The sequence below is a fragment of the Paenibacillus cellulosilyticus genome, assembly GCF_003182255.1.
Taxonomy (GTDB): domain Bacteria; phylum Bacillota; class Bacilli; order Paenibacillales; family Paenibacillaceae; genus Paenibacillus_T; species Paenibacillus_T cellulosilyticus.
Map to the genome: position 1 here is coordinate 171,486 of NZ_QGTQ01000005.1, position 115,343 is coordinate 286,828.

A 115,343-nucleotide genomic window follows, 5' to 3' on the forward strand; every position below is an offset into this window, starting at 1 on the left:
TCTGCGATAGCTGTCAGATGCTTCTGTACGTCTGCCCAGCCAGTGGCTCGGAACAGCAGATCGTGCGAAGGTACTGATAGATTATAGGGCTGTTCCATCAGAATGACCGGCCTGCCCACTTGTACGAACTGCTCTGCATAATGCGGCCCGTCGTCGATGAGCACATCGACCTTCGAATCAGCACATTGCTGCAGCTTGTCCTCAACGAAAGCAATGTCGTGATAGGCAATACCATGCTGCGCGAGCCATTCGAGCGTTACATCGCGGAATAGAAGTGGACGCGCCGTAATAATCGACAGCCGATGCTGGCGATACAGCTGCTGCAGTACTTCGACAGCGTGCGGCAGCGGATTCGAATGCCAGTGAATATCGCGGCCATACAGATGATAGATGGCTTCGCGTTCCTCTTTGTTCCACCCGTACATTTTGTACAAATAGAAATTGTCGACATCGTCAGCTGTTAAGGTTAAGCCAGAGGCTATATTGTAGTAGTGAAGATGTGGGGTCGTTGCGTCAAGTACGGTGTTGTCCAAGTCGATTCCAATGTGCAAGATGGGGCCTCCTTCTAACTCACAGTATCTTTGCGAAAATAAAAATAACCTCGTGCGCCGCATGCTTCGTGCGGAGCTCCTCCTGCAACTGCTTGCCCGCCCCATAGCCATCATCATGGATGGACACGCGCTCAAGCTCGCGATAGTTAGCGTCTTTCGCAACGAGTTCAATGGGCTCATAGCCATTCCTGAGATAAAACAGCTCGACCTTCAGGTCGTCGGCCGAGCCTACGCCAATAGAATGCGCGCCAACCTGCCGTGCGGCGGCTTCGAACGTCTGCATCAGTTGCGATCCTATACCCTGCCGCGCCAAGCCAAGTGTGGTGTCGAGGTTAACTGCCACGCCTTGCAGCACATATTCGTGCTCATTGTTACGAGAAGGGTCTCCATAGATAATGCCAGCTAGCTGATGCCCCTGATAGGCAGCGAAGTACAAAGCGGAAGGGGGCTCAATCCGCTGAATGAACGCCTCGTACGGCTCAGAGTCTAGATATTCCTGTTGAAAGGCATAGACGTCTGTATGGTCGGCAGCTTGAACGGGTCTGATCGTAATGGAAAGCGGCATGAGGGGGGAAAGCCTCCGATCAATCTGAAGTGGAAAATGATTACATAAAAAGTATATCGAAGTTTCATAGCGTGTGCACGACAATTCCAGCGTTCATTTACTAACTCTTAACATGCAGTTGATGTGATGTGAATACTAATCTCCTAATCTTGTGTACAAGCACATATCTATTAGGGGGCACAAACATTCATGTACAAGAAACTTTCATCCGCGATTCTAGCTGCATCCATCCTGCTCGGCGCTGTAGCGCCAATGACGAGCTTCGCTGCTTCAGCCAATTCGGCTGTGCAAGTGAAGAAGCAGGGCCAATTCACGACAGCAAGTGTGGAGCGTAAGAGTGACGGGACACTGGTTGTTCGTTGGAAAGCGAATGCGGACCTGGGCGCGGCAAAAATATATTGGAGCACATCCCCAGACAACATCGAGAAGAACGGCAAGCTGCTGGCGAAGACTTACACGGCTTTCAACGGCTATGTAACGGCTGATCCGAAGCCAAACTCCCGTATCTATTTCTTGATCAAAGGCGGCAACGGCGACACGATCGTGACGGCTGAGCGCAAAGTCAACCTGCAAGGCGCGTTCAACTTCCGTGATCTCGGCGGCTACCAAACGACGGACGGCAAGACGGTGAAGTGGGGCAAGTTGTTCCGTGGCGAAGAGCTTGGACACCTGACAGCGTCTGACCTGACGTATGTTCAAAACATGGGTCTGAAATCGATCGTTGACTACCGTACGGACGCGGAGGTTAACGCACTCGCTGACCCGGTGATCCCAGGTGCGAACTATATTCGTACAGATGCAGGTAATGCAGGCAGCACAGCTGACCTGAACTCGATGATCGCATCGGGTCTGATGAAGGACGAAGCATCGGCTGTAGCGATGATGGTTGGCTTCAACAAGCAAATGGTTGACGCACCGAAGTTCTACATTCAACTGATGGAACTGTTGAACGATCCGAACAACATCGGTCTCGTGCAGCACTGCACAGCAGGTAAAGACCGCACGGGCCTTGGCTCGGCAATCATTCTGCTGACGCTTGGCGTTGACGAGAAGACGGTAATGGAAGACTACCTGGCTTCGAACGTATATCGTGCAGAAGCGAACAAGAAAGCAGTCGAAGCTGTGAAGCAGCAAATCGGCGACGAGAACGTAGTAGCTGCTATCACGGCACTGATGGGCGTGCAGAAGGAATTCCTGCAAGCGGCAATCGACGAGATGAAAGCGAAGTACGGCTCGATCGACAACTTCATCGAACAAGGCCTTGGCGTGACGAAAGAAGAGCGTGCGAAGCTGAAAGCGATGTACACGGAATAATTAATCATTCATTCATAAGGCCTTGCCGTCGCGAGACGGCAGGGTCTTTGTCGTCGTGTTCGGTGGTTGCGAATAGATACGAGTGGGGAGGTGCACACTACTGGGGTCTTTTGCCACGATACGAATACGATATGGACGAATTGGAGTGAAGCCCGAATGGGAGATCGAGCGGTATTCGCTTATTTCAATACACCAGAGCAAGCCGAACAGGCGTTGAAGGGGCTTGAGAAGCTCAAGCTTATTGAATACAAGGTTGAACGTTTCGACGGCTATGCGGGAACCGGCTATCAGAGCCTCGATCAGACAGGCAACACGATTACGGGCGAGTTCCCTGGACTGGGCTATTTGACGTTAGGCGGCGATTTCGATCAGCCAGACGCAGGAATATTGGCTGCCGCTAGTGTGAGCGCGAGCGGATACAGTACAGGCGGACCGGATAACCGTGTCACTGGCCGAGACATTATGCTCGTAGCCATCGTCGGCGAGGAAGATTACGAGCAGGCGACGCAGATCGTGAAGGAAGCAGGCGCATTATAGGCTGTCAGCGGAATAACGAAGTAAGCATGGCGCGATCGCGCCATGCTTTTTTTTGCAGCATCGTTCGTCGTTTCGATTGTTGTGAAGGTGTCGGAGGTTCGCTAACAACGATTACTTCCTTCTAGTTAACAATACATACATAATTTCACAATACTATTCTAACATTCCGATAATCGCCCGTTAATAGAGTCGGCGTACGATAGTTTCGAGATTCGAATGACGAAAAAAGTGGAGGGTTATCGAAAGTGAAAAACAAGCTTGTACTCTTTGTCGTATTTACACTCCTTATCGGACTACTTGCCGGCTGCGGTTCGGACAAGAAAGATGAAAAGACTGACACCGCTGCGAACAGCACGACGACGACGGACAATTCGTCGACTGACACGAAGGCTGCCACAACAGATGCGAACGCATCGACAGATACGGCTTCGACGACGGATGCTTCCAAACAAATCAGTGAGCTGAAAGTGAGCTTCGTACCTTCGAAAGATCCTAGCGAAATCATCACGGCAACAGATCCGCTTAAGGATCTGCTCAAAAACCAACTGGCAACGGAAGGCTACACCGTTGATAAAGTTACCATCGACGTTGGTACGACGTACGAAGCGGTAGGCGAAGCAATGACGTCGGGTTCGACGGATATCGGTTTCATTCCTGGCGGCACTTACGCGCTGTACAGCGATGGCGCTGACGTTATTCTGACGGCTACGCGCGCAGGCCTGTCGAACGATTCGGACAATCCGAAGGATTGGAACGACAACAAACCAACAAAGGCGACGGAAAATCAAGCGACGTACTACCGCGCCCTGTTCATTGCAGGCCCAACGAAGAAAGGCCAAGAGCTGGCTGCGAAAGTAAACGGCGGTGAACAACTGACGTGGGACGATCTGAACAGCGCGAACTGGATGGTAATGTCGACTTCTTCGTCGGCAGGCTACATCTACCCTACGCTCTGGCTGCAAGCAAACTATAACAAAAGCATTACCGACCTCGCGCATGTCGTAACGTCGGATTCGTATGCAAGCTCCTTCGCTCGTCTGGCTGGCGGACAGGCCGACATCATCGTGACGTATGCGGACGCTAGACGTGATTACGAGGAGAAATGGACGACGGATCTCGGCCGTAAAGCTTCGATCTGGGACGAGACGAACGTTATCGGCGTAACGCAAGGCATCTACAACGATACGGTCAGCGTGAGCAAAGAAGACAAAGATGCGAAGATGACGCCTGAATTCAAAACGGCGCTGCAAAACGCGTTCATCGCCATCGCGCAAACGGACGCAGGCAAAAATGTGATCAAAATCTACAGCCATGAAGGCTACCAAGCTGCTCAAGCGTCTGACTATGACAATGAAAGAAAAGCACAAGACCTGATCAAGAGCTTGAAGAAGTAATCAATAGCGCTAGCAGTCTATTCTCAAATGATCAATATCCATACTGTTGAAGAAAGATGAGTGCATCAGCCTTGATGTGCTCATCTTTTCCTAGTTCAAGACTAAAAGATCGGAGAACTCAGATGATCGCGTTTACTAATGTGAACAAAACGTATGCCAACGGTACGACCGCGTTGAACAACATCAACTTGAGCATCGAGCAAGGCGAATTCGTCGCGGTAATCGGCTTGTCGGGTGCCGGCAAGTCAACCTTGATTCGGTGCATTAACCGGATGCATGACATTTCGGACGGACAGCTGCTTGTGGACGGCGTCGACACAGCGAAGCTCAAGGGCAAGCAAATCCGGCGGTTCCGCCGGCGGATCGGCATGATATTTCAATCGTTCAACCTCGTTACTCGCGCGACCGTCATCAACAACGTGCTCGTGTCCTTAGTGCCCGATATGCCGCTGTGGCAGAGGGTAACGGGAATTTTTACACGCAATCAGAAGCTGAAAGCGCTGGAGGCGCTGGAGAAGGTCGGCATTCTGGACAAAGCGTTCGTCCGCGTCGACCAGCTGTCGGGCGGCCAGCAGCAGCGGGTTGCACTGGCGCGCACGCTCGCTCAAAGCCCGGACATCATTCTCGCTGATGAGCCGATCGCTTCGCTCGATCCGGTCACGGCGAAGCTTGTCATGGACGATTTCAAGCGGATCAATCAAGACATGAATATTTCCGTCATTATGAACATCCACCATGTGGAGATCGCGCTCGAATACGCCGACCGGATCATCGGCATCCGTCAGGGCGAGGTCGTCTTCGACGGGCGCGCCGCCGAAGTGACGAAGGATGTGCTGTCCTATATTTACGGCGGCAAGATGGAAGAGGCAGCAGCCTCGGCCGAGGAGCGTGCACGCCATGTACGATAAACTGTTTCCGCCGAAGCCGATCGTGCTGCCAAGCGGCAAAAACGTGTACCAGAAGCGGACGCGGCTGCCGCTTATTGTCCTTATCCTAATTGTGGCTATCTATTACTCGGTTCAGCTCACTGAATTTAATCTGCATAAGCTCGTAAATCGGATCGGTGAATTTTTTGTCCTCTTCGATGAAATGATTCCGCCGAACTGGAGCTCCTGGCATGAGCTGACGGGAGCGCTGTTGGATACGCTGCAGATGTCGCTGCTCGGCTCTTTACTCGGGTCACTGCTGGCCGTACCGTTCGCCGTCGCGGCTTCCTCTAACGTCGTCCGCAGCCGAGTCATCGTTGCGTTGTTCAAGACGATTCTTAGCCTGCTTCGAACGCTGCCGACGCTCGTCACGGCGCTCATTGCGACCTTTGTGTTCGGACTCGGGCCGATGGCGGGCGTAGTGGCTATCACGTTATTCACGGTTTCATATGTCGGAAAGCTGCTCTATGAACAGATTGAGAACGCCGATATGGGTCCGTTCGAAGCGATGGAATCGCTTGGCATGACGCGTGTCCAGGCGTTTCGGAATGCGGTCTTTCCGCAAGTGCTGCCCGGTTATTTGTCGACTTCATTATTTTGCTTCGAGGGCAATGTCAGACATGCAGCCATTCTTGGTTACGTAGGCGCAGGCGGAATCGGCTTGCTCATTAAAGAGGATATAGGTTGGCGGGATTATCCGAGCGTAGGGATGATTATATTGGCGCTGGTTGTTACCGTCTATCTGATCGAAACGGTAAGCGAACATTTTCGGAAGAAGTTAATTTAAATGCGTGTTTGAAAAGTTTGGTTTTCGGGGACTTTTTGAACGACCGCTTTAAGGAGAACTCGCTATGATGACAGTTGAGAGACAGCTTCAGGCTTCGCCGCGCAGGATATGGTACAGACTAGCCATTACGCTCATCGCCATCATTCTGATCGGCTGGTCGGTGGGCGCCGTAAGCTTCAAAGACGTGAACCAGAGCGGTTTTCAAATCGCGCTTAACATATGGAAAGGGATCGTGCATCCTGATCTTGACCTGTTGTTCAACGTATCCAAACAAAGCATACTCTATTTGCTCGTTCAGACGTTTGCGATCGCGTTTCTCGGGACAATCGTCGGCGGCATCCTCTCCGTTCCGCTCGCTTTCTTAGCGGCTTCGAATGTCGTCCCGAGGCCAGTCGCATGGCTGACAAGGCTGCTGCTGATCGTCATTCGAACGATTCCGGAGCTCGTCTATGGCCTAATGCTGATCAAAGTGACAAGCCCGGGTCCGTTCGCAGGCGTGCTCACCATCGGCATTACGTCGATCGGCATGCTGGCCAAGCTTTATGTGGACGCGATCGAAGAGCTGGACGTGAAGGTGCTCGAATCGATGACATCCATCGGCTGTACGACGTTCGAGAAAATCCGCTACGGCATTATGCCGCAGCTGCTGTCGGTGTTCCTGTCCGTGACGATTTACCGGTTCGACATGAACATGCGCGAAGCTTCCATACTCGGGCTTGTCGGCGCCGGCGGCATCGGCGCGCCGCTTATTTTCGCAATGAACAGCTACAAATGGAGTCAAGCCGGATCGATTCTAATCGGCCTGGTCATCCTTATTCTGCTGATCGAATTGCTGTCCAATAAGATGCGCGCCAAATTGGTCAAAGGGTAGCCAGTCACGCCTCGCGCCACTCAATAAACGATCCAGTTATGATCGCATTCGCTGCGGATCGTGCCACGCTTCATTATGCAATCGGCTAAGATTTCGGTCATGTCCGTCGGTATTTCCCGTACGACCGGTCGGCCCTTGATCATATCGAAGTTGCCGCCGCCGCCCGCGCGGTAGCTGTTCATGGCAACCTCGAAGGACGCTTCCGGATCGATAGGCGCGTCGTTCCAGCGCAGCTTGACGACCCGCTCTCCGACAGGCTGCGATATATCGAGCGCATACTCGATGCCTTCCCACATGTCATAGTCAAAATGGCGCGGCTTCGGCAAGAGGTAAGCAGCAGATACCCGCAGCTCGCCCGTACGCGCGTCCCGGTCGAAATAGCTGGCGCTCTGCTCAAGCGCTTCTCGGATTTCGCGGCCTGTTAGCAGAACGACCTTAAGCGTGTTCGGGTAAATATAGTTCGCGGTAACGTCGCGCATCGTAATCCGCTTGCCGAAGCCTCTCGCTTCATCGGTAAAAATAGCGGCGCACGAAATCGCAGCACCTGTTGTCTCCATCTGCACCCGGTTGATGAATTCGGTGAACGGGTGATCAGCCTGCCGCGCTGCGAACGGCTCGGTAATCGATAGATCGCCTTCCGTGCTGCCGATCGGCTGGTCGAGCCACTGCTGCGTCTGCCGCTCGTTCGCGGCGAACCGTGCAAGCAGTTCTTCGTCAGCCTGCTCCTCGGCATCCGCTGTGAGGAGCAGGCTGGCTTTTTTGCCGCGCAGCGACCATGTACCTTCCGCCGTCTGCTCGAAGGTCAGTTGGACTTTGGCGATCGCTTGTCCGGCGAAGCCGGGCTGCGCGAAGGCGACGCCGCTTATTTCACCGGCAAGCAGGCGATGCTGGTGACCGGTGAACAGGACGTCCATGCCGCCGATTCGCTTACACATTTCGTAGCCTTGATTCTCGCCGGTAAGCGGCTCGGTCGGTTCGCCAGTGACGGGATCATGTTCAAGGCCGCCGTGATAGCAGACAACAAGCGCATCGGGACGCTCATGCTCGTGAATATGCCGGACCCAGCGCGTTGCGGATTCGAGTGCGTCCTCGAAGGTGAGGCCGCGAATATGGTTCGGATTTTCCCAATTTGGAATGTAGTGCGTCGTTACGCCGAGCACGGCAATGCGGATGCCCGCAGGCAAGGTGAAGATGCGGTAAGGCTGCCCGAACGCGGGTTGTCCGTCTGCTTCGTTCACGATGTTGGCGGACAGCCACGGGCAATCAGACTGCAAGACGGTCTGCTTCAGCAGATCAGGTCCATAGTTAAACTCATGATTGCCGATCACAGCGGCATCGTAACGCAGCGCATTCAACGCATCGGCCGCGGGGTGGGTGCCGACCGCGCCATATTTGGCATAGTGATACATGAGCGGCGTCCCTTGCAGCAGATCCCCGTTGTCGATGAGCAGCAGCGACGGATCGATGCTCCGCTCTTTGCGGATAATGGCGGACAGCTTGGCAAGCCCGATCGGCTTGTCTTCGGGTCCTCGGTAATCGGTCGGATAAATATGTCCGTGCAGATCGGACGTTTCCAATAACGTAACGATGGCTGTTCGCGGCGAATTCATAAGGATACTGCTCCTGTCTGTCAAAGAGTAGAGGATAGCTCCTTTCATTGAACCATATTTATGCAAAAAGTGATGTTAAGCTTTTGCTAAGCAGCCGCGAAGGGATCGTTTAGGCATTATTGTACTCGGCATAATCGTGATGGAGACGCTGATTGACACAATATCTGGATTTTTGAGGAAGCGAATGGTTTAATCGACACAATTAGCGGTTAATATAAGGTGACTCGAAATTACACAGCCTTTGTAACGGTGGTGAGAAGCATTTTATATTTAGCCGCTTTTGTGCTTTCATTTCTCATTGTTATCGCGCTCATTCCGCCATTTAGCAAGCTGGCATTCCGGCTTGATTTTGTGGACAAGCCTCGGGCAGGGGTGGAGCGTAAGCTGCACCGAAAGCCGATTCCGCTTACGGCGAGCTATGCGATTTTTATAGGCTTCTTCGTCACATACCTCGTTATTACCAGAGACTTCTCTTGGGAGACCGCGGCGCTTGTGGCAGGCGGCATTCTGCTGCTCGTCATCGGGACGATTGACGATTGGTACAAGACGAAGGGCAAGGACTTTCCGGCGCTGCCGAAGCTAATCGTACAAGTCTCTGCCGCTGTGCTTGTCTATATGGCGGGCGTCCAGTTCTCGGGCTTCTACAACCCGCTGTCGGGTGAGTACGTCGTATTGCCGGTTATTTTGCAATTCGTGCTGACGATTCTGTGGATCTTCGGGGTGACGACCGTCATCAACTTCACGGATGGACTGGATGGACTGGCGGGTGGACTGTCGGCGATCTCCGGCTTAACGCTGTTCATCGTGGCGCTTGTTATGGGGCAGTCGAACTCGGCGCTGCTCGCAATCGTACTCGTTGGTGTAACGGCAGCCTATCTGCTGTTCAACCGACCGCCAGCGCGTATCTTTATGGGTGACGCCGGGGCGACGTTCATCGGCTTCATGCTTGCCGTCATCGCGTTGGATGGCGCATTCAAGCAAGCGACGGTGCTGTCGATATTCATCCCGATCTTGGCGCTGGGCGTCCCGATCTTCGATAACCTGTTCGTCGTCGCGAGGCGGTTCGTGCAGGGCAAGTCGATTTACCAGGCAGATGCGAGCCAAGCTCACTACCGGCTGCTGCGCGCGGGACTTAACACTAAGCAGGTGCTTATGTTCCTCTGCTTGATCAGCATGTGCTTCAGTTTGACATCGATCATTTTGCTGCTCGTACAGATTTAACGACAGCGCATAGGTGGCGCAACAATGCCGCAGTGGATGGCCTTCGGGTCATTCGCTGCGTTTTTTTGTTTAAGTTAAGTTCGACTGGCGGCTGGCTAGCGGTTGCGATAGCGGCTATTGAGGTTAAGAAGCGACGTTTGAGCGTGCAACGGTTGTGAGAGAGGCTATCGCAGCACAATCGGACCCTTTTCGTACCATACAGAGCCATTAAGCCCCCCTGCAACCCATAAATTCTGAAAGAGCGTGTCTGAGTCCTAACAAGCGCCGTCATAACCATTAGATGAAGGAAGAACGTGAACGCGAGGCGGTGTGCATGAATATAGGTTTCAACTCTCCTATTTTATGGTAGAAATAGAGTGGGGATTGGAATTTGGGAAGGGGAGAGGTTGAAGGATGAGAGCAACGGTCTGGATGCGAAGATTGGGGATTTGCAGTACGCTGATTGTCCTGCTGACAGCAGCGGCAGGTACGGAGGTGAAGGCAGAGGCAGCGACGGCAGCTGCGGTTGAAAAGACGACGGCAAACGATGCGGCTGCGGCGCTTGAGTCACTCCCGCTGAAGAAGCTGACGAAGCCGCCTTTTCGCTATTATCTTAGCGCAGTGGTGAGCAAGCCCACAGAATCAACCGCAACGAAGAAGCTGACGCTAAGCCAGAAGTCGGTGAAGAGTCAGCCGGTCACTTTCGATTTGGCTACGGTGCCCGAGTATACGGCAGGACAGTATACGGTACCGATTCCGGACCGCAATATTAAGGGTAACTTACCGGCTGGCGTCCCGACGACCTATAAGGGCCAGATGATTGTGCAGGCGATTAAGAGCGGCAATTATGCGATTCTAATCTATGGCGCGAACTTTGGTGAGAACCGCTACATGATCATCATGGATACAGCTAAGGGCAAGTTTATAAAAGCTTATGATTTCATCAACTACGCGATTGCGCCGAGCTATGTAAAGGCAGACTATGACTACATCTACGAGCGGGTACGCTGGGCAACGATCGAGAATGGCATCCTGTATGTGGCGCATAGCCATCTGACGTATGCGAAAAGCTCGAACGGAATGAACGGGTATATTACGGCAATTCGGCTGTCCGACAGCAAAATGCTGTGGCGCTCCGCTCCGCTTGTGAGCAATGCGGGCAATTTCGTCATCTCAGGTGACGTCATCTTGTCTGGCTATGGCTTCACGGCGGAGAAGGATTACCTGTATCAACTCGACAAGCGCACGGGCAAGACGCTGGATAAGGTGCTGCTGAAGGACGGCCCTAATTTCATTGCGCAACGGGACAACGATATATTCGTGTACAGTTACGCGCATTTGACCCAATTTACGATTAAAAAGTAGCCGACAGCAGCCCCATATAGTGATCCGCAATAAGCGACAGCGAAGCGCTGCTTCGGGTTGCGACGCCAATGAAGCGCTCGGGAATCGGCGCGGTCGTCGTCAATTCGAACAGCGCTTCGTCGCGCAGCTCCTGCTGGACGAAGGAGCGCGTTACATACGCGGCACCGTAGCCATGCCGGGCAAGCTCCACGAGCATCTCGGAGCTGTTGAGCTCCATGTCGACTTCGACCGCAATGCCCTGCTCGGCGAACCACCGCTCGATGAACTGGCGCGTATGGCTTCCCCGGGAAAGGAACAGCAGCGGCAGCTTGTTCAGGTCCGCAGGCGTAATCGGCTGGCGGGCCAGCTCTTTGTATGCAGGTCCGACAACGAAGCAGCCTTGAATGGCTGTAAGCGGCTTAATCTGCAGCTCGGGATCGACATACGGCAGATGGACGAAGCCAAGATCGATCTGGCCTTCGACCAGCCGTGTACGAATGTCGGCGGTGTTGCCTTGGAAGAGGCGGATGCGGACATTCGGATGCTGCGACCGCAGCTCGTCCAGCGGCGTCAGCAGCAGATGCTTAATGATCGGGCCGCTCGCGCCGATGCGCAGCTCGCCCGAAGCGTAATTGCGCAGCGAAGCGATTTGCTTCTCGCCGTTATCGAGCAGGGTGAACGACTTCTCGACGTAGTCGAGCAGCGTACGTCCCTCTGAGGTTAGCGCTACTCCCTTGGAGAGGCGGTCGAATAGCTTCACGCCGAGTGCTTCCTCTAACTGCTTGATCGCGTAGCTGACTGAGGGCTGGGTAATGTGGAGCTCTTGTGCTGCACGCGTCAGGTTGCCGACCCGCGCGGTATGCAGAAATATGCGATACCATTCCATGTTCATCATTGACATGATATAGATCACCTCTATGGCTATTGTGAGAAATGACAATTTCATTAATTTCACTAAATTGATTATACTGAACATAGAGGAAAGATCACAACGTTCAGCATGATGGAGGGTATTCATATGTCAGGAAGCACGTTTGGTGAAGCGTTCAAAATTACGACGTTCGGCGAGTCGCACGGTGAAGCAGTAGGCGTTATTATCGATGGTATTACACCAGGTCTTGAAATTAGCGAAGCGGAAATTCAAGTTCAGATGGACCGTCGTAAGCCGGGTCAATCGTCGGTTACGACGCCGCGTAAGGAATCCGACAAGGTGCACATCGTATCCGGCATCTTCGAAGGCAAAGCAACGGGAACGCCGATGATGGTCGTCCTGTACAACCATGACATGAAATCCGAAGCGTACAGCGACATCCAGAATCTGTTCCGCCCAGGTCACGCAGACTATACGTACCTGAAGAAGTATGGCATCCGCGATCACCGCGGCAGCGGCCGTGCATCGGGCCGGGAGACAGCTGGCCGTGTAGCGGCAGGCGCGATAGCGCGTAAGTCGTTGGAGCAGCGCGGCGTCAGCATCGTGGCTTATACGAAGGAGATCGGCGGCATTCAATGCGAGACGTACTCGGAAGAGGTCATCGAGAAGAACGCGGTTCGTGCCTGCGATCCAGTTGCTGCCGAGAAGATGGTTAAGCTCATCGAAGGACTCGCGAAGGAAGGCAACAGCTGCGGCGGCGTCGTCGAATGCCGTATTCGCGGCGTACAGCCAGGCCTTGGCGAGCCGGTATTCGATAAGATCGACGCAGACCTCGCGAAGGCGATGCTGTCGATCGGTGCGGTGAAGGGCATCGAGTTCGGCGCAGGCTTTGCAGCAGCACGCATGCTCGGCAGCGAGCATAATGATCATATGAACAAGGATGGCTTCGTCACGAACAATGCTGGCGGTATCTTAGGCGGCATTAGCACGGGCGAGGAGATCGTATTCCGTGTTGCAGTGAAGCCAACATCCTCGATCTCGGTTCCGCAGAAGACGATTGACGTCAACGGCGATGAGAAACCAATCGTGACGGAAGGCCGTCATGATCCGTCCATCTGCCCGCGCATCGTGCCGGTTATCGAAGCAATGGCATGCCTCGTGCTTGAGGATCACTACAAACGCCAAGCGGCTTTGCACGCATAATAAAGTTTATATCAAAGAAGCAGCAGCTGTCGTGATGAGCGATGGCTGCTGCTTCTTCTGCATACTAAGAGGGAGATCCATTGGATCTCCCTCTTAGTGTTGGCCTTAGCCGTATTGAAGGAAGTTGATTGTGAGTGTAACCGTGCTGCTGTTGCCTGCTGCATCCGTTAATGTGCCTGTAAGCGTCAGCGAGTCGGAGGCTCCGCTGAGCAGCTTTAGGTAGCTGTAGGACAAGCCGTTATTTTGTCGATCTGAGCTGCCGAGGAAGCTTACAAGATCCAAAGATGCTGCAGTGTCTTCCTTTACTTCTTGTGAGAAGTTGAACGAATACTGGGAAAGTACGATGCCTTCGATTTCAGTAACCGTAAACGTAGCATCTTCGTTCGATGTAATCGTTCCTGTACGCAGGTAGTCATTTGGCAGAAGTCCAAAGCTGCCATAGTTGTCACTGAGCGTTACGCTGCTGCCGTTGATCGTTGCTGCTGTCAGACTTGGTGCGATATCGTCGGCTTTAATCTTCAATTGAATCGCGCTGGTGTTGCCCGCAGCATCGCGAAGCGTACCTTCAATGAGAAGACCGTCTTGATTGGAATCCAGCTGGTTCAGGAGCGACATCGATACGCCATCCTCTTGTGGATCCAACGCGCCGAGCGTCTTAATCAGATTGAGCGAGTTCGACCCAGCGGATAGCGACTGCGTAAACGACAGGGAAGTATAGTCAGACAGCGAGATGCCTTCGATCGAAGTGATGCTAAGCGTAGACGCTTCGCTTACACTCAGCGTTCCGCTTGTTAGATACTCGCTGCTCTTGAAGCTGATAATACCTGTCGTACCGTCTGTCACCTTCACACTTCGATTGTTGATCGTAGCTGCTGTGATGGTTGGCGCCGTTTTGTCACTTGGATAACTTGGCCGGATCGTACCACCCGTGGAAGGCGTATCGGTGTCACCTGGTTCTTCGGAGCCGTTGTTATTTTCATTATTGTTATTTTCATTGTTGTTATTGTTGTTGTTCTGCTCTTGCAGTTTTTTCTTAAGCTCATCGATGTTTTCCACTACGTTATATGCACCGACTACTAGATCACCGCGAGTAGCCAGCTGTTTAGGATCGCTGCCGTCGGGGAGGAGCTTGACGCTAATCGCTTGTCTGATGGCATCTGCATACCAAGGTGTACTCGTTTGATCTAGTTGTGCGCCAAGTCCTCTCAATAACACCGTGGCGAATTCTGCCATGTTGACATTGGAACTTGGATCGAAGGTGCCATCCGTTCTACCGTTGATAAGGCCGGCTTTCTTAGCCGCTTCAATATAAGGAATTGCCCATGCGTTCGTGCCACTATCACCGCCAACATCGCTGAAGCTCGAGGTTGTAATGTTTTTGTTGATTTCGAGGCCGTAGATTAGTGCAGCGACTTTGGCGAATTGCGCCCGATTCATTTCTTCATCAACACCGAATTGACTGGTGCCGTTGCCTTCGAAAACGCCTGCGTTCAGCAGTGCATCAAACTTGGCTTTCGTAGCGGCATCCAGACCAGCCAAATCAGTAAAATCGGCTGACGTTTTCGTTGCAGCATTCGTGATTGCACCTGGCAAGAGCAGGCTTGCTCCTAACGATAGAAGAAGCAATTTGGAATATTTCTTTTTCATTCTAGAAACTCCTTTTCTTGTGATTTAGTAAATGTTCTGAAACATTTATCGGCAGGTTTGTCACCAAAAATTAGCATTTATGCAAAGCTTGTCGTTAGGCGATACAACAAAACAGCCATCTCATGCAGTCATGCACGGGATGGCTGTATATTTTTTACGTTAAGGCGTTGTCTGCCCGCGTTTCTCCAAATCTTTAACAGTGGCGCTCGTCTGTACGGATTTCTCATCCTTTAGCGTGCCGAACAGCACATCGACGAATGGGGTAGAGACACCGTACCAGTAGTTCTCGTTCTTGTAATGATGGAGAAGATGCATTCGCTTATTCCAGCGCCCCAGCTTGGTTGTCGGCTGAATCGGACGGTGGGCCATGTAATGCTTCCACTCGTAGAAGAGCAGCATGCACACAAGTCCCGCCCCGAAAGCTAATGCCGCACTTACCCAGCCCGTCACGAGGTAGAAAAGAACAGCGAAGAAGGCTAAGTTCGGAAGGCTGTACCAGACCGGAAGAAACAGCAGCTTTAGATCGTTCGGGTCGGTATGGTGGTCATAATGTAAGCGCTTAAGAAACTTCAAAGCAAGAGCGTTCTTTGGGGTTTTCAGATGGAACAGAAATCGATGCGTCATATACTCACTGACCATAAATGAAGCCATTCCGAATAGGAATACAGCAGCGTTCAGCCATGAGGGGTCACGGTTCACAACAACAGCCGCTAGCACGATCCATACACCGGCCATAATGACGATATCGGAATGCAGAAAGAAGTTGCGATAAAGCCCTCTTTTGCTCATAGCGGTCATCATCTCCTTCGCCTATGCCTACACTCCCGAGTGTATAGGAGGGAAGCGCGGTCCACAATAGGCTCGGTCCGGCTGTGGAGACGATTGAAGGCCATTCTTTTTCGAGAGGAAGCCTCTTCTATAGGGGAATTTACAAATCATTCTCAAAAAATAAGTTGACAAACCGGTGTGCTTGGTTTACGATTGCAACTGATAATCATTATCATCACATGGTTATCCCATAATTTGACCGAAGTAAGCTCTTAATCAGTCATCTATTCATTATTCAAAATAAAGGGGAAATATTCGTATGTTTAAACGTAGCAAACTGCTTTTGCCGCTTATCCTCGTATTTGTACTCGTGCTCAGCGCTTGTGGAAAATCCAATGACGAGGCAGGCAGCGCCGAAACCATCACGTATCAATCTGAATCAGGCCCAGTCGAAGTACCAGCTAACCCGCAGCGTGTCGTTGTATTGACCTCTTATGTTGGTTCTGTCATTCAGCTCGGCGTTAATATGGTTGGGGTGGACTCATGGTCCAAGTCGAATCCGCGTTTCGAAGAGCAGCTGAAGGATGTTGCTGAAGTTTCCGATGATAATCTAGAGAAAATTATCGAGCTGAAGCCGGACCTCATCATCGGTTCGGACAGCACGAAGAACCTCGATAAGTTGAAAGAGATCGCACCAACGGTTGCATATACGTACAACAAAGTTGACTATTTGACGCAGTTCGTTGAGATCGGCAAACTGCTGAATAAAGAGAAGGAAGCACAAGCTTGGGTGGACGACTTCAAGGAGCGCGCATCGAAGGCTGGTGAAGAGATTAAAGCGAAGATCGGTGCGGACTCGACGGTCTCGGTTATCGAGAACTATGACAAGAGCCTGTATGTATTCGGTGACGCATGGGGCCGTGGTACGGAAATTCTGTATCAGGCTATGGGGCTCGCAATGCCGCAGAAAGTAAAAGAAATGACGGAGAAGGATGGCTGGTACGAGCTGTCTGCGGAAGTGGTTCCGGATTATATGGGCGACTACGTGATCTTCAGCAAAGACGCAAACGGCGATTCCTCGTTCCAACAAACGGATACGTACAAGAATACGCCGGCAGCAAGTAACAATCATGTACTTGAAGTGGATGCGCAAGGATTCTACTTCAACGATGCATCGACGCTTGATTATCAGCTGGAGCTATTCACGAAATTCTTTCTTGGCCAATAGTTAAGGACTGTTACGAAGAGGACTCGTCTATTGACGTGTTCCTCTTTCTATTCTACTAGGGAATGAAGAGAGCCAATGACTATGAATCGTACACGTACTAAATATATGAGTGTCAAAATCATTGCAGGACTCCTCGTGCTAATCGTTATGTTCGCGATTTCGCTGCTCCTTGGGGCGGCAGATATTAGCGCCAGGGACGTCTGGCTATCGCTGACCTCGCATGTAACCAATGCCGATATTACGAAGCTCCGCGAGCTTCGCATTCCACGCGAGGTTGCTGCGATGCTCGTCGGTTCAGCTCTGGGAGTATCCGGTGCCATCATGCAAGGCCTGACACGCAACCCGCTCGCTGACCCAGGTTTGCTTGGCCTGACGGCTGGTGCGAACGCTGCGCTTGCTTTTTCAGTCGCGCTGCTGCCAAGTGTCAATTTCTACGGCATTATGATTGCATGCTTCATCGGCGCCGGTCTAGGTACGCTCATGGTACTCGGCGTTAGCGCTTTGAAGAAGGGGGCGTTGTCGCCACTGCGACTGCTGCTTGCGGGCTCGGCTGTGTCAGCGTTTCTGTATGCTTTTGCCGATGGGATCGGTCTGCTGTTCAAAGTATCTAAAAATGTTACGATGTGGACTGCCGGCGGTTTGAGCGGTACATCATGGGGCCAGATTCAGATCATCGCTCCGTGTATTATTATCGGGATTATCGTTGCGCTCTTCTTTTCACGTCAGCTGACGATTTTGAGCTTGAACGAAGAAGCGGCAATCGGTCTTGGTCTGCGGATGAAGTATGTGAAGATTACGCTTCACATTGTCATCACGCTGCTCGCGGGTGCTGCTGTTGCGCTGGTAGGCAACATGGCGTTCATCGGCCTTATGATTCCGCACATCGTACGCGCGATGTTCGGCATTGATTATCGGGTTATTATTCCGATGTCGGCGATTTGGGGAGCGATCTTCATGCTGCTGGCGGATACGCTCGGGCGTACCATTAATGCGCCATACGAGACGCCAGTCGTCGCCATTATTGCGGTGTTAGGATTGCCGTTCTTCCTGTTCATCGTTCGCAAAGGAGCCAAGTCCCTATCATGATGGTACCAGCTGTTCGCAAACAACGAATTGTCGTCGCCTCGCTGCTGGCGCTTATTATAGCTACGATCGTCATTAGCATGGGCCTAGGCGCAGCCTCGCTGTCGTTCGATCGGCTCATTCCAACATTGTTCGGACAAGGCACATTCAAGGAGGAATTCGTTCTCTTCTCGCTCCGGCTGCCTCGTATATTCGTTACACTGTTGTCCGGTATGGCGCTGGCGCTGTCCGGTACGATTCTGCAAAGCATTACACGCAACGATCTGGCCGATCCGGGCATTATCGGGATTAACTCTGGCGCAGGCATTGCGATTTCGGTCTTTTTCTTGTACTTCCCGATTGAACCCGGTTCGTTCGTCTATATGCTGCCGCTCGTGGCCTTCCTTGGTGCGCTTCTAACGGCGGGGCTAATCTACGCATTCTCGTATAACAAAAACGAGGGTCTAAATCCAATCAGGCTTGTTCTTGTTGGTGTCGGCTTCTCTCTTGCATTGTCCGGCGCAATGATCGTCATTATTCAGTCGGCAGAACCGGTAAAGGTCGATTTTATTGCAAAATGGCTCGCCGGCAACATCTGGGGAACGGATTGGCCGTTCATCTGGGCGATCATTCCGTGGCTGGTGGTGCTTATACCGTACACGCTCTATCGGGCGAGCGCTTTGAACCTGCTGGCGCTTAACGAGGGCAGCGCGATTGGTTCCGGCGTTGCGGTTGGCCGCGAACGCGGCATTATGCTCGTCGTGGCTGTCGCACTAGCTGCAGCTGCTGTTTCCATCACGGGAGGCATCGCGTTCATCGGCCTGATGGCTCCGCATATCGCCAAAGCGGTCGTCGGTGCGCGTCACCAGCTGCACATTCCGGTTGCCATCCTGATGGGCGGCTGGCTGCTGCTGTTCGCCGATACGATCGGACGCAACATCCTCGACCCAAGCGGCCTTCCGGCCGGCATTATGGTCTCCTTTATCGGCGCACCGTACTTCTTGTACCTGCTGTTGAAGAAGTAACACGGAGTGAAGTGAAAGCATCACGATCCCTAATACCGCCGAGGGCGGTGGGTGGGGGCGTGATGTTTTTTTGTGTGAGACAGGTGAGATAGGAGCGAGAGAACGCCTCTAAAGCGAGACGAGACGTGGTGCTGGACGGCTGGGATAGAGGCGAAGAAACGCCTCTAGAGTGAGACGTGGTGCTGGACAGGTGGGAGAGAGGCGAAGAAACGCCTCTAAAGTGAGGTGTGGCGTCGGACAGATGGGAGAGAGGCGAAGAAACGCCTCTAAGTGCCTGGCCTTGGAGTAACTGATGGGATAGGGGCGAAAAAAACGCCTCAAAAGTGAGGTGCGGTGCTGGACGGCTGAGATAGGAGTGAAGAAACGCCTCAAAAGTGAGGTGTGGCGTCGGACAGATGGGAGAGAGGCGAAGAAACGCCTCTAAGTGCCTAGCCTTGGAGTAGCTGATGGGATAGGGGTGGAAAACCACCTCAAAAGTGAGGTGCGGTGCTGGACGGATGGGATAGGAGTGAAGAAACGCCTCAAAAGTGAGGTGTGGCGTCGGACAGATGGGAGAGAGGCGAAGAAACGCCTCTAAGTGCCTAGCCTTGGAGTAACTGATGGGATAGGGGTGGAAAACCACCTCAAAAGTGAGGTGCGGTGCTGGACGGCTGAGATAGGAGTGAAGAAACGCCTCAAAAGTGAGGTGTGGCGTCGGACAGATGGGAGAGAGGCGAAGAAACGCCTCTAAGTGCCTGGCCTTGGAGTAACTGATGGGATAGGGGTGGAAAACCACCTCTAAGGCGAGGCGCAGGGCGAGCGAGATCGAACAGAAAAAAGTATCCTAATCGCTTCAGTCGTGCGAAACCACCATCATAGTGTACAAAAAAGTATGCTATGCCCCACGTTTAAGCAGAGCCACGCCGTTGTGCACATAAAAGTATCTTAACCGTCCCCGCTGTAGTGAAGCACCCACATAGTGTACAAAAAAGTATGCTATGCCCCACGTTTAAGCAGAACCACGCCGTTAGTGCACATAAAAGTATCTTAACCGTCCCCGCTGTAGTGAAGCACCCACATAGCGTACAAAAATGTACGCTAACTACCCCAGCAGCGCTAAAGCGTCCGGATACCGATACATCCCCTTTAACCTCTAGCACGCCCCCTTTTTCTCAACCCAACTCGGCCCAGCCCCTTCCTCCGAAATCACTACTAGTACTCCCCGTCCCATTTAACACGTTGCTTCCCTTCCTCAGTTTGTCCTTGTCGCCCTCCCGCCCGATGCTGTACAGTAAATATGTGAAAACGCATTTCGAGGAATCTTCGAAAATAAGCGACCCTGCTTAGAGCTAGTTCCTTCTAAACATAAGAATTTGTTCTTTCTCACTACAATTGCTTCCCCTTATCCCCAATGAAAGCCTACTCCACTTTACAAATGAATCTAATGCTTATCAACGACTAACCAGCGCATCTCAGCTCAGTACTTCATTAAAGCGTTTCACCCCTATGACGAACACGTTCTGTCATCAAAAATTAATATTCGCATCCCAGCGGCGGACGTTCTATTCGGCTAGGTTTGAAATAGATAGAAGTTATCAAGTCGGATTCATTCCAGTGCAAAGGGGCATGGCCGCTATGAGGAACTATCAATGGATTAAGTGGCGCAGGTTTCTGATCAGTCTCGCAGTAATAGTTGTCCTACTCATCTTCATGTGGGCGGGCGCTCCAACGACTTGGATGGTCGGTTTAAGCCTGCTCGGCATCGTCGTAAATCTGCTCTATGCGATGGCGTTCATGATCATTCAATTCGTTGCGCTCTTCTGGTTCCTCGCACGGGGTCGAACGTATTGGGTATTGCCCGGGGAGACGGGCGCTACATGGGATGATTATCGAGGCAACCCCGAGATTGTAGAAAATGCGAAGCGCATCGTTACCCTTCTTCGGGGCGTGAAGAGCTTCAAAGCGATGGGCGGCGAAGCGATCCGCGGTCTGCTGCTGTGCGGACCGCCGGGCACAGGTAAGTCTTATCTCGCTCAAGTTATTGCGAACGAAGCACAAGTGCCTTTCGCGTACGCTTCGGCACCAAGCTTTCAGAACATGTTCTTCGGCGTCGGCAACTTGAAGGTCATGCGCATTTACAAGAAGGCCCGCAAGCTAGCCCGCATCTATGGCGCCTGCATTATCTTCATCGATGAGGTCGATGCGATCGGCATGAAACGCCAAGGCAGCGGCGGCGGCGGTGGTGCAATGGGGATGTTCGGGATGGGCGGAGGCTCCGGCCTGCTCAACGAGCTGTTGCTCCAGATGGACCCGCCGAATCTCGACAGCTCCAAGATCGCGAAGCTGCTGCGCCAGCTCGGCCTGCGCCGTAAGAAAGCGGAACGCCCTCCGGTGCTGACGATTGCAGCAACGAACCTGCCAGATGTACTCGACGAAGCGCTGCTGCGTCCAGGTCGGTTCGACCGCAAGCTGTGGGTGGACTCACCTGACTATGACGGCCGGGTGGATGTGTTCAACTATTACTTGAAGAAGGTGAAGACGGACCCGTCCTTCACGCCTGAGAAGGCCGCGCTCGACACGGTTCACTACAGCCCGGCGCAGATCAAACATATTGTCAACGAGACGGTCGTCATTGCGCATCAGCGTGGTGCGCAGCTCGCGAGTTATGAAGACTTCCGCGCCGCGATGGAGACGTACGAATGGGGTCTGAAGCAGCCGCTTCGCTCCATGAGTGCAGACGAGAAGCGGAACGTGGCGTACCACGAGGCTGGCCACGCGGTAGCGCAATATTTGCTGAAGCCGCATGATCGGGTATGGAAGGTAACGATCGTCCGTCGCGGCGGCGCACTCGGCCTGGCGGCTACGAAGCCGATGACGGAACGGTACAACCGGAGCGACAGCGAGATTCTCGCAGAGATTCAAGTGTGTCTGGCGGCACGTGCGGTCGAGGAAGAGTTTCTTGGCAAGAAGCTGAACGGCGTCACCTCCGACCTGCAGCAGGCAACACAGCTGGCCGGCGCCTACCTCGGTACCGTCGGCATGGGGGATGAGTTGTTCAGTTGGCTGGCGGTTGGCGGCCGGGTGGAGGGCTTCCGGGCACTTCGTCCGAAGATCAACGAGCTGCTGAAGGATCAGATGAATCAGGTGAAGGAGCTCGTGAATAAGCACGCCGATTTCGTGCATGTCATCGCCTCTGAGCTGCTTCGGCAGGAGGATCTGACAGGTGAAGAGATCGAGGAAATTTACGTTCGGCTTTATGGCCAGCTGCGTCCAGAGCCGCCAACGGTTCGGCACCTTGTGAAGTTCGATAAGCTGCCGGACCGGGAGTCGGCAGCGGAGCTGGAGGAAGCAAGTGAGCGGAAGCCGGAAGCAGAGGAAGGGCAGTCAGACGGTGGGTCTGAAGAGCCTGGCGATGGTGGACCGGAGTCCTTTGAATCTTATTATTTGAAATAACGAAGAAGGGCTGAGACAGACTGTCGAATGACAGCGGCTGCTCAGCCCTACTATTTTCAAACAAACACGTTGGTTATTACACCTGCACCTGCGCCTGCGCCGGTACCATTCTGGTCGAGATCGCAATCCGGTTCCAGCTGTTGATCGTGTTGATCGCCATAATGATCGTCAGGAACTCATTCTCAGAGAAGTACTCGCGTGCGTTGCTATAGACGTCATCCGGAACACCGGCTTTGGAAATTAATGTTACGGCTTCCGTGAGCTCAAGTGCAGCCCTCTCTCTGGCGCTGTAGAATGGTACTTCGCGCCATACGCTGATCAGGTCGATGCGCTGGTTCGTCTCACCCATGCTGCGCAGCTTCGTCGTATGCATGTCGAGGCAGAAGGCACAGCCGTTGATTTGCGATGCACGGATCTTAATGAACTCATACAGGGTGTGATCGAGACCGGAGGAGGCGATGAAGCCCTCCAGCTTCAGCATCGTGTTATATATTTCCGGGCTTACCTCTTGGTGATTGATTCGAGTATTCATATTTGTTTCCCTCCACGATTTTGTTTTGTATTCGTCTGCGGCCGGCTGACATTAGTTAAGACAAAATAGCCGTCGGATTTGTGACATGTCGGAAAGAATTTTTTCTTCAATTACTTTCATACAGACGAACAGCGCGAAGTCGGCAGCCTGCGGGCTTCCGTTTCGCGCCGATGTTTTGATTCGGAGAAGCTTTAATGAATTGGAGAACCGTGAATGTGCTGCAGCTTATCTGGATTCGCAATGGAGTAAATGTATTGAATCGTTTGATCGGATGAATAACCGAAGCAGAAAACCTTCATATAGCCATCAGGACGTACGAATAAAACACCGGGCTGATCACTTATCGACACGGAGTGGAGGGTGCCTCGATAAGAGCCTTTATTGTACAAGCCGCTGAAGAAAGCAAGAATGCGATCACGCCCGTAGATTGGGTTGATCGCGGTGCGCACCTTACCGCCGCCGTCACTAAGGAGTACCGCGTTATCGGTCAACAAGTGGATGAATGACTCGAAGCGCCCGGTTTTGACCGCCTCGGTGAAGGCCTGCACATAAGGCTCCGCCGCGACAGCGCTGTTCGTTGTTAATTCGTCCTCGTTCTGGGCATGCGATCCGACTTTTGCATTGGCACGGCTGAACAGCTTGCGGCATGCAGCCTCTGTCTTCTGCAGCATCAGAGCAATCTCATCGTACGGGTAGCCTAGCGATTCCTTCAGAATATAGACGGCACGTTCCAGTGGCGACAGCTGCTGCAGCAGCACGAGCAGGGCGTAGCCGAAGCGCTCGCGCAGCACGAGCTGCTCGGCAGGTTCATCTGCAGCGATTGCAGTGGTGAAGCGGATGTCCGGTTCCGGCAGCCAAGTGCCTGGGTATACCTCCCGCTGGCGGCGGGCAGATCGAATCATATTGATCGAACGGTTCGTGACCATTTTCATCAAGTATGCTTTCGGATGCTCGATCGACTGCCAATCCAGGTCGCGGACCGACACGAACACATCCTGCACGATATCCTCGGCATCTGTGATGGAACCAAGCATCCGATAGGCATAAGCGAGCAGTACCGGCTTGTAGGTCCGGTATAGTGTATCCAAATCCATCATTTGTGCTCCTTTCGTAGTAATCCTATTCCTTCGGCAAGTAGGCACAGGCAGGCGGGCGGGCCGGTTGCGGCGCTAATGGTTGCAGCAGGGCTTACTTGTTTCCTACAGCTGCTTTCTGTACGGTAAGGGTTGCTATAGAGCCTATTCGACCAATACGAAGTCCGAACAGACGATAATTGATCTGATAACCGTTGTGGGAACCGTTACATGTGATAAGTCCCTCCGTACACTCGAATAGGCCCCACGGCATCCGTTACGACGAATCGCATCGTACTATTGGCAGGTGCCACCAACACAGCCGTTATTCCAATTCGAATCATCATAAGGGAGTATGAATAATGAACGTCAAATATAGCGATCAACTTGCAGCCACAGTCATTCTCGCAGCAGAAGCATTCGCGAGAGCGGAGCTTGAGCATGATAAGACCGGTCATGATTGGTGGCATGTGCATCGTGTTGTACGGATGGCCGAGCGGCTCGCCGATGAGGAAGGCGCGGATCGCTTCATCTGTACGGTGTCCGCACTGCTTCATGACGTAGCGGATGAGAAGCTCAATGATACGAAGGAAAGTGGTCTACAGAAGGTGCAGCACTGGCTCGCGGCTCAGCCGATTGCTAAGGACGATCAGCATCACATTCTAGCGATCATCTCTACAATGTCCTATAACGCCGGCACGAACCCGCCGATGCGTACATTGGAGGGACAAGTTGTGCAGGATGCAGACCGGCTCGACGCCATAGGCGCCATCGCTATCGCGCGTACCTTCCTATATGCAGGACGGATGGGCAGCCCGATCCATAACCCTGCCATTAAACCACGCGATACGATGACGGCGAAGGAGTACCGAGATCACAGCAACAATACGGCACTCAATCATTTCTACGAGAAGCTGTTCAAGCTGAAGGAACTAATCAATACGTCCGCTGCCCGCCGGATCGCAGAGCAGCGTCATCAGTATATGGAGCAGTATGTTCAACAATTCTTGTTGGAATGGGACGGGCTGGCATAAAGCAGCCTCAGCTATTCTATTAGGGGGTGAAAATCTCCATCCATTTCTCCGCATGCTGCAGCTGCTCGAAGCCGTATTGTGCGTACAGCCCGTGCGCGTCGCCCGTAATTAACATGAAGCGGCGCAGACCTTGCAGGTCTGGATGGTCCTTGATCGTCTGCATCATCTGCTTGGACAGGCCCTGTCCGCGGTAGGCCTCATCGACGAATACGTCAGTCAAATAGCCGAACGTCGCACAGTCGGAAACGACGCGTGCGAACCCGACCAGCCTGCCGTCAGCGGCCTGATCGTAAGCGCCGATGACAACCGCCGTATTGTCAATAGCTCGCTGCAGCCGTTCGCACGTATAGGACTCGGCCCAAGGCATCGGTCGAAGCTGCTCGTATAGCTCATGTACGTTAAGCAGGTTTCGGTCGGTGGAGATGAGAATCGCAGTGGATGGGTTCGTTTGGGACATTTAACAGTCACGCTCCTTCAACATGAGATAAGGGTACAGCAGAATAAGACCGGCAATATAGACGACGAGTACGAAGTAAGCAGGAAGCAAATGAACAAAATCCGTATAACCTATCGCAAAATGAACGCTAAGTCCGGCGATAAACCCTGGCGAACCGCTCCACAGCAGCGTCCACCACTGCCATCGCGCACCTTGCTGCAGCCCCCATAAAGCAACAATGAGGATACCGATGGCATCCGACAGCAGCGCACCGCCGAAGCCGGCGCGGTCGTGGGCAATGAGCGGAACAAGTCGCGAATTGGCGAGATCGAGCGCATCGCGCGTCGTGCACAGGTAACCGATATCCTGCGGTACGAATACGTCGGTAATGCCGACATAAGCAATGACGATGCCGCCGATACATAGGGAAGCACCAACGACGATGAAGCAGAGCTGTCCCCATAGCCCTCGCCGCCATACCTTGCTGTTATGCAGGTTTACCGGCTTGTGGTTAGGGCGGTCTGGATTGCGGCGCATGGCGAGCAGGAACATCGGGAGCAATAAGATGGCTGCCGCGGCATGGAGCGGGTCCAAGAATCCGTATCCTAAGTAGAGGAAAAAGCTCGGAAACCCAACGCCGCACGAGACCCATATCGTGGTCTTGGCCCAATGCAGCCCGTACCTGAGGCCGTGTCTTGCAAGCTGATAATACAGAATGCCGATCGACAGCATCGTGCCGGCGAGCGTGATTCGGTCATGCGACATGAAGTGCAGCAGATTGCCGTTAATCGCTGCCACTTGGCTGCGCGCCATATCGAGGAACGATTCATCGTAAGGAAGCAGCACCGAGCTTGCCGCGATCAACCACGCAATGACACCCCCGAGCATCATACTGACCCCAAGCAGACACATCCAACCCCAATGGGTCCAAAAAGACGGCGTAGGCGGCGGTTCGCCCCTCGCCAGTCTATCGTATAGAATGGCCTCATTGACCCGCTTGGGCAAGCCGGGTCCGGCATAGACCAAGCCGCTGTGCAGCAGCAAATAGTCGGCGCCTGCCGCTATCAGCGTCAGCGCATCGGCCGGTTCATGCACCCCGGCCGACGCGAACAGAACGGGACTCCCGCTCGCATAGGCTCGGATCGTCTGCAGCTTAGTCATGCAAGCCTGTCGGCCATCATGACCCGTCAGCACAGCGCCGTCCGCTGTTCGAATCGAATCCCCGATGACGAATCCGCTCCATACGGCGGGATCGGCTGCTTGTGCAATCTCCTTTAGCACGGAGTCAGGCATATCTAAAGGAATGTAGAGCAGCAGCGGCTTCTTCTCGGTGATGCTGGCGTTTTCAACCAAGTGTGAAGACATCTGCTCAAGGAGGAGCTTCGCACTCTTCGAATCGTCCCGATACGTATTCATCGCCTCGATAATGAGTGCCGATACGTTGGGTTCGGCCATGAAACGTTCAGCTAAGGACTGCAGTTCAACCGCGGCCTCATTCGGGCCTGCTTCCGGTGACGCCGCAGCGACACGGACAAACTGCGGCAGCCGATGCTTCGGATGACGAATACGGTGCAGTGCGGCTTCGGCGCCGAGATTCTCATATTCGCAAGGGTAAAGGATGCTCTCACTTGCAGGATCGATGCGAATCGGGGAATCGCTCTTGATGGGACTAGATGTAATGGGACCGATCTCGACGAAGCCGAAGCCGAATTGGGATATCGCCTTGACGGCTATGCCTTCCTTGTCGATCGCACCGGAGAGACCAACCGGTGTTGGTAGTAGGATGCCGGCGAAGTTGCGCTGTAGAAGCGGGGATGGCTCAACATGTCCCAGCGTCTTAATGATGAAGGTGCCGCCGGGAATTCGGCTTAGGCGCCCCATTGCTTGCAGCGTGAAACCGCGTGCTGCACGCGCGGGAATGCGGAACAGCAGCGGACGAAATATCGTTTGGTAGGACCAGTCAGGCATCGGGCTTCACCGCCTTTTTGCAGCAGCAGGGTGTAGGCTTTTTCATTACCACGATCATACTATTAAACGCCGTGGGGTACTAGTATGGTTCATTTGATTTGAGCATCGCCGGCTGGGTTAGTTTAACGGACTGGGATGCCGCTAATCGGTAGAGTCACATCAAACGATAACGTAACGGACAGGAGAAACGTTATTTCAAGAAATCGATAGGTGTAGGACTCGAAATAGGCGCAATAGTGTCATTGCAGTCCGTTAAGCCGTCAGGGGAAGTAAAAAGGCGTGAATAGTGTCTCTATGGTCCGTTAGCATATCCGGGTAATCCAACGTTATGAATATCATCTAGGCAACAGTCGAACTTCCATTGACAAATGACTGCAACCGAATCCATAATTGATCCGATCGTACCATATATTAGAATCTATTGCGGGGTTGTCAAATGGGTAAAAGTGGATCGTTTGTCTTGTATGCCGTAACGATTATCGTGGCACTGATTGTAGCAATCGTTATGCCGCTGCTTGTGTTTTTCGGAGGTTTTCCGCTCGTGTTCCATACTTACTACGATGCTAGTTCAGATCATGGATTTGGACATGCGGTTATTGCCTTCATCATGGTTGTCATCAATGTGCTGGCGTTTCCGATCACAAGCTTCTTCTTTGTACGTAGTTTAATAAAACGTCAGAACAAAGCCCGGTTTTTCATTTCTGTTGCCATCATGCTTGTCGTTAGTTTTGTTATCCAAGTGGTGTTCAGCATGATCTTCGAGCTTCCTATTCTCGTTGAGACAACAAGCTAGTTGAAGTTGAGCATTATACCTTCGACGATAATCAAACAAGGAAGCCCCGCCGAGGACCTTATGGTCCGCAGCGGGGCTTCCTTGTGTCTAAACACGTTACTTGATGCCGAACCGGACGAACGAGTCGACGATCTGGCGGCGCAGAATGAGGTAGATGAGCAGAATCGGCACACATGAGACTGTGGTTGCTGCCATCAGCGAACCCCACATGTTCGTGTCCGAATTGACGAACAACCGGAGGCCGATCTGCAGCGGCGCATGGTTCATCGACTTGGCGATGAGCATCGGCCACAGGTATTCGTTCCATGCATTGATGAATTGCAGGATGCCGAGCGATGCGATCGTGGAGCGGGTATTCGGAATAATGAGCCGCGTCAAAATGCTCCAGTCGCTCATGCCATCGATCTGTGCCGCTTCAATCAGTACGCCAGGGAACGATTGAAACGACTGGTACAGCGACAGAATGGCGAACGTCGAGACGCTGAACGGCAGTACGATGCCAAGCAGCGTATCATTCAGTCCCAGATCGTTCACGAGCACGTAGTTCGGAATCATGATCGACTGGAACGGAATGAGCCAGGTCAGACTTAAGATAGCGAAAATGACTCCTTTGCCACGGAACCGCCAACGTACGAGCGCATAAGCCGCCAGCAGACTGGTTGCCAGCTGGAGCATCGTCATCATAATCGACACGGCGAACGAGTTGAATGCCATCCGAACGATCGGCATTTGCGTGAACGCGTACGTGTAATTGCTGAATACCGGCTTATGCGGGAAGATGGACGAGGTGAATATTTCCGACTCGTTCTTCAGCGACGAGTTCAGCATCCAATACAGCGGGAATACGGCAAGGACGCACAGCAAGACCAACATCCCGTGCCGAGCAAACGATTGAATCGGGGAACGATGGAACATTGCGCTTCTTCTCCTTCGCAGCCTTAATTGTCGTAAAATGCAAACTTGCGCGATACCATGTTGAGTCCAAGCGCGATCAGGCCGAACACAACGAAGAACAGCAGTGCTGCCGCAGAGCTTAGGCCTGCGTTCAAGCTTGAGAATGCGAAACGGTACATTTCGTAGTAGATGTTCGTTGATGAGCCGTACGGTCCGCCCGTTGTGAGCATGTCGATATAGGCAAACGTCCATTGGCTGGAGAACAGGATGCTCATCGTGAGCATGAAAATAATCATCGGCGACAGAAGCGGGATCGTAATGTGTACGAACTGCCGGAAGCTTCCGGCGCCATCCTGCGAAGCAGCCTCGTAGTATTCGCGGTTAATGCTCGTCAGTGCGGCGGAGAACATAATGGTGCTGAAGCCAATCATTTTCCAGCCTGTAATGAGCAGAATAATCCACTTGGCAAAGCCGGGGTCGGAGAAATACGCAATCGGCTCTTTGATCAAATGCAGCTTAACCAGCAGGTAGTTGACGAGCCCGTTGGACGGATGGAACAGCCATCGCCAGATTGCACTGACCGAGACCGGAGCCAGTATCATCGGAATGAAGAACATGGCGCGATAGAAGTTTTTGGACTTGCTTTCCATCCGGTCCGTGACGACCGCCAGGATCATCGGAATAAGAATCGAGAACGGCAGCAGGCCGACGGTATAGAAGATCGTATTGCCGATCGAATCGATGAAGCTTTTGTTATGGAACAGATGCTCGAAGTTGTCGAACCCGACGAATACCGGTGACGTGCCAGGAACCATGCTCCACTTTTGAAAAGCGAGATAGAACGTATACAGCAGCGGCCGGTACATCCAAATGCTAAGCAGTGCGACAGCCGGCAGCAAGTACAAGTACGGCTTGAAGCGCCGCAGCTTCTTCTTGCTCAGGCGTCTACGCACGATTATGGTCCCCCCCGATAAAGAGGGGGCGATTGTGTTGTCCAAGGATTGGCTCATAATCGTTCCTTTCTTGTTCTACCGCTTCCGGTAGCTACGGCATCATGCCGTTGATTTCGTTTTGCGCGGTTGTCAGCGTCGTCTTCACGTCGTCATCGGACATAACGGATTTCACGATTGCGTCCGTGAATACTTTCGCCATTTCCGTTGCATTGTCGCCGGGCCAGATAGCTACCGGTTGAATGCGCGTCAGCTGGTCGAGATTGATCTTATACAGCGGGTTTTGCTCAACAAAATCTTTCAGGCCGTTCGGATCATCAGCAAGACCTGTGCGGAGCGGGAGGTAACCGATCTGCGACGTAATGATCGTGTAGCCGCGGTCGCCTGTTACGAACTTAATGAACTCCCATACCGCAGCCGTCTTCACTGCACTGTCTGGACGAACCGCAAGCACGCTTCCCGAGTTAACCGGAACCGATGGGGTATCGCCGAATTGTGGCAGTGCTGCGCCGTACAGCTTCCAGCCGCCTGCATCTGCTGCCTTCTTCGCGCCGCTGTGCAGAGCCGTCGAGGAAACGTACATGCCTAGATTGCCTGCCATGAATTGCTCAGCCAGCTCGTTCTCCGTACCTGGTGCGGATGCCCCGTTGTGGTAGAGGTCCTTCCACATCTGAATGGCAGCGATGCTCGCGTCGGAGCCGAAATCGGCCGATTTGCGGTCCTTCGCCAGCACTTGACCGCCGTTGCTCAGAATGAGCCCTTCCGTTATCCAGCCGTTGCTTGGCGTAAGGCCAAAGCCGTCTTTGCCGGTTTTTGCTTTGATTTGAAGCGAAGCTGCCTTGATCTCGTCCCACGTCTTCGGCGGCTTCGCAGGATCCAGACCGGCTTCCTCGAACAGCTTGCCGTTGATGAAGACGATCGGCGTACTGAATGTGAAGGCGAGACCGTACATTTTGCCATCGATCTTGCCCAGCTCAAGCGCATTCGGCGAGATGCCCTTCAGATGCTCGTCCAGCTGGTCTTTCGGGAAAATATCCTCGTATGCTTTGAATCCAAGGCTCAATCGGGAGCTGTCGAGCGTGCTGAACGTATGCTGCACAACGTCGACTTCCTTGCCGGCCGAGATGTCGGCTTTGTACTGCTGCATGGTCGAATCGGCAACACCTTCGACGACGACACCCTTCTCCTTGCCAACCGTATCGTTGAACTCCTTGATCAGCTGCTCCATCCCTGCCTTCATGGTCGGGTAAGCGAGCGAGTAGGAATAGAATGTAATTTTTGTTGGATTCGCAGGATCGAGCGCTCCGAGCTCAGCAGCACCCGCTGATTTGGATGCTGACCCACATGCACTGAGCCATACCATCGAGCTCATTGCCATCAGTGCGAGCGCGCCTTTTGCCATACGTTTCATGATTAATAGAACCCCCACAGTATGAAAGTATTTATTCGAGGCAGTAGTCTTGGATCCGCGCACGGACGGCCTCATCGATACCGAACTCCAGCTCCAGGTAACGTTCGAAGCTGCCATATTCACGCAGAATGCTGTCCATCGATGCATCCAGGTACTTCTCCTGCAGGCGCATCGCGTCTTCGAAGGAGCGGAGCTCCTCGATGCTGATGTATTGGGCTGCCATATCGAACAGTTCCTGATGGTAGCTCATGAGCGTAATGTTCGAAAGCAGGTAGTCCTCCATGACCGTCTCATACGGTACGCCCAGCGTCAGCAGGATGAGCATGCTGCCTACACCTGTGCGATCGCGGCCGCCAGCGCAATGTTGAACGAGCGGCAGGTTGGTCTCAGGCGAAGAGAGCAGCTTCATCAACTCACGGTAGGAGCTGCTGCCGATTGGCAGATTTGCATACATCTTTGTCAACATGTCCGATGAGAAGTGGCGATGGAGACCTTTTTGGAACATTTCCACAAGGTCGATATGCGGTGCCTGCTCCGCCGCTTCGTTCGCTGGAACACGCGTGTTGATTGCTTGTCCGATAACCGGGTCGGGCTTCTGCTCCGCTTCACCACGGTTGCGGTAGTCGAACACATGCTTGAGGCCAATCGCCTCAAGTTGACGGTGATCGTCTGGCGTCAAGCCAGTCAGTTCAGCTGCACGGAACAGCAGGCCGCGCTTCACGCTGCGTCCGTCGCTAGCGCGGTAGCCGCCCATATCGCGGAAGTTAAACGCCCCCTCGAGGGGGATCAAGCAGCTTGGCATTAATTGATTTGGCATAAACGCTCTACACTCCCGGATGCTTATTAGTGGTTGGTTTCAACTGCGAGCAAGGCGATTGGGAAGCGGAAGTACTCTTCCTGCGAGCTAGGCAGTACAACGGATTGAACCGAGATGCCTTCGCCGTTCACCGTTACGAGGTTGTAGCCGAGGAAATCGATCATCCGGTAGTTCTCTTCATCCGCCAGTTCGCCAGCGAAAGCCGTACCTGTTGCCGCTACGCTGCAAATGCCGTGGTAGGAGCCAACATTATTGGAGTGCACATGACCTGCCAGTACACCTACAACGTCCGTGCCAACGATTACGTCGCCGAGCTGCTTGCGGTTTTCAAGCACATGGTCGTCAGGCATGCCGTTCACGGAGAGCAGTGGATGGTGGAGTGCCACGATCGTGCCGTTCTCAGCGGGGATGCTCAGCGTCTCTTCGAGCCAAGCGAGCTGCTGCTCGTCGATACGGCCATGGTGTTGGCCTGGCACTTGCGAGTTCAGACCGATTAAGCGCAGACCATTGATCGTAATGCTATAGAAATAAGCGTCTTCGGAAGCGTCTTGTTGGAGGAAGCCCTCGCGGAAAGGGGAACGGTGGTCGTGGTTGCCCAGTACGACGTACACAGGAGCGCCAATCATCGTGGAGCCTTGATCCAGCACTTGGCGGATGTAAGCATAGTCCTCTACGCCGCCTTCGTGCGACAGGTCGCCCGTCACGATAACGAAAGCAGGTGCCACGTTCGTGTCGCGCAGGTGTTCGAACAGACGCGTTACTTTGCCTGCGAGGTTGAACTTCGAGAACATGTTGTCCGTTTGTGGTGCGTTCATGTGCGTATCCGTCAGGTGAACAAATTTGATCGTTTCCATCGTTTTCTTACCTCCATAAGTTGGGTTGGTTATTGTTGCAGATGACGTCCAGTTCAGGACAAGTTCATCTTGCATACAAGAAATGTACATCTTGTATGTAAATGCTGTATCAACGCCATCTATCGTTTTTATTAATGATGAGAGGGTGATTTACGTGAGCTTAATAGGGAGCGCGGCGCAGCACGAAAAACCTCCGACCGCGGCATGTCATGGCATAAGGAGGTTTGAAGTACCGGTAGTTCGAGTGTTTGACTGGTGTGGTAGGTGCGCTAACGGACTGTGGTGACGCTATTAGATCGATGAGGGGCGTTCATGAAAGGTAAGGGACCTTAGCGACGCTATTGGGCATCTGAGGCGGTCCGAAACGATAGGTTGCGGCCAGATAGGGTCGTTGGGGTCCGTTAGAGCTGCAGAGGGTGTAGATTTGGCACAATAGCGGCGCCTCAGTCCGTTAAGTTTATGTTGGGAGGGGGAGAAGCGGCTATCAGGGAGTGGCAGTGGATCGGCGGCTGCAGCTTATGAGCGATGCTTCCAGAGGGGCGATCTAGTGAACTGTACCAACGTTAGGCAGACACAGCGTTGGTCTCGACGTGTAACGAATCGAGCGGACGCTATTTGGCGTCCGCTCGGCAGGTAATGCTGATTGAAATTGTAATAACACGGCTGGCGTTCGTTAGAGCTGATGAAGGTTCGATTTTGGCCAAATAGCGTCTTCAGGGTTGATTAGCTGCCAAAGGTGCCGCGAAGAGGAGCATTAGCGAGAGGTAGGTGACTTGGCGGTCCAATCGTAAGATTGGCAGCTGTCGATTAGTTGGCCACAGCCGTCCGTCCCGAGACCTCCACAGCCTGTGCCTTTAAGGCAGCATGCTGTTGCGGAGCAAATCCTCGCGCATGTTGCGCTTGTGATCGATAATCGCCTTCTTCGCCTCTTGGTACTTGCCTTCAGCGAGTCGATTATAGATCTCCTCGTACAGCTTCCGTCCTGTATACGGGCGGTTGGCGCCCTGTGTCAGACGATACGCCACGACATAGAACAGCAGTTTGTCGCGGTGCAGGTAGAACGTTTCGGTAATGTAGCGGTTCCTGATCGAGTCCAGCAGCGTGTGCATGAACATCAGACCGTTCTCGTAGTAGGCACGGTACTGCTGATTGTCGCTTGCCTCGACGAGCAGATCGTAATGCTTGCGCAGCTGGACCAGATCAAGCTCATAGTACATACCCTGGTCGATGCAATCGAGCGCATAGGAGTACAATGCATTGAGTAGGTCGAATATATGATAAAGGTCTTTGGTTTCAATTCCGCGGACAACAATGCCTCGCTTGTACAACGTCTGAACGAAGCCTTCCTTCTCGAGCAGCGAGACAGCGGAACGGATCGGCGTACGGCTCATGCCAAGCTCAGCAGCGAGCTCGGATTCGGTGAACAGATGACCAGGCAGGTAAGCGCCATTCAGCAGTTGGGTGCGAATATGTTGATAGGCGGTTTCAACGAGAGGTACGTCAGACATGGTGATTCTCCTCAATCATAGAAAGTGGGATTAGAGCTGCGTTTCTTTGCGGTATGCATCCGGTGATTTGCCGATAAGTGATTTGAACGTTTTAATAAAATGGGCCTGGTCGAAAAATCCGAGCTGCTGCGACAATGTGATCCAATCGATTACGTCGCCGGTCTCCATTAGCTCCGCTGCTTCCTGCAGGCGAAAACGTTGAATGACCCACTTCGGGCTTACGCCGACGTAGCGGTTGAATAAGCGCTGCAGCGCGCGTATGCTCATATCGAATTGTTCAGCCATACGCTCAACCTGCGTCATTTCGCGATTGTCGATCGCTGCCTGGACAATTTCGTTGATAAGCATTGTATTCGGATCAGTCTGAGAAGGAAGCTTCGTAAGCAGCCACTGCTCCGCCAGCTTCGCCATGGACTCGTCACTGTTCTGCTCCCACATCTGAGCCTCAAGCTGCTCCATAGATGCACCAAAGGACTGGTGAGCGGGAATGATCTGACCGGTAATCTGTGAGACGGGTTGTCCCCAGAGTGGATAAAAGCCGCCGGGGCGGAATTTGATGCCGAGCACCATGCCTGTATCCTGCAGATGACGTGTATAGACCGTGCTCGGAACGCCATAGACGCCAGTGAATCGGCGGCCGCTTTCATTCTCGAACGAGAGATTGACGTTGGGGTAGGACAGCACCTGCTGGCTGAACGGCGCTTGACCGCGCAAATCCCACCGAATGGTCCAATAGTGCTCAATGTAGGGCGAGAGCGCTGGTGTTGGACGATATCGCATCAGTGTAAAATTGCGCATGCCTATCTCAGCCTTCAGAATGCCCCGATCCGATGTTGGCTCTTTCGGTAACATTACCCACCCCCAGATACGTTTGTCGCGTTTTTACAATACTAGTCAATATTGCTTCTCTATAATGAGACTATCAGTTCATCGCTATTCGTGCAACGAATGGTTAACGAAATGGAGGAAAATAGAATGATAGAGCTTCGATACGAGTTGTATGTGGGTGCGCCGATGGAGCGTGTGTGGGATTTGTTTATTCAGCCGGAGGGAACCAAAGCCATTCTGTTCGGCAGCGTGCTGGAGTCAACCTTCGAGATTGGATCGCCGTATCGGTATGTCGGCCCAGGCAATGATGGCGATGAGACGATTCATGTGTATGGTACGGTGCTGGCTTTCGAGCCGAACCGATTCATGAGCTATACCGAGCATCCAGGCCCAACCTATCGAGAGAACCATGCCGAGCTGGAGACGCGCGTGTCCCTGACGCTGGAGTCGGTTGGCGCTACTACGAAGCTGACGCTTGTGAACGATCAATGGCCGGACAACCATCCATCCTACGAGAACACGAAGCAGAGCTGGCCGATGATTCTGAGCAACTTGAAGACGCTGGCGGAGACGGGCAAGACGCTGGATTTCGGCTGGTAATGTGGGATAGGGATTGTAGAAGAAAAGGTGTACGCGATATGCGTACACCTTTTCTTGACGTTGTATGAATCGGCACGATAAAGGGTGATAGTCAAAATGCGCCGTTGTACCTCGCGCTTGCAACTAAGTGGGGACGGCGGGAGCCGATAAAGGTTGTGACAGCGGCTCATGTGCCAGTATTACGCCCTTCTATGGTGTAACGGTTGCCATTGCGGATATTGATATCTATCTGTCTCGTTGTTAGTGCGAATCGGGCGAATAAGCGCCATTATATCCTTTAGACTAATTGAAAGTGTACATGGAGCCCGATAGGCGCTGCTGCGTTCGTTAGCCAGTTAGTGATGTAGGCGCAACGGCTTACGTTTGTACATTATGTTCAGTGCAATCATTCAATGGAGGGGGCATGTCGTCGGAGCATGCCGAGGCGGTGTCCGCCTCTTGATTTTTCGTCGCCAGATTCGCCAGGCGGCGGCTTTCATTTAGAAGCATGAGCATACCCATACTCCATACGGCGACTGTAAGCTCGAGCTGTTGACGGTGCGGTTTTCTCATCGCGGGGTACACATCCTTACAGCTGAACGGGCCGGCGGCGCGCGGGTCTGCGGCCGCTGTTGATCATCTCGGCGAACAGCAGATTCGGGATCCAGCACAGCCAAGCGATGACGATAAACGAGTCGTTCGTATCCGACACGCCGAATAGACCAGCCGCAACCGGCAAGTAGATGCGGAGCATAATGGCCGCACAGGTGAGCGCGTAGTTGCGAGTGAGCCACCGGGCATGCTCGCCATAGTTCCGTTCGTAGATGCTTTTGAGCCCACGGTACAAAGTGTAGAGCCAAGCGAGCGCGAGCGCGGCAAACCCGATTTTGCCGCTCATGCCACCATCCGCATACCATGCGACATACAAGCCGGTGACACCTCCGACTGTAATGCCGGCACTGTATAGATAGCCCGCCAAGCGATGCACATTCGGGCTGCTGCGACGGATGCGCTTCACGAATTGCAGCCAACCGATCCCAAGTGCGGTTCCGGCCGAGATCGCATGCAGCCAGAGAACGGTGTACCACAGATCCGGCAAGCTTGCATCTGCCTTGCTTTCAACGAATGGGGTGTTATGGGTGCTGTCAATGGTGCCGTAGAAGGCGAAAGCGTACAAGCCGATTCCTACCGCAAGTAAAGCAAGCAGTCCGAACATCCATTTGCGCGCTGCCGCGCTGCGAGTGAACATCATGTAACCCTCCGTATCCGATCCTTGATTAATTTCCCTGCTTCCAATGTAGCACTGGAACCGATAGGCATCACAGCGGCCCTAGGCGGGTTGAGCGATCGTACGAAGGGCCAGCAGGCGATCCGCCTCCAGAGCCGACGTGTACTGGACCTTAGTCCGGCGAGGGTTTAATGGTTTAAGTTTCTATAAAATAACAGGAAATCAGAAACCTTGTCCGTCCTTATTCGTCTATTGGAGTAGATGATTAAGGAATTGCGAGGGTGATGTACAATGTCCAAACAACAGTCTCGCCGCTCGAAGCGGCTTGCGCTAAAGGCGGCAGCTGGCGCAGGCGCACTGCTGCTCATGATCGCCATTGCCAGCTGCAGTGCAGCGGCAGAAGAGGGCAAGCATACCGATCATGAGCAGGCCGATACGGTCAATGATGCAGCAGGGGATACGGATGAGAACAAGCCAGCTGTTTAGGGCGAGACAGGGCGAAGTGATGAAGCGCAGGCAGATGACGTTGTGCTTGGACTTCCGCCAAGTGACGGGGGATGAATCGGAGGAAGCGCAGCCGATAACACCTGCTGACTCGGCGTTGGAAGCGGAGCTTGAGGGTGATTTCGACCAAGTCTATGCGCTTAAGAACACGGCGCCGGGGATGAATGAAGTTGTAATGGTAAGCAGCAGAGCAGGATGGACAGCTGTACGCTGCAACGAAGAAATTCAGTAAACGATAGACGGCACGTACCGTCGGCTAATCCGGTATCCGATACAGCTGGCCGTGACTAGATGAATGCCTGCTTTTATACAACATAAGGGCTGCCGCATGGCAACCCTTCAGTCATAAGCTTTCAGCTAGTTCCTATTAAGCATGTAGTAGTGATAGCTTCGCTCTTCAATTACAACATCATGCAAATAGTCAAAGCCGCATTTGCGAATCACGCTGTTTGACGGGACGTTGCTGGTCTCCGCGATCGCGATGAGTTCCCGGACCGTGGTATGCTCGAACAAATACTTGATCAACCCTTGTGCGGCTTGCGTTGTGTATCCTTTATTGCGATGCTTGCTTGCGATTCCATATAGAATCTCCCGATTTGGGGGAGGTAGTTCGTCCTTAATGCCAGTCCCGCATACACCGATAAACTCGCCCGTAGCTCTCAGGAAGATACCGAGCCGCAAACGCGCTTTCCCGAGATCACCACCTTGCGATACGGCAGCCAGAAACCGATCGTTATCGGGTATTTCGTAATGGATGAACCACTCTTCCCGCTGTTCCTTCGGTACATTCCAATCGATCAAATATTCATGGAAGTGCGGCTCCCACGTCAGCGCGTGAAAATCATCCAGATCCTCCGGACGAAACGCCCGCAAAATAAGATCTTCGCATTCTATCGTAAATACGTTGCTGCTGTGCTCTTGCGAATGGCTCATTGAAATTCTCCTAATCGCTCCTAGCAGATTGTGTCACCGCACTCCATTATGCAGGGTATCCGCTAGCTCAAGCCTCACTGGGCAGTGGTCGCTGCCAAAAATGTGACAGTCGATCTCAGCTTCTACGATGCTAGGGGCAAGTCTAGCCGATACGAGAAAATAGTCGATGCGCCAGCCGATATTCCGCTCGCGCACCTTCGGCATGAAGGACCACCAGCTAAACGTATCGCCACGCTCGGGATGCTGATGACGGAACGAATCGATGAAGCCAGCTTCGAGCAGTGTCGAGAACTTTCCGCGCTCCTCGTCCGTAAAGCCGGAGTTGCCGATGTTCGACTTCGCGTTCTTAATGTCGATTTCTTGATGGGCGACGTTCAAATCTCCGCATACGATAACAGGCTTCCGTGCGTCGAGCTCTGTCAGGTAGGTACGGAATCGCTCCTCCCATTCCATCCGGTAGTCAAGCCGCGACAGGTCACGCTTCGCATTTGGCGTATAGACGTTCACGAGATAGAAGCTATCGAATTCGAGAGTCAGTATTCGTCCCTCGTTCTCGCTGTCCTCTTCCATACCGTAACGTACGGTGATTGGCTTGATCCGCGTGAATACAGCGGTGCCGGAGTAGCCTTTTTTCACGGCATAGTTCCAGAACTGTCCGTATTCTTCGCCGAGATCCAGCTCGATCTGTCCTTCTTGCAGCTTTGTTTCCTGCACGCAGAAAATATCGGCGTCAGCCTCGCGGAAATAATCGCCGAAGCCTTTGGTCACGCAGGCGCGCAGACCGTTCACATTCCAAGATACGAGTTTCATTGCTAGGTGTTCTCCAATCTATCAAGGTTCAATTGTCGAATGAATGATGTGCTCGTACAAGTGTAGCATATGTCGGTTATTCAAGCGATGCGGGAGAGAATGGTTGGATTCTGTGGTGGACGGTGCATGGTGGCAGGCCATCGGTGTATGTAGGGAGCTCTGGTACGTTTGAGTTCCATGTTCTGGCACCGTATACTGGCTTGTAACAGCTGCTGCAAGCGGCTAATTGACGGTAGAGGACGGGTTGAGGAATGGACAAGCTGAGCGTTATTGTGACGGGCGTTACGGGTATGGTTGGCGAGGGCGTGCTGCATGAATGCTTACAATCGCACGAGGTGGAGCGGGTGCTTGTCATTAACCGCAGACCGTGCGGAGTGAAACATCCGAAGCTGACGGAGATTGTGCATGCCAGCTTTCATGATTTAGAACGAATCGAAGATCAGCTTACGGGGTACAATGCATGCTTCTTCTGCCTCGGCGTATCCTCGGTTGGAATGTCGGAGGCAGCCTATCGGCAGGTGACCTACGATCTGACGATGCACGTGGCATCAACGCTTGTTCGTCTTAACCCGGAGATGGTGTTTACGTACGTAACAGGCATGCATACAGACAGTACGGAGAAGGGCAAATCCATGTGGGCGAGGGTAAAGGGGAAGACGGAGAACGATCTGATGAAGCTGCCGTTTAAGGCGGCATATATGTTCCGTCCCGGCTACATTCATCCGACACCGGGGTTTAAGAACGTACATAAATACTACAAATATATGACGTGGCTGTACCCGGCACTGCGCCGGTTGTTCCCGAAGTATGCGCTGACGCTGCGTGAGCTGGGACAGGCAATGATCCATGTTGCGAAGGAGTTGCCCGGGCAGCGCATACTTGAGGTGCCGGATATCGTTCGGTTAGCGGGACTTCAGCGTTAGCTGATTGTGGTCTTTGGCGTTCGGAAGCGGCGGATTATATACAATAAATAGCTTAATACAGTACCAAGAATAATGATAATGGCGGTAATAGTGAGGATGCCGACCCCTTCTGAACGGCCAGTCTCGGCGCTTCGAATCGTCATGATGCCAATCGCGCTGAACAGCAGCACAAGCTCCAGCTTGAGCCAGGTGAGCATTTGAACGGTAAGGCGATACAGCTGTGAAGCGTTTTGCTCCGTAACGGCAACGGGATAGTTGAAGGTGTGGGGAAATCGGTTGAGCGTTGTGATTAAAGCATAAGGCGCAATCGTGATGAGCGGGAAAAGCAGCAGCGTGGCTCGATTTCCCCAGCCATCGGCTTCACCGGACCCATCGAAATGAATGGGAATGGTCGACGGAAGGTCACTCCATCGGACGAGCAAGTAGATAAGCGTACCGACGATAACGACAATGTTCACTACCTCAAGCCACAGCTCAAGCGCCGAGCGGGGAACCCGTATGACAGGTCTTTTTTCCATAGTGATGCCTCCTTGTGTAATTAAGTAAGCAAGACACGAAGAGTATACCATTATAAGGAATTAATTGAATATATCATCTTTACAATAGCAACCAAATCGGAATGGTGACCGTCTAGAACACAAACATGTGCCTGTTATCGAGGAGGTTAATCTTTTGTCCGTTAAGCAAAAACAGATCATTCTCCTATCTACCTTAGTTGCGCTAATGATTGTTGTTGTAGTGGTTGCTGTTGTGATTCCTCTTAGATCCCACAAGGATTCGATCGAAGATTCGACTGTTGCGGCCGCGACGACAGATTTCTCATCAAGTGAGCTTGAACCAGGCTATGATATGCCTCTGCTGCCGAACCGACTTTTGGAAAGCCGGCTATACGATGCCCCTTCTTGGCCGGAGAGCTCGAGTATGATTGTCGTCAATGACAGTGCACAGCTCCGCGCCGCTGGCATCAGCCGATATGGAAGGTTAGAGATTATATCGCAGCCGGGCGAATTAACGAAGCGGGATGGCGGACCGACCAAATACAATGGCACGTATACGGTACAGTATGTGGATGCGTCGGGAAAGACGCATAAGCTGCCGGATCAGGTGAAGCAGGTGCTTCGCCAGCTGCCGGAGCCTGCGGCGGTGATGAAGGTTGTTCCGCTAGGCGATACCGATGTGCTGCTATTTCTGCCGCGCTACTATCGCTTTGCGCAAGGGTATGATGCTATCTATACAACATATGCTTATGCAATTACGGCTAATGAAGAAGCGTTTCCGCTTGAATTCGTGTACAACGAGAAGGGAAGCGGGCTGAAGGTGATGGATTCGTTCTTGTTCGACATGAACGGGCCGATTGAATCGGCGGGGACGGCGTTGTCTGCTCAGACGGTCATTATGGGCGAGCGGTATGAGATCGGATGGACATTGGATGTGGATAAGCATCAGCTGCTTGCCAAGGAACTAAAGGATCGAACAGAGGAATATGCCAAGCTGGACGATATTACGAGTCGTGCGTCGAAGCATATAGAGCAGGCGTTTGGACTGACGGAAGTGGATTATCCGGACGGTAAACTGCCCGAAGATAAGCTGCGCGAGCTGTTCACGGATCAGGCATGGAGTAATCCAGGATTTCAATTTCTGCGTGAGGATTTCGTTAAGCAGGAGCAGAGAACAGGCAATACGAACCGCGCCTTCGCATGGAATCCCATCGATGCGGCATACACCTCACCGGACACGATCCGCTTCACGTTTACGATCAACCTCTGGTACGCAATCGGATTGGCAGGCCACCTCGAGGTCGAGTTAAAGCAGCAAAACGGCCAATGGATTATAGCCGACTTCGGCACGCTGGAGACGGAGAAGCTCGATGATCCCAATGCACCATACAGCGGCCTGTTAATGGAGGATCCGCTGGATTAGGTGGGGGTGAGGGAGCTGGCTAGCGTACATAAATGTATGCTAACTGCCCGCAGGATGCCGACTGGGTGGGATAGGATACAAAAAAGTAGGCTAACTGCCGACAGCGAGTGTACCGGGCCAGATAGAGCACAAAAAAGTAGGCTAACTGCCGACCACGAGTGTACCGGTCCAGATAGAATACAAAAAAGTACACTAACTGCCCGCCGCGCGCCGACTGGGTGACAGAGAGTACATAAAAGTAGGCTAACTGCCGACCACGAGCGGAACGGGCTAGATAGAATACAAAAAAGTACGCTAACTGTCCGCCGTGCGCCGGCTGGGTGAGATAGGATACAAAAAAGTAGGCTAACTGCCGACAGCGAGTGTACCGGTCCAGATAGAGCACAAAAAAGTACACTAACTGCCCGCCGCGCGCCGACTGGGTGGGATAGGATACAAAAAAGTAGGCTATCTGCCAAACGGAAACTCTCACTGGCTGGTGGTTAGAGGCGTATAATCGCCGCTAAAAATCCAAGGGTGCCTGATTGGCGAGATAGAGGCGTAATTCCGCCTCTATGACGCACGGAGTCATTCGGCTCGCGGGATAGAGGCGAAAATTCGCTCTTATAGGCAAGTGGTGCCCCCGGCGACCAATATAGAGGCGGAAAATCGCCTCTATAGGCACACGCAGTCCCCGTCCAGCCGGATAGGGGCGAATAACTGCCCCTAAACTCACGCATCATCTCACCACCACACCACTCACGCACCGCACCATACGCGCCTCAACACACACAAACCCCGCTCAGCTTACGCCGAGCGGGGTTCTTTTTTTAAGAAATCGATTCTTCGCGCTGTGCCAGGTTGCTCTCGTAGTAGGAGAGCGCCGTTTGCATTTTGTCGATATAAGCCGGCTCGTTGCCTGTGCACATGAAACGGACTTTGCCGCTGCCGTGCCCAACGATACCGAATCGGTTGAGCAGCGCGGACAGCCTGCGAACCGTTCCAGCATTGCCGTCGACGATCTCAATATGACTAGGCAGCATGCCGCGCAAAATGTTCCGGTAGAACGGGTAGTGTGTGCACCCAAGCACAATGATGCCGTAATCGTCGAGATTATATTCCGCGAATTTGGAGCGGAAGTAAGCCTCCATCACCTGCGGATCGAACTGCAAGCTCTCGCAATAGTGCACGAGCTCCGGCAGTGGCAGCGAATCTACGATACCGCCCTCGTCTACACGGGAGACAAGCGCGTAATAGCGCGGCAGCTTAAGGGTCAGCGGCGTTGCGAGCACGAGCACACGCTTGCCTGTCACGCGATTCATCTCAACGGCTGGCTTCACAGCCGGCTCCATGCCGACGATCGGCAGGTCATAGACGGAGCGCAACTCCTCCACCGCAATGCTCGTTGCCGTATTGCACGCCACAACCAGTGCGTCGATGCCCTGCTCCATCATCGTGCCGACTGCCTCGAATATATAATCTCTTACTTCATCCTTTGTCTTGGACCCGTAAGGAACATGCAATGTATCGGCCATATACAAATAATCCTGATCGGGCAGTCGCCGTAGTGATTCCGCAAGCACTGACAGCCCGCCAATGCCCGAGTCGAAGAACCCAATAGTCATGTGCAATCGATTCCTATCCTATGTAGTCTAAGTCTTTAATCAGCATACTCCTTCAGCCCCCGGACGGCAAGGGACAAAAGCGATAAAATCGCTACCTTACGCCCTTTGTCAGCCCCAACGAAGGAGTCTTTCACCCGTCTTAAGGCGGATGAAACCTAGCTTTAGTTGCTTTATTTTGAATATAGCAGAATGTGAATTCAACGGATCAGAAAAATAATGGAATCGAGGTAATAACGATGGCGATTCAAGGCAACAACAAAACGCTCGTGCTTATCGGTCTGATGCTCGGCTTGATTTTCTCCGGGCTCGACGAGACCGTTGTCTCGACGGCTATGCCAACCATCATTCGAGAGCTGCACGGTCTCTCGCTGTATGGCTGGGTAGCGGGCGTCTATATGCTCGCTATTACAATGTTTATGCCGATTATCGGCAAACTTGCTGACTTGTACGGACGCAAGAAGGTTTATATGATCTGCATGGGGCTGTTTATCGCGGGCTCCATCGTAAGCGGCTTAGCCGATTCGATGGTTATGCTGCTCGTTGGACGCGGCATTCAAGGGATCGGCGCAGGTGGACTTATGCCGCTGTCGCTTGTCATCATTGGGGAGACATATCCACTTGAGCAGCGGGCCAAAATCCAAAGCCTGATCGGTCCTCTCATGATCATCCCGCAGCTGCTCGGACCAACGCTTGGCGGTTACATTGTTGGACACGTGAGCTGGCACTGGATTTTCCTCATCAACATTCCGGTAGGCCTCGTAGCTGCGCTCGTCCTAGCTCGCGGCATGAAGGAATCGATCGGTACAGAGAAACGCAGCGTCGATTGGGCAGGTGCTGCGACGCTCGTTATGTCCCTCATGTCGCTGCTGCTGGCACCTGTTCTTATCGATACGAAAGGGTACTCATGGGGTTCGCCGGTTATTATCGGCATGCTCGTGCTGGCGGCGATCTTCATGGCTGCCTTCATCCGAATTGAGCGCCGAGCGGCGGAGCCGATTATCCCGCTGTCCCTGTTCCGCAACCGGACGGTCATTGTACTCTCTCTGCTCGTATTCACCATTATGTTTGGCGCGATGGGCGGCATGGCGACATTCCCGCTTTTCCTGCAAAATGTCATCGGCCTGACGCCGACCGCATCGGGCTACATGCTGCTGTCGTTCATGGCGGGCGCGGTACCGGCAAGCATTGTGAATGGCTTTGTTATTACGAAGGTTCCGTATAAGAGACTGTTCATCGGCTCGTTCATCCTCCCCGTCGTCGGTTTCTTCATGCTGACTTATCTGACGGCTGACACGTCCGTGCTGTACATTATCGCTAGCTGCTTCATTCTGGGCGTTGGGATGGGTGTCCTGTTCGGCTCCGACAATCTGATCGTGCAGGAATCCGTCGATTCGTCCATCAGCGGCGTGGCATTGTCCACGGTGCAGCTGGTTCAGTCGCTGGGCGCGACGATGGGCTTCAGCATATTTGGCAGCCTGCTGGCAGGTCACATCAAGAACGGCCTCACGGGAATGGGGGATCAGCTCCCAGCCAATACGGCCGAGACGATCGCGACCGACGGTATTCCGAAAGGGCTGCCCGACGATGTGCTGCTGCAGGTGAAGACGATTTTCGCGGATTCGTTCAACTCTCTGTTCATGGTTGGAGCCGTCTTCGCCGTTGCGGCGTTCATCATCACGTGGTTCATGAAGAAAGAAGTGCTGACACCGAAGAAGGAAGATGGGCAGCAACCGCCGAGCGCGGCAACCGTAAGTGCGGAGGGCTGATCATATCCATTACGACAAGGAACCCTGGTCAATCGACCGGGGTTCTCTATGTAACGGCTAAACCGCCAGCTTCTGCAACGCGGATTGAATCTCCTGATTGAATTCTTTCATATTTCCATCTGTTGCAAAATACATAATCATGACATTACCCTGCTCATATTTCTTGAGATTGGTCAATAACGAGATCGTAAACTTGCCGCTCATATCGGTTTTCGCTTTTTGCATCTCCTGCTCGGAGTCGAAAACATAGATATAAATGCTGTGAGGGTAGACAGGTTTGATAGTCGGGTGCCCAAGCACATATACCGATGGCTTGACGTGGTTAAGCAGTGCAGCATCGTCAGTGCCGCGAGGACTTAACTCAGCGCCTTCTGCACGAATGGCATCCGCCACCTGTTCGAGTGTGAAGGTGTTTGCGGCCTTCCCTCCGTTCGTGCAGCCAGTCATTACAGTAAGAAGGACAAAGATTGCCACAAGCATTCTTAATTGCATTTCATATTCCCCTTTTTCTCGTAGATGCTTCATAGACGCTCTGCAGTGGATGGAAGTTACTTCTTTATAAATGGAATATACAGGACGAACATTCAATTATCCACCGTTAGTGAAAGCAATCAGAAACATCAATAATGCAATTCAGTCTGTCCGCCACTGCCGGTATCATCTATAATAAACAGGGGTTATTTAACAAATTTGGAGGTTTCATATGGACGCAGTTTATGAGGTTCATACGTGCAATGGCGGTCCGTCCTACTACAAGTTCAATCGGTTTCATCTCTTCCGCAAAAATAGCATCATCACCATGCTGCCATCGGTCATATTCCTAGCCGCAGGTACAGCGATCTTCTTCTCCGATCGGGCAGAGGGAATCACCTTCTGGGTGCTTGCCGTTGTGTTCCCATTCCTGCTGCTCGGGCTTACGATGCTGACGGCGAGGCGTCACCTGAAGACGAACCGAATGTTCGCCAGCATGAAGAATGTCCTCTACAAGTTCGAGCGCAATAAAATCACCTGCGAGACGACCTCGCCGAAGCTGAAGACGACGCTGGAGACCGATTGGGACAACATCTATCAGGCGTATGAGTCGGATGACAGCTTCTATATTTACATCAGCAACATGCAGGCATTCATTATTCCGAAGGAAGATTTCGTTACAGGTACACCGGAGCAGTTCAGCCAACTGCTGCAGGAGCTCGCCGGTTCGAAATATCGCAAGCGCTAATCGCAAATCCGCGCCCTATAAGCCGGTCTGTTCGCATCGCGAAAGACGGGCTTTTTTGCACCCTATTGAAACCTTCGACCAAGCAATATCGTCTATTTGTGTGTAAAATAATGGATTTATCATGGAGGTGCGCAATGCGCGTAATATCGAAACGTTGGCTGGCGAGCGTCAGCTTAGCGGTAGTCATCGGTTGCAGTCTAGTGTCAGGAGCTGCCGCGGAGTCGAGTTCCGACAGCAATAAGTATTTGTCCGATGTGAAACAAGTCGATGGCGGTGGCCACAGCGGCTATGCACTGAAGACGGATGGTACCGTATGGGCATGGGGCGGTGCCTACACCTCGCTTGGTAACGGATATTCGCAGACGGCTTACTCTCCTGTTCAAATGCATATTGATCATGTGAAACGACTATCGGGCGGCTATCGTCACTCGCTTCTGTTGAAGGATGATGGCACTGTATGGGCGGTAGGCGGTAATGAGCAGCTCGGCAACGGGGAGCAGTCTACCGAACTTACAGTAGAGCCGATTCAGGTGGAAGGGCTTAAGGACATCATCGGCATTGCAGCAGGAGATGATCACAGCCTCGCGCTTCGCAACGACGGAACGGTATGGGCGTGGGGTGGCAATCAGAACGGTCAACTCGGCATTGACGGGACAGGTAATCAGCTGCGTCCGGTACAGGTGAAGGGACTATCGCACATCGTCACGATCTCGGCGGGACTATATGAGTCGGCAGCGCTCGAGAGTGACGGACGTATCTGGGCGTGGGGGCTTGATCATAACATAGATGGCAGTAACAAAGTGACTCGGAAGCCCGAGCAGCTGGATATGGCTCCGGAGCCGATGCAGAGTAATGAATTCGGCGCAATCGCGGTGGGCTCAACATATGGCACAGCGCTCGCCTTCAACGGAACGGTCTGGATGTGGAAAAATGCCAGTTGGGCAGGTCCTGAAGCGTTCGCCACCAATGAGCTGTTCCAAGTGAAGGGGCTGAAGGACGTCGTGTCCATTGCCAACTTCGCCGCGGTGAAGTCCGACGGCACGGTTTGGACGTGGGTCGTCAACGACAAGCCGGAGGAGCTCAAGCAGGTGACGGGCATCAAGGATGCCAAAGCCATTACGGAAAGTAACAATAACTATTACGTACTGCTGGGTGACGGGCGGGTTATGGCGTGGGGGTCGAATGGTCTTGGTCAGACCGGACTTGGCGTACCGGATATGACGATTCGGGAGCCGCGCGTCATTCCAGCCTCGATCAAGGTGTATCTGGATGGCAAAGAGGTCGTCGGCGATACACCGCCGCTGCTCGTACAGGGCTCGACTTACGTGGCACTGAGAGGTGTGCTGGATCAAATGGGCATTACGCTGACCTGGGATCAGCCAACCCGCTCGGTCATTGCCAAGCTAGGAGAGACGAAGGTTGTGCTCGATTCCGTGAAGGGCACAACAACTGTAAATGGCAAAGCAATCGACACGAAGCTGAAGCCGATCATCGTGAACGGGCGGACGTTCGTGCCGCTGCGGCTTATCAGCGAAGCGTTTGGCAGTAAGGTAGTATGGGATGCGGCTGCAAACGCCGTCCGTATCTCATAACGATAAAAAAGGCTGTCTCGCACGTCATCGGTAGCAACGATGATGCGTGAGACAGCCTTTTTCTAAAAACCGCTATTCCTTATCGCCGTGACGAATGAACAGCCATACGCCGAACAGAATGAGCATACCGGCCCCGAGCTGGTAGATCGTAAGTGCTTCACCGAGCAGCATCCATGCAAGCACGGAAGCGATAACCGGCTCGCCAAGCACGGACATCGAGACAGCGGCCGTGTTCATAAATTTCAGCAGCCAATTGAACAGGTAATGCCCGAACAACGTCGGCACAATGGCGAGCAGCAGGAACACGCCCCACTCCTTCGCTTCGTATCCGAAGAACGGAATGCCTCGCACGAGGTTGTACACGGCGAGCGAAGTCGCAGCCAGCGCGAATACGGAGAAGTTGTAGACGAAGGCGCTCATGTCCTTACGAAGATGCTTGCCGAGCATCATGTGAATGGCGACAGCAAGCGCTCCAAGCATCGATAGCAGGTCCCCAACAAGCGCGTCACCCGACAAGGCGAAATCGCCAGATCCGATAATGATGGAACCAACCATCGCAATGCCGATACCGATCAGCATCATCCGATTCACTCGAGTACGGAACAGCACATAAGAAGCAAGCATGACAAAAACGGGCTCCAGCGTTAGAATGACGGTAGAGCTGGCGACGGTCGTTAACCGAAGCGAAGCCATCCATAACAGAAAATGCAACGCAAGCATGACGCCCGAGGCAATTAGCAGTCCCCACTGCCGGAGCTGAAGTCGCATCCATTCATGGCGATAGCGCCATACGAGCGGCAGCATCAGCAGGTTAGTCAGATAGAGCCGATACATCGCGATGACGGCAACGTCAGCGCTGGACCAGCGAACGAAGATCGATGAGAACGAGATTGCGATAATGCCGATGACGAACAACAGCTCGTACGTACCGGCGGACCTGCGGTCAGTAGGCATAATAGATGAAAGTCTCCCTGCGGTGTAAATAGAGTCACGCTCCTCAAAATCCAAGGACGAATAAAGCACCATTATTCTTAGACTTGGATTTTTCCGGAATGAAACGCACTGCCCCACTCAAGGACGGCGTCAGCCGTTTCACCTCATCGTACTATATTTGCCCGACGGGTGGAAATGCAGACATTCATGTAATCGTTGGAAAGACATAAGGAGGCGCGTAAGACGGATGAAAGCGAACGAGCAGTCATTCTGGCAAACCTATCTGTCCGGTATGAAGCTGCATGTGGCGATTGCGCATTATACGAAGGTGCCGCCCTCGTGGAACGAGGATGACTATGTGCCGGACGTGAACAAGCTGTATTGGATCGAGGAAGGCGAAGGGTACTTGAAGGTGGGCGACCATAAGGTGCTGCCGAAGCCTGGTGAGCTGTGTCTGCTGCCGGCGGATGTGCGCCAGTCGTATGGGACGACCTCGGACAATACGTTCGGCAAGTATTGGTGCCATTTTACGGCGAAGGTCGGTTCGTTCAATCTGTTCGAGCTGCTGAAGACGCCGATTACGGTGCGAATCCAAGACAGCGAGCGCGTGCGTGAATCGTTCAAGCGGCTTGTGCACTACCATAACAGCACGGAGTGGACCGCGGCGATCCACGTACAGTCCGCGATGCTGGATCTCATTGCAGCGTTCGTCGAGCATGCGGACCCGATTACCGTCCAAGCCCCGGCGTCAGGCACGATGGACAAAATGAACGTCGTACTCGCCTACATCGACGAGCACCTATCCGAGAGCCTAACCGTTGATCAGCTGGCGCAGCTCGTCCATTTTCACCCGAATTATTTCATTCGTTTATTCAAAAATACAACCGGCTTATCGCCCATCCAATACGTCAACCACAAACGAATGGACAAGGCGAAGCAGTTGCTCGCCTTTACGAATAAAAGCGTCTCGGCCATTGCCGAGACGCTCACGATGGATGCTCCGTATTTCAGTCGCTTATTCAAGGAATATACGGCGCTGTCGCCAACCGACTTCCGAGAGCTGGCGCTCGCCGGATCGGAAGCGACTGTGCCGAATCCGAGCTGATCAAGGATAGAACGTATTCGCAGGTGTGGTCGTTGTGCACCAACGTGCTTGGAATAAGGAATGAATAAGGACGTCCTTCGCCTCTTCCGTGCCGATATAGCGCAGCGCCTCCAGCGCATGTGCGCGTACATAGCGGTTTTCGTCATCCAGCGTTGCGGCGAGTGCTGGAACAGCAGCGGCTGCATCGCGGCCGATTCGGCTCAGAGCGAGCCCGGCCATGAAGCGCGTCTGCACATCGGCGTCCTGCAGCGCTCGGATGAGGGCGCTCACCGCCAGATCAACTTGCGGCTTCGCTAGTGCAGACGCTCCGCCAATCATGCCGAGCGACTCTACAACGGCGCTTCGTACAGCGGGCGAGCGGTGCGACAATAGCGAGGACAGCTTATCCGCCGCTTGTCCCGCTAGACCGCCGAGCTCTCCAAGCGCGAATGCAGCATGCTGCACCGTCTCGTCACGCTCATCATCGAGTGCGGCGGACAGCCAGCTGACGGCGTCTGCGCCTGCCGCAGCCAGACCATACGCGGACACGCGCGAGACGGCAGTGGACGCATCGTGCAGTCCGTTCAGTAGTGCCGCAATTCCTTCAACGCCATAACGTGCGAGCTCATAAGTCGCATTGAGCGCGGCCGGCTCGTTGGCATCTCGCAGCTCAGCCGATAGCTGAGTAATCCGTTCTTCATTCGCCACAGCAGTACCGGCAAGACTGCCAACCCGGCCAGTCAGCCAATTCCACGTATCCTCCCACATCGCTTCATGCCGAGCGATCGGCAGCGTTGCCTTCGCAGGCTCCCTCCACTGCAGCTCCGAACAATTCCAAGATGGCTCCGTTGGAGCAGCTGTCCGCATGAATTCGAACTTGAGCATATAGCGCGGCTTGCCAAGCATGTTCGCCGTTGCGCGATGCCAGATATCATAATGGATCAGGGCGAACGTACCGGCTTGACCGCTTGCATATCCTTCGCCTTCGATCTCGTCTGCTTCGAAGGTGCGTGTTTCATAGTTTTGCGTACCGGGCAGGATGCCGGTTGGTCCGAGCTCGATTGGCGTATCCTGCGGGAAGTACATGATCATCGCCCACCATGGGTGATGGTGGCGCATTTTGTTATAACCCCAATAGCTGTCCTTATGCCATCCGCCGGCAGTCGGCTGTGCGTTGTAGTGACCATGGCGGTGCGCATGAAGCATGTAATTCGGTCCGAGCACGCTCGTTAATGCGCCCGTAATGATCGGATGGTCGAACACCTGCTGAATTTCACGAATGCGCGGCAGCAGGTTGTTGCCGGGGTTTCCTTCCTCCGTATAAACCCGATGCAGCTCTTGGGTCATCGCCTCGTGGAAGGAAACGGGGAAGTCCGTTTGGAGAATCAGGAAGCCTTCTGTCACGAATGTTCTCATCTGCTCGTCGGTCAGCCGAATGGGCTCGTGGTTCGTCATATGCTGTACCTCCTACATGGGAATGTCGCCTTTCTTGATTTGATTATAGGAGCGAGCGAGCCAGAGCTACATACACGAAACTAAGTGATGCTTGCACAATATTAACGTGGTAGCTTACCGCTGAACGAGCCGACCAATTCGAGTTCCGTTGCTCTGTCTGCTGCTGGTCCAGTGACGGGTTTTTCTTGTTGACTTTCCAACTTCTATGTGCAAATATAATACCTAGTAAACTTATAGGAAATAAATATTTCACAACCGACCAGTACACTGGAGGCACTTTATAACAGCGGGAATGCTGTTTTCATAAAGTGTCTTTTTTGCGTTCCTAGAGGTCTTGTTGTCAAAGAAAGGATGAAGCGGAATGTCTACACCGGAAAACAAGCTTGTGCTCTCGAAGGTCAGTCTGCCTGATAAGAAGGTGCTGAGGAAGCATGCAGCTTTGCGGTATGTGTGGAAGCACCGGTACATGTATCTGATGCTCGTTCCGGCGGTGATCTACTATATCATCTACCACTATGTTCCGATGTATGGCGCGGTGATTGCATTCAAGGATTTCAGTATTACCAAAGGGATCATGGGCAGCCCGTGGGCGGGCTTCGAGCATTTTCAATACTTGTTCGGCCTCGACAAGTTCTGGCGTGTGTTCTGGAACACGGTGCAGATCAGCCTGCTGCGCTTGGTGTTCGGATTCCCGCTGCCGCTCATCGTTGCCCTGCTGCTCAATGAAGTACGGAGGCAGCTGTTCAAGCGAAGCATTCAGACGATTATTTATTTGCCGCACTTTATTTCGTGGGTCATTCTAGGCGGTCTGATGGTGAACCTGCTGGCACTCGACTCTGGTGCGGTGAACAGTATGCTGCACGGCATTGGTATCGGACCCATTGGATTCATGAGCGACCCGACCTATTTCCGGGGCACGTTGATCGGCTCGATGATTTGGAAGGAATTCGGCTGGGGCACGGTCATCTACATGGCGGCATTAGCGGCGGTGAATCCGCAGCTGTACGAAGCGGCGATGATGGATGGAGCGAATCGGTGGCAGCGGATGCTGCACATTACACTGCCCGGAATTAAGAGTACGATAATTATTTTGCTCATTCTGCGGCTTGGCTCGATGATGGAGGCCGGCTTTGAACAGATATTGATCCTATACAATCCAGCGGTTTATTCGGTGTCTGACATTATCGATACATACGTTTACCGAATCGGGGTTACAGAAGGCCAGTTCAGCATAGCGGCGGCGGTCGGGCTGTTCAAGTCCGTCATTAACTTCACGCTGCTCATTATTGCGAATCGGCTAGCCAGAATGACGGGCGAGCAGGGCATTTACTAAGGGGGAGGGAGACTATGCATAGCAGATTTTACGGCAGCAGATTATTCGATGGCTTTAATGTGATCATCCTTACCTTGCTTGGTGTGATTACGCTCTACCCGTTCTGGGATACGCTCGTCGTTTCGCTCAGCCCGCTCGATGACAACCTAAGCTCGGCGGTTCACCTGTTTCCGCGGCATTTCACGCTGGCTGCTTATGATTATATCTTCGGGATGAAGGAGCTGTGGACATCCTACGGCGTGACGATCTTCGTTACGGTTGTCGGTACGCTGATAAGCATGCTGTTCACCGTACTTGCCGCTTATCCGTTGTCCAAGAGCAGTCTGAAGGGAACGCGGGTCATCATGTTTCTGTTTGTCTTCACGATGATGTTCAGCGGGGGCATCATCCCGACCTATCTCGTGGTCAAAAATACCGGACTCATGAACAGCGTCTGGGCGCTCATCATTCCGACGGTGATCTTCACCTACAACCTCATTCTGATGCGAACATTCTTCCAGACGATTCCCGAGAGTCTCGAGGATTCTGCAAAGATCGATGGCTGCAGCGATGTAGGGGTGCTGTTCCGAATCGTGCTGCCGCTGTCGCTGCCATCACTTGCAACGATTACGCTGTTCTATGCGGTAGCCCGCTGGAACGAATATTTCAACGCAATCTTCTACATCACAGATCATGATCTGTGGCCGCTGCAGCTGTTCTTGCGGGGCATGCTGTTCCAGAATGAGGCGGCTTATATGAGCGGCGGAGAGAGCACGTTTCTGCTCGGCCCTTCCGTGAAGATGGCTTCAGTTATGGCGGCTGCGCTTCCGATTCTGCTGCTGTATCCGTTCTTCCAGAAATATTTTGTCAAGGGCGCTATGCTTGGCGCTGTTAAGGAGTAAGACGAGAGAGTAGACAGAGGTTAGACTATGAATCGCACTAATTGGGGGTTATTGAACGATGAAGACGTGGAAGAGATTGTTGACGACAGCCATTATGGTCACATTGATTATGTCCTTGCTTGCGGCATGCGGCAAATCGGATTCGAAATCGACGGAGGCGGCTTCTGCTTCCGGTGAAGGTGCCGCAGCATCGGATGAGGCAGTAGAACTGACGTATCTGACGACGGGTGACTTGGTCGCTGCGCCGCTCGCGAAGGATGACCGCATCATTGCGGAAATCAACAAACGGCTCGGCATTAAGCTGAACCTGAAAATCGTGCCTTACGGCGCGAACGACCAAGTCATCGCGGCATTCGCTTCCGGCGATTATCCGGATGTTGTAACGACGAGCTACCCGACGCAGGCCGTTTCCCAATGGATTAACGAAGGCATTCTTGTGCCGATCAATGATTATTTGGACGAAATGCCGACCGTGAAGCAGAAGCTGGAGAACGGTTTGCAATGGACGGCGATCGATGGCAAATACTATGGTTACCTCTATCAGGTCGGTGGCGAACACTCGAACTATACGATCACATACCGTCAGGATTGGCTCGATAAGCTGAATCTCCAGCTGCCGACGACGCTTGATGACCTATATAACGTACTGAAGGCATTCGCAACGCAGGACCCTGATGGCAATGGCAAGGCAGATACGTACGGGTTAACGACGACAAAGCCTGGTGCAGGCAGCCGTATTAGTACGTTCGACTTTGCGTTCTATGCTTACGGCCTTCCTTATGCGGATTATGAGCTCGACGACCAGGGCAATGTCATTCCGCGTTTCGAGCATCCGGCGTTCAAACAAGGCATCGAATATTTGCGCAAGCTCAATGAGGAGAAGCTGATCGATCCAGAGTTCCTCGTGAATGATAACGGCGGCAAGGAGCAGAAGTTCTACCAGCAGAAAGCCGGTGCGATGGACGATGCCCTGTTCCGCAACGTCAGCCGTATTGAGGGCAGTCTGCAGGCGGTTAACCCGAATGGCGTTATCGGCTGGACCGCTCCTCCTGTCGGCCCAGAAGGCAAAGGCGGCATGTGGACGGTTCCGAAGGGCGGTCTGTTGACCGGTATTACGAAGGAAGCGAAGAACAAAGAGAAAGCTGCGAAGTTCATCGAATTCCTGCTGTCGCCGGAAGGCCGCGACCTGCTGCAGAATGGTATCGAAGGCATCCACTACACGAAGGACGGCGACAAAATCACTTACAATGAAGAAGAGCGCGCCAAGGACGGTTTTGCGAAAAACGGCTGGTCGCATCCGCTCGCATGGGGCAATGTGATCTATCCGCTGGATGCAAGCTACCTGCCGCAGACGGAGCCGAACCGCGACCGCGCGATTCAATCGGTCGAGATCTCATCCAAGACGCAAATCCCGAACCTTGTGCCAACAATTGGCCCAGTTGAACTGAAGAACAGTGCAATCGTGAACGAGATCTACAACCAGTACTTCCTTGATATAATCAATGGGAAGATCGATATCGATACGGGAATCGCCGAGCTCAGCAAGAAGTGGCGTCAGCAGGGCGGCGATGAGATCCTGAAGGAAATCACGGATGAATACAATAAGCTGAAGAAGTAAAGTGAGATGCCCCGCCAACGGCCGTTGGCGGGGTTGTTCGTTATAGCGCTGCCGTATTCAGCTGCTCCGGCTCGTACCAGGATGCCTGCGAACGGAAAGAGCTCGCATATCGATCATTAAGCGCCATTAGCTGTTCATGGCTGCCGTCTTCTACTACATTGCCGTCGTGCAGCACTAGGATGCGATCGGCGTAACGTGCCCAGCCGAGTCGATGGGAGACGAAGACGGCCAGCTTGCCCGTGCTAAGCGCCTTGCACATGTTGTATAGTTCCAACTCACCGCTTGGATCGACCGCGGAGGTTGGTTCATCCAGTGCAATGACGCTGCTGCTTCGAAGCGCGGCCCGGCTGATCGCTAGTCGCTGCCATTGTCCGCCCGACAGCTCTCGGCCATCCGCCCATACGTTCGTTAGTTTCTGATCTAGCCCATGACTGCCTTCGGCCAAGGAGTGAAGACCGCACAGTTGTAAGACGCGTTGAATCTCCCGATCGTCTGACGAGGCAGCCGCCGAGCTGGAACCCGCCGTGACGTACTCGCGCATCGTGAGCGGATAATGACCGCAATCTTGGAAGACGGCACTGAGCTGGGTGTACAGACTCTGCCGATTAAGGTGCCGAATGTCGTGTCCATTGATTAGAATACGTCCCTCCGTCGGCTCGAATAATCCGAGCATGAGCTTCACGAAGGTGGACTTGCCAGCTCCGTTGTCACCGACGAGAGCGACCGTTTGCCCAGCGCGTAGTGTCATATTCAGTCCACGCAGCACATCGGAATGTGCTCCTGGATAACGGAAACCGACGTTGTCGAACTGAATGGTATGAATGGCTTCGTTCCATGCAAGTTGCTGATGAGCATGCAAAGGGATGGACCCATTAACAAAATCGGCTAGGTCGGAGGCCTGCGCACCTTGAATGTAGAGCCGGCTTAATGACCACGACATCTGGAGCGGAACACCTTGCGCTTGAAGGATGGTCTGGAACACAATTGCTGCTGTACCGACCGTAACGGTGCGTTGGTCAAGCTGTCCTATTATAATGGCGAGCGACGCGAACAGCAGAAGGAGGAAGGAAAGTCCGAACCATGCCGCCATGCGGCCTTCGCGTCTCCGATAGTTGTTGCGCGTTATTTCATAGGTTCGTACTCTACCGAACCATTGCTCGATCATATAGGAGAGAGCTTGGAACACTTTCAGTTCTTTGAGCACACTTGGCTCGGCCAACGACTGCTTCAAGTAATCGGCCATGCGCCCGTCCGTCGTGAGCGCTCTTGCTGCCTGTTTCACTGTAATTTCAAGTCGTACGCGTTGAATGAGGACGATTGCACTGACGGTGAACAGCATGGCTGCAATGGCCCAATGTCCGGATGCTGCAACAACGATCATGCCAGCAAGTGCGCAGGTTAGCCGAATGGTCTCGGCGGTGCTGAACAGAATGCTAGTCAAAGCCTGCCCCGCCGCCGCTTGTGCGCGGCTCAAGCGATCGTAATAGTCGGGGCTTTCAAGCTGCTCTAGCGGTACATGAATCGCATGGCTCTGAATCTCCATCATCAACTGCCGAGATGCGCGATTCGCCATGTACGTATCGGTCAGCCTCTTCATCATACCGAGAAAGACAGCTCCGGCAGATGCCGCGGCAAGTGTTACGAGTGATGGCCATGCCGCTTGCAGGATACGTGCTCTGCCGCTGCCCGCGTAATTAATCGCGGTGTCGATCAGATGCCGTTCGGCTGCTGCCAATGGAACGATGACGAAGCCTGACAGCAGAGGGATGAGCATCCATAGGATTGTGAGTCGGGGGTTCTGTTTCACAATAAGCTTGAGCAGTCTTATAATGCTTGCAGCTCGTTGTATGTACATCGTCAAGATAAGACCTCCGTTTGCTTAAAGATTAGACATACCATGCGGCTTGCAGGCGATATAACCGTTCATACTCGCCATGCGCCGTCATTAACTGCGCATGTGTGCCTTGTTCAACGAGCCGGCCATCCTTCAATACAAGGATCGTATCGGCCAGCTTAGCAGCGCCTAGCCGATGTGTCACGAGGATAGCCGTCTGTCCTTCTGCTGCCCGCAGGAAATCGGCGAAAGCTTCCCGTTCTGCCTGCGGGTCGAGCGCAGACGTTGGTTCGTCGAAGACGAGGAAGCAGTCGCCGCGCATATAAGCGCGTGCCGCTGCGACCTTCTGCCATTGCCCGCCGGATAAGTCGAATCGTCCGAACGCGGTTCCGATTGTATCATCGAGCGATGTATGCCATTCACGCAGTCCAGCCTTGGCTAGGGCTTCAGTAATTGCAGCATCATCGGTCACTTTCATAACGTCGCCGATGGCGACGTTATCACGCAGCCGCATTTGGTACCGATTGAAATCCTGAAAGACGGCCGCTGTCCGGTATGTTGGATGACCCGCTTGTACATTGCCCTCCTTAGTTAACCAGTGGACTTCGCCTGCATCGGGGCGATACAGTCCGAGCAGCAGCTTGACGAGCGTTGATTTGCCGGAACCATTCTCGCCAACGATGGCGATCTTCGTGCCTCGCTCCATCTCGAAGCTGATGTCATCGAGCGCTGCAAGGCGATCGGTGGGCGAGACGTTGTAGCGAAAAGTTAGCTGCTCTGTCCGCAGACCAATCGGTCCAGAGGCTTGCTCGGGAATATTGCCACGCTGCTGCTGATTGTGGTTGTAGGTTGTACGGTCATCTGGATGCTGGATATAGGCTTTGAAATTCTCGCAGTGAACGGCCATTTGCGACAGCGAACCAACCTGTTTCACGACACTCGGAATTGCTCCAGCAAGCAGAGTGACGCATTGGAACAGCACGACATAATCACCTGCAGTGCTGATGTTTGTTGAGCTCGAAAGGATGATTAGTAGAATCGCTATACCGCTAATGAGTGAGAAGGACAGCTCTGGCAGCAGCTTCTGTCTTTCGCTCCGGGCGACAGCCTGCTCATTCTGCTTGCCAGCATCTCGGCTGTAATCCAACCAGCGCTGCTGAAGAAGGGAGTGAAGACCGAAGATTCGAATTTCCTTCGCCGGAACCTCCGCGATGAGTAACTGATGGAGATGATCGGCGAGCCGAAGTGAAGTGGCTTGCTTCGTTTGTGTTCGTTCAAGACGTGAGCCGATTGCGGCGTAGAGCCAGCTTTGTCCGCAGCCAAGAAGCAGCAGTCCAACTGCCAATGGCCAGTAGCCCATCCAGCAGATCAATCCGGTCAGCAGGATCGCCTGCATGCTTTGGATGAGGAGGCTCATTCCTTCGAGACAGACGGCATCGGGTGCATAGAGTAGTGCACGCCGGCGTACGTCCTGCACGGAAGGTGTCTCGACTGCGCGAAGCGGGAGGCTGGCGGTTTTCTCCACGATCAGGCGTTCCTTTAGCAGGGTGCCGATTTCATAAATACGGGTATGCTTCAGCAGCGAAGAAGAACCGATGAATGCGGCTGCTGTCATAAGCAAGGCAAGTCCGGCGCAGGCGAGGAACAAGGACTCGCGATCACTCGTTGGCTGTCCCCATTGCTGAATCCGATCCATGACAAGCTTGATCAAATACAATCGGAGCGGCAGCATCAGCATGGTGACGGTGTCAAGTGAGGCTTTTTGCATGACGGGGCGTCGGTCCTCTTGGCCGAGCATGGAGATGGCATGGTGAAATACACGATAAAGGTTACTCAGTGGGGGAACCCTCCTTTAGATGTGTTTGCCTAAAGAAATGTATCCCAAAATAGAGAAAAAGTGTAGACTGATAATTTTCCGTAAGTTATACTACTATTATGAAAGGCGAGGACGCCTATGCTCTATTTGAATTCACCCTCAATTCCATATTTGAATGCACAGACACCATCGGGTGTCTTTTTTGATGCATGAGAAAAGCCTCCAGCGTCCGCTAAAGAAGCGGGCGTTGGAGGCTTGTTCGTTATTTGGGGACTCCGCTCAGTGCATGTTATATAACAGATGACGAGTTAAGGTTATCGCCCCGCCATGAAGTCCGCAATGTTAATCTTCTGGCCGGTCCGCGCGCTTTCAAGCGCCGCGAGCACCATTGCCATGCTGTAGCGGTTGTCATGCCCGGAAGTGCCGGACGGACGTCCTTCGTTAAGCGACTCGAACATCTCGTCGATGCAGCCGTCATGGAAGACGCTCTCCATCGACTGCTTTTCGGTCGTGACACGGACATACTCTCGAATGAATTTGCCGGATTGATCGCCAGGCGCAACGACTTCTGCATACGGTGCGTCGACGCCGTTCCAGATTGCCGTTCCCGTCTCGCCCGTAATGCGCCAGTCTGCTTCCCATGAAGTCGGCTGACCTTCCGCGCACCAAGAACCACGATAGCAGAACACAGAGCCATCGGACATTTCGAAGATGCAGATAGCTGCAGCGTTGCCTGCATACCAAGAGCCAACAGGGTTAAACTCTTGGCAATAGACGGACACGGGATCAGCACCGATGATGAAGCGTGCCTGGTCGAACGTATGAATCGACATGTCGAGCAGCAGCGGGCTGTCCATTGCATCCCGGAAGCCGCCGAAATGCGCGCCGATGAAGAAATCTGCACCGATGTAACCCGGCTTGCCGATTGTGCCATCGTTGATAAGCTTCTGCAGCGCGCGGATGCCTGGCTCATAGCGACGGTTCTGCATGACCGCATGCGAGCGTCCTGTCTGATCGGCGAGTGCGACGAGATCGTTGCACTGCTCCATCGTTTCCGCCATCGGCTTCTCGCCGAATACGTGACAGCCATTGAGCATCGCGGTGCGGCGAATCTCGTAGTGAGCCGCTGGAATCGTAATGTCGAGCACGAGATTCGCGTCCGTTGCTTCGATGGCCGTCTGCAGATCGGTGAACGTAGGGCAGGACAGCCCATATTTCTCCGCCATTGCTTGAGCCGATTCCTCACGCACGTCGATGAGAGCGACGACGGATGCGTCTTTGCGCTGAAGCACATTTTTCATCCAGAGATTCGCAATGCCTCCGCAGCCGACGAGAGCAATTCGATAAGTAGTTGTCATCGCTTAGTACCCTCCGCGTTCGTCTTAGACCGGGTTCGGAATGATGCTTCCGCCGCGGCAGTTTTTAAGGTAGTTGAGTGCGTGTACCTGTCCTGTCATCTCCAGCTCGCCCCGGTATACCGGATCATGCCAGCCTTCGATGTCGATCGTGCCCTGATAGCCTGCTTGGCGCAAAATCGTAATGATGTCCGACCAGTTCGTATCGCCGAAGCCTGGCGTACGGTGCCAGACAAACTCCTTCGGACCATGAATGCCGTACTCTTTCACAATATCCCAAGCAATCGTTGCATCTTTGCCGTGTACATGGAACACCTTCGACACCCATTTGCGCAGCTGCGGGATCGGATCGATCAAGCTGACCATCTGGTGGCACGGCTCCCATTGCAGGCCGATGTTGTCCGATGGAATCGCGTTGAACATCATCTCCCACGCCGTCGGATTGTGCGCGATGTTCCAGTCGCCAGTCGCCCAAGTGCCGCCCATGTCGCAGTTCTCGAATGCGATCCGAACGCCCTTGTCCGCCGCACGGCGGCCCAGCTCACCGAATACTTCCGCGTATGCAGGAATCGATTCGTCAATCGGACGATCCGTCAGTCGGCCTGTGAACCCGGAGACGATGTCTGTGCCGAACAGATGCGCATGGTCGATCAGGCGCTCCCAGCTTGCAAGTGTATCTGCATTGTCGCCCGCGCCGGTCAGCGGATTGCCGAAGATGCCAAGCGTCGATATAACAAAATTGTGCTTATCCGCCAGCTCGCGAACACGAGCTGCTGTTTCCTTCAAATCAACCGAACCCGTCGTCTGCCAGAAGGTGAGACTGAACGATTCGAAGCCATGACCTACGATTTGGGGAATGACGCGAACCGCGTCCCCACCGCCAACCAGCGTGCCGATGCGCAGCAAGTTACTCATCTTGTGTATCACTCCAATATTGGCTTATAGTAGAACTGAACAACTTCATAATAGCGCTATCATTTGTTGAATTCTCTATATAATCTTGGGGAATAGTAGTCGGATCTTGTGGGGGGTGGAACGCATGACGTATCCGCAGGCACTATGGGAAAACACGCGGCTCGCGCACAAAACCTATCCATATATGCTGTTCGATAACCGCTGTTCGGACGCGCGAATGGATCAAAATATATTGTTTCTACACTGGCATGAGCACTTCGAAATTATTATCATGCGGCAGGGGAGCACCGTGTTTCATATTGATAGCCGTCCCTATGAGATGGAGCCTGGTGACGTGCTGTTCGTACCAGCAGGGGGTCTGCATGTCGGCTATAGCCGATGCAACGGGGATATTCGATTCATCTCGATTGTGTTCAACGGGGCATTGTTCAACGATTGGTCGCATGATGCGATACATGCCGAGCTCGTGGCACCCTATGTGGAGGGCAAGCTGCAGCTGCCGGTGCAGCCAGACAAGCTGAACGCGGATTGTGCCGCTCACTACGTGCTGCTCGAGCAGATGGTGATGGAGTTCGAAGCGAAGCAACCGGGTTATCCGCTTGTCATCAAGTCGCATCTGCATATGCTGTTCACGCAGCTGGCGCGCATATTGCTGCCGCATCAGGCGGAAGGAAGAGTAGGCAGCGAATCGCAGCACAGCCTGAACCGTGAGCGGTTCAAGCCGCTGCTTCGCCAAGTGGAGGAACGGTATGCCGAGCGATGGACGATTGAGCAGGCGGCGAAGTTCGTGAGCCTCAACCCGTATCATTTCTGCAAAATGTTCAAGAAACTGACCGGCCGCACCTTTGTCGAATACGTCAATCTGTGCCGAATGAACGAAGCGGAGCGTTTGCTGCGCGATACGACCGACACCGTCACCGAGATTGCCGGCCAAGTCGGCTGCGACAATCCGAACTATTTCACCAAGCTGTACAAGCAGTATAAAGGGGTAACGCCTTCGCAGGTCAGAAGGTAGGGATCACTACGTGGATGGGAGTTAGGTAAATAGCAAATGTAAGGGGTTGCAAGGCTCTTCGACACAAGGCGTATGGAGGTTGTAACGCAGCACATATATTAATGAAGAAACACACGTCGAAAATAGTAGATATAAACAAATAAAAACGCCCTTAAGCCCCGGAGGCTCAAGAACGTTCTTCGCTGTCCTTAGTATATCACGGGCGGATGGACTAGCCAACCACATTGAGACAGAAACATACCTAAAAGGACGGTTTGTGTCTAGATTTGTTCACAAATAGCAGCATATAAACAAAGACCGCGCATAAGCGCGGTCTTTGCATGTATAAAGGTAGTAATCTTATACTACGCCGTGAGCGATCATAGCGTCTGCAACTTTCGTGAAGCCAGCGATGTTAGCGCCAACTACGAGGTTGCCTGGGTGGCCATACTTCTCAGCAGCAGCTGTGCTGTTTTTGAAGATGTTTTTCATGATTTGGTGCAGTTTAGCGTCAACTTCTTCGAACGTCCACGACAGACGCATGCTGTTTTGGGACATTTCGAGAGCGGATACCGCTACGCCGCCTGCGTTTGCTGCTTTTGCAGGTCCGAACAGAACGCCAGCGTACAGGAACACTTCGATAGCTTCCAGCGTCGAAGGCATGTTAGCACCTTCGCCGATTGCTTTTACGCCGTTCTTAACGAGCAGCTTAGCGGACTCTTCGTTGATTTCGTTTTGCGTTGCGCAAGGAAGAGCGATGTCGCAAGGGATCGACCAGATGCCCGTGCAGCCTTCCGTGTACGTTGCGTTTGGACGCGATTTTACATACTCGCTGATACGTTTGCGCTCAACTTCTTTGAGTTGCTTAACGAGCGCAAGGTCGATACCGTCTGCATCGTAGATGTAGCCGTTCGAGTCGGAACATGCTACGACTTTAGCACCGAGCTGCGTTGCTTTCTCGATTGCATAGATCGATACGTTACCGGAACCGGAGACAACAACCGTGCTGCCTTCGTAGCTCAGGCCTTTGGACTCGAGCATTTCGTTTACGAAGTATACGCAGCCGTAGCCCGTTGCTTCCGTACGCGTCAGGGAACCGCCATACAGCAGACCTTTACCCGTCAGAACGCCAGCTTCGTTGCCGGAGCGAATACGTTTGTATTGACCGAACATGAAGCCGATTTCGCGGCCGCCAACACCGATGTCGCCAGCTGGTACGTCAGTGTCTGGACCGATGTAACGGTACAGTTCCGTCATGAAGCTTTGGCAGAAACGCATGATTTCGTTATCGGATTTACCTTTAGGATCGAAGTCGGAGCCGCCTTTGCCGCCGCCGATTGGTTGACCCGTCAGGGAGTTTTTGAAAATTTGCTCGAAGCCAAGGAACTTGATGATGCTAGCGTTAACGGATGGGTGGAAGCGAAGGCCGCCTTTGTAAGGTCCGATTGCGCTGTTGAATTGAACGCGGAAGCCGCGGTTTACTTGTACGTTGCCGTTGTCGTCCAGCCAAGGTACGCGGAAGTAAACAACGCGCTCAGGCTCAACGATTCTTTCGAGAATGTTGTGCTTGATGTACTGAGGGTTAGCCTCGATTGCTGGGATCAGAGAGTCGAAGATCTCTTTAACTGCTTGATGGAACTCGCTTTCGCCTTGGTTACGGCTAATCACTTTGTCATACACAGCTTGTACGTATTCTTTCGCGGTTTGTTGTTCTTTCGTAATCGTACTTACCACGTTCTACACTCCCTTTACTCAGTAACTGCGAGGAATGCTCCTCCAGCTCTTTTATAGTTTTTCACCTATCGTTTACACTTTTTTCTCGTGATAATTTCAAAGTTTAAAACATAAGACTCCTGGTTCGCCAATTAAAAAAACCTTTCACCCCTGATTAATTTGCTCTATTTGCAGGGGGTTTTTCTCTCTCTTCTATTATATAGTACAAATAAAATGTATATGAGTACAAAAAATTGCCAAAAAAAACCCCCGTTCGCATAGCGACGGGGGTTTACGAGGCGTTAAAAATTTTTAACTTACAGCAATTCGCGGCGAAGTTCTTCGCCCGATTTTGGCGACAGGTAAGCGAATGGAATGTCGAATACCGTTTTCGCGCCTTTTTGACCATCGCGGCTGAGGCGGATTGCAGCACGTGCGTAAGCAACGAGCACGCTTGCAGTAAATTCAGGATTGCTCTCGAGCTTCAGACCGAACTCGATGATTTGTTTCGTGTTCTCGCCCGTGATGCCGCTGCGGATAACGAAGCCGCCGTGCGGCATGCCTTGGTGTTTCTCTTTGAGCTCTTCTTCGGAGATGAACGTTACCGTCGTGTCGTAGTCGGAGAAGTAGTTCGGCATCGAAACGATCGTTTGACGGATCACTTCTTGGTCGGCGCCTTCTTCAGCAACGACGAAGCACTCGCGGAGGTGTTTCTCGCGCGTCGTGAACTCAGGCGTTTCACCGGAACGAATGCGGTCGATTACGGATTCAACTGGAACCGTGTATTGCACGCCGCCTTTCACGCCTGGTACACGGCGGATTGCGTCGGAGTGGCCTTGGCTTACGCCTTTGCCCCAGAACGTGTAGTCTTTGCCTTCTGGAAGAATCGATTCAGCAAGCAGGCGGTTCAGCGAGAACAGGCCTGGATCCCAGCCAGTGGAAATAACAGAGAGGTTGCCGCCTTGCGTTGCCGCAGCGTTAACCGTGTTGAAGAACTCGGGGATTTTCGCGTGTGTATCGAAGCTGTCAACCGTATTGAACATGCTTGCGATAACCGGCGTTTGCTCTGGCAGGTCCGTTGCGGAACCGCCGCACAGAATCATAACGTCGATTTTGCCTTTGTACTGCTCAGCTGCCGAGATGTGCTCGAACTTAGCGCTGTGCGAAGCGAAATCCTCTGGTTGTCTGCGTGTGAAGATTGCAACAAGCTCCATGTCTGGGTTTTGTGCAATTGCTTTTTCGACACCTTTACCGAGGTTACCGTAACCAACGATGCCGATTTGAATCTTACTCATTTGGTTTTTCCTCCCTGAATTCGAATAAAACGCATAGGTTCTAGTATATAGAGATGTCAAGAAAAAAGTAAACCGACAAAGTTGTCAAGGACACGTTTTGTAGAAAAAATTAATTTACTAAGCGCTCTCGGTAGTATGTGTTGTTCATAGTGTACATATGCAAAAAATAGTATGGCAGAAACGCTTTCCGAAATAGCCGAAATCCACGTAGATACTTGAATTATATAAGAAACTATACGAGATAGTATAGGTTGCATTTCTATCATTTTATAAAATGGAAAAGAGCTTGGATTTTAAGCTTTTTTAAATATTCGGATGCTACAATGAAAGGGGATACATACCAGTTCTGATAGTAATTAATGCCCATTAGGGGGTTGATCGCGTTGGTGAAGCTGCTGGATCGGCTTCGTAAAGGTTACGGTCGGAAGCTTGTTATGCTGCATGCATGGAACGGATGGATTGTCGTCGCGTTGGCAGTAACCGGACTTATTCTACTCGGAGGATTCTGGCGTGAGATTCTAGGCGAAGGGCGAGTATGGATCAAAGAGATTCACATCGTCGTTGGCATTGGCTCACTGGTGCCGGTTCTTTATTACCTGCTGCTCGCCGGGAAGCACTGGAAGCAGCTGCGTGACAAGCCGTGGCAGCGGTTCAATGTGCTGTTCGTGCTTGCACTATTAGTCGGTTGGCTCGCCTCTGGCGTACTGCTGTGGCAGTTCCGAGCGGTCGGGCCGCGTTGGTCGAATCCCGCGCTAACCGTGCATGATTTGCTCACATGGATTGGACTGCCGTATATCATCTATCACTCGATTACACGAACACAATGGTTGAAGGAACCGAACCGTCGGACCGTATCGTCAGGGCGAAGACCCGCGCAGGAGGAGTTGCATCCGGCGTCGATGCCTCAGCCGTTCTATACGCGCCGTTCGTTCATTCGAGGTTCGATTGCGGCTGGACTGGCTGTGTTAATAGGACCCTCTTTTTTAAAATGGATCGGCAAATCGCTCGGCGGCTCGATTGGCGGCAACTCCATGGAACAGCTGCTGGAGAGCGATTCGAACGATCTCGTGCCTGCGCCGCTGCCGCTTGCGGCATCGAGTCCGCCAATAGGCGGCGGCTCATCCGGACATTTCCGCGTCTACACGGTGACGCCGATTCCGAGCTTTGACAATAACAACTGGTCGTTTACGGTTGACGGACTGGTAGAGAAGAAGCTGCAGTTCACATGGGAGCAGTTCGTGAAGCTGAAGCGCAAGGTTCAAGTGAGCGACTTTCACTGTGTGACCGGCTGGTCGGTCTATCACAATACGTGGGAAGGCATTCCGCTGCGTACGCTTTTGGCCGAGGCGGGAGTTAAGTCAGAGGCTCAGTATATTAAATTTTACTCCGGTGACGGGGTTTATACCGACGCTTTGTCGCTCGAACAAGTGAAGGTGCAAATGTCCGATGTCATGGTAGCGGTTATGCATGATGGCAAGCCCATTCCAAGCGATCTTGGCGGTCCGGTTCGACTGATCGTACCTCAAATGTATGCTTATAAATCGGTGAAATGGCTAGTCCGAATCGAGCTGATTGCTGATAGCCACGTGGGTTATTGGGAACAACGTGGTTATAGCAACGATGCTTGGGTGTAGGGATAGACGGACAACTTTCTCCAAAAACGCGGTTGTATAATTATTCATATTGTTGTATAAATAATTAACCGATTGCGATTTGGGGAGGTTTGTTTGGAATGCCGAATAGGAGTGTTGGAGCGCCATCGTCAGAAACAATGGAGTTGCTTGAAGCTGCTGAGAATGCTGTATTATTCACGGCTGTACGCCCTGCCGTCATTATGGAGAAAGGCGAGGGCATGTATTTGTGGGATACGGAGGGACGTTCGTATCTCGATTTCATTGGGGGCTGGGCGGTGAATGCGCTGGGCCACTCCCCGCACGTTATTCAGGTTGCGCTAGCTGCACAATCAGCGCAGCTGGTGAATGCGAGCCCTGGCTTTTACAATAAGCCGATGGCCCAATTCGCGAAGCAGCTCACAGAGCTGACCGTATTCGACCGTGTATTCTTCGGCAGCAGCGGGGCGGAAGCGAATGAGAGCGCGATTAAGCTGGCACGCAAATATGGTGCTGTGCATCGCGGCGGCGCTTATGAGATCATTACGACGCTTGGCGGCTTCCATGGCCGGACGCTGGCGATGATGTCGGCGACAGGCAAGCCGTATTGGGAGCCGCTGTTTGCGCCGAAGGTACCTGGCTTCCGGCATGTACCGTTTAATGATCTGGATGCCATGCGCGAAGCGGTAAGCGAGCAGACATGTGCGATTATGATTGAGCCGGTGCAAGGCGAAGGTGGCGTACATCTGGCGGACCCGGCTTATGTTACAGGGCTGCGGGAGCTGTGTGACGAGCACGGGATTTTGCTTATTTTCGACGAGATTCAGACCGGTCTGGGGCGCACGGGCAAACTGTTCGCTTACGAGCATTATGGCGTTGAACCGGATATTATGACGTTGGGCAAAGGGATAGGCGGCGGCTTCCCGCTGTCGGCGATGCTGACGAAAGAGCGGTATAACCTGTTCGAGCCAGGTGAGCAAGGTGGGACGTACACAGGACAGCCGCTGGCGATGGCCGTGGGGCAGGCCGTTGTTCGTGCGATCGTAGAGCAGCAGTTGTCGGAGAATGCGAAGGAGTTAGGAGAATACCTTCAGGCTGGACTAAAGAGTATTGCGAAGCGCTATCAGCTAGCGAACATTCGGGGGTTGGGACTGCTCATTGCATTCGATCTCTCGCAGCCAGCAGCTCCTAGACTTGCGGCTGCCGCAATGGAGAATGGACTCATTATTAATGCGTCCAGCGCATCCGTCATTCGTCTGATACCACCGCTGATCGTGTCGCATGCTGATGTCGATGAGATGCTGAAGAGACTTTGCCTCACACTCGATGCCGTACAGCATGTATAAGTGCGCGTTCGGGTAGATTGTGATGCTTCGTGATCAAAAGCGGACTTGTTGAACGACCTCTTATAATACGTGTTCAAAAAGTTCGGTTTTCAGCACCGAGAAGGTTGGATCAAGCGGGGAATGAGGATCGGAGCGTAAGTGTTGTGCTACGCGAGAACCGGAAGTCACAGCTTCATCCAAGATTCGATGCCGAATACACTTCTTGTGATGCTTCGTGATCAAAAGCGGACTTGTTGAACGACCTCTTAAAATACGTGTTCAAAAAGTTCGGTTTTCAGCACCGAGAAGGTTGGATCAAGCGGGGAATGAGGATCGGAGCGTAGTGAAGTGCTACGTGAGAACCGGAAGTCACAGCTTCATCCAAGATTCGATGCCGAATACACTTCTTGTGATGCTTCGTGATCAAAAGCGGACTTGTTGAACGACCTCTAAAATGGCAATCTATTGTTAGACGTGCTAAAGTACGGGTATAACGATCGATTGTGAAGGGGCGTAAACGTATGGGTAAGCGGTTTTCACGAGAATCAAGATGCTTCAAGACAGCTCGGGTGTTCCCGACGGATGTCAACAACCACAACACACTGTTCGGCGGCAAGCTGATGTCGTACATTGACGATATTGCATCGATTGCAGCGACGAAGCACTGCCGTCGGCCCGTCGTAACCGCTTCGACTGACTCGGTAGACTTCTTGTCCCCGATTCGCCCATCCGATGCGGTTTCATTGGAGGCATTCGTCACTTGGACGGGCCGCTCTTCGATGGAAGTATTCGTGAAGGTCGTCAAGGAGGAGCTGCTGACCGGTGAGCGGACGATTGCGGCAACCTCGTTCCTGACGTTCGTCGCGCTGGATGAGAACCGTAAGCCGATCGAGGTCCCGGACGTTGTGCCGGAAACCGAGGAAGAGCTGAAGCTGCATGAGACAGCGCCGCAGCGGGCCGAAATGCGCCGTCTTCGTCGGCAAGAAAGCAAGCGCTTCGCAGATTATCTCACGGTAACCCATCCTTGGGACTAGAAAATAAGCATGAACTTTCGGATCGACATTTTCTTCGTCTTCACGCCTGTCCGCAGATACGCTATGATGAGAAGGTATCGGAATAAGCGTTTACGAAGCAATCAATTTGCTTACAAGTAGCGGTATCGAAGAGGCAAGCAAATTGATTTAGCGTATGCTTACGAAGCAATCAATTTGCTTACGCAAATTGATTTCAGGAGGCGAAGAACGATGGCAGATCAGCAATCTCGCATTATCCATTCGGTAATATTCACGCTTAAGCATCCGCGCGAATCCGCGGAAGCCGAGCAGTTCCTGGCGGACGGCCGCCGCATTCTGAGCAGTATCCCGTCGGTCGAGCAATTCGTGGTGAACCTGCAGGTGAGCCCGAAGAATGACTATCAATACGGCTTCTCGATGGCGTTCGCCGATCAAGAAGCATATGAAGCTTACAATAACCATCCTCAACACACAGCTTTCGTCGCGGAGCGATGGGAGACCGAGGTCGTGCGTTTCTTGGAAATCGACTATGTACAGTGGGGTTAGACAACGTACATAATTGCATTCGCAACATGAAGGAGCTGCCCTGCAAGCACATCGGATGATGGCATGAAGAGCAGCTCCTTTTGCATAAAATCAACTATTGGACAGGTACCTGCATCGTCAGCCCTTCAAGCGGAGTTTCCTTCCATTCGGGCTCGCCGTTGACGGTTGCCATCGTTCGGATCATGGGTATAACGGTAATGGTGGAGCCGCTTGGGACAGGCGGTGTATACAGCCACGCATCCTCAATATAAGCAGAATCAGGAGTAGGTGGGCGCTCGGTGTGATGTGAGGTGCTCCACTCGCCTGTCCCCTCAAGCTCCTTGCCTTTCTCATCTTGAATGCGGAAATGAACATATTCGCCTTGTTCAAACATAGCCTGCTTCCTCATGAAAGGAATTTGCAGCTTCAAATGCCATTCTGCTGCCGTATCCGACATCCGCAGCCGTACCACCTCAAACGAATGGTTCTCATGCTCGGCACGTAAAGGGTTGTCCCACTTCACCGTATGGGTGTGGTCTACGCCGGTGATGGGCAGTTCGAAGCTCCAATCCCCTTGTATGACCGTATAAGGTCTGCCGTCCGAGTGTTGAACACCAAATTTGGGAACGTTGATCGCTAATGTAAACGTCTCGGGGAGCTTCTTCTGCAAAAAATATTTGACGACCCCAGCTTCGTAGCCGTCGTATAAACCGCCATGATCAAATTTATACGTGTAGCCGAGCACCGACTTCGCAGATGGTGTAAGCTGAAAGTCGGGTATCACATAATCTCCTGTAGGAATCTCACCTTGTTCCTTGCGGAACGTGTAGGTGAAGGATACCTGCAAACCATCGTAGAACGCCTCATGAATCCGAAGAATGTATCCGTTATTCTTAACCTCCGTTAGAATAGGCAGCTCACCTGATTGCTGCAGCTGCAAGTTCTGCTTCACACCTTCATCGCCAATCCAGCCGAAAATCGAAGATAGATACGGCTTCATCGAATCAACCGTTTGCGGATTGGATGCAATCCATATGCTCGTAGATAGCAGAAGGAAGGTGATCGCAAGAGCGAGTCGTCTTGTCCGGCGGAGGGAAAACACTGCTTTTCTCCGACTCGGAACCTCAACAATGTTCTGGTTTTGTTTATCGTCAACCTGTCCCGTGCCATGCTTGATCGCAGAATCGCCGACCAGAGATGCGAGCGTCTCATCGATCCTTCTTCTCACCGCATCAGGAATCGGCAGGTCCTGCTCGTCCGTCGTTCCTCTTAGATCGTTGCGAATCTTATCTTCGAAGCTCATAGCATTCCCTCCTCTTGCACAGGACCCTTCAGCAGCATCGCCAGCTTTTCCCTTGCACGATACAGCCTTGACTTGATCGTTCCGTCCGACAGCTGCAGCAGCTCACCGATCTCCTTCAACGGCATATCCTCAAGGTAATGCAGCATAATGACTTCCCGTTGTTCCGGGCCTAGCAGCCCGATCGCGTGATAAAGATCAAGCTTGTCTTCGCTAGGTTGATCAGGCGAAGAGGCGATGATCGTGTCGTGCTCGTACAACGGAATTACCTGATTTTTTCGTTTCAGCATGCCATTACAATGGTTGATCAGAATGCGGACGAGCCAAGTTTGCGCATAACGAGGTTCCTGCAGTTGATGAATTTGGCGAAAAGCAGCGATGATCGTCTCTTGGATCGCATCTGCCGCATCCTCATCCGAACGCAGCATGCCGAAGGCAACACGGTACAGCGTTTTTTCAAACATGCGAATCATACGGACGAAGTCGTCCTTTGACCCGTGCCTTGCGCGAACGACAATATCGATAAGTTCGTTCAATGTGGGGACTCCTTTCGGCCAAGCTTATACCTATTAGAGATCGAATGTGCTCGTAAGGTTCCCTTCCTTGTAAAAAAATAGCGGATATACGCAAACAATCCGCCTCTCAGGAGAGAGACGGATGTAAACTGCTTATTATTGCGGCGGGTACATCTTCGAGTGAAGCTGCTGACGCAGCGCGTCGAGCTCAGCCTTCAGATCGTCGTTATTGTTCGAGGAGTAGCGCGTTGTTGCCGATGCTGGCGCTGGTGCATCTGGATCGAATGGCTCGAACGGAAGCGAATCGAGTGAGTAATCCGCCTCGGACTTCGCCGTGTCGCTGTACGGGGGTTGTGCAGATGCTGCTGCAGCCTGATACAGTGCGTCTGCGGGCACTTCCTGCTGTACAGCAGGGACGATCGGTGCTTTAGCAGCTGCTGGCCGCTGTGGATTCGCCTCCAGCAGCATAGCCGTGCGGTTCGCTTGCACATGTGTCAGTCGAGACAATACGCTCCAGCCGATCAAGAGGAACAGCAGTCCGACACCCGATCCGACATATGACCGTTCTAGCGGCGATAGCATTGGGAATATGGTATTGAAAACGACATCATCTTGATAAATTTCAATGTCATATTGCTTCAGCACGAGGTAGACGACCGGCGATAGCAGCGCAGCCGTACCCACAAGCGGGAATGTCACGGCAGCTGCGAATTGCAGAACGGATGCTGGCAGCTTAACGAGCCAATACGTCAGCGGGAAGTACGGAGCCGTCGACGTGAACAGATCCTTATACGAGAACGGGCCAAATGCATGCTGATAAGGCAGAGCGGCTGCGTACTTCTCTGGCAGGAGCATCCGAATGCGGCGGGCGTCCGCCATCATAAGCGCGTGCGAGAGATGGACGCTCATTTTCAGAATCGGAAGACCAATTAAGAGCGGCGTTAGTCCGAAACCGAGTGCGGTCAGCGTGACCGATAAGACGAAGCTAATGATGGAGAGCGGCAGCGTTATGAATAACATATATAGCGTCTGGCTGGCATATCGTCCGATCGGGCCTGCCGGCGGCAGCGGGATCGATGGGTTGTGCTCAGTTTGTTGTTTCATCGTACTCAGACTCCTTCAATGGAAATAACAGTTGAGTTCAGTATAGAAGAATAACAGTGGTTCGCACACGGTCCCTCGACGGGATGATATCCCCAACTATAGTCGAGGTTGGATTCATACGATGGAAGGAGGGGAGTTGGTTTGTGAGATTGGTCACCGCGAACTATAAGGTACCATGATAGGATATAATTGGCAATAACGATCGTGTGAATTAGAATGAATAGGGAGCAGTGGCGTTTCATCGGCAGCGGTCATTTGGTGTGAATGTTCAATTTAATGAAATTAATCTCATGAAACACTTATTACCTATTGAGATGTTATAATTAAAATAATTGAACTTTTCAGAGTACTTCGTCAATACCAACCCTAATTCGAGGCAGGAGGTTTTGCTGATGCGTGGAGGAAACGAAAATTCAAATGTAGGTTTTACAAAGGTTCCCATTCAAATTCCGAACGATTCACGCTACATTGATCCCGTTGTTGATTACATCCGCAGAATCATTAAGCCCGATCAGCTCGTAACAACCGATTCGCATTGGGATTACTATCTGGGCGAAAGTGTCGAGTTTACGAAAGACGGTGTAGATATGGCTTATGAGTGGAATGAGTCATGGGGCCATGAACTGACGACGAAGGCCAAGACAGAACAAGCTGCGAAGGCGCTGCGAGAGACAGCGGCTAGTATTACGGATCATATTAAGCGGGTTCAATAAGCTAGAGCGATTGAGGCATGATACAGTTGAATACAATCGTCCCATAAGAAGGTCCCGCTCATTGTGAACGGGATCTTTTGTATTTTACGCTAGTTCTTTTCATTTATAATGATTGGTTCTTTTGGATCGGAATGGCTATCATTGGCCGGGCATATGTTCATTCGGGGGTCAAATTTCGGGACTGAAAGGTGGATGATTAATGAAAAGAAAGTGGCTCGCAGCGTTTACTGTGCTTTTGCTTGTTGTCATGATGAGCTTCACGGTATCCAGCTCAGCGGCGCCTAGCACTTATGTGCACGGCGTCTTCTCGACTAGCCCGCTCTATGTGAAGGACGGTGTAACCGGCAATTGGTTGACGGCGACGAGCGGCAATGCAATTGCAAGCTGGACGGAGAATCCGCTCAGCTCGGGCGATCAAGGTTTCTTCAACGCGATTGTGTATGTAGGCAGCGTGAAGTACGAATTCCGACTCGTCAGTCTAAGCGCGACGACTACTGATCAGATCGACGGTACTTTCGATATTTATGTCAATAACACGCTGACCGCAACGGTCAATGGGACGGTGTATGGCCTCAGCCAACCAGTAGGCAACTACTTCAAGTTTTATGACAGCGCATACAACTGGCACGTGTCTGCCTATATAACAAGTCGACTCGATTATTAATCGAGCGTCTGTAACGGCTGACGGCCGCAGTGCGGCTGCCCCCACCGCAGCGCGGCAATAACAACAAGGGCCCTCTAGCGATAAGAGGGCCCTTCTCGAATTGAACTCGCGGCTATTGATGAGCGGTCAATTGCCTGCGCTCTCATACTTGCGCATTCCGATTCGGAATAGCACGTAGGCAACCGCCGCGCAATAAATTGCGGCTACTGGCGGAGCCATCCAGATCCACGGACTAGTCGTTTTGTCGAACAGATAATAAGCCGGGAAGAAGCTGACGAACGCGAACGGTACGAGGACGGCGACAAGCAATTGAATGCCCATCGAGAAAATCGTAATCGGGTATTTCGCGAACTCCCCCAGATTATGAATCATAATCGGAAAGGCGTTGCCGGCGTTTTTGATCCAGAATGCGCTTGTGTTGGCCGCCAAATTGATCGATACGCGGATGGCAACGGCTGTGATGATGAGTAAGATAGCGATAACGATTTTGCCGAAGGACCAGTGTAGATCGACCTTGGTTAGCGCTTGTCCAATCATGATAAAGCCAATGATGATATTGCCGATACCGTTCATTCCGATGCCGTTAGTCAGCACCTGGAGAATAGGGGATACGGGACGCAGCAGCATAACATCAAGCTCCCCGCGGTTGACGAGACCGCCAAGCCGCCAGGTTCCTTCAAAGAATAAAGAGCCGAACCCTTCGGTTAGATAGATCATGGCATACATAAAGACAACTTCCCAGAACGTCCATCCGTTAATATCCGGAATCCGATTATAGACGACCCATAGGAATACGATGCCGAGCATCTGCGTCAGAACGGCGGAGACGATCATAATGAAGAAGTCGGTCTGATATTCGAGAATCGCTTTCAGTTGTGTGCCGAACAATCTGCGATATAAGAAAAAGGTACGTCTTGCTGAGCGAACAATGGACATGCCGAATCAACCTCCATGAATCGTAATCTGCCGCACTGCCCATGACCACATGAGTTTGCCGCAAAGCCATAGGACGCATGCCCATACGCATTGCACGGCAAGCAGCCCAAGCGCGCCCCATGCGCTGACCTCTTCGAGATAGATGGCTGCCGGTGTATGTACGATGCCTTGGAATGGCAGCACCAGCGCCAGTTTCTCCAGCCAGTCTGGGAAGAAGGAGAGCGGCACGAGCGCGCCAGAGAACAGGCTCGTCACAGCCATCCGTGCCCATACAATTCCGAGCGATCCCGTCGACCAGAAGCAGAGCAGTCCGGCCATGTAGACGATGCCGAACTTGACCATCAGCGAAGCAAGCACACTGAGGATGAACAGCAGGCTATGGATGAAATCCGGTTTCAGTATGCCGGATGCAGAGAGTACGACGATGAATGTAAGGATAGCGGTAAGCCCGCCTTCGATAACGGTAGAGCCAAGCGTTTCAGCGAGCCGCGCCTTCTGGAAGTCGAGCGGCTTGAGCAGATCGGCGGAGACGCTGCCATCGAGAATTTTGCCAGATATACGCGATTCGGAATAGTAGGACAGCAGCGAGTTGCTGATGAACGAGATGATGAGATACGTCTTCATCTGCGTCCAAGACATACCGGCGAGCTCGTCGCGTCCAGCATAGATGGCACTCCACAGTGCATACATGGCGATGAGCAGGACGAAGCTTGAGGCAAAGTTAACGACGTAGGACAGGCGGTAAGCCAGCGTATTTTGCATGGAACGCGTTGCAATGCCCGTATAGGCCCGCCAAGAACGTGGAAGCCGAAGCCAGGCGTTCATCGGCGACTCGCCTCCGTTCCAGCGGCTGTTTCTTTATCCGCGTGCTGTTCATCGAGCGTGATGTGGCCCTCGTACACCTGCTTAATGACGTGCTCGATGCCGGGCTCATCGATCCGGAAGTCGACGACTTCACCGCAGCGCATCACAGCCGATGCGACCTCGCTCGCTGTAATGTGGAAGCGGTCGAATCGCAATGAAACATGCTGTCGATCCAGCTTCTCGGCAGTCACCTTCGGCATATGATCAAGCGCTTCGCGGAGTGCGGGAAGGTCGGCGCTCTGCAGCTGGAAGTGAATGACCCGTTCGCGGGCGAAGCGGTCCTTCACAGCGGCAAGCGTACCATCATAGATCAAGCTGCCCTGGTCAATGATGACGAGACGGTTGCATAGATCCTCGATGTCGCCAAGGTCGTGTGTGGTCAGCATAACCGTTGTCCCGTGCTCTTTATTGGAGGCACGGATGAACTCGCGAATGCGCTGTTTCACGGCGATATCGAGGCCGATGGTCGGCTCATCGAGATAAACGGTGCGTGGGTTGTGCAGCAGTGCTGCGGCGAGATCGGCCCGCATCCGCTGACCGAGCGACAGCTTGCGTGCCGTCAGGTGGAGGAAATCCTCCATGCCTAGCAGTTCGATGAACTGATCCAAGTTGCGTTTGTATTGTGCATCTGGAATTTCATAAATATCTTTCAGCAGCGAGAACGTTTCTGAGATCGGGATGTCCCACCACAGCTGTGTTCGCTGCCCGAATACTGCGCCGATCGTACGCGCATTCTCCATCCGATTACGATAAGGATCAATGCCGCCGACGCTGATCGTGCCAGCGCTTGGGATGAGAATGCCGGTTAGCATCTTGATCGTTGTAGACTTGCCGGCGCCGTTCGGACCGACGTAAGCGACAGTTTCGCCTTCCTCGATGTCGAGATCAATGCCCGCGACAGCCGTTTTATCGACATACTTCTGGGTGAAAAGATGTTTGACCGCACCAGCGAGACCTGGCTCTTTCACCGCTTGTCGGAACTGCTTCGTCAGCTGACGAATTTCAATAAAGCTCATTGGATGACCCCTCTCTATTGTCTATTCAGACCCGTAAATCATCACAGTGGAATAATAGAAATTCCATATTATATGAAATAGTATATGAATTCAACAGAAAAGAATAGTAGAAATAATGATGTAATCGCTAGTGTGAAGCGGTTGAGTAGTGGGATTCATTAGCTTGCGTGGGGAAGGCAGGTGGATAGGATACATAAAAGTATCCTTAAAAGTATGCTAACTAGCTCGGTTGGCGGGAGGCAGGCAATGACGCGCCATAAATCAGCATAAAATAACAAACCCCGCTCGAAACCGAGCGGGGTTTGTTATCGGCATGGCGAACCATGCATATCATGCAGCTTTGCTTCTTAGTCTACGTCCGGACCGCCATCGGCTTGGTCGGACGGATCATTGGCATACTTCTCATAAGATGTAGCGTTCATGACACGGCGTGCAGTCAAGTAACGCTTAACATAATAGGAGTCGCTCAGGCTGCTGATAGTAACGCCTTTGGAGGAGGAAGCATGAGCGAATTTGCCATCGCCAACATAAATGCCGACGTGGGAAACGCCTTTGCCGCTCGTATTGAAGAATACGAGATCTCCTGCACGCAGGTCGTCCTTGGCAACTTTCTGGCCAAGTTGGCTTTGATCATAGGACGAATGAGGCAGAGTGATACCGAGTTGCTTAAATACATACATCGTGAAGCCCGAGCAGTCAAAGCCTTTGGCCGTCGTGCCAGCTGTCTGGTACGGCGTTCCGTAAACGCTATCAACTACGGTGTCGAGCTTCGAGTCCGCGAAAGCGCTTCCTGCTTGGAAAGCAAGAAGAAGTGCGAGACCCAGGAAAATTGCTGTAATCTTGTTGCGCACGTTGAAGTGCTCCTCCCATTGCCTACGAGGTTAGCTGTGGGGTTCGGTTGAAGGTCCCCTATGATTCCCTCAGACCGGCTTGTCCAACGGACATACGCGGTCGGGCTCAATTCACCCAGTGTGGTTCCCCCGTTTTCGTACACGGAAATTCGGCAGTGTTTGATTGTACAAGGGGTAATAATTCGTAGTTTATGAAGAAAATCCTTCCTGCGTGTCGAATTTCTAATAATTCTCATGAATAGAGTAGGAATTCGTAAGTTTTATGAGAGAATCTCTCATTTTAGGGCCGGAAAACTCGAAAAAGGACCGCGCTTTCACAGCTGCGGTCCTTCTATAGGGCGACACTATCAAACTCGAATGTTGTAGGACAGAGAGGAGGGCTTGTCAGCTTATGTTTGAGAACGGGACTGGAGACAGTCATATTGAGAGGCAATCGTCCATACTTTAAGCAACGTTTTCACGAATCGGTAGCCTTGATGCACGACGATTGCCAGGAAGCCTGCCCAGAGCAGCGAAGCAGAGAAGACAAACAGTCCCAAGGCGCCAATCGCACACCATAAGAAGAGTGACATGCCGATGTAGGGCAGGAAATGTCGGAAGGCTCGCCACAATCCATTGAAGGCTCCGCCGCCGGAGGCGGCACTAAGCTGCATCGCAAGGAAGAATAGGTGGAGCAGAACCCCCCAGGAAAGCCAGCCAGACGCTGAAGGCAAGAGCTCCATGATGATGCTCTTCACCGATACGCCAGAGAGTATCGTCGACAATGCGCGTGGCAGCAGCCAGTAGGCAGGCGCAAGTGCAAGCAGCGACTCGACCCAGTAGAGAATTGTAATCGGCAGCCAAGCGCGGCGCATGCCTTGCAGGAAGCGGGTTCCTTGCTCGGTCGATGCATGATGCAGCGAGTGGAATAGTCCCGCGTTGAGCAGCGGTGTCAACAGCATACGGAGTACGATAAGGCCGGCGAATGTCCATAAGTAGGGTTGAATTAGATCAGTCTTCATGAGGCGAAACTCCGCTTCATACACGTACAGCCGAGCTGCAGATGCGGGCATCCCGCTGCCCGGATAGCGGCGCAGCAGCGGGATGATGATGCCGTCTACAAACCGATACAAGAAGAAGCCCCACAGCAGCTGGTAGACGAATAGAACGATAATAATATACAGATGACGGACCGTTAGCGACCAGCCGGCTTTCAAATGCTGCTTCATACGGATCGTTCCTCTCTACCAGCCGAGTGCGCCAATGAGGCTGTCGAGCAGCTTCGCGGCGCCGAGGCTCCAGCGTGCCTGTGTTTGCTCCGGCAGCTCGGCTTTCAAATAGTTATTGAAATGTCGATTGTCGAGCACATTCGTGTTCTGAGGATCGACAACGGCCCAATCCAGCGGCGCTGTATGGACGAACTTGAACTGTACGCTTCCTTCGGTGCCATCCCAAGTGCGGGTCATCGTTGTGCCGTCGGTGAATCGGAACTTGACCGGTACGGGGCCGTAGCTGCCGCCCAGCCGCCGCACCTGTACGACGGATTCATACTGTGTCGTATCGTCCGGCTGGCGAACGGTACGCACATCGATGCTCTCGACTGCGAAGTCGGCCATGAGACTGCCGTACACATATTGGCGGAAATAGTCGCTCCACTTCGTCTTCGTCACCTGCTCCACGACACGCTCGAAATCGGCGGTGGATGGGTGATTGAACTTGTACTTCTGGAAGTAGGTGCGCATGATCTTCTGCATCGTCTTGTCGCCGACGAGCTTCTCGATGCCGACCAGTACGAGCTTGGCGCGCATGTACACATTTTCTGCATAGTGATCATGGCTGTGGTAGCTCCAAGACAGCTGCTTCAGCGGTGCAGGGTCGGTCATATAGCTTGATTCAAGCGCAAGGTTCGGCAGTACGCCGTACTCGGTTTCCATTACTTTGTCTTCGGCATAGGAGGTGAAGCCCTCATCGAGCCACGCTTCCTCGAACTCGTTGGATGCGACCATACCGTACCAATATTGATGGCCGATCTCATGGACGACGGTGCGTTCGAGCGAGTACCCCGGATTGTCATCCTCAGCGGCAAAAGCGGTAACGAGCGTCGGGTACTCCATTCCACCTGCGCCGTTGCCTCCTTTTGGCGGTACGACGATCGAGAGGGTCGAATACGGATACTGTCCGTACCACTGTGCATATTTAACAAGTGCAGACTTAGCGGCATGCAGGTAACGGTCCTTCAGACCGGCGTGCAGTGGATCGAGATACAGCTTTATGCGAACGCCCGGTATGCCCGGTGCGGAGAGCGAATCCTCTTCGTATACAAAATCAGGAGATGCCGCCCATGCGAAATCATGCACATCATCGGCATAGAATTGATAGCTCTTATAGCTGCCATTTGTCTGAATCGGCTTTGTTTGGAAACCTGTCGCTGCTACAATGTAGCGCTCCGGCACATGAATGTTGACGCTGTAGATGCCGAAATCGCTGTAGAACTCGGAGTTGCCATGGTACTGATGCGCATTCCAGCCTTCAGCAGCCCTGCCGCGAGTACCTGCCGTCTCATAGACAGCCAGCTTCGGAAACCATTGACCGGCCATGACGAAGTTGCCGGCGTAGCCCATTCGTGCGAACACTTCCGGGAGCTGTACCTCGAAGCTGAGCTTCAGCGTGACGCTCTTGTTCGGCTGAACAGGCGTTTGCAGCCGCAGCTTGGCCAGCGTCTGATCGTCCGGATTGCCGTCGTCCGGCTGAACGTAGTGGAGGCGAGGGAGTAAGCTGTCTCCTTGCTCGGTAATGAGCGAAGTAATCGTCATCGAGCCGAAGCTGTTCGATGTCGCATTATCCTCGCGCAGCTTGCCGCCCGACTCTCGCATGAAGGATGTTTTGGTCGATTGGAACGCGTTCGGATACAGATGCCAGTACATCTCGGACACTGGCTTACGACCAGGGTTCGTCCATGTGACGATCATGTCCCCGTTCAGCTTCTTGCCGGACTCGTCCAGCTTCACGTCGATGTGGTACTCGGATACGCGCTTGCTGAGCGTCTGCTCGTCCGGCTTCATGACCGTGTTGGGCTCAGGCGTCTTGCTGCCCGTTGATGGTGTCGGCGATGGTGAGGAAGGGACGGCAGCGCCAACCTCAATGGGATTCATGCTGACAAGAGAGCCATCCAAACCCGAAGCTGCAGGCTCATAAGCGTACGTATACTCGGATGTCCATGCATCGCCGAACCATGGGGCTGACGTAAATACAAGCACAGCGGCGAGGAGTAGTAGCACCGCAGTTCCTTTGAAATGCCGTGGAGTCATTGAACGATTCCCTCCCGTTGACAAGCAATCTAAGGCATGTATATGTTTGCTTTTCGAAGATTATTAGCTAAAATGGAATTATTGTGCGGCAGCAAGGTGAACCGGCTGCTCCCTGTCCATTTCGGCGGGGCAGCGGCGTTTCATACCGGAGAGATACAAGAAAGTTTTAGTTGACGATAAAGGCTTTCTTGGATTAAGGACAAACCCGCGCACGGCGCGGCCTCGCGGGCATAAGACTGACTGCCGAAGGCGTTAGGTGCCAGATTGTCGGAGGCACATGAAGAGCGGAAAGGTGTGAATCAAGATGGAACAGCAAGGACAAGGCGGGCAAGAGGCGAAACCGAAGAAGTCGCTGTCGCTGAACGTTGTCAGCAGCAAAGAGCATCGTGGATTCGGCGCAGGCTCGATCGATTTGAGCCAAGTGTCTCCCGTTATTATTGATGGTGATACAGCAGTTATTGATGTAGGTGCGATGCACGCGAAGAGCAAGATCGAGAAGGGCATCAAGTTCAGCGCGAACAAGGAAGATGTGCCGAACGGCCGCAAATGCTGGATCGTATGGATCGCGGTAGACCGCAATGAGGAAGGCTCGCTGTATGGCGGTGCAACAGCTTGCGAGATGCTCATCGATACGGAAGCGCGCCGCGGCTGGAAGCTGCTGGCGGATCACGTGAACCGGCTTGACTATGCGATCAAGCGCCGTTTCATGCTCGATGGACTGAACGCAGAAGAGAAAGCTGCGCTTCGTACGCTGCTCGTCGAACACAACCAAGAGTGGTGGGATCGTTCGTCCGACGCGTTGAAGCAAGCGCTTGAGTCGTAGGATAACTAGTTAGAATAGAAGAAGGCCAAGGAGAATGCTGTAGAGCAGTTCCTTGGCCTTTTTCTGTATGGACGAAACTAATCCATTTCACTGTACACCGTAAATTGCCAAGCTCATATTCAGCTTCAATTCAGTTACCTCTGTTAGGATAACTGTAGAAACAAAAGACGCCCAGGCAGCGGGGGAGCGCTGTTCCGGACGTCTAGGGAATGAATCAAATGAATGAAGCAAGCATGCAAGGTGCAAATTAAAACAGATTAAGAAAGACTAAGCTACGCGACGAGCCGTATTGTAGTACTTGCTCCACCAGCCGGACGTGATCGACGAGATTTTAACGCCGCCTGCACCGTACGTGTGAATGATTTTGCCATTGCCGATGTAGATACCAACATGGTGAGTTGGCGAGTAGAAGAAGACCAGGTCGCCAACCTGCAGGTTGCTCTTCGACACATATTTGCCAACTTTAATTTGCTTCGTCGTATCGCGTGGCAGCGTAACGCCAATCGTCGAGAATACACGCTTCGTGAAGGACGAGCAGTCGAACACAGCAGTCGTCGACGTCGAAGCACCGAATTTATATGGTGTGCCGAGATATTTTTTTGCTACCGATACGATTTTCGATTTCTCAGATGCCGTTGCTGCGTGCGCCTTTTCTGTCGGAAGGATACCCCCAATCGATGCTGTCGAAACGGTCAGTGCCAAGAACGCCGCCGCCAATGTTTTGCCCATTACCGATTTGTTGAAGTTCATGTTTATATCTCCTCCGCTTTATGTTTTGTCTAGCTGTCGTAGGGCTACTATAGCACGTCCGCGATTACCTAATTTGTGCCAAAGAGGAGTCAAACCGTTGGTATTGCTGCATTGGTAACGCATTCTTAAAAATGAATGAGAGAACCTTCATTAAGGGCTAATTTGGTAGTTTGCTAGCGAAAAGGGCGCAAAGCCGCGCCAAATCAGGCATTAGGGCGGATTGTAAGAGTAAAGCAAAAGGGTGTCCCAAGCCATGTGAACGCGGCTTGGGACACCCTTTTGCTCATTAAATAGGGGTGATTCGATAGTCCTGATAGGGACGAATCATTAAGCTTTCAGTGCAAGCGAAGTAACCGAACGTGCTGGCAGGTCGAGGCGAAGCACGCCGTCTACGAGCGTGAACGCTGTGAATGGAACTGGCTTCACAACTTCAGGATTGTCGAACGTATTGCAGTCGCGCAGCTCGTTGCTCGTCAGTACACGGCCTTCGATCGACGAGAACGTTTGGCCGCGCAGCTCGATGCTGATGCTCACTGCGTCAGCGTGGTGAACATTACAGATACCGAGGTTAATCGTACCGTCTGCTGCTTTGGAAGCCGTCATACTTACTTGATTGATCGAACGGCCGTCCATTTCGTACACGGGGCTGTCATAGTTCAGTTGAATTTGCTGCGCGTCTTGGTGCACCTTGTACATTTCGAATACATGGTACGTTGGCGTCAGCAGCATACGAGGGCCATCCGTCAGTGCTACAGCTTGCAGCACGTTAACCGTCTGCGCGATGTTCGCCATATGGAGACGATCGTTATGGTTGTGGAAAATGTTAAAGTGCAGACCCGCAACAAGCGCGTCGCGCATCGTGCTTTGCTGATACAGGAAGCCTGGGTTCGTTCCTGGCTCTACGCCGAACCAAGTGCCCCACTCGTCAAGGATGATGCCGACGCGTTTCTTAGGATCGAACTTATCCATAACCTTCGAGTGGCGCGTGATGAGCTCGTCCATGAAGTACGCTTTGAACATCGTTTCGAACCAGATGCCCTCGTCGAATTGAAGCGCAGGCTTCTTCTCATCTTCCCACAGACCTGGGTACGTATAATAATGAAGGCTCAGCCCGTCCATATGGTTGCCGGCACGCTCCATGAGTACTTCTGTCCAACGGTAGTCGTCCACGTTAGCGCCGCATGCGATGCGGTAGATCTTGTTGTCGCCATAGTTGCGGACGTAAGTCTGGAATTGGCGGTACAGGTCAGCGTAGTATTCGGGACGCATGTTGCCGCCGCAGCCCCAGCTTTCGTTGCCTACGCCAAAATATTTGAGCTTCCAAGGCTTCTCGCGGCCGTTCTCACGACGCCAGTTCGCCATTGGCGATTCGCCTTCGAAGGTCATGTATTCAACCCACTCGGACATCTCTTGCACCGTGCCGCTGCCCACGTTGCCGTTGACGTAAGGCTCGCAGCCGAGCAGTTCAACAAGGTGCATGTATTCATGCGTACCGAAGCTGTTGTCTTCAACGACGCAGCCCCAATGCGTGTTAACCATGCGCTTGCGGGACTCAACAGGACCGACGCCGTCTTTCCAGTGGTACTCGTCAGCGAAGCAGCCGCCCGGCCAGCGCAGAACAGGGATGTTCAGGTTGCGAAGCGCTTCCAAAACATCGTTGCGGATACCGCCCGTATTCTGAATTTCTGGATTGTCGCCAACCCACAAGCCTTCATATATGCAGCGTCCGAGATGCTCGGCGAAATGGCCGTAGATGTTGCGGTTAATCGTACCGGTCGTCAGATCAGCGTTCAATACAGCAGTGTGTTTCGTTGCCATCAGTAATCGCTCCTTAACATGTGTGAATGTGATGGATTCTGTGGAATCCTGGGTTCAATGGATTAATAAATACATTAATCGATTGATGAATTTGTTTATCCAACAACTAACATCATCATAAAGAGCGTGTCTCAGCTTGTCAATATGTATAAACAGAAGACGCCCGATTGATCCACGATGGGATAACCGGGCGTCTTATTGTACACTAACTGATCGCCAGCCATACGCAAAGCACGGAGATGACGGTATGCAGAAGACAGAGTAGTGGGTGCTGCCGAACACGAAGCCACAGTCTTGTAGTAGCACGGCACATCGCGATGGCGGTTACGATGGTCGCAGCGACTAATAAGTCGCTGGTCCATTTCAGCAGGAGACCATTCGCACCCAATAGGCTGCTCGTGGTGCTGCTAATCGTATGGTTATCGTGACTAAACAGTGGAGCGGTGCCGTCCGAACCAGTCTGTGTGCCAAGCAGCAGGGCAAGCAGCGGCAATGCGAGCAGATGGATAACATGCGCGATAAGTACGATAATAGCTCCGGCGATCGGAGTGAACCGACGCTGCGCAACGAATCGATTGCGGAGTGCAGCTGCTATTGAGCCGTTATTAGAAGGTAAGCGATTATGCAAAGCTGCTTCGGAAGCAGCATGAATTTCAAGTGCAGGCTCGCGATCGGTGTGGCAAGCGCCGGATACGTTGTGCTGCAAGGGGGTCGAGTGTTCGGACATCGTTTCCAGCCTCCTCACGCTTCAAGTGGGATGGAACAGTATATGTCCGCTGGCTGGTCCGTTATGTACGTAATGTGCGTGAGAAATAACAGTTTGAATTAAAGGGAATTCGTCGCTGGTGCAGAATAATCACATTTATTGATTAATGACAAGTATATATGAAGAAACATCCGACTTGGGGCTCAGACAGATAAGGAGAGAATCTACAGACATGGCTGCTAGAGCGAGAGGAAGACTGCCAGAGCTGGACAGTCTTCGTGGGATTGCGATTTTAGGTGTTCTTATGGTGCATGCGACTTCCGTCGCAGTAGGAGCGCTGCCGAACTCAACGGCAAAAACGGTGTACATTGTACTCAACACGTTATCGCTATTTTGTGTACCCGCATTTATTTTTTTATCCGGCTTCGTACTATTCTATCAGTATGTTGATAAGCCACTGACACCGCGCACATTGGGTGATTTTTATTTGAAGAGGCTTAAGCAGCTAGCAATCCCTTATGTATTCATTTCGCTCGGATATGAGCTTTGTACCATTGCTATGAGTCATAAGACGTGGGAGCCGATGACGCTGCTTCAGCAGTTCGGCAAGCATCTGTTGTACGGCAAATCCTACACTCATTTATACTATGTCATTATTACGTTACAGCTGTATGTGCTGTTTCCGCTGCTGCTGCTATTATTCCGTAAGCTGCGTGTTGCGGCTTGGGCGGCCGTACCGATCGGTTTTGTCATCCAATGGACGTTCTATCTAATGAACCGGGATTACTGGCATCTTGCTGCTAAAGCAAGCTGGTCGTTCACCTACATCTTCATCTTCATGCTGGGAGCGTATCTTGGGATGAAAAGTACGACCTATCAGCGATGGTTTCATAATAAGCGAGAAGATGTGCCGGATAAGCGACAAGGAACCACGGCTTTGGCTAAGGTTGCTGCAGCTGTCGTTGGATTGCTGTGGCTGGCGTCAACTGCTGGGTTTCTCTGGTTGTACATTGCCTATCGGACGGGCAAACCAGTGCCCGAAGGGTATTGGTTCGAGATTGGGTACCAGCTTTATACGTCACTGACGACGATTGTTTTGTTAAAAGGGTGTGCCGTCTTGAATCGTAGCGCTGTCTCAAGAGCCATCGCGAAGAGACTTCAGCAGCTAGGCGCGCTTTCGTTCGGGATTTATTTGATCCATCCGCTCTTCTTGTTGTTATACCGCCGTTATGTTCCAAATTCAGGCTGGCCACCTGCTTATCATCTATGGATAGTTGGCGGTTACATAGCTGCACTTGGCCTATCCATTGGGGTACTGCTTTTCATGTTTCGGTACGTCCGTTGGTCTTGGGTTCTACTTGGTCCGACACCAGCGGGTTATGGACCTTCCTCGCCTAGAATCTCTTCTTTGGCGGAGAAAAAGGGTCAATGATGATCGCCCTTCGTGCTGCGTATAAGCCGGAATAGCTCGCGCGTCGTACGTCGCATGCCTTGCAGAGCTGTCTCCGGCTGCATCGCCTGTTCGAGCGGCATCGGCCCCGGCCCAATCGGCAGCGCAGTCGTAATGCCGTGCGAAGCGAGGGCGTCGGCTTCCGGCGCGATGCTGCCTGCGAGGGCGATGACGGGGATGCCACGCGCGGCGGCTGCGGCTGCCACGGCGAGCGGCGCTTTGCCGCGCGCGGTCTGACCGTCGAGCCGGCCCTCGCCGGTAATGACGAAGTCGCAGTGCGGGAGCAGCCGATCGAAGCCGGCTGCTTCCAGCACGAGCGCCGCGCCGGGGCGCATCGCCGCGCCGAGCAGGCCGGCGAAGGCAGCGCCAAGCCCGCCGGCTGCGCCAGCGCCGGGGATGCGCTGCACGTCGCAGCCGAGCTGCTCGCGGCAGACGTCCGCGAAGCGGCGCAGCCCGGCGTCGAGCTGCAGGACAGCGGCCGGCGAGGCGCCCTTCTGCGGCGCGAACACGTGCGCGGCCCCTTCGGGGCCGTGCAGCGGGTTATCGACGTCGCAGGCGACCTCGATGCGTACGCTGCCGTCCGCGAGACGCGGATGCAGCCCGCTGCGGTCGATTGCCGCGAGCGACGCGAGCGCGCCTCCGCCGCGGGCAATGTCGGCGCCGTGCGCGTCCTGCAGTGCGCAGCCGAGCGCCTGCAGCATGCCCGCGCCGGCGTCGCTGGTCGCGCTGCCGCCGAGCCCGACGATCAGCCTGCGGCAGCCGCGCTCCAGTGCGTCGGCGATCAATTCGCCGACGCCGAAGGTTGTCGTCGCGAGCGGGTCGCGCTCCTCGGGTGACACGAGCGTCAAGCCGCAGGCTGCCGCCACTTCGATGACGGCAGTAGCGCCGCCGTCGAGCAGGCCATACCCGGCTTGGACAGGCTCGCCTAGCGGGCCAGTTACCATTAGGTCGACGCGTTGTCCGCTCGCTGCACGGATAAGCGCATCTACCGTACCCTCGCCGCCGTCAGCGAGGGGCACGGTAATAATTTCCGCCTCCTCGAATACATCCCTCACGCCTGCCGCAGCAGCCGTTCCTGCCTCGATAGAGGAAATGCTGCCTTTGAATGAATCGATTGCAATGACGACCTTCATGTGGCTGCTCCTTCGCATTTTTTATAGAGACGCCCGATCAATAACAGTTTACACACGAGAGTATACCAGCAATATTCGCCTATCAAAAGAAGAGCGCTAGTGCAATGTGCACTAACGCCTGTACGGATGCCAGTTTTCTAACATACATTAATTTGTGCTTTACCATACCCTTCTCAAGCGGCTGTCCTACAGATAGCCGATTATTTTTGTCTCTCTTGTTAGAAAACGAGATGGACCCAGTAGGTGAGAATAAGAAGCGTAAGAATGACTGTCAGCGGAATGACGAGAATGGTTACTTTCAAATAATCGCCCCAGGAGATTTTCACCTTGCCTTTTCGCAGAATATGCATCCACATTAGTGTTGCGAGTGTACCAATCGGCAGCAGCAGCGAACCGATATCACTCCCGATTACGCTGGCTAGATAAGAGATCTTGAGCGTGATTGGATCGAGACCCATGTTCGTCAGCGTCAGCGTGCCGACCATAAGGGCGGGGTGGTTATTGAACAAGTTAGACAGCAAAGAAACGACAACACCCATGCCGATGCTGGCGTGCAGTAGGCCGCCATGGGCGAAGGGACTCAAGTATTGGATAAGAAAATCCGTCAAGCCGATGTTGTGAAGTCCATAAATAATAACATACATACTGAAGGCGAAAATCAGAATATGCCATGGTGTCTTCTTAATCATGTCCGTCGGCGGAATGCGAAGCTTCCACCAGCGCCAGCCGAGGAGGACGAGGGAGCCGATAACGGCTGCCAGTGGCACTGGGAAACCGACATAAGACGCGACGAACAAACCAATACGAACGGATAGAACGAACAAAATGATGTTGCGCATGAATGCTCCACTCATTTGAGCTGGAGCGGTGTCACTCGAATATTTTAGCGGATGAAGTCCGGGCCGAGGGGAGAATGGTCGATGTCTGCCAGATGCCATGTTGATCTTCTTCGGGAGCGTTGGGTAGAAGACGAGAAACAGAAGAGAAGCCATAATCAATAAGCCGATTGTTGCGGGGATGAACATCATGGCCGTATGCATGTACAACGACATGTGCACGATTTTGAGCGCGATCAGGTTGACGATGTTGCTTACGCCGATTGGTGCGCTGGACGCTGTCGCAATCAGGGCGCCGGAGATCAAGTACGGCAGTTTCTGATGATTTTTCAAACCTAAGTTGTGCAAAATCATGAGCAGGATCGGTGTAGTAATAAGGATACTGCCATCATTGTTAACGAACAGGGTCATGAGGAAACAGAGCAGATTCGTATACCAGAACAGCTTAATGCCAGATCCGCCTGACTGTGCGGTCAGCTTCTCAGCCACCCAGTGGAAGAAACCGAAGCTCTCCAATACGATGGCCATGACAATGGTCGCCATGATGGTGACGGCCGCCCCGCCGATCGTCTCTGTAATGGTCCACAGATCGGATAGGGAGACAGTGCCGGCGAGTAATACGATGAATGCACCGATCGAAGCAGGAATCGCTTCATTGACTGTTGAACGCCAGAATATGAACGAGACGGTGAAAATAAACGATAGGACGGTAACCCATACCGCTAGTTCATGCATGTTGCATTACCTCTTCTCAAAAATAAAATGTTCGCGGTTGTCCTCCTTGGTTATAGCTCGTCCACAGTGGTTATCGTTTCTTTCGCGGATTCGAGCTTTTCCGATTGTGCCAGTTGTTCTGGATCCCTCCTTTGCCCCCTGGCTAGCAAGCTATTAAATATTTAGCTGTGATGTATATATACGTAACGGGTAGATGCTATGTACTACGCAATAACCCTATTCTATCAACTTCCAACGGCTATCAATCCGAGATAAATGCCGACGATGAATGTCTATCCTATCGGGAGAGACGCCCGGCGCCTAGTACAAAAAAACGCTCCATCGACCATCGAGCGATGGTGAATGGAACGCTCTTCGTTATACCAATTATGCAAAAGACATGTACACTACGTCTTTCTCTTTGAATCGTGAACGCCATTCTTCTATTGCTGCTGGCAGTTTATTATATAAGGATTTGTCCGTCGTATAATAATCGACTGAGCCGTCGTCGGCAATGACAGCGGCATAGAACGTAGCGTTATCGTCATACATAATGATGGCTTCCATCTCGGTAAACAAGCCCCTTACGCCGCCTGTCACAACAGTCGTTTCGGGTAAGTCCTCGTCCGGATAGGAATCAATGATTTGGAACGAGTTGACGAACAAGGAATAATCGTCTCCAACGAGGTCTCGGAATTGATCGTCCAAATCTTTAGACGGCAGGACGTTAAGCTGTAGGAGGTCGAGAGAATGCAGGGTATTGTCTCTGACAAATTGTCCGCCGAAGGCTACACCTGCTCCTGCGTAATAAGTGGAGTCACCTTCAGCCGTTATCGTTAGGTAGCTGTCTTGCAATATAAACGTCAGCGTCAAGCCATTGCCTGTGAACACGGCGGTCTTGCCATCCTTTGAACGTGTGGCGGATTCCGTCACTTCGCCAGTGTGTCCGCCATCTATGCCATCCAGGTTGAATGAGAACGAAGCAGACGTTATCTCTTCAATCTTTAAGGTTTGATCGACGAACTGGGTACTGTCTCGCAGCTTCCAAGTGCCAAGCCAAGCAGCATCGGCTGACGATAAGTTTGGATTGGAAGCAGGTACAGCTTCGAAAGGAATCGTCTTTGTCCCATCGGCATTCGTCCAGCTGCCTACGAAGGCTGATAAGCTAGCTGGGGTGTTCGTTGTATTAAAAATGAGCGTACCGTCAAAATGGCCCGTAATCTTCCCATCCTGATCGAACTCATCCATGCTAATGGTAAGCTTGTCACCCGTGCTTGCTGCTTCATCTACTGTTCCTTGCAGCTTGAGATCCTGCTTGTACTTGGTGTACATATATGTACCGCTAACGCGTGATCCTTCAAGGGTCAGTTTCATCTCGATTGGATATTTGCCTGCGATTGATCCAACGAGTGAATAGGTAGAGGAAGCTAGTTCTAGCTTTGACGCGTCATTAGCGTCAGGTGCATCTGTATCCACTGCCTGGTCGTGTGAGGGCTGTGAGCTGCTTTGCTGCGAATTGGTTTGTTCAGTGAAAGCATCTGTAATCGAGACGGCAGAACTGCTGTCCGAAGAACTTGCAGACTCGTCGCTGGAGCATCCGGCGGTCCACAACGTAGAGCAGAGAAGGAGGGCGAGTAGCCCGTATATTTTATTCATGGAGCTGCACCAGCCCTTTGGGTTTATTCGTACAAAAATACCTCTCGCAGCGTCGTTGATGTGGTTGACTTGTGCGAGAGGTGTTTTTGTTATTTTATCATAAGGGTTGGAACTGTTGGTGATTTTGTTAAGCTGCTGCTTTTATACTTCCAGAACCCAACCGAACGGATCTGGCAGAACAGCGCTTTGGATACCCGTAATCGTGTCGTATACGCGGCTCGACAGGTCGCCAGTTTTGTTATTGTTAATAACGAGCTTCTCGTTATTGTAATGAAGGGCACCAACTGGCGAGATAACAGCAGCCGTACCCGTACCGAATGCTTCTTCGAGCGTGCCGTTGCGGTGAGCTTCAACAAGCTCGTCGATGGAGATTTGACGCTCTTCGACTGGAACATCCCACGAACGGAGCAGCTGCAGAACCGATTTGCGAGTGATACCATCCAGGATGCTGCCGTTCAGAGCTGGCGTAATAACCGTGCCGTTTACTTTGAAGAAGACGTTCATGCTGCCGACTTCCTCAATATATTTGCGATGCACGCCGTCGAGCCACAGCACTTGGGAGTAACCAAGCTCAGATGCGCCTTCTTGTGCTTTCAAGCTTGCTGCATAGTTGCCGCCAGTTTTCGCGTTGCCTACGCCGCCTTTAACTGCGCGAACGTATTCGGATTCAACGTGAATCGGTACAGGGTTCAGGCCTTCTGCATAATACGCGCCTACCGGGCACAGCAGAATCATGAACATGTATTTGGTGGATGGTGCTACGCCGAGCTGCGGCTCCGTTGCGATGACGAATGGGCGAATATAGAGCGAAGTGCCTGGCTCGGATGGAACCCACTCATGGTCGACTTTAATAAGCGTACGAAGCGCTTCCATAGCAACCTCTGGGTCTACAGCCGGAATGCTCAGACGGTCGTTGGAGCGGTTGAGGCGATCCCAGTTCTGGTCCGGACGGAACAGGACGATACGGTTGTCGTTCGTGCGGTAAGCTTTCAGACCTTCGAAGATCGTCTGGCCGTAGTGGAACACTTTCGCGGCTGGATCAAGCGAAATATTCTGATAAGGAACGACGCGTGGATCGTGCCAGCCTTGGCCCGCATCATAGTCCATAATGAACATGTGATCGGAGTAGTACTTACCGAAGACGAGCTTCTTCTCGTCTGGGCGTGGCTTAGGATTCGTTGTCAGTGTGACTGAAATCGTCGGTTTCGACATGAATATACAGCTCCTTAGATGGTTATTTCAAACGTTCGTTCATCAATGAATAGCATTGATAAAAGTTTTCATATTTGAATCGTAACACTCTCTTGTATATATTGAAAATATCAATTTTATTGAATCGCCATACTTTTTAGGTATGGGACGAAATGGAGGTGGGCCGATGGATTTCCGGCAGCTTCGATATTTTCTTGCAATTGCCGAGGCTGGGCAAATTACGCGTGCCGCCAAAGCGCTTAATATGGAACAGCCGCCGCTCAGCCGGCAGCTGAAGCAGATGGAGCGGGAGCTTGGTGTCACGTTGTTCGACCGCAGCGGGAAGCAGTTGACGCTGACGCATGCAGGCGAGGTTCTGCGAGAGCGGGCAGAGAGTGTCATTCGCCAGCTTCATGAATCGTTGCAGGAGGTGAAGGAGGTCGAGGAAGGCGTTTCGGGCTTTCTCGCGATTGGTGCCGTCGTCTCCTGCGTCTCTTTGCTGCCACGTGCAATTGAGCGCTACCGGGAGAAGTATCCCCAAGTGACGTTCAAAATAAGCGAAGGGGATCATTACCAGCTCGGCGAAGCGCTGGCGAAGCGAAGCATTGAGCTGGTCGTAGCTCGTCTTCCTTTCGAATTCGCGGAAGAATCGCCTTATGAATATGATGAGCTTCGTCTTCCTTCTGACCCATTCGTTGCAGTCATTCCAAGCAAGCTGCAGCCGGATCAGAAGCAGTCTTCCATTACGCTTGCTGCACTGGCGGACTATCCGTTCTTAACGCTCAAGACGGACCAGACGATCGGGATGCATAAGCAGGTGATGAGCGAGTTTCGGAAGAGCGGCTTAACGCCGAACATTATTTGCGAATGTTCCAGCGTCGCGATTATTTTGTCGTTAGTTGCGGCGGGCATTGGCGCGACGGTGCTGCCGAAGTCGGTCGTCGCCATGTCGCCGATCGATTCGCTGCGTATGCTTCGGATCGAGGATGCCGAGTTCCAGTCGGAGGTCGGCATTGTGTGGCTGAAGGATCGGTATTTGTCGAAGAGCGCACGTCATTTTATAGAACAGTATACGGACGGGTATGAATAGAAGTGTGGAGAGCGTATGCTTCCGATGTAGCTTTTGCTGCACATCACACCGTAAATCGGTGTGAAGCTATCGCAAAATCTTGAGAGGACGGGCATTTATGGAATACCGATATGAAGCGGAGCCGCGCAGCTACGAGGACTATGCGAGCGGCCGCGTACTGCTCAATGCACAGGGGACGACGGCTTTCCCCGTGAGGCTTGCGAGCGAAATTTATCAGCAGGGTAAAGCATACTTGGCTAACAAGGGCCGCACAAGTGGATATACGTTATACGATCCATGCTGTGGCGGTGCGCATTTGCTGACCAGCATTGGCATTCGGCACGGTGGAGATTTAAAACGCGTGGTTGGTTCGGACGTTGACCAGCGAGTGCTCGATATCGCTGCGCGTAATCTGGCGATGGTGAACCCAGATGGTATGCAGACACGTATCGTACAGCTGCAAGAGCTGGTGCAGGCATATGGCAAGTCATCGCATCAAGAAGCGGTCGAAAGCGCGGAGCGACTGCTTGCGCTTGTCGAGCAGCGGAATCGTACAGTTGACGTGCAATGCTGCATATATGATGCAATCGGTCAGCCATCATCGTCAGCTGTGCTGGACGAGCTTAATGGGCAGGTCGACTTCGTCTTCACGGACGTGCCCTACGGCGACATCGTTCAATGGTCTGCCGACAGTGCAGACCCGATCGGTCGGCTGCTGGGCAATCTTATGCCCCGACTGGCACCAGTATCGGTAGTGGCGATCGTTGCAGACAAGAAACAGTCAGTTGACCATCTCGCCTTCCGGCGGTTGAAAAAGCTAAAGGTCGGCAAGCGCCAGATCGTATTCCTGGAGCTCAATAAATAACCTCGGCACTTGGTTGTTATCGCGGCGAATAGGTGTGGTAAATTATCACTTTTTCCTGGAAATCGTGCATTCGCCAACCGATAAGTATGGCAATACCACTCTAATCATGTGTTTCACATAATTAAAACCTCCTTGTGAACAATTAAGCGATGTTTAGCTTCGCTTAATCCTCCGACTATAGTATCCAAACATTAATAAGCGCGGCTGAGCCGCGCTTATTAATGTTCATACCTAACTAATTATCACGCGCAACAAGTAAGCTTTGACCCAAAGGGTCACGCGACTCCCGCCACGCATTGGCATATCCGCGCCTCTTGCCGTCCCACGTTCCCCCTTCCGGGGTCCAGGGGTTGGAAACCCTGGGGCCCTCCCTAGCAGGGAGGGTTTGGGTGGGTAGAAATCCCGGTTTAGGTAGTAATCTTGTAAACAAAGGGGTCAAATAGGGGCAAGCCCCTATTCTTTCCACCATCGTTTCAAGTCGCCCCACCATGACTTGCGCTGCTCCTCTTTCCGTGCATCCGTTCCGGTGCTGCTCGCATCCTCCGCCTTGCTGCTGCTTCCATCGCAAGTTTCTGTCGGCTGCGTGCCGGCGATGAATGTCTCCAGCCGTTTATTGTCCTCGCAGCCTTCTCCGGCCAGCTTGCCGGACTTCGGATCGATGTAGGCGCTGACGACCCCTTCGGGCATCGGGAATATCTTCGGCGGCACCGCCGCGAGCGCTCCTTCCGTGAATGCCGCGAAGATCGGCGCGGCGCGGTGCGCTTCAGTCGTCGTAAGCTGGCGTCCCTTGTCGTAGCCAACCCAGACGGCCGTTGCCAGCTCTGGTGTATAGCCAACCAGCCAAGCGTCGGACGCCGTCGTTCCCGTCTTGCCGGCGACAGGACGGTTCATCGTCGCCGATACGCGATGGCCAGTACCGCCGGTATCGAACACACTCTCCATCAGGCTGGTCAGCACATACGCATGCGCAGCATCCACGACCTGTTCTGATTCATGCTCTGCTTCATATAGAACGTGACCGCTGCTGTCTTCGACGCGCAGTACGGCGATTGGCTTCACGCGTACGCCGCCATTAGCGAATGTGCCGAAGGCGGAGGCCATCTCGAACGGACTGATCGGGAATGTGCCCAGTGCGAGAGACGGGACAGGCTTCATCGCGCTGTCGATGCCGAGCTTTCTCGCCATGTTAATGACGTTGTCTGCGCCGACCTGCATGATCGTATTTACGGCATAGATGTTATCCGAGCTCGCGATCGCTTGGCGCATATCGATATAGTCATTCACGTACTTGTCGTTATAATTGTGTGGCTCGTAGGTAAGTCTGCCCTCATCATAAGTGAACGTCGTTGGTGCACTCATGAATCGGCTGAGCGGCGTCATGCCGCCTTGCTGCAGAGCGGTCATGTACAAAATTGGCTTAAAAGATGACCCCGGCTGTCGTGTCGTCGCGAACACCCGATTGTACTGATTGTTCGGATAGTCCCTACCGCCGACCATTGCTTTCACGTAGCCATTGCGGGGGTCGATTGCAATAAGCGCAGCTTGCTGCTCGGTATTCGAAGGAATGCCTTCAGCAACTGCTTTCTCCGCTGCCCGCTGTGCATTGGAATCAAGCGTCGTATAGATGCGAATACCGCCCTCATCGAGCAGCCGCTCGTCAATGCCGAGCTGTCCAACGACGAAGGAGCGGACATAGTCGCGGAAGTACGGCGCGAAGCTATTGCCGCGAGATTCAGACAACGGTTTGAAGGTAAGCAGCTCGCGATAGGCTTTATCCGCATCCGTCTGTTTAATGACGCCGTCATTAGCCATCACCTGCAGAATGGTGTGCTGGCGATCCTTCGCATTTTTCATACTCATATAAGGTGAGTAATACTTCGGACCTTTCGGAATGCCAGCGAGCATTGCGCTCTCCGCTAGGTCGAGCTCCGATGCATGCTTGCCGAAGTACTGCTCTGCCGCTGCTTCAATGCCGTATGCGCCATGCCCGTAATAAATCTGATTCAGGTACATATTGAGGATTTCATCTTTGGAGTAGTGCATCTCGAGCTGGATTGTATAGAGCGCTTCTTTTATTTTGCGTCCCCAGGTGCGTTCATGGGTCAGATATAGGTTCCGTGCGAGCTGCTGCGTCAGCGTGCTGGCACCTTGCTTGGCAGACATGTTATGGACATTGACGAGCAGCGCGCGACCCATGCCAACAGGATCGAAGCCCTCATGCTCATAAAATCTTCGATCCTCAATAGCGAGCGTTGCTTGTACGACGTACGGCGAGATTTGGTCAAGCGGCACAGACCGCCGATTTTGTGTCGTATGGAATGTGTCAATGACATTGCCTTGCAGATCAAGCATTTCGGAGGTTTGGCTGATGGAGGCAGCAGGCAGTGACTGCACCCGCAGATAGATTAATAAGCCGGCAATCAGGCCAACGAATAGAGTGGCGCACACGCCAGTTAATTTTATAAGCCGCATCCATCTAGCTCGTCCGTGTAAACGAGGCCAAATACGTTCGGCAATGATTGGGAATAGAGGACGTTTGCGGCGTCTGGCAGCGGGAGCCTTGCTTCTTGAGGCGGGGCGCCCGGTCAGACGAGTGAACCAACGCTTTATCATGTGACAACTTCCTCTCAGCTGGTAGCATATCCGGCAATCGCCGAAAGCTTCATTTCCTTAGTATGGAAAAAGTGAGGGTGTGCTATTCCTATTTGTGCTGCCATATTGCGAAAGAGATTTCGAAACAACAACAGAATCGTTTTCGCTCAAAAAATGGTGTTTACATCATGATTTAACAGTAGTATAGTAACTTACATAGCAACGAAAACGCTTTCAATTCTCGGTGAGGAGGGATGCATAACCCGAATGGAAGATTGTCATCTTGGAGCGGACATAGTTGTTCAACTATTAGGCTTAAGGACAGTCGAGGCAAGGTTGTATTCCGAATTGAAGAGAGGAAGGATCATTGATGAAGAAGCTTCAATTGCGAGTTGGGTTTTTGTTTATTGTGCTGCTGTTGTCGTTCAGTTTGACGGCTAATGCCAATCCGGTCTCACTAGTGCAGGTTGCATCTTACGGAGGCTCGTATTCCCACACCATGGAGAGCGGCAATGGTCATACTTACATTTTGCCTAATGCCAGAACGTCAGGTACAAGCATTACGATCAGCTCCTCGGCGGCTGGTACGATCAAAGGACATTATTACTGGAGCTACAACGGCGTGAACCTTGATCTGGGCACATTCACGGCGACAAGCATGACCTACAATACAGGCAACGCCTATTATACCGCTGGTACATTGGTGCTGGTTCTGGAACGTGTGGATTCCACGACAACGGATTATCCGTCCGTATCGTACACGATTACGTATAACAATTAATCTCCTGGAGGCGATGAAGATGAACAAATTAACGACACGCATCGCGTTACTCGTATTCGTCATCGTATTCGCATTTAGCGCTACGGCATCGGCAAGCCAGTCCGTATCGGTCGTACAGAAGGGCGGCATTTACTACAATACGATTTCGGCTGGCGATGGACAGGCTTACATTCTTCCGAATGCAAGCACGACGGGAACATCTGTAACAATCACTTCGTCGGTAGCGGGTACAATTAAAGGTCATTTCGAATGGCAGCTGTCCAGTGGTTCGCCGATCCAGCTCAATGCATTTACGGCTAATGCGACAACCTACAATACGGGTTCGGCTTACTACAGCCCGGGTACGCTTGTGCTCGTACTGGAGCGTGTGGCAGACACGACGGGTGCTTATCCGAATGTCTCGTATACCGTCCAATTTAACTAATGGGAACAACAGCAGGCCGCGAGCGCACTCGCGGTCTTTTTTTATTTGTAACGACTCCATTTCGTCCTAAAGATTTACATTCCCTTCATGTTTACAAAACATGAATAAAACACGGACGACTATAATTTATGAAGGGATCTCCGCAAGTTGGCAATAAAAAATGGCGCTGGAATAATTGTTTGTATTGCCGTTTTGGTTACTCTATAATACAAAAGGAAACATTGACCCTAAGGCAGAATTGTGCGTATAGAGGTGTTTTGAACACGCACTAATAGAAGGGAAGATGATGATGGAATTGTGGTATACGGAGAAGCAGACGGAATCGTATGGCATTACGGCCAAAGTTACAGAAACGTTCGTGAGCGAGCAGACGGATTTTCAGAAGCTCGACATGATTGAAACGGAACAATTTGGAACGATGCTTGTTCTCGACGGCATGGTCATGACGACCGATAAAGACGAGTTCGTTTACCACGAGATGGTGGCACACCCTGCCCTGTTCACCCATCCCAATCCTGAGCATGTTCTTGTTGTTGGCGGCGGCGATGGCGGCGTTATCCGCGAAGTGTTGAAGCACCCGCAGGTGAAGAAGGCCGTTCTTGTTGAGATTGATGGCAAAGTAATCGAGTACTCGAAGCAGTACTTGCCGAACATTGCTGGAGAGCTTGCCAACCCGCGCGTTGAAGTCATTGTGAACGATGGCTTTATGCATATTCACGATCACAAGAATACGTACGATGTCATCATGGTGGACTCGACCGAGCCAGTTGGACCAGCGGTAAACTTGTTCACACGCGGCTTTTACCAAGGGATCTATGAGTCACTGAAGGATGAGGGCATCTTCGTTGCGCAGACGGATAATCCATGGTTCAAAGCGGATCTGATCACAAGCGTTAACCGCGACGTGAAAGAAGTGTTCCCGATCGTTCGTGTGTACTGCGCGAACGTACCGACATATCCGTCGGGCCTATGGACGTTTACGATGGGCAGCAAGCAGCATGATCCGCTTGCGGTTGATGAATCGGCAATTCCTGAATTGGATACCAAGTACTATTCTCCGCGGCTTCATAAAGCGGCGTTCGCGCTGCCGAAGTTTGTTGAGAATCTGGTGAAATAATAGCCTTATATTTAAAGGAGACAACCCCTCTCATGAAAATTGATCAAAAGTATTCCGGCAACGTCTTTATCCTTAGCTCGGACGATTATGCAGCTTCCAAAGCTGTAATTTACGGTATGCCAATGGACTTCACGGTATCGTTCCGTCCAGGCTCCCGTTTCGGTCCTGCCCGTATTCGTGAAGTATCGATCGGTCTGGAAGAGTACAGCCCGTACCTCGACCGCAGCCTCGAAGACATTACATACTTCGACGCAGGCGACCTGCTGCTGCCATTCGGCAATGCGGGACGTTCGCTCGAAATTATCGGCGAATACGTTGGCGGTCTGCTGAGCGATGGCAAAATGCCAGTTGGTCTTGGCGGCGAGCACCTCGTATCGTGGCCAATTTTCCAAGAGGTGTACAAGAAGTACCCGGATCTTGCCATCATTCACTTCGATGCGCATGCTGATCTGCGTGAGAGCTATGAAGGCGAGCCGCTGTCCCACTCGACGCCGCTTCGCAAAGCAGCTGGCTTGATGGGCGGCAAGAACATTTACCAATTCGGTATCCGTTCCGGCTCCCGCGAAGAGTTCCAATATGCGCGCGAGAACATCAACTTCCACCCATTCGAAGTGCTTGAGCCGCTGAAGAAAGTGCTGCCTGAGCTGGCGGGCCGTCCTGTTTATCTGACGATCGACATCGACGTACTCGACCCTTCGTGCGCACCTGGTACAGGTACGGCGGAAGCGGGAGGTATTACGAGCAAGGAGCTGCTCGAAGCGGTCCATGCAATCGCACGCTCCGGCGTTAACATCGTAGGCTGCGACCTCGTAGAGGTAGCGCCGCATTACGACCCGACGGAACAAACGCAAATCGTGGCAGCGAAAGTCATTCGTGAGATGCTGCTCGGCTTCGTGAAATAGGAGAGCGACAACCTAAGCTTCATTCGGATCGGCTAATTGCAGATCGGAATGAAGCTTTTCTTCTATTACTCTTGCTTGATATTTGCTCCAATTGCATATGCGAATCTATTTGTACTATTAAATATGAAATAACTCGAACTTGCCTCTTGTGCTATCATTTCTGTCATCAGACTGCTATATTTCCATTCAATAGTGGGCATGCTGGATACTACGAAGGGGGTGTCCGCATGAAGTTGATGCCAATCTATGAACGGATGGCAGAGCTGCGAATTATTCAGAAGCGTCGTAAGCTGACCGATTCGGAACGGCTGGAGATGGAGCATTGCTTGGATGTGAATGCAGACCATTGCTTGCGGCTTGCGCAGTTGTACAATTTGTCGCTGATGGCTTCGATGACCGATGATAAAGAATGGCAGCATGAGCTGTGCCAAGAGATCGAACGGTTCGGCGGTACGCCAAGCAGTAACGGAAGCGGCGGCTGATCCTAACGCCATCAAGATGAGTTCCTTATTTCGCATAGAATAGAAGGAGGATTGCCCTGCTGACATGACGACTGTACATTCCTTCGAGCCCGTCGTTGACGAGCGATCTTCTGTGCTGGTGCTTGGCAGTATGCCGGGTGTCCCATCTTTAACGGTGAATGAGTATTACGGCAACCCACGAAACTATTTCTGGCGAGTGCTCTACGGCTTGCATGAACTGCCGGTGGATGAAGAGTACGAGGCTAGATTGGCCTTTGCCCTGGATCACCATGTCGCGATCTGGGATGTGCTGAAGTCTTGCACGCGAGAAGGTAGTCTTGATGCTAACATTCGTGATGAAGTGGTCAATGATATTCCAGGCCTATTGCGTCGTTATCCGAACATACGCGCCATCGCGCTGAACGGTACCAAGGCGCATGATACGTTTAAGCGGCATTTTGGCAAGGCGAAGGAAGTGGCGGACGTTGTCTGCTTGAAGCTGCCGTCTACAAGCCCGGTGCCGACGAAGACGATGCGCAATCTGGACGACCGTCTAAATGCGTGGCGAGTCATAGAACCGTATTTGCAAAATCCAACGAATCGCATATAATAGATGCAATTAAGTTACTGACGATGAGCGGGACAGTACGATGCGATGCGATGCGACAGCGAGCCGGAATTGGTGGAAGCCGGCAGTATCGATGCCTCGGAAACGCACCCGGGAGTTGACAATTTGAAGGCGCAGGGCGATATTGCTGCTTGCTGTGTAGGATTGTCCGGTCACGCCGTTATCGTGTTTGAGAGGCTGCTCGATGATGTGAACAGCCAGAAGAGTGGTACCGCGGATCAACCTCCGTCTCTTTCCTAGAAGAGATGGAGGTTTTTATTTTGCACCTGCCGGGATATGCCCGAATGCAGCGCTTGTATCGTAATAATTGGGCAGATAGGAGGGTGGTCAACCAAGTGACAGATAAAGCGAACGTTCAATTGACGTTAACGAGCGAGATTGAAGGCGAAGTGCAGGAGCACACGTTCACAGGGGAATGGTACCGCAAAGGGCGTACCGTCTATGTGCGATATACGGAGACCGATGAGAGCTCCGGCGAGGTGCGAACCGTAATTCGATGGCGGGACGGCCAGCTCCATATTGCAAGGCGTGGCGTCGTTGATTCGGAGCAGAATTTCGTAGCAGGGTCCAAGCAGGCCGGCGAATACAAATCGCCATTCGCAAGATTCAAGATGGTGACGGACACGTCATTGTTGTGGATGCAATGCGGCGATCTCGTACAGCGCGGCGATCACATGCAAGCCGAGACCGATGGAGACGGTGAACTGCTTCCTACGCTTCCGATGCTGCTGGAGTGGCACTATAACATGTATGTAGATGAAGAATTAACAGGCGAGTTCAAAATCAAGCTGAAAGCCGAGCTCGACGCCGGCTGAAGAACGATAAGTGCTAATTGATCTTAGGGTAAGACACGCAAAAACTTTTAGGAGGAACATTTCCATGACAAACGTAATGGATCAACTATATGACAATGTGAAAAAAGCAATTGCCGACGCCGTCGTTGCAGCGGGCATCGTCGCACGCGAGGAGCTGCCCGAGTTCGTGCTCGAAGTACCGCGTGACAAATCGCATGGCGACCTTGCGACGAACGCAGCTATGCAGCTGACGAAGATCGCGAAGCGCAACCCGCGCCAGATTGCAGAAGCAATCATCGCGAATTTGAACGGCTCTTCCGCCTCGATCGAATCGGCTGAGATTGCTGGCCCAGGCTTCATCAACTTCCGTCTGAACAAGAGCTACTTGTATCCTGTCGTTGGCGAAGTGCTGACGTCGGGCGACAACTATGGCCGCGTACAAGATAACGCGGGCAAAAGCATTGAAGTTGAATTCGTCAGCGCGAACCCAACGGGCAGCCTGCACCTTGGCCACGCTCGCGGCGCCGCTGTCGGCGATGCACTGTGCAACGTACTCGACTTCGCAGGTTACGACGTAACACGCGAATACTATATCAATGATGCAGGCAACCAAGTTGCCAACCTGGCATACTCGATCGAGGCGCGCTACAAGCAAGCGCTCGGCCAAGATGCAGCAATGCCAGAGGATGGCTACCACGGTGCTGACATTGTCGGCTTTGCAGAAGCGCTGGCGAAGCAAGAGGGCGATCGTCTGCTGTCGCTGCCGGACGACGAGCGCTTTGCATTTTTCCGCCAATACGGCTTGGAACGTGAACTGGATAAAATCAAACGCGACCTCGGCCGCTTCCGCGTCAGCTTCGATCTGTGGTACAGCGAAACGTCGCTGTATGAGCAAGGTCTCGTTGAACAAGGTCTGGACGCATTGCGTGCAACCGGACATGTATACGAGGAAGAAGGCGCAACGTGGTTGAATACGACGCAATTCGGCGACGACAAAAACCGCGTGCTTGTGAAAAATGACGGCTCCTACACGTACCTGACGCCGGATATCGCTTACCACCGTGTCAAATACGGCCGCGGCTACGATCAGCTCATCAACATCTGGGGCGCTGATCACCACGGCTACATTCCACGTATGAAAGCAGCGATGGAAGCGCTCGGTAACGATCCAGGCAAGCTGACGGTTCTCATCGCACAGATGGTCAGTTTGTTCCAGAACGGCGAGAAAGTGAAGATGTCCAAGCGTACGGGGAAAGCCGTTACGATGGAAGACCTGATGGACGAAGTAGGCGTGGATGCTATCCGTTACTTCTTCACGATGCGCAGCATGGACTCGCATCTCGACTTCGATATGGACCTGGCGGTATCGACCTCCAACGAGAACCCAGTATTCTATGTGCAATATGCGCATGCGCGTATTTGCAGCATTTTCCGTCAAGCGGAGGAACAGAGCGTAGCGATGCGTGCACTTACAGACATTGACCTGTCGCGTCTTGAGACGGAGCAAGAATACGACCTGCTTCGCAAGCTTGGTGAGCTGCCGCAGGAAATTTCGGATGCAGCTGCGCAATACGCTCCGCATCGGATTATCCGTTACGTTTATGAGCTGGCGTCCCAGTTCCACAGCTACTACAAAGCAGAGCGCGTCATGACGGACGATGCCGAGCAGACGCAAGCGCGTCTTGCCCTGCTTGCTGCAACGCGTGTTGTTATCGCGAACGTTCTTCGTCTGATCGGTGTTACAGCACCGGAACGTATGTAATTACCGAATAATAAAGGCCTGATGAGTAAGCCGCTGCGGCTTCTCTTCAGGCCTTTTGTCCGTTCGGGCAGTGCTTCCCGCCTCTTGCATCCTTCATGATCATTGTAACTCCCATAGCCTATTTCTCCATAATCTGAAGCATCTTCGCAATATCCAGCTCTCCGGTCATGCGAGGTGCTTTCTTGCCGCGCAGCGGCTGCATCGAGCGCCGGAGCGCGGACTTCACTTCAGTGGGCGTCAACTCTGGGTGCTTGGCAAGCAGCAGAGCGACGGCGCCGCTTACATGAGAAGTCGCCATCGAAGTTCCGCTCATCTCGTGGTACTTGCCCTTGAGCCAGGCAGACGTAATTTTATCACCAGGCGCATAGATATCAATGTAGATGCCGCGATTGCTGAATGGCGCGATCCTTCGCAGCCTCGTGGTGGCGCCTACCGAGATCGTCTGCGGATAGCGAGCGGGATAATCGATGGCCCGCCGTTTGCCGTCATTGCCGGAGGAAGCAACAATAATGACGCCTGCATTGGCTGCATTTGTGACTGCGTTAAGCAGCGCTTTACTCCTCGATTTCATCCCGAAACTCATGTTAATAATATTCATCCGATTTCGCACACACCAGTCGATCGCGAGTATAATATCGGAGACGTAGGCACTTCCATTATGATCGAATGCCTTGATCGGATGAATGAGGGAACGGGGGGCAACGCCAATCATTCCCTGCGGCTGATTAGCGGCAGCGATGGTGCCAGCGATATGCGTCCCATGTCCATTGTCGTCATGCGGCAGCAGGCTGCGATTGAGCAGATTAATGCCCCGCGCCAGCGAGCCGCGCAGATCGGGATGGTTGAAGTCGACGCCTGTATCGACGACGCCGATTCGAATTTTATGACCCGTTGTCGTACTCCATGCTTGAGGTGCCTTAACGTGCGCAACACCCCAGGGGATTCCTTTCTCGGGAGCGGGCACTCGCGATGTCACGCCATGAATGCGGACACGCTGGTCCGTCTCCACCCAGACCCGACCATCGAATCGACGATGGGGACTGTCATCGGGGATTGGACAGGATATGGCTTGAATAATGCCCATCTGCCTAACCGCTTGCAGCGTCGACACGGAGCCTTTCATTTCCGACCATTCATGAACGAATCGGCGAAAGTCCTCGGTGTGCTGAAAACGGATAATTCTCTTTCTATGGCTTGCGCCTTTTTCGGTCATCGTACCCTGCAGCCAACGGAGAAAAGCGGTGGTGTCCAAATTACAGGTCCCCTCCCGACGACGATGCTGAGGTATTGTATGAACGAGCGTCGAGACTTGTATGAGCAAGTGACCTTTTTTCGAATAATTAGGCTTGAAACCGTGTCAAAAAGCGGAACAGGACATAGGATGGTGTAAGAGCCAATAAAGGTTCTTATCATCCCGGAAGGCGGAACATAGACACCCCGACCGGAAGGATACAGTCAAAGCGAAGGGGTATGCCCTTCGTTTTTTGCGTGTGGACGAGCTTATAAGCTTGCATTTTGTATGGAAATAGGTTTTACTATAGGTTGATACGGAAACAATCGTAATAGGACGGGTTTTCGACGATATTGAGGTAGCGGGAGGATGGGTCAGGATGAGCAGCGATTTCGCCGCAAAATGGGACCGCGAGCAGATTCAAGAAATGCCGATGGTGGACCTGGCATTCGAAGTGTTGAAAGCAACCAACACCCCGATGTATTATCGGGACTTGATGATGGAGATAGCAAAGATCCGCGAACTGGATCCAGATCAAATTAATGATGTGATTGCACAAGTATATACAGAGATTAACGTTGACGGACGCTTTGCGTGTGTCGGCAGCAACAATTGGGGCTTGAAGCGTTGGTATCCGATTGAGCGCAATGAAGATCCAATTACGAATGCCAAACGTCCGCGCATCATCAATGATGATGACGATATGGACGATGAAGATATTTATGCAGATGAAGAAGAAGAGTCGTACGCGGCGGAAGAGGACGATTACGATTCGTACGACGAGGATCGCGAGAACTTCGAAGAGAACGAAGAAGACGCAGAAGTCGACGAAGATGTGGCGATCGACGATGAAGAGATCGAAGATGACGCGGAAGGCGAAGAAATCAGCGACGACGAAAGCGACGACTTCGACGGCGATGCAGATGATAGCGACGAGGAAGACGACGACGATAACTAATCGCGGCGCGGCTTTGTGTTCCCCTTCTAGGGGCGCGCGAAGCCGCTTTTTTACTGTATTTTTTGCCTTGCATGATTACTTGACAGGCCTTCTCCCAGAAGGTAAACTATTGCATGGGCTTCTGATGCAGGATAAGAATTTGTTAACGTATATTTGTTAACGTTCAGTCGTTGTGACGTTCTTATTGTCGTCATAACTTGTATATCTACGAGAACGAAAGTGCCCCGTGGACACGGGTGTCACTTTTTTTATTTTGCCAATTAACATAGGACGCCGTCCGATTATCGGACGGCGAAACCTTTTTCATCGTGCGATGATTCAAGGTTGTTCCATAATTTGGACGACGTCCCTTGCAGTGGACAAGCGCTGATTCGCGTGAGATTAGGCAAACCTAAACATTAACATAGGAGCTTGGAGGGTATTGGTACAGTGACTAAATACATTTTCGTAACAGGCGGCGTTGTGTCTTCTCTTGGTAAGGGCATTACGGCGGCATCTCTTGGCAGACTGCTGAAGAACCGTGGTCTTAAAGTGACGATTCAGAAATTTGATCCTTATATTAACGTTGACCCGGGTACAATGAGCCCTTATCAGCACGGTGAAGTATTCGTAACGGACGACGGTGCGGAGACGGACCTTGACTTGGGACACTACGAACGCTTTATCGACATTAACCTGTCGAAGAACAGCAACGTAACGACCGGCAAAATTTACTCGACCGTTATTACGAAAGAACGCCGCGGCGAATATTTGGGCGGTACCGTTCAAGTTATCCCGCATATTACGAACGAAATTAAAGACCGGATCTTCCGTGCAGGCAAAGAAGCAGGCTCTGACGTTGTCATTACGGAAATCGGCGGTACGGTTGGCGATATCGAGAGCTTGCCATTCATGGAAGCGATTCGTCAGATCAAGAGCGACATCGGCCGTGATAACGTGATGTATATCCACGTTACGCTCATTCCTTACATCAAAGCAGCGGGCGAGATGAAGACGAAGCCAACGCAGCACAGCGTTAAGGAGCTGCGCAGCATCGGTATTCAGCCGAACGTTATCGTTTGCCGTACGGAGCAAGAGCTGCCGGACGACATGAAGCGTAAGATTGCTCAGTTCACCGACGTGGATGCGAATGCTGTTGTTGAGTGCCGTGATGCTTCGACACTGTACGAAGTACCACTTATGCTCCGCGAGCAAGGTCTCGACGATATCGTCGTCAACCACCTGAAGCTGACGACGACACCTCCGGACATGACGGAGTGGGAAGCGCTCGTGAAGCGTGTGAAGTCGCTGCACAAAAAAACCGAGATCGCAATCGTCGGCAAATACGTTGCGCTGCATGATGCATACCTGTCGATCGTTGAATCGCTTGGTCATGCTGGTATCGCACTGGAATCCGATGTGGACATCCGTTGGGTCAATGCGGAAGAAGTGACGGACCGCAATGCGGCCGACCTGCTGCAAGGCGTACACGGCATCCTCGTTCCGGGCGGTTTTGGCGATCGTGGTATCGAAGGCAAAGTAGCGGCGATCCGCTATGCGCGCGAGAACAGCGTTCCGTTCTTCGGCATTTGCCTCGGTATGCAAGTTGCGGTTATCGAGTATGCGCGTAACGTTTGCGGTTTGGACGATGCGAACAGCTCCGAGATCAATCCATCTACGCCATACCCGGTTATCGATCTTCTGCCAGATCAGAAGGATATCGAAGATATGGGCGGCACGATGCGCCTTGGTCTGTATCCTTGTAAGCTGCTTCCGGGCTCGGTTGGCATGAAAGAATACGACGACGAGCTCGTGTATGAACGTCACCGTCACCGGTATGAGTTCAACAACGAATACCGTGAGCGTATCGAATCCAGCGGTCTTGTGTTCTCGGGTACGTCCCCAGACGGCCGTCTGATCGAAATGGTTGAACTTCCGAACCACCCATGGTTCCTCGCCGTGCAATTCCATCCGGAATTTACGTCGCGTCCGAACCGCCCGCAACCGCTGTTCCGCGGTTTCGTTCGCGCAGCGCTGAACTATTCGAATCAATAAAAATGATATTCCGCCTATGCATTCTGATCGAATGCATAGGCGGATTTTTTTGTTTTATGTCTATTTTTGATGGATTAACATGAATTCCTGAGTCTATGCGGGCATAGGTTCTATTGGTTTTTTGTTCTTCTTCAATATCTGACAAGACATGTAATTCCTTTTTTTGAAAAAACGGAAGGAAAAATGGATAGCAGATGCGAATAGTTTATAGTAAATAAAATATGGAATTTTCGGCGAGTCCGAGGTTTTGTAGGAGGCGAGTAAGTGGAGAACAACAAAGTATTGATCGTTGATGACCAGAACGGGATTCGAGTTCTGCTGATGGAGGTTTTCAGCAGCGAAGGTTACGAGACTTATCAAGCATCCAACGGTAAGCTTGCACTGGAGATCGTTCGGGCTCACCGCCCTGATCTAGTGCTTCTTGATATGAAGATTCCTGGCATGGATGGACTCGAAATTTTGCGTCATATCAAGACGATCGATGTTGATATTAAAGTCATTATGATGACTGCATATGGGGAACTCGATATTATCAATGAGGCGCGCGACCTCGGAGCGCTGATGCATTTTACGAAACCATTCGATATTGATGAGCTTCGATTTGCTGTGAATCACCAGCTGCGAGGCGATCTGAATAGCCGTACACCAATTGGGACCTAGTCATTAGGTCCTTTTTTAGTCCCAGGAAGTAAGTATTTCGTCAGGCTTAGGCTTGGATTTCTCCGGAATGAACGCTGCTTCGCCGTTTAAAGGACGGCGACAGCCGATTCACCTCGCTGTGCCACAATCCATTTACCATATTCGAGCCTATTGTGATATACTGATTCAGTGTGTCCTAAGCAAACATAGACGATGCAACGTGAGTTGTACGTCATTCGTATAGCAGCAGGAGCAGTCGTTTAAGAAAAAATCCGTCTGTTCGGCAGCAGCAATTAAGCGTAACGTTCGAAACCATTAAACCGAACGACCGTCCAGGGTGGACGGATCGACCATAATGGAGCGGTGCTCCAGCGAAGGAAGGGTCAGCGCCCTCCTTATGCTTGTCAGGCGGAAGTCTCTCCTGCTGCGGATCATATGTGATTCGTCGGGGGAGATTCGCCATATTCATAGGGCTAATTTCCATTAATCGGTCGTTGTCGTTATTCGCTGTTTTTGTTCGCTTCTGACGGGGGAGGGTTCGAGTTAAAGGCATGGAGAAATTGATGATTCGGGGCGGTCGTCCGCTTCATGGTGTTGTACAAATCAGTGGGGCGAAGAATAGCGCAGTTGCGCTTATTCCAGCTGCCATTTTAGCAGAGTCGGCTGTTACATTAGATAATTTGCCGGCAATAAGTGACGTTGCCGTATATAGTGATATTCTAAGAGACCTCGGCGCAGTCGTTGAACGGAAGGATGATATCATCCGCATCGATCCGTCCGAGCTGAAGTCCGTTCCGATGCCCAATGGCAAAGTGAAGATGCTGCGTGCATCCTATTATTTGATGGGTGCGATGCTGGGACGTTTTGGTGAGGCTGTGATCGGTCTGCCGGGCGGCTGCAATTTTGAACCACGGCCAATTGATCAACATATCAAAGGTTTTGAAGCGCTTGGTGCTACCGTTGTGAATGAACATGGCGCCATGAGAATTACAGCCAAGGAGCTGCGCGGGGCGAAAATCTTTCTTGATATCGTCAGCGTTGGTGCAACGATCAACATTATGCTTGCGGCTTCCAGAGCCAAGGGCTCCACGATTATCGAGAATGCGGCCAAAGAGCCTGAAATCATAGATGTAGCAACACTGCTGAACGCCATGGGCGCGCGCATTAAGGGTGCAGGTACCGAGACGATTCGAATCGAAGGTGTCGATCAGATGCATGGCTGTCGTCACTCCATCATTCCAGACCGCATCCAAGTCGGCACATACATGATCATGGCTGCTGCGACTCGCGGCGATGTGACAGTCGAAGGCGTCATTCCGAAACATATGGAGGCCGTTACGGCTAAGCTTCGTGAGATGGGTGCAACGGTTGAAGAACTCGATGATGCGGTGCGTATCATTAGTAGCGATGAACCTTACCATCCTGTTGATGTAAAGGCGCTTGTGTACCCTGGCTTCGCAACGGACTTGCAGTCTCCGATGACAAGCTTGCTCACGCAGGCCAATGGTGTAAGCGTATTAAGCGACTACATCTATGGCAATCGGTTCAAGCATGTGCCTGAATTAGCGCTTATGGGTGCCAACATCCGGTTGGAAGGACGCTCTGCGATTATTGAAGGCGGACCTTTGAGCTCTGCCAAGGTGCATGCGACTGACCTGCGGGCAGGGGCTGCACTTGTTATTGCTGGCCTAACCGTCAAGGATGGCATTACAGAAGTAACGGGCGTGGAGTACATTGACCGCGGATACGATAATTTGGTAGAAAACCTGCGCAGATTAGGCGCAGATATTTGGCGGGAGACGACTTCTGACGATAAATAAGATAGGAACACAAGAAAGCGGCGTTATTTTGACTTTAAATGGAATAGCGCCTACTTTTTCAGGCAATGCTTGTAAGCAAAATCGAATAGAGTGGTGAGAATATGGCAGATCTTCAGATCGCTGATCTAGAAGAGATGAAATTAACGGAACTGTACAAGCTGGCGAAGCAGTATCAGATTCCTTATTACGGACAGTTTAAGAAAAAAGAACTTATTTTCGCAATATTGCGGGCGCAAGCGGAGAAAAGCGGATTTTTCTTTATGCAAGGCATTTTGGATATTTTGCCGGACGGCTTCGGATTCCTTAGACCGATCAATTATTCCAGCAGTAACGAAGATATATACATTTCGCAATCCCAGATTCGTAGATTTGATCTACGCTCAGGCGATCTCGTTTCAGGCAAATGTCGACCGCCCAAAGAGAACGAGCGTTATTATGGATTGCTTCAGGTCAATGCCGTTAACGGCGAGAACCCAGAGACTGCTGCAGAACGCCTTCATTTTCCCGCCCTTACCCCTCTTTTCCCAGAGAAGAAACTGGTACTGGAAACAGCCCCTAACAAGCTCTCGACTCGGATTATGGATTTGCTCGCCCCAGTTGGTCATGGGCAGCGTGGCTTGATTGTTGCACCGCCGAAGGCAGGTAAGACACTGCTTCTGAAGGAGATTGCCAACAGCATTTCGAACAATCATCCCGATATTGAGCTTTTTGTGCTGCTTATTGATGAACGTCCAGAGGAAGTTACGGATATGCAGCGTTCGGTCAAAGGGGAAGTTGTCGCTTCGACCTTCGATGAACTGCCCGAGAATCACATTAAAGTGGCGGAGCTTGTGCTTGAACGTGCGCTGAGGCTTGTCGAGAGCAAGAAGGACGTCGTTATTTTGCTCGATAGCATCACTCGGCTTGCTCGTGCTTACAATCTCGTTATTCCTCCGTCAGGTCGTACACTGAGCGGCGGTATTGACCCCGCTGCATTCCATCGGCCTAAGCGGTTCTTCGGTTCGGCGCGCAATGTGGAAGAGGGCGGAAGTCTGACCATTCTGGCAACGGCACTCATCGAGACGGGCTCCCGAATGGATGACGTCATTTATGAAGAGTTTAAAGGTACAGGCAATATGGAGCTTCATCTGGACCGCAGATTGGCAGAACGCCGCATTTTCCCGGCACTCGACATTCGTCGTTCGGGTACGCGTCGTGAAGAAATGCTGCTGACGAAGGAAGAGCTCGACAAGATTTGGGCGATTCGCAAGAGCATGAATGACTCCATGGAGTTCGTCGACAGCTTCCTCAAGAAGCTTGCCGATTCGAAGACGAACGAAGAATTCCTCATGTCGCTGGATACTTCATCGTTCTCGAACGGATCATCTCACACAGGTACGAATTCGGCAGGAAGCAGCGGGGGCACAAGCGCGGGACGTAGACCGCAGGCTCGTTCCACGACTGCAGCGACGCCGCGTGAATAGAATTTAATGGTTACGAAGTTGGGTTTGGCTAGCCAAACCTTTTCTTTTAGGAGGACAGCATGAATCTTGTTTATGCAGACGCCGATGGCAATGTATTCGACCATCCTACATGGATTGGTCTCGGTCGCAGCGGCGATATGGTTGTAGAACTAATGGAAGATGAGCTCATCCCACTGCCGGAGGGGGCAACGTTGGTTGGCCTGCCGCACACTCGGCCGATTGGCTTGGACCCGAAGAAAGGGATGGCTGTACTCCCAGGTGATGTGCAGGCGGTTGGCGCACTGCTGCCGCAAGGCTACACACGGTTGAATATCCCATCTTACGTAAAGACGAACAAGGAAGAGAAATTCCCGCTGTTCGGCTATACGGCTGTTGTTTGGAAGGACGGACAGTTTTATGTAGCGGCTGAAGCAACGGATGACCCTGAGCGTTGGAATCCGCTGAATTGCGATCGCCGCGATGTGGCTAAGGGAGTAGAACTGCTGACTGCGAAGTATCCGGAGAACCGTCTTTATCAGCATTTATCGAACTGTGCGCTTGGGTACGAATGCCTGACCTCTTCGAATACGTTCCTGCAGCGCTGGGAAGGCGGCGTTCCTGTATCGTATTCCTGTAATGCTGGCTGCTATGGCTGTATCTCGGAACAGCCGGATGACAGTGGGTTTGTAGCGCCGCAGACACGGATGAATTTCCGACCAACGGTCGAAGAGCTCGTTCAAGTAATGATGGAACAGCTCATTACACCGGATGCGATCATCAGCTTCGGTCAAGGCTGTGAAGGCGAGCCTTCCACGCAAGCGAAGATTATTATTGAAGCAATTAAAGAAGTGCGCAGCCGTACTTCGAACGGTTTTATCAATATCAACACGAATGCAGGTTTGACGGATCACATTCGCGGCATCGTTGATGCTGGTCTTGATCTGATGCGCGTCAGCACGATCAGTGCACTGGACGATCATTATAATGCTTACTACAAACCGCGGGCTTACACGCTTAAGAATGTAGAGAAATCTTTGAAGTACGCGACGGATAAGGGGGTCTATACCTCGATCAACTACTTGATCTTCCCAGGTGTAACCGACCGCGAGGAAGAGATCGAAGCGATGATCGGTTTCGTGAAGCGGACAGGCCTTAAGCTTATTCAGATGCGGAACCTGAATATCGACCCTGAGAGCTACTTGGAGCTTATTCCGAAGCCGCAAGGCGAGATTTATGGCATGAAGCAAATGTTGGAGATTTTCCGCGATGAGCTGCCGGACGTTGTGATCGGTTCTTTCACGCATATCCCGCCATCGAAGCTCGGAAGTCGTTAGTCCGTCTTATAGCAGTAAGCACCAGATTATTGCTCTGAAGCTTTACGAAGGATATACATGTCATTGCACAGCTCGAATGAGCATGCTATAATCACCGATGTATGTGCTACTTACTCTGGATTCGCATGAAGTCCAGGGCGGAAAGAGGTGAACGAGATGAAACAAGGTATTCATCCAACGTACCATGTAACGACTGCAACGTGTGCTTGCGGTAATACGTTCGAGACGGGTTCGATCAAAGCGAACCTTCGTGTCGAGATTTGCTCCGTATGCCACCCGTTCTTCACTGGTAAACAGAAGTTTATCGATGCAGGCGGTCGTGTGGACAAGTTCAAAAAGAAATACGGCATCTAATATTCTGTTTGAAATTGGCAGAATACAACGACCTCCCTCAGCCATCCTATGGTCTAAAGGGAGGTTTTTTGTATGTTCTTGAATCGATTCGCTCATTCACGTATACGTAATACGGCAAATCGCAAGCTTCTGCTTGGATTGCTCGCCGTCGGTCTAATTGTACTGGAGGCCGGCTGTGGCGGGGGCAGCGGCAAGTATGATAATAAAATGCGCGTACAGCATTACGGCCATGACGGCTATATGGGTCTTACGAATACGAATCCGTCTCTCCCGAATTCGCCACACAGTCTGACGATTAAGAACGATACTGACTTCGTTGATCAGAAATTGCGCGAATTGAAAGGAATAGCACATTCACGTACGGTTATAGATGGTGCGCGACTTACCGTAACGATCGATGCTGCTTCCGGACTGAGTGCTGCCGAGCGGGCGCAGCTGAAGAAGAAAGCAATCGCAGTTGTTCAACAGAATATGCCACGATACGAAGTGGATGTTCATATGACGCCGTAACCGAGGGTTCATTATGTAACTTTTGCCGAGAGGTTGCACTTTGAGTTCTAATCGTCTATACTTAGTTTTACCGTGCTAGACGGGGAGGTAGCGGTGCCCTGTAACTCGCAATCCGCTGTAGCGAGGTTGAATTCCTGCTTGAGGTTATGTGATGCGGGGTTTGGTCTTTGTGAACAACGTTGACAGTTGGGTCCCTCGCAATGGGCATCTGTGAACCTGGTCAGGTCCGGAAGGAAGCAGCCATAAGCAGACACGTTCATGTGTTGGGGGAGTGCCTGACTCGAGTTGGGATCAAAGGTGCCACTCGGATCGCATGTATCGGGAGCAGGTGCACGGTTCCTATTTTATAATGCCACGTCCGGCTGTGCGTTGAATGGTTACATACCATGACGCGCAGGCCGGATTTTTTGCATCTATTATAGGGTATGCGTAATGGAGAAGGAGCAATATGCTTGTTTTGTTGCTGCTTGGGTTCGTGTATAATGGAATAATCGGATCGAAATGTCATCTAGAGAGGATGGGTCCGCATGTCTCACATAGCCTTATATCGAGCTTGGCGTCCCCAGACGTTCCATGACATGGTCGGCCAACGGCACATTATCAAGACGCTCCAGAACGCGATTCGAGAGAATCGTGTCTCGCATGCCTATCTGTTTAATGGGCCTCGCGGAACAGGTAAGACGAGTGCGGCCAAGATTATGGCCAAAGCCGTCAACTGTGAACGGGGACCGGCGCCGGAACCGTGTAATGAATGCGATGCTTGTCAGGGGATTACGGCAGGCACGATCATGGACGTCATTGAGATTGATGCCGCTTCCAACCGCGGGATCGACGAGATTCGCGAAATCCGCGATAAAGTCCGTTATGCCCCGTCCGAAGTTCGTTATAAAGTGTACATTATTGATGAAGTGCATATGCTGACGACCGAGGCATTCAATGCACTCCTGAAAACGTTAGAAGAACCTCCAGGTCACGTTATCTTTATCTTGGCAACAACAGAGCCGCACAAGCTGCTGCCGACGATCATTTCGCGATGCCAGCGGTTTGATTTCAGACAAGTGTCGCTTGAGGAACAAACAGAGCGGCTTC

General features: G+C 52.4%; 105 protein-coding genes, 1 other RNA gene, 1 riboswitch and 1 other annotated feature (2 of these 108 cut by a window edge). Of the genes, 56 read left to right on the forward strand and 50 right to left on the reverse strand.

Going from position 1 to position 115,343, the window contains the following annotated elements:
* Both DFQ01_RS09860 and DFQ01_RS09865 read right to left on the reverse strand, forming a co-directional pair.
* A protein-coding gene (locus tag DFQ01_RS09860; protein WP_174812469.1) for a 5' nucleotidase, NT5C type crosses the window boundary here: on the reverse strand, window positions 1-551 show its 5' portion. The gene continues 7 nt to the left of window position 1, outside the view; 551 of the gene's 558 nt are visible here — the first part of the coding sequence; the start codon lies at window positions 549-551; its stop codon lies beyond the left edge, outside the window.
* 19 nt (window positions 552-570) lie between these two features.
* Window positions 571-1,116: a GNAT family N-acetyltransferase gene (locus DFQ01_RS09865; RefSeq protein ID WP_110043716.1), complete on the reverse strand. Its 546-nt coding sequence runs from the start codon at window positions 1,114-1,116 to the stop codon at window positions 571-573.
* Window positions 1,117-1,305: 189 nt separating this feature from the next.
* Between DFQ01_RS09865 and DFQ01_RS09870 the strand changes: the two genes are divergently transcribed.
* The 6 genes from DFQ01_RS09870 to phnE (DFQ01_RS09895) all read left to right on the forward strand — a co-directional run bounded on the left by DFQ01_RS09870 (window position 1,306) and on the right by phnE (DFQ01_RS09895) (window position 6,945).
* On the forward strand, window positions 1,306-2,430 hold the full coding sequence (locus DFQ01_RS09870) for a tyrosine-protein phosphatase (protein WP_110043717.1): 1,125 nt from the start codon (window positions 1,306-1,308) through the stop codon (window positions 2,428-2,430).
* Window positions 2,431-2,586: 156 nt separating this feature from the next.
* Window positions 2,587-2,967, forward strand: coding sequence for a hypothetical protein (locus tag DFQ01_RS09875; RefSeq protein ID WP_110043718.1), 381 nt, complete (start codon window positions 2,587-2,589; stop codon window positions 2,965-2,967).
* Window positions 2,968-3,212: 245 nt separating this feature from the next.
* Window positions 3,213-4,361: a phosphate/phosphite/phosphonate ABC transporter substrate-binding protein gene (locus tag DFQ01_RS09880; RefSeq protein WP_110043719.1), complete on the forward strand. Its 1,149-nt coding sequence runs from the start codon at window positions 3,213-3,215 to the stop codon at window positions 4,359-4,361.
* Window positions 4,362-4,483: 122 nt separating this feature from the next.
* Window positions 4,484-5,269 carry a phosphonate ABC transporter ATP-binding protein gene (gene phnC / locus DFQ01_RS09885; protein ID WP_110043720.1) on the forward strand — a complete coding sequence of 262 codons (786 nt, stop codon included), beginning with the start codon at window positions 4,484-4,486 and terminating at the stop codon, window positions 5,267-5,269.
* The gene (phnE, locus tag DFQ01_RS09890; protein WP_110043721.1) at window positions 5,259-6,074 is read left to right on the forward strand and encodes a phosphonate ABC transporter, permease protein PhnE; all 816 of its coding nucleotides are present in this window, start codon (window positions 5,259-5,261) and stop codon (window positions 6,072-6,074) included. The genes phnC and phnE (DFQ01_RS09890) overlap by 11 nt, the downstream gene beginning before the upstream one ends.
* A gap of 64 nt (window positions 6,075-6,138) precedes the next feature.
* The gene (gene phnE, locus DFQ01_RS09895; RefSeq protein WP_110043722.1) at window positions 6,139-6,945 is read left to right on the forward strand and encodes a phosphonate ABC transporter, permease protein PhnE; all 807 of its coding nucleotides are present in this window, start codon (window positions 6,139-6,141) and stop codon (window positions 6,943-6,945) included.
* A gap of 20 nt (window positions 6,946-6,965) precedes the next feature.
* Here phnE (DFQ01_RS09895) and DFQ01_RS09900 read toward each other — a convergent pair whose 3' ends face one another.
* Window positions 6,966-8,555 carry a bifunctional metallophosphatase/5'-nucleotidase gene (locus DFQ01_RS09900; RefSeq protein ID WP_110043723.1) on the reverse strand — a complete coding sequence of 530 codons (1,590 nt, stop codon included), beginning with the start codon at window positions 8,553-8,555 and terminating at the stop codon, window positions 6,966-6,968.
* Between the two features lie 261 nt (window positions 8,556-8,816).
* On the opposite strand from DFQ01_RS09900, the gene DFQ01_RS09910 reads away from it, so the two are divergent.
* Window positions 8,817-9,776, forward strand: coding sequence for an MraY family glycosyltransferase (locus DFQ01_RS09910; protein ID WP_425452382.1), 960 nt, complete (start codon window positions 8,817-8,819; stop codon window positions 9,774-9,776).
* 393 nt (window positions 9,777-10,169) lie between these two features.
* Window positions 10,170-11,120 carry a hypothetical protein gene (locus DFQ01_RS09915; protein ID WP_110043725.1) on the forward strand — a complete coding sequence of 317 codons (951 nt, stop codon included), beginning with the start codon at window positions 10,170-10,172 and terminating at the stop codon, window positions 11,118-11,120.
* On the opposite strand, the gene DFQ01_RS09920 is transcribed toward DFQ01_RS09915, so the two are convergent.
* Window positions 11,110-12,000 (reverse strand): LysR family transcriptional regulator, encoded by an 891-nt coding sequence (locus DFQ01_RS09920; protein ID WP_342769984.1) that lies wholly within the window; start codon window positions 11,998-12,000, stop codon window positions 11,110-11,112. The two genes, DFQ01_RS09915 and DFQ01_RS09920, sit on opposite strands and share 11 nt — an antisense overlap.
* Window positions 12,001-12,117: 117 nt before the next feature.
* Between DFQ01_RS09920 and aroC the strand changes: the two genes are divergently transcribed.
* Window positions 12,118-13,173, forward strand: coding sequence for a chorismate synthase (gene aroC, locus DFQ01_RS09925; RefSeq protein WP_110043726.1), 1,056 nt, complete (start codon window positions 12,118-12,120; stop codon window positions 13,171-13,173).
* 105 nt (window positions 13,174-13,278) lie between these two features.
* Here aroC and DFQ01_RS09930 read toward each other — a convergent pair whose 3' ends face one another.
* Both DFQ01_RS09930 and DFQ01_RS09935 read right to left on the reverse strand, forming a co-directional pair.
* Window positions 13,279-14,820, reverse strand: coding sequence for an S-layer homology domain-containing protein (locus DFQ01_RS09930; protein ID WP_110043727.1), 1,542 nt, complete (start codon window positions 14,818-14,820; stop codon window positions 13,279-13,281).
* A gap of 159 nt (window positions 14,821-14,979) precedes the next feature.
* Window positions 14,980-15,609: a sterol desaturase family protein gene (locus DFQ01_RS09935; RefSeq protein ID WP_110043728.1), complete on the reverse strand. Its 630-nt coding sequence runs from the start codon at window positions 15,607-15,609 to the stop codon at window positions 14,980-14,982.
* A gap of 298 nt (window positions 15,610-15,907) precedes the next feature.
* On the opposite strand from DFQ01_RS09935, the gene DFQ01_RS09940 reads away from it, so the two are divergent.
* The 4 genes from DFQ01_RS09940 (at window position 15,908) to DFQ01_RS09955 (ending at window position 22,335) form a co-directional block, all read left to right on the forward strand.
* Complete coding sequence (locus tag DFQ01_RS09940) at window positions 15,908-16,816, forward strand: iron-hydroxamate ABC transporter substrate-binding protein (protein ID WP_110043729.1); 909 nt, start codon at window positions 15,908-15,910, stop codon at window positions 16,814-16,816.
* 75 nt (window positions 16,817-16,891) lie between these two features.
* Window positions 16,892-17,902: a FecCD family ABC transporter permease gene (locus tag DFQ01_RS09945; RefSeq protein WP_110043730.1), complete on the forward strand. Its 1,011-nt coding sequence runs from the start codon at window positions 16,892-16,894 to the stop codon at window positions 17,900-17,902.
* Entirely contained in the window at window positions 17,899-18,903 is a 1,005-nt protein-coding gene (locus DFQ01_RS09950) for a FecCD family ABC transporter permease (protein ID WP_110043731.1), read from the forward strand. Before DFQ01_RS09945 ends, DFQ01_RS09950 begins: the two co-directional genes overlap by 4 nt.
* Window positions 18,904-20,517: 1,614 nt before the next feature.
* Entirely contained in the window at window positions 20,518-22,335 is a 1,818-nt protein-coding gene (locus tag DFQ01_RS09955) for an AAA family ATPase (protein WP_110043732.1), read from the forward strand.
* 76 nt (window positions 22,336-22,411) lie between these two features.
* Here DFQ01_RS09955 and DFQ01_RS09960 read toward each other — a convergent pair whose 3' ends face one another.
* Window positions 22,412-22,867: a carboxymuconolactone decarboxylase family protein gene (locus DFQ01_RS09960; RefSeq protein ID WP_110043733.1), complete on the reverse strand. Its 456-nt coding sequence runs from the start codon at window positions 22,865-22,867 to the stop codon at window positions 22,412-22,414.
* A gap of 191 nt (window positions 22,868-23,058) precedes the next feature.
* Window positions 23,059-23,964 carry an RNA polymerase sigma factor SigJ gene (gene sigJ / locus DFQ01_RS09965; RefSeq protein WP_110043734.1) on the reverse strand — a complete coding sequence of 302 codons (906 nt, stop codon included), beginning with the start codon at window positions 23,962-23,964 and terminating at the stop codon, window positions 23,059-23,061.
* A gap of 338 nt (window positions 23,965-24,302) precedes the next feature.
* On the opposite strand from sigJ, the gene DFQ01_RS09970 reads away from it, so the two are divergent.
* Window positions 24,303-24,974, forward strand: coding sequence for an HD domain-containing protein (locus DFQ01_RS09970; RefSeq protein ID WP_110043735.1), 672 nt, complete (start codon window positions 24,303-24,305; stop codon window positions 24,972-24,974).
* Window positions 24,975-24,993: 19 nt separating this feature from the next.
* Here DFQ01_RS09970 and DFQ01_RS09975 read toward each other — a convergent pair whose 3' ends face one another.
* On the reverse strand, window positions 24,994-25,431 hold the full coding sequence (locus DFQ01_RS09975) for a GNAT family N-acetyltransferase (RefSeq protein WP_110043736.1): 438 nt from the start codon (window positions 25,429-25,431) through the stop codon (window positions 24,994-24,996).
* Window positions 25,432-27,378, reverse strand: a complete 1,947-nt coding sequence (locus tag DFQ01_RS09980; RefSeq protein ID WP_110043737.1) for a dihydroorotate dehydrogenase — start codon at window positions 27,376-27,378, stop codon at window positions 25,432-25,434.
* A gap of 436 nt (window positions 27,379-27,814) precedes the next feature.
* Here DFQ01_RS09980 and DFQ01_RS09985 point away from each other — a divergent pair, with 436 nt between their 5' ends.
* The gene (locus DFQ01_RS09985; protein ID WP_146216853.1) at window positions 27,815-28,171 is read left to right on the forward strand and encodes a hypothetical protein; all 357 of its coding nucleotides are present in this window, start codon (window positions 27,815-27,817) and stop codon (window positions 28,169-28,171) included.
* Window positions 28,172-28,267: 96 nt separating this feature from the next.
* Here DFQ01_RS09985 and DFQ01_RS09990 read toward each other — a convergent pair whose 3' ends face one another.
* The 7 genes from DFQ01_RS09990 to DFQ01_RS10020 form a co-directional block, all read right to left on the reverse strand.
* Window positions 28,268-29,086, reverse strand: a complete 819-nt coding sequence (locus DFQ01_RS09990; RefSeq protein ID WP_110043739.1) for a carbohydrate ABC transporter permease — start codon at window positions 29,084-29,086, stop codon at window positions 28,268-28,270.
* Window positions 29,087-29,109: 23 nt separating this feature from the next.
* Complete coding sequence (locus DFQ01_RS09995; RefSeq protein WP_245946607.1) at window positions 29,110-30,018, reverse strand: carbohydrate ABC transporter permease; 909 nt, start codon at window positions 30,016-30,018, stop codon at window positions 29,110-29,112.
* A gap of 91 nt (window positions 30,019-30,109) precedes the next feature.
* Complete coding sequence (locus DFQ01_RS10000) at window positions 30,110-31,426, reverse strand: ABC transporter substrate-binding protein (protein ID WP_110043741.1); 1,317 nt, start codon at window positions 31,424-31,426, stop codon at window positions 30,110-30,112.
* 31 nt (window positions 31,427-31,457) lie between these two features.
* Window positions 31,458-32,243 carry a tyrosine-protein phosphatase gene (locus DFQ01_RS10005; protein WP_110043742.1) on the reverse strand — a complete coding sequence of 262 codons (786 nt, stop codon included), beginning with the start codon at window positions 32,241-32,243 and terminating at the stop codon, window positions 31,458-31,460.
* A 26-nt stretch (window positions 32,244-32,269) separates the two neighbouring features.
* Window positions 32,270-33,097, reverse strand: coding sequence for a metallophosphoesterase family protein (locus DFQ01_RS10010; RefSeq protein WP_174812470.1), 828 nt, complete (start codon window positions 33,095-33,097; stop codon window positions 32,270-32,272).
* A gap of 854 nt (window positions 33,098-33,951) precedes the next feature.
* On the reverse strand, window positions 33,952-34,605 hold the full coding sequence (locus DFQ01_RS10015; RefSeq protein WP_110043744.1) for a GntR family transcriptional regulator: 654 nt from the start codon (window positions 34,603-34,605) through the stop codon (window positions 33,952-33,954).
* A 30-nt stretch (window positions 34,606-34,635) separates the two neighbouring features.
* Entirely contained in the window at window positions 34,636-35,457 is an 822-nt protein-coding gene (locus tag DFQ01_RS10020) for a helix-turn-helix transcriptional regulator (RefSeq protein WP_110043745.1), read from the reverse strand.
* Between the two features lie 123 nt (window positions 35,458-35,580).
* Between DFQ01_RS10020 and DFQ01_RS10025 the strand changes: the two genes are divergently transcribed.
* Window positions 35,581-36,033, forward strand: coding sequence for an SRPBCC domain-containing protein (locus tag DFQ01_RS10025; protein WP_110043746.1), 453 nt, complete (start codon window positions 35,581-35,583; stop codon window positions 36,031-36,033).
* 357 nt (window positions 36,034-36,390) lie between these two features.
* On the opposite strand, the gene DFQ01_RS10030 is transcribed toward DFQ01_RS10025, so the two are convergent.
* Window positions 36,391-36,585, reverse strand: a complete 195-nt coding sequence (locus tag DFQ01_RS10030) for a hypothetical protein (protein ID WP_110043747.1) — start codon at window positions 36,583-36,585, stop codon at window positions 36,391-36,393.
* Window positions 36,586-36,601: 16 nt separating this feature from the next.
* Entirely contained in the window at window positions 36,602-37,264 is a 663-nt protein-coding gene (locus DFQ01_RS10035) for a DUF2306 domain-containing protein (protein ID WP_110043748.1), read from the reverse strand.
* A 267-nt stretch (window positions 37,265-37,531) separates the two neighbouring features.
* On the opposite strand from DFQ01_RS10035, the gene DFQ01_RS10040 reads away from it, so the two are divergent.
* Both DFQ01_RS10040 and DFQ01_RS10045 read left to right on the forward strand, forming a co-directional pair.
* Window positions 37,532-37,726: a hypothetical protein gene (locus tag DFQ01_RS10040; RefSeq protein ID WP_110043749.1), complete on the forward strand. Its 195-nt coding sequence runs from the start codon at window positions 37,532-37,534 to the stop codon at window positions 37,724-37,726.
* Window positions 37,704-37,976 (forward strand): hypothetical protein, encoded by a 273-nt coding sequence (locus DFQ01_RS10045; RefSeq protein WP_110043750.1) that lies wholly within the window; start codon window positions 37,704-37,706, stop codon window positions 37,974-37,976. The genes DFQ01_RS10040 and DFQ01_RS10045 overlap by 23 nt, the downstream gene beginning before the upstream one ends.
* Before the next feature lie 125 nt (window positions 37,977-38,101).
* Here DFQ01_RS10045 and DFQ01_RS10050 read toward each other — a convergent pair whose 3' ends face one another.
* Together DFQ01_RS10050 and DFQ01_RS10055 are read right to left on the reverse strand one after the other, a co-directional pair.
* Window positions 38,102-38,677: a GNAT family N-acetyltransferase gene (locus DFQ01_RS10050; protein ID WP_110043751.1), complete on the reverse strand. Its 576-nt coding sequence runs from the start codon at window positions 38,675-38,677 to the stop codon at window positions 38,102-38,104.
* A gap of 33 nt (window positions 38,678-38,710) precedes the next feature.
* Window positions 38,711-39,487, reverse strand: a complete 777-nt coding sequence (locus tag DFQ01_RS10055; protein WP_110043752.1) for an exodeoxyribonuclease III — start codon at window positions 39,485-39,487, stop codon at window positions 38,711-38,713.
* A 251-nt stretch (window positions 39,488-39,738) separates the two neighbouring features.
* Here DFQ01_RS10055 and DFQ01_RS10060 point away from each other — a divergent pair, with 251 nt between their 5' ends.
* Window positions 39,739-40,410 (forward strand): NAD-dependent epimerase/dehydratase family protein, encoded by a 672-nt coding sequence (locus DFQ01_RS10060; RefSeq protein WP_110043753.1) that lies wholly within the window; start codon window positions 39,739-39,741, stop codon window positions 40,408-40,410.
* On the opposite strand, the gene DFQ01_RS10065 is transcribed toward DFQ01_RS10060, so the two are convergent.
* Window positions 40,407-40,928 carry a DUF1648 domain-containing protein gene (locus tag DFQ01_RS10065; protein ID WP_174812471.1) on the reverse strand — a complete coding sequence of 174 codons (522 nt, stop codon included), beginning with the start codon at window positions 40,926-40,928 and terminating at the stop codon, window positions 40,407-40,409. The two genes, DFQ01_RS10060 and DFQ01_RS10065, sit on opposite strands and share 4 nt — an antisense overlap.
* Window positions 40,929-41,082: 154 nt before the next feature.
* Here DFQ01_RS10065 and DFQ01_RS10070 point away from each other — a divergent pair, with 154 nt between their 5' ends.
* On the forward strand, window positions 41,083-42,330 hold the full coding sequence (locus DFQ01_RS10070; RefSeq protein WP_110043755.1) for a hypothetical protein: 1,248 nt from the start codon (window positions 41,083-41,085) through the stop codon (window positions 42,328-42,330).
* Between the two features lie 809 nt (window positions 42,331-43,139).
* Here DFQ01_RS10070 and murI read toward each other — a convergent pair.
* On the reverse strand, window positions 43,140-43,934 hold the full coding sequence (murI, locus tag DFQ01_RS10075) for a glutamate racemase (RefSeq protein ID WP_110043756.1): 795 nt from the start codon (window positions 43,932-43,934) through the stop codon (window positions 43,140-43,142).
* 236 nt (window positions 43,935-44,170) lie between these two features.
* On the opposite strand from murI, the gene DFQ01_RS10080 reads away from it, so the two are divergent.
* Window positions 44,171-45,700: an MDR family MFS transporter gene (locus DFQ01_RS10080; RefSeq protein WP_110043757.1), complete on the forward strand. Its 1,530-nt coding sequence runs from the start codon at window positions 44,171-44,173 to the stop codon at window positions 45,698-45,700.
* Window positions 45,701-45,757: 57 nt separating this feature from the next.
* Here DFQ01_RS10080 and DFQ01_RS10085 read toward each other — a convergent pair whose 3' ends face one another.
* Entirely contained in the window at window positions 45,758-46,192 is a 435-nt protein-coding gene (locus tag DFQ01_RS10085; protein ID WP_110043758.1) for a hypothetical protein, read from the reverse strand.
* A gap of 211 nt (window positions 46,193-46,403) precedes the next feature.
* On the opposite strand from DFQ01_RS10085, the gene DFQ01_RS10090 reads away from it, so the two are divergent.
* On the forward strand, window positions 46,404-46,919 hold the full coding sequence (locus DFQ01_RS10090) for a YcxB family protein (RefSeq protein ID WP_110043759.1): 516 nt from the start codon (window positions 46,404-46,406) through the stop codon (window positions 46,917-46,919).
* A gap of 134 nt (window positions 46,920-47,053) precedes the next feature.
* Window positions 47,054-48,511 (forward strand): stalk domain-containing protein, encoded by a 1,458-nt coding sequence (locus DFQ01_RS10095; protein ID WP_174812472.1) that lies wholly within the window; start codon window positions 47,054-47,056, stop codon window positions 48,509-48,511.
* Window positions 48,512-48,583: 72 nt separating this feature from the next.
* On the opposite strand, the gene DFQ01_RS10100 is transcribed toward DFQ01_RS10095, so the two are convergent.
* Window positions 48,584-49,465: a DMT family transporter gene (locus DFQ01_RS10100; RefSeq protein ID WP_110043761.1), complete on the reverse strand. Its 882-nt coding sequence runs from the start codon at window positions 49,463-49,465 to the stop codon at window positions 48,584-48,586.
* A gap of 226 nt (window positions 49,466-49,691) precedes the next feature.
* Here DFQ01_RS10100 and DFQ01_RS10105 point away from each other — a divergent pair, with 226 nt between their 5' ends.
* Complete coding sequence (locus DFQ01_RS10105) at window positions 49,692-50,549, forward strand: AraC family transcriptional regulator (RefSeq protein ID WP_110043762.1); 858 nt, start codon at window positions 49,692-49,694, stop codon at window positions 50,547-50,549.
* On the opposite strand, the gene DFQ01_RS10110 is transcribed toward DFQ01_RS10105, so the two are convergent.
* Window positions 50,550-51,983, reverse strand: coding sequence for a HEAT repeat domain-containing protein (locus DFQ01_RS10110; protein WP_110043763.1), 1,434 nt, complete (start codon window positions 51,981-51,983; stop codon window positions 50,550-50,552). It abuts the gene before it with no gap.
* 361 nt (window positions 51,984-52,344) lie between these two features.
* Between DFQ01_RS10110 and DFQ01_RS10115 the strand changes: the two genes are divergently transcribed.
* Genes DFQ01_RS10115 through DFQ01_RS10125 form a run of 3 tightly spaced genes read left to right on the forward strand, consistent with a single transcriptional unit; the run spans window position 52,345 to window position 55,815 of the window.
* A complete protein-coding gene (locus DFQ01_RS10115; RefSeq protein WP_110043764.1) occupies window positions 52,345-53,316 on the forward strand; it encodes an ABC transporter permease in 972 nt (323 codons plus the stop codon).
* A 14-nt stretch (window positions 53,317-53,330) separates the two neighbouring features.
* Complete coding sequence (locus DFQ01_RS10120; protein WP_110043765.1) at window positions 53,331-54,197, forward strand: carbohydrate ABC transporter permease; 867 nt, start codon at window positions 53,331-53,333, stop codon at window positions 54,195-54,197.
* Between the two features lie 58 nt (window positions 54,198-54,255).
* The gene (locus tag DFQ01_RS10125; protein WP_110043766.1) at window positions 54,256-55,815 is read left to right on the forward strand and encodes an extracellular solute-binding protein; all 1,560 of its coding nucleotides are present in this window, start codon (window positions 54,256-54,258) and stop codon (window positions 55,813-55,815) included.
* Between the two features lie 40 nt (window positions 55,816-55,855).
* Here DFQ01_RS10125 and DFQ01_RS10130 read toward each other — a convergent pair whose 3' ends face one another.
* From DFQ01_RS10130 to DFQ01_RS10145, 4 genes are all read right to left on the reverse strand, one after another.
* A complete protein-coding gene (locus DFQ01_RS10130; RefSeq protein WP_245946613.1) occupies window positions 55,856-57,670 on the reverse strand; it encodes an ABC transporter ATP-binding protein in 1,815 nt (604 codons plus the stop codon).
* Between the two features lie 31 nt (window positions 57,671-57,701).
* A complete protein-coding gene (locus DFQ01_RS10135; RefSeq protein ID WP_174812473.1) occupies window positions 57,702-59,417 on the reverse strand; it encodes an ATP-binding cassette domain-containing protein in 1,716 nt (571 codons plus the stop codon).
* A gap of 362 nt (window positions 59,418-59,779) precedes the next feature.
* The gene (locus DFQ01_RS10140) at window positions 59,780-60,823 is read right to left on the reverse strand and encodes a Gfo/Idh/MocA family protein (protein WP_110043769.1); all 1,044 of its coding nucleotides are present in this window, start codon (window positions 60,821-60,823) and stop codon (window positions 59,780-59,782) included.
* 24 nt (window positions 60,824-60,847) lie between these two features.
* Window positions 60,848-61,735, reverse strand: a complete 888-nt coding sequence (locus tag DFQ01_RS10145) for a sugar phosphate isomerase/epimerase family protein (RefSeq protein ID WP_110043770.1) — start codon at window positions 61,733-61,735, stop codon at window positions 60,848-60,850.
* Between the two features lie 124 nt (window positions 61,736-61,859).
* Between DFQ01_RS10145 and DFQ01_RS10150 the strand changes: the two genes are divergently transcribed.
* On the forward strand, window positions 61,860-62,750 hold the full coding sequence (locus DFQ01_RS10150) for a helix-turn-helix transcriptional regulator (protein WP_110043771.1): 891 nt from the start codon (window positions 61,860-61,862) through the stop codon (window positions 62,748-62,750).
* Between the two features lie 339 nt (window positions 62,751-63,089).
* On the opposite strand, the gene gdhA is transcribed toward DFQ01_RS10150, so the two are convergent.
* Together gdhA and DFQ01_RS10160 are read right to left on the reverse strand one after the other, a co-directional pair.
* The gene (gene gdhA / locus DFQ01_RS10155) at window positions 63,090-64,463 is read right to left on the reverse strand and encodes an NADP-specific glutamate dehydrogenase (RefSeq protein WP_110043772.1); all 1,374 of its coding nucleotides are present in this window, start codon (window positions 64,461-64,463) and stop codon (window positions 63,090-63,092) included.
* A gap of 296 nt (window positions 64,464-64,759) precedes the next feature.
* A complete protein-coding gene (locus DFQ01_RS10160) occupies window positions 64,760-65,737 on the reverse strand; it encodes a diaminopimelate dehydrogenase (protein ID WP_110043773.1) in 978 nt (325 codons plus the stop codon).
* Window positions 65,738-66,120: 383 nt separating this feature from the next.
* Between DFQ01_RS10160 and DFQ01_RS10165 the strand changes: the two genes are divergently transcribed.
* The 4 genes from DFQ01_RS10165 to DFQ01_RS10180 all read left to right on the forward strand — a co-directional run bounded on the left by DFQ01_RS10165 (window position 66,121) and on the right by DFQ01_RS10180 (window position 70,231).
* A complete protein-coding gene (locus tag DFQ01_RS10165; RefSeq protein ID WP_110043774.1) occupies window positions 66,121-67,371 on the forward strand; it encodes a molybdopterin-dependent oxidoreductase in 1,251 nt (416 codons plus the stop codon).
* Window positions 67,372-67,469: 98 nt separating this feature from the next.
* Window positions 67,470-68,693: an aspartate aminotransferase family protein gene (locus DFQ01_RS10170; protein ID WP_110043775.1), complete on the forward strand. Its 1,224-nt coding sequence runs from the start codon at window positions 67,470-67,472 to the stop codon at window positions 68,691-68,693.
* A 500-nt stretch (window positions 68,694-69,193) separates the two neighbouring features.
* Window positions 69,194-69,706 (forward strand): acyl-CoA thioesterase, encoded by a 513-nt coding sequence (locus DFQ01_RS10175; protein ID WP_110043776.1) that lies wholly within the window; start codon window positions 69,194-69,196, stop codon window positions 69,704-69,706.
* A gap of 210 nt (window positions 69,707-69,916) precedes the next feature.
* The gene (locus DFQ01_RS10180) at window positions 69,917-70,231 is read left to right on the forward strand and encodes a Dabb family protein (protein ID WP_110043777.1); all 315 of its coding nucleotides are present in this window, start codon (window positions 69,917-69,919) and stop codon (window positions 70,229-70,231) included.
* 94 nt (window positions 70,232-70,325) lie between these two features.
* Here the strand turns inward: DFQ01_RS10180 and DFQ01_RS10185 are convergent, their stop codons facing one another.
* From DFQ01_RS10185 to DFQ01_RS10195, 3 genes are all read right to left on the reverse strand, one after another.
* Window positions 70,326-71,513 (reverse strand): DUF4179 domain-containing protein, encoded by a 1,188-nt coding sequence (locus tag DFQ01_RS10185; RefSeq protein WP_110043778.1) that lies wholly within the window; start codon window positions 71,511-71,513, stop codon window positions 70,326-70,328.
* Window positions 71,510-72,046, reverse strand: a complete 537-nt coding sequence (locus tag DFQ01_RS10190; protein ID WP_110043779.1) for a sigma-70 family RNA polymerase sigma factor — start codon at window positions 72,044-72,046, stop codon at window positions 71,510-71,512. The genes DFQ01_RS10185 and DFQ01_RS10190 overlap by 4 nt, the downstream gene beginning before the upstream one ends.
* Window positions 72,047-72,181: 135 nt before the next feature.
* Window positions 72,182-73,129: a sensor domain-containing protein gene (locus tag DFQ01_RS10195; RefSeq protein ID WP_110043780.1), complete on the reverse strand. Its 948-nt coding sequence runs from the start codon at window positions 73,127-73,129 to the stop codon at window positions 72,182-72,184.
* A 392-nt stretch (window positions 73,130-73,521) separates the two neighbouring features.
* On the opposite strand from DFQ01_RS10195, the gene DFQ01_RS10200 reads away from it, so the two are divergent.
* Window positions 73,522-73,842, forward strand: coding sequence for a hypothetical protein (locus DFQ01_RS10200; protein ID WP_110043781.1), 321 nt, complete (start codon window positions 73,522-73,524; stop codon window positions 73,840-73,842).
* A 199-nt stretch (window positions 73,843-74,041) separates the two neighbouring features.
* Complete coding sequence (locus DFQ01_RS10205) at window positions 74,042-74,506, forward strand: hypothetical protein (RefSeq protein WP_110043782.1); 465 nt, start codon at window positions 74,042-74,044, stop codon at window positions 74,504-74,506.
* A 126-nt stretch (window positions 74,507-74,632) separates the two neighbouring features.
* On the opposite strand, the gene DFQ01_RS10210 is transcribed toward DFQ01_RS10205, so the two are convergent.
* The 6 genes from DFQ01_RS10210 to DFQ01_RS10235 form a co-directional block, all read right to left on the reverse strand.
* Window positions 74,633-75,442, reverse strand: coding sequence for an ABC transporter permease (locus DFQ01_RS10210; protein ID WP_110043783.1), 810 nt, complete (start codon window positions 75,440-75,442; stop codon window positions 74,633-74,635).
* Between the two features lie 6 nt (window positions 75,443-75,448).
* Window positions 75,449-76,267, reverse strand: coding sequence for an ABC transporter permease (locus DFQ01_RS10215; protein ID WP_110043784.1), 819 nt, complete (start codon window positions 76,265-76,267; stop codon window positions 75,449-75,451).
* Complete coding sequence (locus DFQ01_RS10220) at window positions 76,264-77,322, reverse strand: ABC transporter ATP-binding protein (protein WP_110043785.1); 1,059 nt, start codon at window positions 77,320-77,322, stop codon at window positions 76,264-76,266. The genes DFQ01_RS10215 and DFQ01_RS10220 overlap by 4 nt, the downstream gene beginning before the upstream one ends.
* 347 nt (window positions 77,323-77,669) lie before the next feature.
* Window positions 77,670-78,173: a C40 family peptidase gene (locus tag DFQ01_RS10225; protein WP_110043786.1), complete on the reverse strand. Its 504-nt coding sequence runs from the start codon at window positions 78,171-78,173 to the stop codon at window positions 77,670-77,672.
* Window positions 78,174-78,177: 4 nt separating this feature from the next.
* Window positions 78,178-78,338, reverse strand: a riboswitch (cyclic di-AMP (ydaO/yuaA leader).
* A gap of 224 nt (window positions 78,339-78,562) precedes the next feature.
* Entirely contained in the window at window positions 78,563-79,381 is an 819-nt protein-coding gene (locus tag DFQ01_RS10230; protein ID WP_110043787.1) for a hypothetical protein, read from the reverse strand.
* Window positions 79,382-79,396: 15 nt separating this feature from the next.
* The gene (locus DFQ01_RS10235; protein WP_110043788.1) at window positions 79,397-81,460 is read right to left on the reverse strand and encodes a M1 family metallopeptidase; all 2,064 of its coding nucleotides are present in this window, start codon (window positions 81,458-81,460) and stop codon (window positions 79,397-79,399) included.
* 304 nt (window positions 81,461-81,764) lie between these two features.
* Between DFQ01_RS10235 and DFQ01_RS10240 the strand changes: the two genes are divergently transcribed.
* Entirely contained in the window at window positions 81,765-82,283 is a 519-nt protein-coding gene (locus tag DFQ01_RS10240; protein ID WP_110043789.1) for a YwhD family protein, read from the forward strand.
* 267 nt (window positions 82,284-82,550) lie between these two features.
* Here DFQ01_RS10240 and DFQ01_RS10245 read toward each other — a convergent pair whose 3' ends face one another.
* The 3 genes from DFQ01_RS10245 to DFQ01_RS10255 form a co-directional block, all read right to left on the reverse strand.
* Complete coding sequence (locus DFQ01_RS10245; protein WP_110043790.1) at window positions 82,551-83,033, reverse strand: C40 family peptidase; 483 nt, start codon at window positions 83,031-83,033, stop codon at window positions 82,551-82,553.
* 327 nt (window positions 83,034-83,360) lie between these two features.
* Window positions 83,361-84,851 carry an alpha-N-arabinofuranosidase gene (locus tag DFQ01_RS10250; RefSeq protein WP_110043791.1) on the reverse strand — a complete coding sequence of 497 codons (1,491 nt, stop codon included), beginning with the start codon at window positions 84,849-84,851 and terminating at the stop codon, window positions 83,361-83,363.
* A 205-nt stretch (window positions 84,852-85,056) separates the two neighbouring features.
* Entirely contained in the window at window positions 85,057-85,578 is a 522-nt protein-coding gene (locus tag DFQ01_RS10255; protein WP_110043792.1) for a hypothetical protein, read from the reverse strand.
* A gap of 211 nt (window positions 85,579-85,789) precedes the next feature.
* Between DFQ01_RS10255 and DFQ01_RS10260 the strand changes: the two genes are divergently transcribed.
* Window positions 85,790-86,989, forward strand: a complete 1,200-nt coding sequence (locus tag DFQ01_RS10260) for an acyltransferase (protein WP_174812475.1) — start codon at window positions 85,790-85,792, stop codon at window positions 86,987-86,989.
* Here DFQ01_RS10260 and DFQ01_RS10265 read toward each other — a convergent pair.
* The 4 genes from DFQ01_RS10265 to DFQ01_RS10280 all read right to left on the reverse strand — a co-directional run bounded on the left by DFQ01_RS10265 (window position 86,983) and on the right by DFQ01_RS10280 (window position 92,558).
* Window positions 86,983-88,140, reverse strand: coding sequence for a glycerate kinase (locus DFQ01_RS10265; RefSeq protein WP_110043794.1), 1,158 nt, complete (start codon window positions 88,138-88,140; stop codon window positions 86,983-86,985). The two genes, DFQ01_RS10260 and DFQ01_RS10265, sit on opposite strands and share 7 nt — an antisense overlap.
* Window positions 88,141-88,358: 218 nt before the next feature.
* Complete coding sequence (locus tag DFQ01_RS10270; protein ID WP_110043795.1) at window positions 88,359-89,711, reverse strand: arsenic transporter; 1,353 nt, start codon at window positions 89,709-89,711, stop codon at window positions 88,359-88,361.
* A gap of 366 nt (window positions 89,712-90,077) precedes the next feature.
* Complete coding sequence (locus DFQ01_RS10275; protein WP_146216854.1) at window positions 90,078-91,346, reverse strand: hypothetical protein; 1,269 nt, start codon at window positions 91,344-91,346, stop codon at window positions 90,078-90,080.
* 141 nt (window positions 91,347-91,487) lie between these two features.
* Window positions 91,488-92,558 carry a branched-chain amino acid aminotransferase gene (locus DFQ01_RS10280; RefSeq protein ID WP_110043797.1) on the reverse strand — a complete coding sequence of 357 codons (1,071 nt, stop codon included), beginning with the start codon at window positions 92,556-92,558 and terminating at the stop codon, window positions 91,488-91,490.
* Between the two features lie 166 nt (window positions 92,559-92,724).
* Between DFQ01_RS10280 and DFQ01_RS10285 the strand changes: the two genes are divergently transcribed.
* Complete coding sequence (locus tag DFQ01_RS10285) at window positions 92,725-93,627, forward strand: LysR family transcriptional regulator (RefSeq protein WP_110043798.1); 903 nt, start codon at window positions 92,725-92,727, stop codon at window positions 93,625-93,627.
* Between the two features lie 97 nt (window positions 93,628-93,724).
* Entirely contained in the window at window positions 93,725-94,471 is a 747-nt protein-coding gene (locus DFQ01_RS10290) for a hypothetical protein (protein ID WP_110043799.1), read from the forward strand.
* A 453-nt stretch (window positions 94,472-94,924) separates the two neighbouring features.
* Here DFQ01_RS10290 and DFQ01_RS10295 read toward each other — a convergent pair whose 3' ends face one another.
* Entirely contained in the window at window positions 94,925-96,943 is a 2,019-nt protein-coding gene (locus DFQ01_RS10295) for a transglycosylase domain-containing protein (RefSeq protein WP_245946608.1), read from the reverse strand.
* A gap of 490 nt (window positions 96,944-97,433) precedes the next feature.
* Here DFQ01_RS10295 and DFQ01_RS10300 point away from each other — a divergent pair, with 490 nt between their 5' ends.
* The 8 genes from DFQ01_RS10300 (at window position 97,434) to argS (ending at window position 103,932) form a co-directional block, all read left to right on the forward strand.
* The gene (locus DFQ01_RS10300; protein WP_110043801.1) at window positions 97,434-97,844 is read left to right on the forward strand and encodes a hypothetical protein; all 411 of its coding nucleotides are present in this window, start codon (window positions 97,434-97,436) and stop codon (window positions 97,842-97,844) included.
* A 19-nt stretch (window positions 97,845-97,863) separates the two neighbouring features.
* Window positions 97,864-98,268, forward strand: coding sequence for a hypothetical protein (locus DFQ01_RS10305; protein WP_110043802.1), 405 nt, complete (start codon window positions 97,864-97,866; stop codon window positions 98,266-98,268).
* Between the two features lie 289 nt (window positions 98,269-98,557).
* Window positions 98,558-99,385: a polyamine aminopropyltransferase gene (gene speE, locus DFQ01_RS10310; protein ID WP_110043840.1), complete on the forward strand. Its 828-nt coding sequence runs from the start codon at window positions 98,558-98,560 to the stop codon at window positions 99,383-99,385.
* A 32-nt stretch (window positions 99,386-99,417) separates the two neighbouring features.
* Window positions 99,418-100,287, forward strand: coding sequence for an agmatinase (speB, locus tag DFQ01_RS10315; protein WP_110043803.1), 870 nt, complete (start codon window positions 99,418-99,420; stop codon window positions 100,285-100,287).
* A gap of 227 nt (window positions 100,288-100,514) precedes the next feature.
* Window positions 100,515-100,769 carry a DUF7667 family protein gene (locus DFQ01_RS10320; protein WP_245946609.1) on the forward strand — a complete coding sequence of 85 codons (255 nt, stop codon included), beginning with the start codon at window positions 100,515-100,517 and terminating at the stop codon, window positions 100,767-100,769.
* A 64-nt stretch (window positions 100,770-100,833) separates the two neighbouring features.
* Entirely contained in the window at window positions 100,834-101,358 is a 525-nt protein-coding gene (locus DFQ01_RS10325) for a DNA-deoxyinosine glycosylase (protein ID WP_110043804.1), read from the forward strand.
* Window positions 101,359-101,372: 14 nt separating this feature from the next.
* Window positions 101,373-101,612: a binding site (T-box leader), on the forward strand.
* Between the two features lie 99 nt (window positions 101,613-101,711).
* Window positions 101,712-102,191, forward strand: a complete 480-nt coding sequence (locus DFQ01_RS10335) for a YwiB family protein (protein WP_174812476.1) — start codon at window positions 101,712-101,714, stop codon at window positions 102,189-102,191.
* Between the two features lie 64 nt (window positions 102,192-102,255).
* Window positions 102,256-103,932 (forward strand): arginine--tRNA ligase, encoded by a 1,677-nt coding sequence (gene argS, locus DFQ01_RS10340; RefSeq protein WP_110043807.1) that lies wholly within the window; start codon window positions 102,256-102,258, stop codon window positions 103,930-103,932.
* Between the two features lie 118 nt (window positions 103,933-104,050).
* Here the strand turns inward: argS and DFQ01_RS10345 are convergent, their stop codons facing one another.
* Window positions 104,051-105,184 carry a S8 family peptidase gene (locus tag DFQ01_RS10345; protein WP_174812477.1) on the reverse strand — a complete coding sequence of 378 codons (1,134 nt, stop codon included), beginning with the start codon at window positions 105,182-105,184 and terminating at the stop codon, window positions 104,051-104,053.
* Between the two features lie 358 nt (window positions 105,185-105,542).
* Here DFQ01_RS10345 and rpoE point away from each other — a divergent pair, with 358 nt between their 5' ends.
* From rpoE to dnaX, 10 genes are all read left to right on the forward strand, one after another.
* Window positions 105,543-106,121, forward strand: a complete 579-nt coding sequence (gene rpoE, locus DFQ01_RS10350; RefSeq protein WP_110043808.1) for a DNA-directed RNA polymerase subunit delta — start codon at window positions 105,543-105,545, stop codon at window positions 106,119-106,121.
* Between the two features lie 429 nt (window positions 106,122-106,550).
* Window positions 106,551-108,155: a CTP synthase gene (locus tag DFQ01_RS10355; RefSeq protein WP_110043809.1), complete on the forward strand. Its 1,605-nt coding sequence runs from the start codon at window positions 106,551-106,553 to the stop codon at window positions 108,153-108,155.
* A gap of 264 nt (window positions 108,156-108,419) precedes the next feature.
* On the forward strand, window positions 108,420-108,815 hold the full coding sequence (locus DFQ01_RS10360; RefSeq protein WP_110043810.1) for a response regulator: 396 nt from the start codon (window positions 108,420-108,422) through the stop codon (window positions 108,813-108,815).
* A gap of 530 nt (window positions 108,816-109,345) precedes the next feature.
* Complete coding sequence (locus DFQ01_RS10365; protein ID WP_110043811.1) at window positions 109,346-110,614, forward strand: UDP-N-acetylglucosamine 1-carboxyvinyltransferase; 1,269 nt, start codon at window positions 109,346-109,348, stop codon at window positions 110,612-110,614.
* Between the two features lie 101 nt (window positions 110,615-110,715).
* A complete protein-coding gene (gene rho, locus DFQ01_RS10370; RefSeq protein WP_110043812.1) occupies window positions 110,716-112,077 on the forward strand; it encodes a transcription termination factor Rho in 1,362 nt (453 codons plus the stop codon).
* Window positions 112,078-112,136: 59 nt separating this feature from the next.
* Complete coding sequence (locus tag DFQ01_RS10375) at window positions 112,137-113,390, forward strand: radical SAM family protein (protein WP_110043813.1); 1,254 nt, start codon at window positions 112,137-112,139, stop codon at window positions 113,388-113,390.
* A 156-nt stretch (window positions 113,391-113,546) separates the two neighbouring features.
* Window positions 113,547-113,744, forward strand: coding sequence for a 50S ribosomal protein L31 (gene rpmE / locus DFQ01_RS10380; RefSeq protein ID WP_110043814.1), 198 nt, complete (start codon window positions 113,547-113,549; stop codon window positions 113,742-113,744).
* 72 nt (window positions 113,745-113,816) lie between these two features.
* Window positions 113,817-114,254: a hypothetical protein gene (locus tag DFQ01_RS10385; protein WP_110043815.1), complete on the forward strand. Its 438-nt coding sequence runs from the start codon at window positions 113,817-113,819 to the stop codon at window positions 114,252-114,254.
* A 70-nt stretch (window positions 114,255-114,324) separates the two neighbouring features.
* Window positions 114,325-114,590, forward strand: an RNA gene (gene ffs / locus DFQ01_RS10390) — signal recognition particle sRNA large type.
* Between the two features lie 191 nt (window positions 114,591-114,781).
* On the forward strand, window positions 114,782-115,343 hold the 5' end (the start) of the coding sequence (gene dnaX, locus DFQ01_RS10395) for a DNA polymerase III subunit gamma/tau (protein WP_110043816.1). The gene runs 1,244 nt beyond the window's last position; only the first 562 of its 1,806 coding nucleotides appear in the window; its start codon is at window positions 114,782-114,784; the stop codon falls past the right edge of the window.

Coding starts and splice junctions, on each gene's coding strand:
- DFQ01_RS09970 (WP_110043735.1), top strand. CDS start 24,303: ATGAACGTCAAATATAGCGATCAACTTGCAGCCACAGTCATTCTCGCA.
- DFQ01_RS10055 (WP_110043752.1), bottom strand. CDS start 39,487: ATGAAACTCGTATCTTGGAATGTGAACGGTCTGCGCGCCTGCGTGACC.
- DFQ01_RS10035 (WP_110043748.1), bottom strand. CDS start 37,264: ATGATGTTCACTCGCAGCGCGGCAGCGCGCAAATGGATGTTCGGACTG.
- DFQ01_RS10040 (WP_110043749.1), top strand. CDS start 37,532: ATGTCCAAACAACAGTCTCGCCGCTCGAAGCGGCTTGCGCTAAAGGCG.
- DFQ01_RS10115 (WP_110043764.1), top strand. CDS start 52,345: ATGTCTACACCGGAAAACAAGCTTGTGCTCTCGAAGGTCAGTCTGCCT.
- DFQ01_RS10140 (WP_110043769.1), bottom strand. CDS start 60,823: ATGACAACTACTTATCGAATTGCTCTCGTCGGCTGCGGAGGCATTGCG.
- rho (WP_110043812.1), top strand. CDS start 110,716: ATGGCAGATCTTCAGATCGCTGATCTAGAAGAGATGAAATTAACGGAA.
- DFQ01_RS10385 (WP_110043815.1), top strand. CDS start 113,817: ATGTTCTTGAATCGATTCGCTCATTCACGTATACGTAATACGGCAAAT.
- DFQ01_RS10365 (WP_110043811.1), top strand. CDS start 109,346: ATGGAGAAATTGATGATTCGGGGCGGTCGTCCGCTTCATGGTGTTGTA.
- DFQ01_RS09975 (WP_110043736.1), bottom strand. CDS start 25,431: ATGTCCCAAACGAACCCATCCACTGCGATTCTCATCTCCACCGACCGA.
- DFQ01_RS10170 (WP_110043775.1), top strand. CDS start 67,470: ATGCCGAATAGGAGTGTTGGAGCGCCATCGTCAGAAACAATGGAGTTG.
- DFQ01_RS10095 (WP_174812472.1), top strand. CDS start 47,054: ATGCGCGTAATATCGAAACGTTGGCTGGCGAGCGTCAGCTTAGCGGTA.
- DFQ01_RS10100 (WP_110043761.1), bottom strand. CDS start 49,465: ATGCCTACTGACCGCAGGTCCGCCGGTACGTACGAGCTGTTGTTCGTC.
- DFQ01_RS10185 (WP_110043778.1), bottom strand. CDS start 71,513: ATGAGCTTCGAAGATAAGATTCGCAACGATCTAAGAGGAACGACGGAC.
- DFQ01_RS10120 (WP_110043765.1), top strand. CDS start 53,331: ATGCATAGCAGATTTTACGGCAGCAGATTATTCGATGGCTTTAATGTG.
- DFQ01_RS10375 (WP_110043813.1), top strand. CDS start 112,137: ATGAATCTTGTTTATGCAGACGCCGATGGCAATGTATTCGACCATCCT.
- DFQ01_RS10135 (WP_174812473.1), bottom strand. CDS start 59,417: ATGCAAAAAGCCTCACTTGACACCGTCACCATGCTGATGCTGCCGCTC.
- speB (WP_110043803.1), top strand. CDS start 99,418: ATGAAAATTGATCAAAAGTATTCCGGCAACGTCTTTATCCTTAGCTCG.
- DFQ01_RS10260 (WP_174812475.1), top strand. CDS start 85,790: ATGGCTGCTAGAGCGAGAGGAAGACTGCCAGAGCTGGACAGTCTTCGT.
- DFQ01_RS10000 (WP_110043741.1), bottom strand. CDS start 31,426: ATGAAACGTATGGCAAAAGGCGCGCTCGCACTGATGGCAATGAGCTCG.
- speE (WP_110043840.1), top strand. CDS start 98,558: ATGGAATTGTGGTATACGGAGAAGCAGACGGAATCGTATGGCATTACG.
- DFQ01_RS10255 (WP_110043792.1), bottom strand. CDS start 85,578: ATGTCCGAACACTCGACCCCCTTGCAGCACAACGTATCCGGCGCTTGC.
- phnE (WP_110043722.1), top strand. CDS start 6,139: ATGATGACAGTTGAGAGACAGCTTCAGGCTTCGCCGCGCAGGATATGG.
- DFQ01_RS09870 (WP_110043717.1), top strand. CDS start 1,306: ATGTACAAGAAACTTTCATCCGCGATTCTAGCTGCATCCATCCTGCTC.
- DFQ01_RS10300 (WP_110043801.1), top strand. CDS start 97,434: ATGAAGAAGCTTCAATTGCGAGTTGGGTTTTTGTTTATTGTGCTGCTG.
- rpmE (WP_110043814.1), top strand. CDS start 113,547: ATGAAACAAGGTATTCATCCAACGTACCATGTAACGACTGCAACGTGT.
- DFQ01_RS09950 (WP_110043731.1), top strand. CDS start 17,899: ATGATGGTACCAGCTGTTCGCAAACAACGAATTGTCGTCGCCTCGCTG.
- DFQ01_RS09900 (WP_110043723.1), bottom strand. CDS start 8,555: ATGAATTCGCCGCGAACAGCCATCGTTACGTTATTGGAAACGTCCGAT.
- DFQ01_RS10180 (WP_110043777.1), top strand. CDS start 69,917: ATGGCAGATCAGCAATCTCGCATTATCCATTCGGTAATATTCACGCTT.
- DFQ01_RS10025 (WP_110043746.1), top strand. CDS start 35,581: ATGATAGAGCTTCGATACGAGTTGTATGTGGGTGCGCCGATGGAGCGT.
- phnE (WP_110043721.1), top strand. CDS start 5,259: ATGTACGATAAACTGTTTCCGCCGAAGCCGATCGTGCTGCCAAGCGGC.
- DFQ01_RS10320 (WP_245946609.1), top strand. CDS start 100,515: ATGAAGTTGATGCCAATCTATGAACGGATGGCAGAGCTGCGAATTATT.
- DFQ01_RS10205 (WP_110043782.1), top strand. CDS start 74,042: ATGAAAAGAAAGTGGCTCGCAGCGTTTACTGTGCTTTTGCTTGTTGTC.
- DFQ01_RS10270 (WP_110043795.1), bottom strand. CDS start 89,711: ATGCATGAACTAGCGGTATGGGTTACCGTCCTATCGTTTATTTTCACC.
- DFQ01_RS10090 (WP_110043759.1), top strand. CDS start 46,404: ATGGACGCAGTTTATGAGGTTCATACGTGCAATGGCGGTCCGTCCTAC.
- DFQ01_RS10150 (WP_110043771.1), top strand. CDS start 61,860: ATGACGTATCCGCAGGCACTATGGGAAAACACGCGGCTCGCGCACAAA.
- DFQ01_RS10105 (WP_110043762.1), top strand. CDS start 49,692: ATGAAAGCGAACGAGCAGTCATTCTGGCAAACCTATCTGTCCGGTATG.
- DFQ01_RS10015 (WP_110043744.1), bottom strand. CDS start 34,605: ATGTCTGACGTACCTCTCGTTGAAACCGCCTATCAACATATTCGCACC.
- DFQ01_RS09930 (WP_110043727.1), bottom strand. CDS start 14,820: ATGAAAAAGAAATATTCCAAATTGCTTCTTCTATCGTTAGGAGCAAGC.
- DFQ01_RS10215 (WP_110043784.1), bottom strand. CDS start 76,267: ATGAACGCCTGGCTTCGGCTTCCACGTTCTTGGCGGGCCTATACGGGC.
- DFQ01_RS10130 (WP_245946613.1), bottom strand. CDS start 57,670: ATGTACATACAACGAGCTGCAAGCATTATAAGACTGCTCAAGCTTATT.
- DFQ01_RS10285 (WP_110043798.1), top strand. CDS start 92,725: ATGGATTTCCGGCAGCTTCGATATTTTCTTGCAATTGCCGAGGCTGGG.
- DFQ01_RS09985 (WP_146216853.1), top strand. CDS start 27,815: ATGGGTAAAAGTGGATCGTTTGTCTTGTATGCCGTAACGATTATCGTG.
- DFQ01_RS10060 (WP_110043753.1), top strand. CDS start 39,739: ATGGACAAGCTGAGCGTTATTGTGACGGGCGTTACGGGTATGGTTGGC.
- DFQ01_RS10220 (WP_110043785.1), bottom strand. CDS start 77,322: ATGAGCTTTATTGAAATTCGTCAGCTGACGAAGCAGTTCCGACAAGCG.
- DFQ01_RS09940 (WP_110043729.1), top strand. CDS start 15,908: ATGTTTAAACGTAGCAAACTGCTTTTGCCGCTTATCCTCGTATTTGTA.
- DFQ01_RS10305 (WP_110043802.1), top strand. CDS start 97,864: ATGAACAAATTAACGACACGCATCGCGTTACTCGTATTCGTCATCGTA.
- DFQ01_RS09955 (WP_110043732.1), top strand. CDS start 20,518: ATGAGGAACTATCAATGGATTAAGTGGCGCAGGTTTCTGATCAGTCTC.
- DFQ01_RS10005 (WP_110043742.1), bottom strand. CDS start 32,243: ATGCCAAATCAATTAATGCCAAGCTGCTTGATCCCCCTCGAGGGGGCG.
- DFQ01_RS09915 (WP_110043725.1), top strand. CDS start 10,170: ATGAGAGCAACGGTCTGGATGCGAAGATTGGGGATTTGCAGTACGCTG.
- DFQ01_RS10030 (WP_110043747.1), bottom strand. CDS start 36,585: ATGAGAAAACCGCACCGTCAACAGCTCGAGCTTACAGTCGCCGTATGG.
- DFQ01_RS09990 (WP_110043739.1), bottom strand. CDS start 29,086: ATGTTCCATCGTTCCCCGATTCAATCGTTTGCTCGGCACGGGATGTTG.
- DFQ01_RS10160 (WP_110043773.1), bottom strand. CDS start 65,737: ATGAGTAAGATTCAAATCGGCATCGTTGGTTACGGTAACCTCGGTAAA.
- DFQ01_RS09875 (WP_110043718.1), top strand. CDS start 2,587: ATGGGAGATCGAGCGGTATTCGCTTATTTCAATACACCAGAGCAAGCC.
- DFQ01_RS10195 (WP_110043780.1), bottom strand. CDS start 73,129: ATGAAACAACAAACTGAGCACAACCCATCGATCCCGCTGCCGCCGGCA.
- DFQ01_RS10250 (WP_110043791.1), bottom strand. CDS start 84,851: ATGGCAACGAAACACACTGCTGTATTGAACGCTGATCTGACGACCGGT.
- DFQ01_RS10290 (WP_110043799.1), top strand. CDS start 93,725: ATGGAATACCGATATGAAGCGGAGCCGCGCAGCTACGAGGACTATGCG.
- DFQ01_RS10245 (WP_110043790.1), bottom strand. CDS start 83,033: ATGAACTTCAACAAATCGGTAATGGGCAAAACATTGGCGGCGGCGTTC.
- DFQ01_RS10280 (WP_110043797.1), bottom strand. CDS start 92,558: ATGTCGAAACCGACGATTTCAGTCACACTGACAACGAATCCTAAGCCA.
- DFQ01_RS10295 (WP_245946608.1), bottom strand. CDS start 96,943: ATGCGGCTTATAAAATTAACTGGCGTGTGCGCCACTCTATTCGTTGGC.
- DFQ01_RS10325 (WP_110043804.1), top strand. CDS start 100,834: ATGACGACTGTACATTCCTTCGAGCCCGTCGTTGACGAGCGATCTTCT.
- DFQ01_RS10235 (WP_110043788.1), bottom strand. CDS start 81,460: ATGACTCCACGGCATTTCAAAGGAACTGCGGTGCTACTACTCCTCGCC.
- DFQ01_RS10275 (WP_146216854.1), bottom strand. CDS start 91,346: ATGAATAAAATATACGGGCTACTCGCCCTCCTTCTCTGCTCTACGTTG.
- DFQ01_RS10145 (WP_110043770.1), bottom strand. CDS start 61,735: ATGAGTAACTTGCTGCGCATCGGCACGCTGGTTGGCGGTGGGGACGCG.
- DFQ01_RS10045 (WP_110043750.1), top strand. CDS start 37,704: ATGAGAACAAGCCAGCTGTTTAGGGCGAGACAGGGCGAAGTGATGAAG.
- DFQ01_RS09865 (WP_110043716.1), bottom strand. CDS start 1,116: ATGCCGCTTTCCATTACGATCAGACCCGTTCAAGCTGCCGACCATACA.
- argS (WP_110043807.1), top strand. CDS start 102,256: ATGACAAACGTAATGGATCAACTATATGACAATGTGAAAAAAGCAATT.
- DFQ01_RS10265 (WP_110043794.1), bottom strand. CDS start 88,140: ATGAAGGTCGTCATTGCAATCGATTCATTCAAAGGCAGCATTTCCTCT.
- murI (WP_110043756.1), bottom strand. CDS start 43,934: ATGACTATTGGGTTCTTCGACTCGGGCATTGGCGGGCTGTCAGTGCTT.
- phnC (WP_110043720.1), top strand. CDS start 4,484: ATGATCGCGTTTACTAATGTGAACAAAACGTATGCCAACGGTACGACC.
- DFQ01_RS10085 (WP_110043758.1), bottom strand. CDS start 46,192: ATGCAATTAAGAATGCTTGTGGCAATCTTTGTCCTTCTTACTGTAATG.
- DFQ01_RS09960 (WP_110043733.1), bottom strand. CDS start 22,867: ATGAATACTCGAATCAATCACCAAGAGGTAAGCCCGGAAATATATAAC.
- DFQ01_RS10210 (WP_110043783.1), bottom strand. CDS start 75,442: ATGTCCATTGTTCGCTCAGCAAGACGTACCTTTTTCTTATATCGCAGA.
- DFQ01_RS10050 (WP_110043751.1), bottom strand. CDS start 38,677: ATGAGCCATTCGCAAGAGCACAGCAGCAACGTATTTACGATAGAATGC.
- DFQ01_RS09980 (WP_110043737.1), bottom strand. CDS start 27,378: ATGCCTGACTGGTCCTACCAAACGATATTTCGTCCGCTGCTGTTCCGC.
- DFQ01_RS10010 (WP_174812470.1), bottom strand. CDS start 33,097: ATGGAAACGATCAAATTTGTTCACCTGACGGATACGCACATGAACGCA.
- DFQ01_RS10125 (WP_110043766.1), top strand. CDS start 54,256: ATGAAGACGTGGAAGAGATTGTTGACGACAGCCATTATGGTCACATTG.
- DFQ01_RS10200 (WP_110043781.1), top strand. CDS start 73,522: ATGCGTGGAGGAAACGAAAATTCAAATGTAGGTTTTACAAAGGTTCCC.
- DFQ01_RS09945 (WP_110043730.1), top strand. CDS start 16,892: ATGACTATGAATCGTACACGTACTAAATATATGAGTGTCAAAATCATT.
- DFQ01_RS10065 (WP_174812471.1), bottom strand. CDS start 40,928: ATGGAAAAAAGACCTGTCATACGGGTTCCCCGCTCGGCGCTTGAGCTG.
- DFQ01_RS10240 (WP_110043789.1), top strand. CDS start 81,765: ATGGAACAGCAAGGACAAGGCGGGCAAGAGGCGAAACCGAAGAAGTCG.
- sigJ (WP_110043734.1), bottom strand. CDS start 23,964: ATGATGGATTTGGATACACTATACCGGACCTACAAGCCGGTACTGCTC.
- DFQ01_RS10110 (WP_110043763.1), bottom strand. CDS start 51,983: ATGACGAACCACGAGCCCATTCGGCTGACCGACGAGCAGATGAGAACA.
- DFQ01_RS10175 (WP_110043776.1), top strand. CDS start 69,194: ATGGGTAAGCGGTTTTCACGAGAATCAAGATGCTTCAAGACAGCTCGG.
- DFQ01_RS10230 (WP_110043787.1), bottom strand. CDS start 79,381: ATGAAGCAGCATTTGAAAGCCGGCTGGTCGCTAACGGTCCGTCATCTG.
- aroC (WP_110043726.1), top strand. CDS start 12,118: ATGTCAGGAAGCACGTTTGGTGAAGCGTTCAAAATTACGACGTTCGGC.
- rpoE (WP_110043808.1), top strand. CDS start 105,543: ATGAGCAGCGATTTCGCCGCAAAATGGGACCGCGAGCAGATTCAAGAA.
- DFQ01_RS10080 (WP_110043757.1), top strand. CDS start 44,171: ATGGCGATTCAAGGCAACAACAAAACGCTCGTGCTTATCGGTCTGATG.
- DFQ01_RS10020 (WP_110043745.1), bottom strand. CDS start 35,457: ATGTTACCGAAAGAGCCAACATCGGATCGGGGCATTCTGAAGGCTGAG.
- DFQ01_RS09935 (WP_110043728.1), bottom strand. CDS start 15,609: ATGAGCAAAAGAGGGCTTTATCGCAACTTCTTTCTGCATTCCGATATC.
- DFQ01_RS09920 (WP_342769984.1), bottom strand. CDS start 12,000: ATGTCAATGATGAACATGGAATGGTATCGCATATTTCTGCATACCGCG.